This window comes from Pseudoxanthomonas sp. CF125, from assembly GCF_900104085.1.
Lineage (GTDB): Bacteria > Pseudomonadota > Gammaproteobacteria > Xanthomonadales > Xanthomonadaceae > Pseudoxanthomonas_A.
Genome location: NZ_FNLD01000001.1, coordinates 351,048 through 463,362, shown reverse-complemented (window position 1 = coordinate 463,362; position 112,315 = coordinate 351,048). Strand labels below are relative to the sequence as shown.

At 64.0% G+C, this 112,315-nt stretch carries 107 protein-coding genes and 3 pseudogenes (1 of these 110 running past the window's edge); 48 read left to right on the top strand and 62 right to left on the bottom strand.

Annotated features, from left to right (window positions below; translation table 11 throughout):
* Together BLR66_RS02155 and BLR66_RS02150 are read left to right on the top strand one after the other, a co-directional pair.
* Window positions 1-755 carry the 3' end of a hypothetical protein gene (locus tag BLR66_RS02155; protein ID WP_093279984.1) on the top strand. Its footprint begins 1,063 nt before the window's first position, so 755 of the gene's 1,818 nt are visible here — the last part of the coding sequence; its start codon lies off the left edge, out of view; the stop codon is at window positions 753-755.
* A 54-nt stretch (window positions 756-809) separates the two neighbouring features.
* Window positions 810-2,921, top strand: coding sequence for a S9 family peptidase (locus BLR66_RS02150; RefSeq protein ID WP_093279983.1), 2,112 nt, complete (start codon window positions 810-812; stop codon window positions 2,919-2,921).
* On the opposite strand, the gene ugpC is transcribed toward BLR66_RS02150, so the two are convergent.
* On the bottom strand, window positions 2,918-4,015 hold the full coding sequence (gene ugpC, locus BLR66_RS02145) for an ABC transporter ATP-binding protein (protein WP_093279982.1): 1,098 nt from the start codon (window positions 4,013-4,015) through the stop codon (window positions 2,918-2,920). The genes BLR66_RS02150 and ugpC overlap by 4 nt on opposite strands.
* A 218-nt stretch (window positions 4,016-4,233) precedes the next feature.
* Between ugpC and BLR66_RS02140 the strand changes: the two genes are divergently transcribed.
* From BLR66_RS02140 to BLR66_RS02125, 4 genes are all read left to right on the top strand, one after another.
* A complete protein-coding gene (locus BLR66_RS02140) occupies window positions 4,234-5,595 on the top strand; it encodes a GH1 family beta-glucosidase (protein WP_093279981.1) in 1,362 nt (453 codons plus the stop codon).
* Window positions 5,596-5,644: 49 nt separating this feature from the next.
* Window positions 5,645-6,694, top strand: coding sequence for a glucokinase (gene glk / locus BLR66_RS02135; RefSeq protein ID WP_093279980.1), 1,050 nt, complete (start codon window positions 5,645-5,647; stop codon window positions 6,692-6,694).
* Window positions 6,695-6,928: 234 nt separating this feature from the next.
* A complete protein-coding gene (gene edd, locus BLR66_RS02130) occupies window positions 6,929-8,842 on the top strand; it encodes a phosphogluconate dehydratase (protein ID WP_093279979.1) in 1,914 nt (637 codons plus the stop codon).
* Between the two features lie 175 nt (window positions 8,843-9,017).
* Window positions 9,018-9,677: a bifunctional 4-hydroxy-2-oxoglutarate aldolase/2-dehydro-3-deoxy-phosphogluconate aldolase gene (locus BLR66_RS02125; RefSeq protein WP_093279978.1), complete on the top strand. Its 660-nt coding sequence runs from the start codon at window positions 9,018-9,020 to the stop codon at window positions 9,675-9,677.
* A gap of 173 nt (window positions 9,678-9,850) precedes the next feature.
* Here the strand turns inward: BLR66_RS02125 and BLR66_RS02120 are convergent, their stop codons facing one another.
* The 11 genes from BLR66_RS02120 to BLR66_RS02070 all read right to left on the bottom strand — a co-directional run bounded on the left by BLR66_RS02120 (window position 9,851) and on the right by BLR66_RS02070 (window position 27,019).
* Complete coding sequence (locus BLR66_RS02120) at window positions 9,851-13,063, bottom strand: discoidin domain-containing protein (RefSeq protein ID WP_093279977.1); 3,213 nt, start codon at window positions 13,061-13,063, stop codon at window positions 9,851-9,853.
* A 146-nt stretch (window positions 13,064-13,209) separates the two neighbouring features.
* Entirely contained in the window at window positions 13,210-14,034 is an 825-nt protein-coding gene (locus BLR66_RS02115; RefSeq protein ID WP_093279976.1) for a carbohydrate ABC transporter permease, read from the bottom strand.
* Entirely contained in the window at window positions 14,031-14,909 is an 879-nt protein-coding gene (locus BLR66_RS02110; RefSeq protein WP_093279975.1) for a carbohydrate ABC transporter permease, read from the bottom strand. Before BLR66_RS02110 ends, BLR66_RS02115 begins: the two co-directional genes overlap by 4 nt.
* Window positions 14,906-16,240 carry a sugar ABC transporter substrate-binding protein gene (locus tag BLR66_RS02105; RefSeq protein WP_255402269.1) on the bottom strand — a complete coding sequence of 445 codons (1,335 nt, stop codon included), beginning with the start codon at window positions 16,238-16,240 and terminating at the stop codon, window positions 14,906-14,908. Before BLR66_RS02105 ends, BLR66_RS02110 begins: the two co-directional genes overlap by 4 nt.
* Before the next feature lie 158 nt (window positions 16,241-16,398).
* The gene (locus BLR66_RS02100; protein ID WP_093279973.1) at window positions 16,399-18,015 is read right to left on the bottom strand and encodes a glucoamylase family protein; all 1,617 of its coding nucleotides are present in this window, start codon (window positions 18,013-18,015) and stop codon (window positions 16,399-16,401) included.
* 77 nt (window positions 18,016-18,092) lie between these two features.
* Window positions 18,093-19,619 (bottom strand): tryptophan halogenase family protein, encoded by a 1,527-nt coding sequence (locus tag BLR66_RS02095; RefSeq protein WP_093279972.1) that lies wholly within the window; start codon window positions 19,617-19,619, stop codon window positions 18,093-18,095.
* Between the two features lie 134 nt (window positions 19,620-19,753).
* On the bottom strand, window positions 19,754-22,741 hold the full coding sequence (locus BLR66_RS02090) for a TonB-dependent receptor (RefSeq protein WP_093279971.1): 2,988 nt from the start codon (window positions 22,739-22,741) through the stop codon (window positions 19,754-19,756).
* An 82-nt stretch (window positions 22,742-22,823) separates the two neighbouring features.
* Window positions 22,824-23,864 carry a LacI family DNA-binding transcriptional regulator gene (locus tag BLR66_RS02085; protein WP_093279970.1) on the bottom strand — a complete coding sequence of 347 codons (1,041 nt, stop codon included), beginning with the start codon at window positions 23,862-23,864 and terminating at the stop codon, window positions 22,824-22,826.
* 211 nt (window positions 23,865-24,075) lie between these two features.
* Window positions 24,076-26,274 carry a glycoside hydrolase family 3 N-terminal domain-containing protein gene (locus BLR66_RS02080; protein WP_218119587.1) on the bottom strand — a complete coding sequence of 733 codons (2,199 nt, stop codon included), beginning with the start codon at window positions 26,272-26,274 and terminating at the stop codon, window positions 24,076-24,078.
* Window positions 26,275-26,435: 161 nt separating this feature from the next.
* A complete protein-coding gene (locus BLR66_RS02075; protein WP_093279968.1) occupies window positions 26,436-26,723 on the bottom strand; it encodes a BolA family protein in 288 nt (95 codons plus the stop codon).
* Window positions 26,720-27,019, bottom strand: a complete 300-nt coding sequence (locus BLR66_RS02070; RefSeq protein ID WP_093279967.1) for a YciI family protein — start codon at window positions 27,017-27,019, stop codon at window positions 26,720-26,722. The genes BLR66_RS02075 and BLR66_RS02070 overlap by 4 nt, the downstream gene beginning before the upstream one ends.
* A 352-nt stretch (window positions 27,020-27,371) precedes the next feature.
* Here BLR66_RS02070 and BLR66_RS02065 point away from each other — a divergent pair, with 352 nt between their 5' ends.
* The 5 genes and pseudogenes from BLR66_RS02065 (at window position 27,372) to BLR66_RS02045 (ending at window position 32,915) form a co-directional block, all read left to right on the top strand.
* Complete coding sequence (locus BLR66_RS02065) at window positions 27,372-28,289, top strand: segregation and condensation protein A (protein ID WP_093279966.1); 918 nt, start codon at window positions 27,372-27,374, stop codon at window positions 28,287-28,289.
* A pseudogene (scpB, locus tag BLR66_RS02060) lies at window positions 28,261-28,869 on the top strand (SMC-Scp complex subunit ScpB); the annotation flags it as partial. The gene BLR66_RS02065 and the pseudogene scpB, both read left to right, overlap by 29 nt.
* 269 nt (window positions 28,870-29,138) lie before the next feature.
* On the top strand, window positions 29,139-30,785 hold the full coding sequence (locus tag BLR66_RS02055) for a pseudouridine synthase (RefSeq protein WP_093279965.1): 1,647 nt from the start codon (window positions 29,139-29,141) through the stop codon (window positions 30,783-30,785).
* A 124-nt stretch (window positions 30,786-30,909) separates the two neighbouring features.
* Window positions 30,910-32,034: an NAD(P)/FAD-dependent oxidoreductase gene (locus tag BLR66_RS02050; protein ID WP_093279964.1), complete on the top strand. Its 1,125-nt coding sequence runs from the start codon at window positions 30,910-30,912 to the stop codon at window positions 32,032-32,034.
* 95 nt (window positions 32,035-32,129) lie between these two features.
* The gene (locus BLR66_RS02045; protein ID WP_093279963.1) at window positions 32,130-32,915 is read left to right on the top strand and encodes a ferredoxin--NADP reductase; all 786 of its coding nucleotides are present in this window, start codon (window positions 32,130-32,132) and stop codon (window positions 32,913-32,915) included.
* 85 nt (window positions 32,916-33,000) lie between these two features.
* On the opposite strand, the gene BLR66_RS02040 is transcribed toward BLR66_RS02045, so the two are convergent.
* Window positions 33,001-33,483, bottom strand: a complete 483-nt coding sequence (locus BLR66_RS02040) for a glutathione peroxidase (RefSeq protein ID WP_093279962.1) — start codon at window positions 33,481-33,483, stop codon at window positions 33,001-33,003.
* Window positions 33,484-33,615: 132 nt separating this feature from the next.
* On the opposite strand from BLR66_RS02040, the gene BLR66_RS02035 reads away from it, so the two are divergent.
* Window positions 33,616-34,218 (top strand): hypothetical protein, encoded by a 603-nt coding sequence (locus BLR66_RS02035; protein ID WP_093279961.1) that lies wholly within the window; start codon window positions 33,616-33,618, stop codon window positions 34,216-34,218.
* A gap of 15 nt (window positions 34,219-34,233) precedes the next feature.
* On the opposite strand, the gene BLR66_RS02030 is transcribed toward BLR66_RS02035, so the two are convergent.
* Window positions 34,234-36,267 carry an amidohydrolase family protein gene (locus BLR66_RS02030; protein WP_093279960.1) on the bottom strand — a complete coding sequence of 678 codons (2,034 nt, stop codon included), beginning with the start codon at window positions 36,265-36,267 and terminating at the stop codon, window positions 34,234-34,236.
* Window positions 36,268-36,421: 154 nt separating this feature from the next.
* Between BLR66_RS02030 and BLR66_RS02025 the strand changes: the two genes are divergently transcribed.
* Window positions 36,422-38,614, top strand: coding sequence for a M3 family metallopeptidase (locus BLR66_RS02025; RefSeq protein WP_176943732.1), 2,193 nt, complete (start codon window positions 36,422-36,424; stop codon window positions 38,612-38,614).
* 75 nt (window positions 38,615-38,689) lie between these two features.
* On the opposite strand, the gene BLR66_RS02020 is transcribed toward BLR66_RS02025, so the two are convergent.
* The 5 genes from BLR66_RS02020 to BLR66_RS02000 all read right to left on the bottom strand — a co-directional run bounded on the left by BLR66_RS02020 (window position 38,690) and on the right by BLR66_RS02000 (window position 43,067).
* Window positions 38,690-39,901: a glycerophosphodiester phosphodiesterase family protein gene (locus BLR66_RS02020; protein WP_255402268.1), complete on the bottom strand. Its 1,212-nt coding sequence runs from the start codon at window positions 39,899-39,901 to the stop codon at window positions 38,690-38,692.
* Window positions 39,902-40,219: 318 nt separating this feature from the next.
* The gene (locus BLR66_RS02015; RefSeq protein WP_093279958.1) at window positions 40,220-40,627 is read right to left on the bottom strand and encodes a hypothetical protein; all 408 of its coding nucleotides are present in this window, start codon (window positions 40,625-40,627) and stop codon (window positions 40,220-40,222) included.
* A gap of 72 nt (window positions 40,628-40,699) precedes the next feature.
* The gene (gene cfa, locus BLR66_RS02010; RefSeq protein WP_093279957.1) at window positions 40,700-41,830 is read right to left on the bottom strand and encodes a cyclopropane fatty acyl phospholipid synthase; all 1,131 of its coding nucleotides are present in this window, start codon (window positions 41,828-41,830) and stop codon (window positions 40,700-40,702) included.
* Between the two features lie 15 nt (window positions 41,831-41,845).
* On the bottom strand, window positions 41,846-42,676 hold the full coding sequence (locus tag BLR66_RS02005; protein WP_143014528.1) for a DUF3298 and DUF4163 domain-containing protein: 831 nt from the start codon (window positions 42,674-42,676) through the stop codon (window positions 41,846-41,848).
* A gap of 115 nt (window positions 42,677-42,791) precedes the next feature.
* Window positions 42,792-43,067 (bottom strand): GNAT family N-acetyltransferase, encoded by a 276-nt coding sequence (locus tag BLR66_RS02000; protein WP_093279956.1) that lies wholly within the window; start codon window positions 43,065-43,067, stop codon window positions 42,792-42,794.
* A 198-nt stretch (window positions 43,068-43,265) separates the two neighbouring features.
* Here BLR66_RS02000 and BLR66_RS01995 point away from each other — a divergent pair, with 198 nt between their 5' ends.
* Window positions 43,266-43,484, top strand: coding sequence for a hypothetical protein (locus tag BLR66_RS01995; protein WP_093279955.1), 219 nt, complete (start codon window positions 43,266-43,268; stop codon window positions 43,482-43,484).
* Between the two features lie 137 nt (window positions 43,485-43,621).
* Here BLR66_RS01995 and BLR66_RS19095 read toward each other — a convergent pair whose 3' ends face one another.
* Complete coding sequence (locus tag BLR66_RS19095; RefSeq protein ID WP_176943731.1) at window positions 43,622-43,981, bottom strand: hypothetical protein; 360 nt, start codon at window positions 43,979-43,981, stop codon at window positions 43,622-43,624.
* Here BLR66_RS19095 and BLR66_RS19090 point away from each other — a divergent pair.
* A complete protein-coding gene (locus tag BLR66_RS19090; protein WP_176943730.1) occupies window positions 43,941-44,306 on the top strand; it encodes a hypothetical protein in 366 nt (121 codons plus the stop codon). The genes BLR66_RS19095 and BLR66_RS19090 overlap by 41 nt on opposite strands.
* Window positions 44,307-44,353: 47 nt before the next feature.
* On the opposite strand, the gene BLR66_RS01985 is transcribed toward BLR66_RS19090, so the two are convergent.
* Complete coding sequence (locus BLR66_RS01985) at window positions 44,354-44,965, bottom strand: rhomboid family intramembrane serine protease (protein ID WP_093279954.1); 612 nt, start codon at window positions 44,963-44,965, stop codon at window positions 44,354-44,356.
* Window positions 44,965-46,584, bottom strand: coding sequence for a POT-type proton-dependent oligopeptide transporter (locus BLR66_RS01980; protein WP_093279953.1), 1,620 nt, complete (start codon window positions 46,582-46,584; stop codon window positions 44,965-44,967). The genes BLR66_RS01985 and BLR66_RS01980 overlap by 1 nt, the downstream gene beginning before the upstream one ends.
* 125 nt (window positions 46,585-46,709) lie before the next feature.
* On the opposite strand from BLR66_RS01980, the gene BLR66_RS01975 reads away from it, so the two are divergent.
* The 5 genes from BLR66_RS01975 (at window position 46,710) to dbpA (ending at window position 51,932) form a co-directional block, all read left to right on the top strand.
* The gene (locus BLR66_RS01975) at window positions 46,710-48,482 is read left to right on the top strand and encodes a M14 family metallopeptidase (RefSeq protein WP_093279952.1); all 1,773 of its coding nucleotides are present in this window, start codon (window positions 46,710-46,712) and stop codon (window positions 48,480-48,482) included.
* Window positions 48,483-48,502: 20 nt separating this feature from the next.
* Window positions 48,503-49,408, top strand: coding sequence for an endonuclease/exonuclease/phosphatase family protein (locus BLR66_RS01970; protein WP_093279951.1), 906 nt, complete (start codon window positions 48,503-48,505; stop codon window positions 49,406-49,408).
* A gap of 123 nt (window positions 49,409-49,531) precedes the next feature.
* On the top strand, window positions 49,532-50,047 hold the full coding sequence (locus BLR66_RS01965; protein ID WP_255402368.1) for a guanyl-specific ribonuclease: 516 nt from the start codon (window positions 49,532-49,534) through the stop codon (window positions 50,045-50,047).
* The gene (locus BLR66_RS01960; protein WP_093279949.1) at window positions 50,044-50,481 is read left to right on the top strand and encodes a barstar family protein; all 438 of its coding nucleotides are present in this window, start codon (window positions 50,044-50,046) and stop codon (window positions 50,479-50,481) included. The genes BLR66_RS01965 and BLR66_RS01960 overlap by 4 nt, the downstream gene beginning before the upstream one ends.
* 62 nt (window positions 50,482-50,543) lie before the next feature.
* Window positions 50,544-51,932: an ATP-dependent RNA helicase DbpA gene (dbpA, locus tag BLR66_RS01955; RefSeq protein WP_093284187.1), complete on the top strand. Its 1,389-nt coding sequence runs from the start codon at window positions 50,544-50,546 to the stop codon at window positions 51,930-51,932.
* Window positions 51,933-52,091: 159 nt separating this feature from the next.
* On the opposite strand, the gene BLR66_RS01950 is transcribed toward dbpA, so the two are convergent.
* Both BLR66_RS01950 and BLR66_RS01945 read right to left on the bottom strand, forming a co-directional pair.
* Window positions 52,092-53,651, bottom strand: a complete 1,560-nt coding sequence (locus BLR66_RS01950; RefSeq protein ID WP_093279948.1) for a protein adenylyltransferase SelO — start codon at window positions 53,649-53,651, stop codon at window positions 52,092-52,094.
* A 96-nt stretch (window positions 53,652-53,747) separates the two neighbouring features.
* Window positions 53,748-53,957: a cold-shock protein gene (locus BLR66_RS01945; RefSeq protein WP_093279947.1), complete on the bottom strand. Its 210-nt coding sequence runs from the start codon at window positions 53,955-53,957 to the stop codon at window positions 53,748-53,750.
* A 265-nt stretch (window positions 53,958-54,222) separates the two neighbouring features.
* On the opposite strand from BLR66_RS01945, the gene BLR66_RS19085 reads away from it, so the two are divergent.
* Window positions 54,223-54,381: a hypothetical protein gene (locus BLR66_RS19085; RefSeq protein ID WP_176943729.1), complete on the top strand. Its 159-nt coding sequence runs from the start codon at window positions 54,223-54,225 to the stop codon at window positions 54,379-54,381.
* Here BLR66_RS19085 and BLR66_RS01940 read toward each other — a convergent pair.
* On the bottom strand, window positions 54,378-55,274 hold the full coding sequence (locus BLR66_RS01940) for a pseudouridine synthase (RefSeq protein ID WP_255402267.1): 897 nt from the start codon (window positions 55,272-55,274) through the stop codon (window positions 54,378-54,380). The two genes, BLR66_RS19085 and BLR66_RS01940, sit on opposite strands and share 4 nt — an antisense overlap.
* Window positions 55,275-55,332: 58 nt before the next feature.
* Here BLR66_RS01940 and BLR66_RS01935 point away from each other — a divergent pair, with 58 nt between their 5' ends.
* Both BLR66_RS01935 and BLR66_RS01930 read left to right on the top strand, forming a co-directional pair.
* Complete coding sequence (locus BLR66_RS01935; protein WP_093279945.1) at window positions 55,333-55,887, top strand: YaeQ family protein; 555 nt, start codon at window positions 55,333-55,335, stop codon at window positions 55,885-55,887.
* A gap of 4 nt (window positions 55,888-55,891) precedes the next feature.
* Window positions 55,892-57,079 (top strand): BaiN/RdsA family NAD(P)/FAD-dependent oxidoreductase, encoded by a 1,188-nt coding sequence (locus tag BLR66_RS01930; RefSeq protein WP_093279944.1) that lies wholly within the window; start codon window positions 55,892-55,894, stop codon window positions 57,077-57,079.
* Window positions 57,080-57,146: 67 nt separating this feature from the next.
* Here BLR66_RS01930 and BLR66_RS01925 read toward each other — a convergent pair whose 3' ends face one another.
* From BLR66_RS01925 to BLR66_RS01915, 3 genes are all read right to left on the bottom strand, one after another.
* Window positions 57,147-58,127: an LLM class flavin-dependent oxidoreductase gene (locus BLR66_RS01925; protein ID WP_093279943.1), complete on the bottom strand. Its 981-nt coding sequence runs from the start codon at window positions 58,125-58,127 to the stop codon at window positions 57,147-57,149.
* A gap of 96 nt (window positions 58,128-58,223) precedes the next feature.
* Window positions 58,224-58,895, bottom strand: coding sequence for a glutathione S-transferase (locus tag BLR66_RS01920; RefSeq protein ID WP_093279942.1), 672 nt, complete (start codon window positions 58,893-58,895; stop codon window positions 58,224-58,226).
* A 217-nt stretch (window positions 58,896-59,112) separates the two neighbouring features.
* Entirely contained in the window at window positions 59,113-59,850 is a 738-nt protein-coding gene (locus BLR66_RS01915) for a sulfurtransferase (protein WP_093284183.1), read from the bottom strand.
* 90 nt (window positions 59,851-59,940) lie between these two features.
* On the opposite strand from BLR66_RS01915, the gene BLR66_RS01910 reads away from it, so the two are divergent.
* The 3 genes from BLR66_RS01910 to BLR66_RS01900 are packed head-to-tail and all read left to right on the top strand — an operon-like array spanning window position 59,941 to window position 61,294.
* Window positions 59,941-60,297 carry an ArsR/SmtB family transcription factor gene (locus BLR66_RS01910; protein WP_093279941.1) on the top strand — a complete coding sequence of 119 codons (357 nt, stop codon included), beginning with the start codon at window positions 59,941-59,943 and terminating at the stop codon, window positions 60,295-60,297.
* A complete protein-coding gene (locus BLR66_RS01905) occupies window positions 60,294-60,737 on the top strand; it encodes an SRPBCC family protein (RefSeq protein WP_093279940.1) in 444 nt (147 codons plus the stop codon). The genes BLR66_RS01910 and BLR66_RS01905 overlap by 4 nt, the downstream gene beginning before the upstream one ends.
* 23 nt (window positions 60,738-60,760) lie before the next feature.
* Window positions 60,761-61,294, top strand: a complete 534-nt coding sequence (locus BLR66_RS01900; RefSeq protein ID WP_093279939.1) for an SRPBCC family protein — start codon at window positions 60,761-60,763, stop codon at window positions 61,292-61,294.
* Between the two features lie 155 nt (window positions 61,295-61,449).
* Here the strand turns inward: BLR66_RS01900 and BLR66_RS01895 are convergent, their stop codons facing one another.
* A complete protein-coding gene (locus tag BLR66_RS01895) occupies window positions 61,450-61,815 on the bottom strand; it encodes a DUF6164 family protein (RefSeq protein WP_093279938.1) in 366 nt (121 codons plus the stop codon).
* Between the two features lie 74 nt (window positions 61,816-61,889).
* Between BLR66_RS01895 and BLR66_RS01890 the strand changes: the two genes are divergently transcribed.
* A complete protein-coding gene (locus BLR66_RS01890; RefSeq protein WP_093279937.1) occupies window positions 61,890-62,321 on the top strand; it encodes an FKBP-type peptidyl-prolyl cis-trans isomerase in 432 nt (143 codons plus the stop codon).
* Between the two features lie 6 nt (window positions 62,322-62,327).
* Entirely contained in the window at window positions 62,328-63,581 is a 1,254-nt protein-coding gene (locus BLR66_RS01885) for a TIGR03862 family flavoprotein (protein WP_093279936.1), read from the top strand.
* A gap of 149 nt (window positions 63,582-63,730) precedes the next feature.
* Here the strand turns inward: BLR66_RS01885 and BLR66_RS18770 are convergent, their stop codons facing one another.
* The 4 genes from BLR66_RS18770 to BLR66_RS01870 form a co-directional block, all read right to left on the bottom strand.
* Entirely contained in the window at window positions 63,731-63,883 is a 153-nt protein-coding gene (locus tag BLR66_RS18770) for a DUF4175 domain-containing protein (protein ID WP_143014527.1), read from the bottom strand.
* A gap of 31 nt (window positions 63,884-63,914) precedes the next feature.
* Window positions 63,915-64,106, bottom strand: coding sequence for a hypothetical protein (locus BLR66_RS01880; RefSeq protein ID WP_093279935.1), 192 nt, complete (start codon window positions 64,104-64,106; stop codon window positions 63,915-63,917).
* A gap of 24 nt (window positions 64,107-64,130) precedes the next feature.
* Entirely contained in the window at window positions 64,131-64,640 is a 510-nt protein-coding gene (locus tag BLR66_RS01875; protein ID WP_093279934.1) for a DUF1993 domain-containing protein, read from the bottom strand.
* Window positions 64,641-64,760: 120 nt separating this feature from the next.
* Window positions 64,761-65,618 carry a PA4780 family RIO1-like protein kinase gene (locus BLR66_RS01870; protein WP_093279933.1) on the bottom strand — a complete coding sequence of 286 codons (858 nt, stop codon included), beginning with the start codon at window positions 65,616-65,618 and terminating at the stop codon, window positions 64,761-64,763.
* A gap of 117 nt (window positions 65,619-65,735) precedes the next feature.
* On the opposite strand from BLR66_RS01870, the gene BLR66_RS01865 reads away from it, so the two are divergent.
* Window positions 65,736-66,446: an rRNA pseudouridine synthase gene (locus BLR66_RS01865; RefSeq protein WP_093279932.1), complete on the top strand. Its 711-nt coding sequence runs from the start codon at window positions 65,736-65,738 to the stop codon at window positions 66,444-66,446.
* Between the two features lie 364 nt (window positions 66,447-66,810).
* Here BLR66_RS01865 and BLR66_RS01855 read toward each other — a convergent pair whose 3' ends face one another.
* Entirely contained in the window at window positions 66,811-67,155 is a 345-nt protein-coding gene (locus tag BLR66_RS01855; protein WP_093279930.1) for a RidA family protein, read from the bottom strand.
* A gap of 173 nt (window positions 67,156-67,328) precedes the next feature.
* Here BLR66_RS01855 and BLR66_RS01850 point away from each other — a divergent pair, with 173 nt between their 5' ends.
* A complete protein-coding gene (locus tag BLR66_RS01850; RefSeq protein WP_218119586.1) occupies window positions 67,329-68,750 on the top strand; it encodes a phospholipase D family protein in 1,422 nt (473 codons plus the stop codon).
* Here BLR66_RS01850 and BLR66_RS01845 read toward each other — a convergent pair.
* The gene (locus tag BLR66_RS01845; protein WP_093279929.1) at window positions 68,691-69,833 is read right to left on the bottom strand and encodes an SGNH/GDSL hydrolase family protein; all 1,143 of its coding nucleotides are present in this window, start codon (window positions 69,831-69,833) and stop codon (window positions 68,691-68,693) included. The genes BLR66_RS01850 and BLR66_RS01845 overlap by 60 nt on opposite strands.
* Window positions 69,834-70,104: 271 nt before the next feature.
* On the opposite strand from BLR66_RS01845, the gene BLR66_RS01840 reads away from it, so the two are divergent.
* A complete protein-coding gene (locus BLR66_RS01840) occupies window positions 70,105-70,791 on the top strand; it encodes a class I SAM-dependent methyltransferase (protein ID WP_093279928.1) in 687 nt (228 codons plus the stop codon).
* Window positions 70,788-71,099: a YkgJ family cysteine cluster protein gene (locus tag BLR66_RS01835; RefSeq protein WP_093279927.1), complete on the top strand. Its 312-nt coding sequence runs from the start codon at window positions 70,788-70,790 to the stop codon at window positions 71,097-71,099. Before BLR66_RS01840 ends, BLR66_RS01835 begins: the two co-directional genes overlap by 4 nt.
* 113 nt (window positions 71,100-71,212) lie before the next feature.
* Here the strand turns inward: BLR66_RS01835 and BLR66_RS19355 are convergent.
* Window positions 71,213-71,365: pseudogene (locus tag BLR66_RS19355) on the bottom strand (oxidoreductase-like domain-containing protein); the annotation flags it as partial.
* A 38-nt stretch (window positions 71,366-71,403) separates the two neighbouring features.
* Here BLR66_RS19355 and BLR66_RS01825 point away from each other — a divergent pair.
* Window positions 71,404-71,907 carry a M48 family metallopeptidase gene (locus BLR66_RS01825; RefSeq protein WP_093279925.1) on the top strand — a complete coding sequence of 168 codons (504 nt, stop codon included), beginning with the start codon at window positions 71,404-71,406 and terminating at the stop codon, window positions 71,905-71,907.
* Here BLR66_RS01825 and BLR66_RS01820 read toward each other — a convergent pair.
* From BLR66_RS01820 to BLR66_RS01805, 5 genes are read right to left on the bottom strand one after another with little or no spacing between them, the layout of a single operon-like run.
* Window positions 71,904-72,518, bottom strand: coding sequence for an HD domain-containing protein (locus tag BLR66_RS01820; RefSeq protein WP_093279924.1), 615 nt, complete (start codon window positions 72,516-72,518; stop codon window positions 71,904-71,906). The two genes, BLR66_RS01825 and BLR66_RS01820, sit on opposite strands and share 4 nt — an antisense overlap.
* A 50-nt stretch (window positions 72,519-72,568) precedes the next feature.
* Entirely contained in the window at window positions 72,569-73,957 is a 1,389-nt protein-coding gene (locus BLR66_RS01815; protein ID WP_093279923.1) for a M24 family metallopeptidase, read from the bottom strand.
* Complete coding sequence (locus BLR66_RS19080; RefSeq protein ID WP_176943728.1) at window positions 73,954-74,127, bottom strand: hypothetical protein; 174 nt, start codon at window positions 74,125-74,127, stop codon at window positions 73,954-73,956. Before BLR66_RS19080 ends, BLR66_RS01815 begins: the two co-directional genes overlap by 4 nt.
* Before the next feature lie 25 nt (window positions 74,128-74,152).
* Window positions 74,153-74,491 carry a tRNA-binding protein gene (locus tag BLR66_RS01810; protein WP_093279922.1) on the bottom strand — a complete coding sequence of 113 codons (339 nt, stop codon included), beginning with the start codon at window positions 74,489-74,491 and terminating at the stop codon, window positions 74,153-74,155.
* A 37-nt stretch (window positions 74,492-74,528) separates the two neighbouring features.
* Window positions 74,529-74,861, bottom strand: a complete 333-nt coding sequence (locus tag BLR66_RS01805) for a hypothetical protein (RefSeq protein ID WP_093279921.1) — start codon at window positions 74,859-74,861, stop codon at window positions 74,529-74,531.
* Window positions 74,862-75,169: 308 nt separating this feature from the next.
* Between BLR66_RS01805 and BLR66_RS01800 the strand changes: the two genes are divergently transcribed.
* Entirely contained in the window at window positions 75,170-77,041 is a 1,872-nt protein-coding gene (locus tag BLR66_RS01800; protein WP_143014526.1) for a Calx-beta domain-containing protein, read from the top strand.
* A gap of 225 nt (window positions 77,042-77,266) precedes the next feature.
* Here BLR66_RS01800 and BLR66_RS01795 read toward each other — a convergent pair whose 3' ends face one another.
* Window positions 77,267-77,962: a hypothetical protein gene (locus BLR66_RS01795; protein ID WP_143014525.1), complete on the bottom strand. Its 696-nt coding sequence runs from the start codon at window positions 77,960-77,962 to the stop codon at window positions 77,267-77,269.
* Between BLR66_RS01795 and BLR66_RS01790 the strand changes: the two genes are divergently transcribed.
* Window positions 77,891-78,760 carry a hypothetical protein gene (locus BLR66_RS01790; protein WP_093279918.1) on the top strand — a complete coding sequence of 290 codons (870 nt, stop codon included), beginning with the start codon at window positions 77,891-77,893 and terminating at the stop codon, window positions 78,758-78,760. The genes BLR66_RS01795 and BLR66_RS01790 overlap by 72 nt on opposite strands.
* A gap of 252 nt (window positions 78,761-79,012) precedes the next feature.
* Window positions 79,013-80,794: an extracellular catalytic domain type 1 short-chain-length polyhydroxyalkanoate depolymerase gene (locus BLR66_RS01785; RefSeq protein WP_218119585.1), complete on the top strand. Its 1,782-nt coding sequence runs from the start codon at window positions 79,013-79,015 to the stop codon at window positions 80,792-80,794.
* A gap of 82 nt (window positions 80,795-80,876) precedes the next feature.
* Here the strand turns inward: BLR66_RS01785 and BLR66_RS01780 are convergent, their stop codons facing one another.
* Together BLR66_RS01780 and BLR66_RS01775 are read right to left on the bottom strand one after the other, a co-directional pair.
* A complete protein-coding gene (locus tag BLR66_RS01780) occupies window positions 80,877-81,485 on the bottom strand; it encodes a DUF6445 family protein (protein ID WP_093279916.1) in 609 nt (202 codons plus the stop codon).
* 60 nt (window positions 81,486-81,545) lie between these two features.
* Entirely contained in the window at window positions 81,546-81,812 is a 267-nt protein-coding gene (locus BLR66_RS01775; protein WP_093279915.1) for a DksA/TraR family C4-type zinc finger protein, read from the bottom strand.
* Between the two features lie 185 nt (window positions 81,813-81,997).
* Here BLR66_RS01775 and BLR66_RS01770 point away from each other — a divergent pair, with 185 nt between their 5' ends.
* Complete coding sequence (locus BLR66_RS01770; protein WP_093279914.1) at window positions 81,998-83,149, top strand: tetratricopeptide repeat protein; 1,152 nt, start codon at window positions 81,998-82,000, stop codon at window positions 83,147-83,149.
* On the opposite strand, the gene BLR66_RS01765 is transcribed toward BLR66_RS01770, so the two are convergent.
* Together BLR66_RS01765 and BLR66_RS01760 are read right to left on the bottom strand one after the other, a co-directional pair.
* Complete coding sequence (locus tag BLR66_RS01765; RefSeq protein ID WP_143014524.1) at window positions 83,144-83,746, bottom strand: 2'-5' RNA ligase family protein; 603 nt, start codon at window positions 83,744-83,746, stop codon at window positions 83,144-83,146. The two genes, BLR66_RS01770 and BLR66_RS01765, sit on opposite strands and share 6 nt — an antisense overlap.
* Before the next feature lie 197 nt (window positions 83,747-83,943).
* Entirely contained in the window at window positions 83,944-84,750 is an 807-nt protein-coding gene (locus tag BLR66_RS01760; protein WP_093279912.1) for a helix-turn-helix domain-containing protein, read from the bottom strand.
* A gap of 98 nt (window positions 84,751-84,848) precedes the next feature.
* Here BLR66_RS01760 and BLR66_RS01755 point away from each other — a divergent pair, with 98 nt between their 5' ends.
* The 3 genes and pseudogenes from BLR66_RS01755 to BLR66_RS01745 all read left to right on the top strand — a co-directional run bounded on the left by BLR66_RS01755 (window position 84,849) and on the right by BLR66_RS01745 (window position 88,864).
* Window positions 84,849-85,322, top strand: coding sequence for a DUF3224 domain-containing protein (locus BLR66_RS01755; protein WP_343123910.1), 474 nt, complete (start codon window positions 84,849-84,851; stop codon window positions 85,320-85,322).
* A 74-nt stretch (window positions 85,323-85,396) separates the two neighbouring features.
* Window positions 85,397-85,673: pseudogene (locus BLR66_RS01750) on the top strand (DUF2789 domain-containing protein).
* A 290-nt stretch (window positions 85,674-85,963) separates the two neighbouring features.
* Complete coding sequence (locus BLR66_RS01745) at window positions 85,964-88,864, top strand: bifunctional diguanylate cyclase/phosphodiesterase (RefSeq protein WP_093279910.1); 2,901 nt, start codon at window positions 85,964-85,966, stop codon at window positions 88,862-88,864.
* Between the two features lie 12 nt (window positions 88,865-88,876).
* Here the strand turns inward: BLR66_RS01745 and BLR66_RS01740 are convergent, their stop codons facing one another.
* From BLR66_RS01740 to BLR66_RS01720, 5 genes are all read right to left on the bottom strand, one after another.
* Window positions 88,877-89,518, bottom strand: a complete 642-nt coding sequence (locus BLR66_RS01740) for a Crp/Fnr family transcriptional regulator (RefSeq protein WP_176943727.1) — start codon at window positions 89,516-89,518, stop codon at window positions 88,877-88,879.
* A 141-nt stretch (window positions 89,519-89,659) separates the two neighbouring features.
* Window positions 89,660-91,333 (bottom strand): AMP-binding protein, encoded by a 1,674-nt coding sequence (locus BLR66_RS01735; RefSeq protein ID WP_093279908.1) that lies wholly within the window; start codon window positions 91,331-91,333, stop codon window positions 89,660-89,662.
* Window positions 91,334-91,469: 136 nt separating this feature from the next.
* On the bottom strand, window positions 91,470-92,609 hold the full coding sequence (locus BLR66_RS01730; protein ID WP_093279907.1) for an SDR family oxidoreductase: 1,140 nt from the start codon (window positions 92,607-92,609) through the stop codon (window positions 91,470-91,472).
* A 254-nt stretch (window positions 92,610-92,863) separates the two neighbouring features.
* Complete coding sequence (locus BLR66_RS01725; RefSeq protein ID WP_176943726.1) at window positions 92,864-94,180, bottom strand: aminotransferase class V-fold PLP-dependent enzyme; 1,317 nt, start codon at window positions 94,178-94,180, stop codon at window positions 92,864-92,866.
* A 100-nt stretch (window positions 94,181-94,280) separates the two neighbouring features.
* Window positions 94,281-95,204, bottom strand: a complete 924-nt coding sequence (locus BLR66_RS01720; protein WP_093279906.1) for a M14 family metallopeptidase — start codon at window positions 95,202-95,204, stop codon at window positions 94,281-94,283.
* Window positions 95,205-95,411: 207 nt separating this feature from the next.
* Here BLR66_RS01720 and BLR66_RS01715 point away from each other — a divergent pair, with 207 nt between their 5' ends.
* From BLR66_RS01715 to BLR66_RS01705, 3 genes are all read left to right on the top strand, one after another.
* The gene (locus BLR66_RS01715; RefSeq protein WP_093279905.1) at window positions 95,412-95,642 is read left to right on the top strand and encodes a DUF4287 domain-containing protein; all 231 of its coding nucleotides are present in this window, start codon (window positions 95,412-95,414) and stop codon (window positions 95,640-95,642) included.
* Window positions 95,643-95,733: 91 nt separating this feature from the next.
* Window positions 95,734-96,084: a hypothetical protein gene (locus tag BLR66_RS01710; RefSeq protein ID WP_093279904.1), complete on the top strand. Its 351-nt coding sequence runs from the start codon at window positions 95,734-95,736 to the stop codon at window positions 96,082-96,084.
* Between the two features lie 118 nt (window positions 96,085-96,202).
* Window positions 96,203-96,808: a DUF1579 domain-containing protein gene (locus tag BLR66_RS01705; protein WP_093279903.1), complete on the top strand. Its 606-nt coding sequence runs from the start codon at window positions 96,203-96,205 to the stop codon at window positions 96,806-96,808.
* A gap of 239 nt (window positions 96,809-97,047) precedes the next feature.
* On the opposite strand, the gene BLR66_RS01700 is transcribed toward BLR66_RS01705, so the two are convergent.
* The gene (locus BLR66_RS01700; protein ID WP_093279902.1) at window positions 97,048-97,950 is read right to left on the bottom strand and encodes a bifunctional helix-turn-helix transcriptional regulator/GNAT family N-acetyltransferase; all 903 of its coding nucleotides are present in this window, start codon (window positions 97,948-97,950) and stop codon (window positions 97,048-97,050) included.
* Between the two features lie 107 nt (window positions 97,951-98,057).
* Window positions 98,058-98,309: a hypothetical protein gene (locus BLR66_RS01695; protein ID WP_093279901.1), complete on the bottom strand. Its 252-nt coding sequence runs from the start codon at window positions 98,307-98,309 to the stop codon at window positions 98,058-98,060.
* Window positions 98,310-98,633: 324 nt separating this feature from the next.
* Between BLR66_RS01695 and BLR66_RS19075 the strand changes: the two genes are divergently transcribed.
* Window positions 98,634-98,915: a hypothetical protein gene (locus BLR66_RS19075; protein WP_176943725.1), complete on the top strand. Its 282-nt coding sequence runs from the start codon at window positions 98,634-98,636 to the stop codon at window positions 98,913-98,915.
* A gap of 127 nt (window positions 98,916-99,042) precedes the next feature.
* Complete coding sequence (locus tag BLR66_RS01690) at window positions 99,043-100,059, top strand: NosD domain-containing protein (RefSeq protein WP_176943724.1); 1,017 nt, start codon at window positions 99,043-99,045, stop codon at window positions 100,057-100,059.
* Between the two features lie 61 nt (window positions 100,060-100,120).
* On the opposite strand, the gene BLR66_RS01685 is transcribed toward BLR66_RS01690, so the two are convergent.
* Together BLR66_RS01685 and BLR66_RS01680 are read right to left on the bottom strand one after the other, a co-directional pair.
* Window positions 100,121-101,035: a VOC family protein gene (locus BLR66_RS01685; RefSeq protein ID WP_093279899.1), complete on the bottom strand. Its 915-nt coding sequence runs from the start codon at window positions 101,033-101,035 to the stop codon at window positions 100,121-100,123.
* Between the two features lie 317 nt (window positions 101,036-101,352).
* Window positions 101,353-102,735, bottom strand: a complete 1,383-nt coding sequence (locus tag BLR66_RS01680) for an SPFH domain-containing protein (protein WP_093279898.1) — start codon at window positions 102,733-102,735, stop codon at window positions 101,353-101,355.
* A 284-nt stretch (window positions 102,736-103,019) separates the two neighbouring features.
* Between BLR66_RS01680 and BLR66_RS01675 the strand changes: the two genes are divergently transcribed.
* Window positions 103,020-103,256 carry a hypothetical protein gene (locus BLR66_RS01675; protein WP_093279897.1) on the top strand — a complete coding sequence of 79 codons (237 nt, stop codon included), beginning with the start codon at window positions 103,020-103,022 and terminating at the stop codon, window positions 103,254-103,256.
* A gap of 109 nt (window positions 103,257-103,365) precedes the next feature.
* The gene (locus BLR66_RS01670) at window positions 103,366-104,298 is read left to right on the top strand and encodes a tetratricopeptide repeat protein (RefSeq protein WP_093279896.1); all 933 of its coding nucleotides are present in this window, start codon (window positions 103,366-103,368) and stop codon (window positions 104,296-104,298) included.
* A gap of 62 nt (window positions 104,299-104,360) precedes the next feature.
* On the opposite strand, the gene BLR66_RS01665 is transcribed toward BLR66_RS01670, so the two are convergent.
* The gene (locus BLR66_RS01665) at window positions 104,361-105,746 is read right to left on the bottom strand and encodes a vanadium-dependent haloperoxidase (protein WP_093279895.1); all 1,386 of its coding nucleotides are present in this window, start codon (window positions 105,744-105,746) and stop codon (window positions 104,361-104,363) included.
* Window positions 105,747-106,212: 466 nt separating this feature from the next.
* Here BLR66_RS01665 and BLR66_RS01660 point away from each other — a divergent pair, with 466 nt between their 5' ends.
* Window positions 106,213-107,592, top strand: a complete 1,380-nt coding sequence (locus BLR66_RS01660) for an FG-GAP repeat domain-containing protein (RefSeq protein WP_176943723.1) — start codon at window positions 106,213-106,215, stop codon at window positions 107,590-107,592.
* A 255-nt stretch (window positions 107,593-107,847) separates the two neighbouring features.
* On the opposite strand, the gene BLR66_RS01655 is transcribed toward BLR66_RS01660, so the two are convergent.
* The 6 genes from BLR66_RS01655 to BLR66_RS01630 form a co-directional block, all read right to left on the bottom strand.
* The gene (locus BLR66_RS01655) at window positions 107,848-108,303 is read right to left on the bottom strand and encodes a hypothetical protein (protein ID WP_093279893.1); all 456 of its coding nucleotides are present in this window, start codon (window positions 108,301-108,303) and stop codon (window positions 107,848-107,850) included.
* Entirely contained in the window at window positions 108,300-109,103 is an 804-nt protein-coding gene (locus BLR66_RS01650; protein WP_176943722.1) for a restriction endonuclease, read from the bottom strand. Before BLR66_RS01650 ends, BLR66_RS01655 begins: the two co-directional genes overlap by 4 nt.
* A 45-nt stretch (window positions 109,104-109,148) precedes the next feature.
* Window positions 109,149-109,595 (bottom strand): hypothetical protein, encoded by a 447-nt coding sequence (locus BLR66_RS01645; RefSeq protein ID WP_143014523.1) that lies wholly within the window; start codon window positions 109,593-109,595, stop codon window positions 109,149-109,151.
* A 338-nt stretch (window positions 109,596-109,933) separates the two neighbouring features.
* A complete protein-coding gene (locus BLR66_RS01640) occupies window positions 109,934-110,617 on the bottom strand; it encodes a hypothetical protein (RefSeq protein WP_093279890.1) in 684 nt (227 codons plus the stop codon).
* Between the two features lie 184 nt (window positions 110,618-110,801).
* Window positions 110,802-111,383: a DUF6151 family protein gene (locus BLR66_RS01635; protein WP_143014522.1), complete on the bottom strand. Its 582-nt coding sequence runs from the start codon at window positions 111,381-111,383 to the stop codon at window positions 110,802-110,804.
* 128 nt (window positions 111,384-111,511) lie between these two features.
* The gene (locus BLR66_RS01630; protein WP_255402367.1) at window positions 111,512-112,009 is read right to left on the bottom strand and encodes a Pvc16 family protein; all 498 of its coding nucleotides are present in this window, start codon (window positions 112,007-112,009) and stop codon (window positions 111,512-111,514) included.
* Between the last annotated feature and the right edge of the window lie 306 nt (window positions 112,010-112,315).

Below are 112,315 nucleotides of genomic sequence, written 5' to 3'. Positions count from 1 at the left end.
TACCCGGCCCCGACAGCGTCTTTTTCACCGGCGACACCGTGTACCAGTACTACGAAGACGACGAGTCGATGCTGCCGCGCGCGCATCTGCCGTCGGGCGAAGTCGTCACCGGTTACGGAAAAGTCGGCGACGATCTGGCGCTGCTCAGCAACCGCGGCCTGTATTTCTACGACGTGGAGGAATTCAAGAACGACGATGGCGTGCTGACGCCGCGCCAGCGCGTTCCGCTGCCGGGCAAGCCGGGCGACCTGATACGCATCGAACTGATGGAATTACTGGATGGATGGCTGGGTTCCTTCACCTACACACGCCGTTCGTACAACGCCGAGGGCGCATTGCCATTCCAGCAATTGATCAGGGTGGACTCCCAGGGCCACGTCGCCCACGTCGCGCGACGCGATCTGATCCTGGATTATCCGGTCGCCTGGCGTTACCAGAACTGGTACACCTCGCCTGCACTGTATTCCGCGCAAAGGGCCATCGCCCGCCTGTTCTCGGGCTACCTGCCGGACGAGGAAACCGACCGCCCCGCAGTGCCCCGCAGCGCCCGGACGATCGCCGCCGTGCTGATGCTGCTTTCGCTGCTGGGCGCAGTCTGGCGAACGCGCCAGACCGCGCTTGCTATGCCGGCGCGCATCGCCTGGATCGTGGTTTGCGGAGCGGTCGGCCTGCCCGCCTTGATGAGCCTCTGGTTGATCCATCCCAAACGCGAAGCGCTGGAGGACCTGCCGCTGGCGCAGGCCGCTACGGCATGACCCACTGCTGATCCAATTCCGGCCCGTCCTTGCACGGGTCCGCAGGAGAAGAACATGTTGAAGTTCCCGAAGAGTTTCGGGGGGCGGGCGGCCGTTGCCTCGATGCAGGGTATCCAGTGCACGCTCGCGGCCGCGGTTCTCACGCTATCGCCCGCATCGTCCGCATTCGCGGATGAAACGGCCGCTCTGCGCGCCGCTGTTTCCGCCGAACGCGTGCGGCCACGCGCGCCGCAACTGGACCGTACCCAGTTCCTCGCCAAGGCCAGCGTCGCGGGCGCCTGGCTTTCGCCCGATGGCCGGCATGTCGCCTATTTGCGGGAAGAAGGCAGCAATCGCGGAGTGTGGTTGCTGCCGACCGCGGGCGGTGCGGCGAAACAGCTGTTGCCGGACACCGAATCGGCGCAGTTGAGCTGGTCGAGCGACAGCCGTTGGCTGTTCCTGTCCTCGCCACGGCAATTGTCCGTGCTTGCGGCAGCCGGACAACCCGGGTCGGGCGTTATCGCCAAACTGGACGGAAGCTGGCGACGCGACTTTAAGGGCGCCGATCCGGCGCTTCCCGCGGCAGCCCTGGTCGTCGAGATTCCACCCAAGGTGTCGCGCCTGCCGCGCAAGTGGCGATTGCTGCGCATCGGCCTTGATGGCAAACCGGTCCTACTGCACGAAGACGCCAAACCCATCGTAGATTTCGCTTTCGGTCCGAACGGCCGACTTACGTTCGTAACCCTGGCCGAGAAAGACAAGTACGTCATCTACCGCAAGCAGGACAACCGGTTACGGCCGGCGATGCGCTGCGAAGGCTTGGATCGCTGCCGTATCGTCTCCACCCCCCATGCCGGCCAAGAACTCCTGCTGTCCACCAATACGGGCAGCGGTTTCCGGCGCCTGGCGTTGCTGGACCATCAAGGAAAACTGACGACTCTGCATACGGATCCGCGCGGTGAGGCTGATCTGGACGAAGTCGTGCCGGACCTGCGTACTGGGCAGCCTCTCATCGCCAGCTATCGCAGCACCGTGGCCGCGAACTACGGCCTGACGCCCGAGGCCCGCCGCCATGTCGAAGCGATAGAGCGGCGTTATCCGGCGCGCAACCTGAGCATCGAAGCGGGCGACGGCGGCAACGCGCGGTGGCTGGTGCGCGAGCGCTCGGGATCGCTGAAAGGCGCGCTGTTCCACCTTTACGATCCGGCCACCGGCGGTTTCCGCGACATCCTGGACGACATCGCTTTCCGGCACGCAGGGAAGATCGTCGCGCGGCCGCCGGAATCGGCGATGGCGCGCAGGATCGCCTTCACTTACCGCGCCTCCGACGGCATGCGCCTGCATGGTTTCCTGATGGTGCCCCCGGGGATCGACGTCGCGCGCGCGCCGTTGATGGCTCACGTGCACGGCGGGCCGTTCAACCTGGCGCGCCCGGAGTTCAGTTCGACCGGCCAGTTGCTGGCCAACCGCGGCTACATCGTCTTCGAACCCAACTTCCGAGGATCTACCGGCTTGGGCCGCGACTATCTTTTTTCGGCGCGCGGCGATTTCGGCAATGGCCGCGTGCAGCAGGACATCGTAGAAGGCGTGCGCTTCCTGCTGGCCCAGGGCATAGGCGACCCTTCGCGCGTGGGTATCGATGGCGCCTCGTTCGGCGGCTATTCCGCTTTGCAGGGCGTCACCTTCCAGCCGGAATTGTTCAAGGTGGCCATCGCCGCCGTGCCGCCCGCCGATTTCGGCTGGGTGCTGCGCTGGTATTCGCATTCGGCCGATCAGTTCACCGACGGCATTCCGATGTCCACCACGATGCGGCTGTTGTCGCTCGATCCCGCCGACCCCGGCATAGCCGAGCGCTTGCGGATGCAATCGCCTATCGCCAACGCGGGCAAGCTGTCGCGTCCGCTGCTGTTGCTGGCCGGCGCCGACGATGAGCGCGTGCCGATCCGCAGCGTGACCCACTACGCCGCCCAGCTGAAATCGCTAGGCAAAGATTTCAGCTTGTTCATCGATACCGAAGGCCGTCACCAACTGGAGGATCCGCGCACGCGCGAGGCCTATTTCTACCTGATGGAGGAGTTCCTGCACCGTCGCCTGGGCGGCGCGGCGCCGAAACCGCCCGGCAAGCCGTTGCGCGAACACCTGCGGCGCAACCTGCAGGTGAAAGGCAGCGATCTGTCCGGCCTCTAGGGCAACAACGCCTGCCCGGTCTCGCTATCGAAGAAATGCATGCGTTCGGCCGCATAGCCCAGGTGGACCTGGTCGCCCACCGCCGGCAAGTGATAGGGAGGCAGGCGGATCACCAGGTCGCAACCACCGCAACCCAGATTGAGGAAGGCCTCGTTGCCCACCGGCTCCACTACCTCGATCTTGGCCGGCAAACTGTCCGGGCTTGCCGGCCCCAGGTGCATGTCTTCCGGTCGCAAGCCGATGGTCAACTGCCTGCCTACATAGGCCTGCAACGCAGATTGCATGGCCGCCTGCCGCAACGGCAGTTCGACGCCCTCGCCGACGACCAGGCGCAGGCCATCGTCGCGCTGCTGAAGCTCGCCCCACAGCAGGTTCATTTTCGGGCTGCCGATGAAGGTGGCCACGAACAGGTTGGCCGGTTTCAGATACAGCGCCATCGGCGTATCGATCTGCTGCACCTCGCCGTCCTTCATCACCACGATGCGCTGCCCCAGGGTCATGGCTTCGACCTGGTCGTGGGTGACGTAGATCATGGTGGTGCCCAGTTGCCGGTGCAGGCGGGCGATCTCGGTGCGTACCGAGTGGCGCAGCTTGGCGTCCAGGTTGGAGAGCGGCTCGTCCAGCAGGAAGACCGAAGGCTCGCGCACCAGCGCCCTGCCCAGCGCCACGCGCTGGCGCTGGCCACCCGACATCTGCCCCGGTAGCTTGTCCATCATGGGCGTGAGCCCCAGCGTCTCGGCCGCCGCGGCGACCCGTTTCTCGATGGTGGCCTTGTCGTGCTTGCGCAACTTCAGGCCGAAGGCGAGGTTTTCGGCCACGGTCATGTGCGGATAAAGCGCATAGCTCTGGAACACCATGGCGATATCCCGGTCCTTCGGGGCCACTTCGTTGACCACGCGACCGCCGATGGAAAGGGTGCCGCCGGTGATTTCCTCAAGCCCGGCGATCATCCGCAGCAAAGTGGATTTGCCGCAGCCCGATGGCCCCACCAGCACCATCAGTTCGCCATCGGCGACTTCGAAACTGGCCCCGTGCACGGCTACCTGGCCTTTCTCGTATACCTTGCGGACGTTATCTAGTTGAACGCTGGCCATCATCTCTCCGGCGATGAAGTACTCACGGTCGCCGGCCCTCCCGGTGACTGCTGGCATGCTCGCGATCGCCGGCTGCGGCAATCGGGATGCAATCGGCTTTATTTCTGCCTTCGACCGGTTCCGCTGATGGAAGGCTTGCGGTATTCTGCCATGTAACCGTTTTCACAACGCAAACTCTGATTCCTGCCGATACATCCACCGACACCGCCGGAGGGGCCATGTCGAATATTTACCAGTTCCCGGACGATTTCGTCTGGGGAAGCGCCACCGCCGCCTACCAGATCGAAGGCTCCCCGCTCGCCGACGGCGCCGGCCCCAGCATCTGGCAGCGTTTCGCCCATACCCCGGGCCGCATGCTCAACAACGATACCGGCGATGTGGCCTGCGACCACTACAACCGCTGGCGCCAAGACATCGCGATCATGAAAGAACTGGGCATGCAGGCCTACCGCTTCAGCATTTCCTGGAGCCGGGTGCTGCCCGAGGGCCGTGGCCGGGTGAACCAGAAAGGCGTGGACTTCTACGAACGCCTGGTCGACACCCTGCTGGAGAACGACATCCAGCCCGTCGCCACCCTCTTCCACTGGGACCTGCCCGCCGCGCTGGACGACCAGGGCGGCTGGCTGAACCGCGACATCGCCGGCTGGTTCGCCGATTACGGCCGCCTGATGTTCGAGCGCCTGGACGGCCGCATCAAGCGCTGGGCCACGCTCAACGAACCGTGGGTGGTCACCGATGGCGGCTACCTGCACGGCGCGCTGGCGCCGGGCCACCGCAACCGTTTCGAAGCGCCCATCGCCTCGCACAACCTGATGCGCGCGCACGGCGCCGCGGTGAAGGCGTACCGCGAAGTCGGCAAGCACGAGATCGGCCTGGTGGTGAATATCGAACCCAAGTATTCGGCCAGCGACAGCGCCGAAGACCTGGCCGCGACCCGCCGCGCCGAGGCTTACATGAATCGCCAGTACCTGGATCCGGCGTTCTTCGGCACCTACCCCGAAGAGCTGCGCGAGATCTTCGGCGAGGCCTGGCCGGAGTGGTCGCAGGACGACATGGACCTGATCAAGCAGCCGCTGGATTTCATCGGCGTCAACTACTACACCCGCAACGTGTCCAAGCACGACGAATCGAACTGGCCGCTGAAGGTCGCGCCGGTCCGGCAGAACCAGCATACGTATACGGAAACCGGTTGGGAGGTATTCCCGCAGGGACTGACCGACACGCTGGTGTGGGTGAAGGAACGCTACGGCAATCCCAAAGTGTTCATCACCGAGAACGGCGCGGCCTTCTTCGATCCGCCCAAATCCGAGAACGGGCGCGTCCGCGATCCCTTGCGGCTCAGCTACTTGCGCCAGCATCTGCGCGCAGTGCACGCGGCGATCGAAGCCGGTTGCGACATCGGTGGCTACTTCGTGTGGTCGCTGCTGGACAACCTGGAATGGTCGCTGGGCTACTCCAAACGGTTCGGTATCGTCCACGTGGACTTCGAGACCCAGACCCGCACACCGAAGGACAGCGCACGCTATTATGCGAAAGTTGTCGCCAGTCACGGCGCAGCCTTGGCCAACGAGGACGACTGAGTCGGATGCTGCGGAATACTCTTTGTAACCATCGCTTGAAGTACTCCGCATGACCGCCGCGCCTGCTGCTTCGGCAGAACGTGCTTCTACGGAACGTGCTTCTACGGAACGTGCTTCTATGGAACGTGTGTTGCTCGCCGACATCGGCGGCACCAATGCGCGCTTCGCGCTGGCCGATACCTCGCTGGAAACGCCGCTGATCGTCGATAGCGTCGGGGAATTCGCTGTCGCCGATTTCCCTTCGCTTGCCGATGCCGCGCAGCATTACCTGGACAAGACCGGGGCGACCGCGCAAAACGGAGTGTTCGCCGTCGCCGGCCGCGTCGATGGCGACGAAGCCCGCATCACCAACCATCCCTGGGTCATCTCGCTTTCGCGTACGCGCGCCGCGCTGCGCTTCGACGACATCAAGCTGGTCAACGATTTCGCCGCGCAGGCGATGGCGGTGTCGCTGCTCACTCCGGCCGACGTGGTGCCGATCGGCGGCGCGCGCTGGTCGCCTGCGCCGGCGTCGGTGAACAAGACCTACGCCGTCATCGGCCCGGGCACCGGACTGGGCGTGGGAGGTCTGATCGTGCGCGACGGCCGCCGTTATCCGCTGGAGACCGAAGGCGGCCATGTCAGTTTCCCGCCAGGCACGCCGGAAGAGATCGAGATACTCCAGAAACTCTCGGCGCAGTTCGGCCGCGTTTCCAATGAACGCCTGATCTGCGGCCCCGGCCTGGTCAACCTGCACCGCGCCCTGAGCGAAATCGCCGGCGAAGACCCTGGCCCCATGCAACCGGCCGACATCACCGCGCGCGCCGCGGCCGGCGATCCGCGCTGCATGCGCACGCTGGATGTGTTCTGCGCCGTGTTCGGCGCCATCGCCGGCGATCTGGTGCTCAGCGCCGGCGCCTGGGACGGCGTATTCCTCACCGGTGGACTGGTGCCCAAGCTGCTGTCTTCGCTGCAGCATTCCGGGTTCCGCCAACGTTTCGAACACAAGGGCCGTTTCTCGCCGGCCATGGCCCGCGTGCCTACCCTGGCCGTGGTGCATCCACGCCCCGGCTTGCTGGGTGCGGCCGCCTTCGCAGTGGAAAGCTTCGGCGCGAAGTAACACTCGCCGGGACATCGAGGACTGACGAAGTGGTATTTCACTGGCATTTAAAATAGCCAGGAAATGAAACGCCGGAACGGCTAAACTCAGTAGAGCGGAGCACTCCCGCAGACCTATTTTGATAATTGGTATTGCTGTGGTCTGCTAGCGGAAAATCCCACTCCGCCTCCGCGTGCCTTCAACGGCCCCGGATCCGCTTGTTCCCTGCCCTTTTCTGCAGACCCAGCCTTCGCCATGACCCTGCATCCACGACTCCACCAAATCACCGAACGCATCCGCAAGCGCAGCGCCGATTCGCGGCGCGCCTATCTGGCCGGCATCGACGCCGCCCACCGCGAAGGCCCCAACCGCACGCGCCTGAGCTGCGGCAACCTGGCCCACGCCTTCGCCGCTTCGGGCACCACCGACAAGGGCCGGCTGCGCGCCGACATCACTCCCAACCTGGGCATCATCAACGCCTACAACGACATGCTGTCGGCACATCAGCCGTTCGAGCATTACCCGGAGATCGTGCGCCAGGTCGCCCGCGAACTAGGCGCCACCGCGCAGGTCGCTGGCGGCGTGCCGGCGATGTGCGACGGCGTCACCCAGGGCCGGCCGGGCATGGAACTGTCGCTGTTCTCGCGCGACAACATCGCCCAGGCCACCGCCATTTCGCTGAGCCACGACATGTTCGACGCCGCGCTGTATCTGGGCGTGTGCGACAAGATCGTGCCAGGCCTGCTGATCGGCGCCCTCGCCTTCGGTCATCTGCCGGCGATGTTCGTACCCGCCGGTCCCATGACACCGGGTATTGCGAACAAGAAGAAAGCCGAAGTGCGCGAGCGCTACGCCGCCGGCGAAGCGACCCGCGAAGAACTGCTGGAGGTGGAAGCGGCCTCGTACCACGCCGCTGGCACCTGCACTTTCTACGGCACCGCCAATTCCAACCAGGTATTGCTGGAAGCGATGGGCCTGCAGCTTCCGGGCACGTCCTTCGTCAATCCCGGCACGCCGCTGCGCGATGCGCTGACCCGCGCTTCCACCGAGCGTGCGTTGCGCATCACCGCATTGGGCAACGACTACCGCCCCATCGGCCATCTGATCGACGAGCGTGCCATCGTCAACGCCATGGTCGCGCTGATGGCCACCGGCGGCTCCACCAACCACACCATCCACTGGATCGCCGTCGCGCGCGCTGCCGGCGTCATGCTGACCTGGGACGACATGGACGAGCTTTCCCAGATCGTGCCGCTGCTGGCGCGCGTGTATCCGAACGGCGATGCCGACGTTAACCGTTTCGCAGCAGCGGGCGGCACCCAGTTCGTGTTCCGCGAACTGATCGACGCCGGCCTGATGCATGGCGATATCGCCACCGTCGTTGCCGGCGGCATGCGTGCCTTCTGCGACGAGCCCCGCTTGACCGACGGCAAGCTGGACTACACGCCGGGCGTTGCCAAGAGCGCGGACGAAGCGGTAGTACGCCCGGTAAGCGATGCTTTCGACCCGCACGGCGGGCTGCGCCTGTTGCGCGGCAATCTGGGCCGTTCACTGATGAAGATCTCGGCGGTGAAGTCCGAATACCACCGCATCGAAGCGCCTGCGGTAGTGCTGGACGATCCGCGTGCGCTCAACAAACTGCATGCCGCTGGCGTGTTGCCGCAGGATTTCATCGCCGTGGTCCGCTACCAGGGTCCGCGCGCAAACGGCATGCCAGAACTGCATTCGCTGGCTCCGCTGCTGGGTCTGTTGCAGAACCAGGGCCGGCGCGTGGCGCTGGTCACCGACGGCCGCCTTTCCGGCGCTTCGGGCAAGATTCCCGCCGCCATCCATCTCACCCCTGAAGCGGCGCGCGGTGGTCCGATCGGCAAGCTGCGCGAAGGCGACATGATCCGGCTCGATGCGGTGGCCGGCACGCTGGAAGTATTGGTCGATGCGGACGAATGGAACGCACGCAGTCATGCGCCCAACACTGCACCGGCCGCTCAGGATCTTGGCCGTAACCTGTTCGCCTGGAGCCGCAATCTGGTGACGCCTGCCGACCAGGGGGCGTTGTCGATTTCCTGTGGGCCGCCTTCGCCAGAGGGCGGCTGGGAATACGATGCGGAGTATGAGCTGGGACACGATCATGCTGCGGCTGCGGCGCCGCATGAAGACAAGGACGCTTGAAGCTTTTCCCTTCTCCCATTGGCGCCCGAAGGGTGTGCAAGGCTGAGAAGGTGGCGCGAAGCGCCGCATGAGGGTACGGCGAAGTCATGATGCCTGCGCCATTTGGACTCCGCCGTACCCTCACCCCAACCCCTCTCCCGTCGGGAGAGGGGCTCGATCTCCGGAACCAATCACGATGACCATCGAAAAACACCAGCAAAAAGCCGAACAACTCCTCCGCGCCGCCGGCATCCTGCCCGTGGTCACCGTGCACACGTTGGACGAAGCCCGCAAAGTATCCGCAGCGCTGCTCAAGGGCGGCCTGCCGGCGATCGAATTGACCTTGCGCACGCCGGTAGCGATGGAAGCGCTGGCGATGCTGAAAAAAGAACTGCCCGATATCGTGATCGGCGCGGGCACCGTGCTGACGGTCGAACAGATGGAGCAATCCATCGCCGCTGGCGCCGACTTCCTGGTCACGCCCGGCACGCCTGCGGAAATGGCGGACGCGCTGGCCAAGGCACCTATTCCGGTCGTGCCCGGCGCGGCGACGCCGACCGAATTGCTGTCGCTGATGGCGCGCGGTTTCCGCGTGTGCAAGCTGTTCCCAGCCAGTGCCGTGGGCGGACTGGCGATGTTGAAAGGCCTGGCTGGCCCGCTCTCTGACCTGAAGATCTGCCCCACCGGCGGCATTACCGAAGACAATGCAGCCGATTATCTGTCGCAACCCAACGTGGTCTGCATCGGCGGTTCGTGGATGGTGCCGAAGAACTGGATCGAGGCCGGCGAATGGGACAAGGTTACTGCCAGTTCGGCGAAGGCCGCTGCCATCGTCGCCAAGGTGCGTGGGGCGTAGTCCGCTATTCAGAGCTTCTTGTAGTGGCATGCCGTGCCGACCAACGTTCCATCCGGAATACCGGCAAGTCGGGAACGCCGTAGGAACGCCGTAGGAGCGACGTAAGTCGCGAATACATCTTCTTCCGGCAATCCTTCGCGACTTACGTCGCTCCTACGGCAATCGACATTCTTCTAGGGCGTCTCGGCTATCGCGCGCGCGGGCAACTTCAACACGCGCAACTCACCGTCCTTCCACTCCGCGAGCTGCCCGTTGATGGTCGTTCGCCCAGGGGCGTTCGGATACGGCCATTGCAGGATCAGGCCGCCGGTGGGTAGCTTCTTCAGGCCCGCATCGATCTCCAGTTCCAGTTTGCCGCGCTCATGGCGCAGCGAATAGCTCAGCTTGCCCCCCGGCGTGCGCAGGTCGCGGATGGCGATGCCCTTCCCTTCCAGCCAGTCCGTCGGAACCCCTGCCGCCAGCACAATACTGTCGTCCGACTCGCGCGCATAAGCGAACATATCCAGCGCCGAGCGCACAAAATCCGACGCTACCCACGCATGCGGCAGATCGCCGACGAAGAACGGTTTGCGCGGCGTGTGCGAGACCACTTCGGCCCACTGGTTCCAGGGCTGCGGCGCACGGTCCTTGAAGAAGAACTGCACCGCATCCCACGCGCGTTCGCGCCAGCCCAGGCGTACGAAGGCCGACACGTTCCGCCATTCGTAAGGCGTGTAATCCTTCCATTCGCGCGTACCGTTGCTGCGTTTCTCGAACTCTTTCCAATAGCGCTCGAAGGTCGCATCCAGCAATTGCTTCGGCATCCTGTCCTGCTCGCCGCCAGGGGCCAGACCGATGGTGGTCGAGGTGGCGTCGAAATCGCCCAGTTCCGCCGACCCCGGCAGGAAGTCGATGCCGTGCTGCCGCACCGCGGCCTGGAAAGACAGGTACAGGTCTTCATGGAACTGGTCGCGCGAAGCGGCGAAGCGCTTGGCGTCTTCGTCCTTGCCCAGCCAAAGGGCCACGTCCACCGCATCCTTGTAGCCGCGCAGCGCCCAGAAATTGTCCCAGTACGAATGCACCGGTTTGGCCGAATAGCCTTCGTGGCTGATCGACACCGGCATCATTCCGTAGAAGGCCGGGTTGAGCGCGCGATTGGCCTCGGTGCGCTCGCTCAGGCGCAATTTCTCCATGTATCGGTACGCGCCCAGCACGTGCGGCCACATCTGTTCCAGGAACGCCTTGTCGCCGTCGTAGCGGTACAGCTCGGCGATGTTGTAGATCAGTTCGCCATGGCTGTCGTTCTCCGGCACCGGGTCGCTGCCGCGGTCGTCCACGCAGCACGGCACCATGCCGTCCTTGAACTGGTACGGCGCATAGAATTCGACGTAGTCGCGCACTACTTCCTCGCGGCCCATGCGCAGCAGGCCTTCGGAGATCATCGCCCCGTCGCGTATCCAGCTGCGCGCGTACGAGCGCGTGCCCGGTTGCAGGCGCGGACCGATACGCGAGATCAGCATGTGCGCGGTGGCGGTACGCAACGTATCGACCAGTGCCTGGCCTTGCGACGGAACCTTGATCCGCACCTGATCCAGTTTTTCGCGCCACTGCGCGGCGGCCTGTTCCTGGGCAGTGCGGGCATTGAAACCGGTGGTGGCGACGTGGTCATAGGCGATGCCGCCTTCCAGCGGCAGCAGCCACGCTACTTCGCGGCTTTCCCCAGGCGCCAGCTTGATCCGGTACAGCAACGCACCGGAAGCCAGTCCTGTCGAGTCATCTTCCACTCTTGCCAGCTTGGCGTCCGTGCTGCTCCAAAGATCGCCACCCGCTTGCAATCGCCGGGCGATCATGCCCGCGTCGAAGGGCGTCGCCAGCATCGCATCCGCTGGCTCGACGGCTTCCACGATCTTATGCTGGAGCGTATCGGGCCTGTCGGTATCGCCGTTGATCCAGAGATGGGTCGGGGTCAGCTGCAGCTCGGTGATCGTACTGATGCCACCGGGAGTATTGAGGAATTGGCTGGGCGGATTGACCTGCCAAGGCTGCACTGCCAAGGCGAGCACGTAGTCGCGCGTGCGCTTGCCGGTGTTCGTCAGCCGGTAGCGTCCCACCAGTCTCGCATCGCCGGGCTTGCCTTCAGCGAACGCGGTCACGCGCAAGCCGAAATCGGCATGCTTCCAGTCGACGCTGGGAATCGGCAGATAGCCGTCCTGCAAGGATTGGCTCAACTCTACGTCGGCCCAGGTGACCAGCTTGCCATCGACCAGGATCATGGGCGCGATGCTGGGCGCGCCCTTGCCCAGTTCGATCGCACCGTCTTCGCCGATCAGACCCTGCTCGTGGCCGCCATCGATACCGACGATGGTCCAGTACGGCTGCTCGCCGACGAAGCCGCGCGGAAACCAGCCGCGCGGATTATCGCCAGCGACCGACTTGATGAAATCGTTGGGCGTCGCAGCGAACTGCAACGGCTCTATTACCGCCTCGGCAAGCCCGAACGATTTCCCAGGTCCGGCCGCCATACTCAAACGCAAATAACGCGCTTCGGATTCGGGAAGCGCCAGATAGTCGCTGCCGCCGTCGCCGCCCACGACGGTGCGCACGTCGCGCCAACGCGTACCGTCGTCTGAGAGCTGCAATAGATAATCCGAGGCGGATTCGCCTTGTTTCCACACCAGCTTCAGGCCGCCGAACTCGCGTTGCTTGCCCAGGTCCAGGGTCAGCCGCGGCTGCGTCGCGGCGGCGAAGTCCGCATACCAGGCCGTCTCCGGATCCCCATCTACTGCATTGCCGCCCACGCCGCTGCCATTGGCGACCGATACGCTGGCCGTGGCGGTGAGCGGCGAACGGTCTTCCGGCGCCAGTACAGTGAAGGTCAACTCGTCGAAGCAGACCGAGCCCTTGCCGCCTTCGTTGTTGTAAATGGTGAATTCGAGTTTGGCGCTCTTGCGCAGGACACGGTCGGGATCGGGACCCCAGGCCTTGTCGATATGCCGCTTCTGGTAACGCACGCCGGTCCATTGGTGCGGGTACTCGTACCTGGGCTTGTTCACCCACCACACGTTGTCGCCGCTGGCGTCGGTCACTTTGAACTGCAGATCGTTCTTCGGCGAGTCGCCGCGCAACTGGAAATCGAAGCGGTAGTTCTGCGGGTATTCCAGCGGCTGGTCGCGCTGGATGCCGACATAGCCGGAGACGCCGTTGTAATCGTAATCCAGGCACAGAGCCTTGCCCTTCGTTCCCTCGACCGTGCGCAGGCTGCCGCTGACCTGGTTGGAGGTGACCACGCGCCAGGTGGTTGGGTTGCTGAAGTCGTCGAGGATGCGGGGTTTTTCTTGTGCTGTTGCCGCGAACGAACCCAACCCGAGCAGTGCAAACAAACCATTGAAAAAGATTGATCCCGTCATTCCCGCGAAGGCGGAAGCGCTTTTCAACGGCGTAAGCCGGTCAACCCAGTGACTTTTGCTCGCGGCCATGCGCGGCAAAGAAAAGTCACTGGGTTCCCGCCTTCGCGGGAATGACGATTCGATTATTTCGCACAGAACAATCATCGTTATCCTTTTACGCTTCCCAGCAACAAGCCCTGGATGTAGTACCGCTGCAGCACCAGGAACAACAACAGCACCGGCAGGATCGTCACCACCGAACCGGCCATCATCAGCTCGTAGTCCATCACGTGTTCGCGCGACAACGAGGCCAGCGCCACCGGCAGCGTCTGCAGCCGGTCGTCGCTCAGTACGATCAACGGCCACATGAAATCGTTCCAGGCACCGAGAAAACTGAAGATGGCCAGCGTCACCAGGATCGGCTTGAGTGCCGGCAGCACGATCTGGAAAAAGATCCGCCATTCGCCGGCGCCGTCGATACGCGCGGCTTCCAGCAGTTCGTCGGGAATCGTGCGCGCGTACTGCCGCACCAGGAAAATCCCGAAGATCGCGGCCATGCCCGGCACGATGGCGCCCATGTAGGTGTTGACCAGGCCCATCTGCTTGAGCAGCAGGAACAACGGCATCATCGCCACCTGCGCCGGGATCACCAGTGCGGCCAGCAAGGCCCGGAAGGTGCGGTCGCGGCCCTTGAAGCGCAGCTTGGCGAAGGCGTAGCCGGCCAGCGTGTTGAACAATACCGACAGCAGCATCACGCAGCTGGAGATGAGGAAGCTGTTGAACAGAAAGCGGCCCATGCCCGCGCGCATGAACAATTCGCGATAGTTGTCCAAGGTGGCGTGCGAGGGCAGCAGCGGCGGCGGGAAATGCCCCGCTTCGCCGGTCTGCATGAAGGACACCGACAGCATCCACAACAACGGCGCCAGGCTGATCACTGCGACCACGATCAGCATCGCGTTCACGGCCAGCGACCAGAGCGGACGACGCTTCATTCCACCCCCTTGCGGCGCGCGAACCACAGCAGCCCGCTGGTGGTCGCCACCATCAGCAGGAACAACAGGAACGCGACCGCCGAAGCGTTGCCCAGGTTCCACCATTTGAAGCCTTCCTCGTACATCAGGTACAGCACGCTCTTGGTGCTTTCCAGCGGCCCGCCCTGGGTCATCACGTAGGGCTCAGCGAACAACTGGAAATAACCGGCCATGGTCAGGATGCTCACCAGAAGCAGCACCGGCCCCAGCATCGGCAGGGTCACGTGGCGAAACTGCTTCCAGGTATTGGCGCCGTCGATGCGCGCCGCTTCGTAAAGGTCTTCCGGGATGCTCTGCAGACCGGCCAGGAAGATGATCATGTTGTAGCCGAAGTTCTTCCACACCGCGAACAGAATGATGGTGGGCATGGCCCAGCGCGGGTCGCCCAGCCAGTCGATGGCGTCGATGCCCAACGCCGACAGACCCCAGTTCACCAGACCGTATCTGGTGTGGAACAGATAACGCCAGATCACCGCCACGGCCACCACCGTAGTCACTACCGGCGCGAAATAGGCAGTGCGGAAGAAAGGCTTGAGACGTCCGACTTTGGAATGCAGCAGCAGCGCTGCACCCAGCGACATCGCCACTGATAACGGTACGCCCACGATCACGAAGTACAAGGTGTTGCCGAGCGATTTCCAGAACAACGGGTTCTGCAACAAGCCCACGTAGTTGCCAAGGCCGACGAAGCGCAGATTGCCCGGATCGGCCAGCGCATAGATGTCGAAGTCGGTCAGGCTCAGCGCCAGCGCGGCGACCACCGGCAACCCGAAGAATAGACCGATCACGGTCAGCGCCGGCGCCGCGAACAACCAACCCGCGGTAGAGGCCTTCATGGCGCACCCGCCTTGGCTGGATGGTCCAGCATCCAACGGCGCTTCTCCAGGAAGCGATCGGCGCGGCGGTCCATTTCCTCGGCGGCCTGGTCGATGGTCATGCGTCCGTTGGCGACCTCCTCGCCGATGATCCGCATCTCCTGCGCGATGCGCTCCCATTCGGGCACCTTGGGCGTCGGCACGGCACGCTCGAGTTGCTCGCGGAAGGCTTTGGCGTGCGGATCGTTGGCCAGCGCCGGCGTCTGCCAGGGCGAACGCCGCGGCGGCAGGTCGCCGGTGAGCTCATGGAAGCGGGCCTGCGTCTGCGGCAGGGAAAGATAGTGGATCAGCTTCCACGCCGCCGCTTTGTGCCTGGACTGGCGGAACACCACGAAGCTGGTGCCGTTGGCCAGCGATGCGCCCGGGCCGTTCGGACCGGGCAGCGGCATGGTCATCCAGTCGTCCTGCTGTGCGGCGGGCAAACGCTCCTTGAACTTGGCGATGTTCCAGGGCCCGGAGATGTAATACGAATAGAAGCCCTTGCCGAATTCGTCCCAGACATTGGAGATCTGGTTGTTGGTGACCACCGGCGCGAGCTTCTGGTCGAATAGTTCCTTGTAGAAGCCCAACGCGTGCTTGAAGCCGGCGCTGCGGAAATTGCCGTAGCGGCCGCCATCGCGCAGCAGCGGGTCCGGTTCCTGTATGGCCAGGCTCAACAGCGGCTCGAATTCGTTCAACGGCAGCAGGATCGCATAACGCTCGGGCCCCACTTCGCGCTTCACCGCCTGCATGGCCTTGCGCCACTCTTCCCAGCTGCGCGGCGGCGTGGCGATACCGGCTTTGGCCAGCAGATCGGTGCGGTAGAAAGGCAGGCGCGTCTCCACGTACCAGGGCACCGCATAGATTTTCCCGTCGACCAGGCCGCTGTCCCATACTCCGGGGAAATAATCGGGCACGTCGAAATCCGGCGTCGCCGCGATTTCGTCGTCGAGCGGCTCCAGCGCATCGAGCGCGGCGAATTCCGGGATCCAGGTGTTGCCTATCGGCGATACGTCCGGCAGCGACTCGCCCGCGAAGGCGGTCAGCAACTTCTCGTGCGCCGACAGCCACGGCAACTGCTGCAGGTCGACACGGATGCCGGGATTCTGCCGCTCGAATTCCGGTATCAACTGGGCGACCACTTCCCCTTCGTAGCCCATCGCCCAGAACGTGACCACTTCGCGGTCGTCGGTCTTGCGGCTGCAGGCCACGCAGAGAGCGAGCAAGGCAGCGATTACAAGGAGCGTGCGCAAGGCCATGGTCGTCCGCAGCCTCACACTCTTGCCGTCATCCCAGCGAACGCTGGGATCCATTTTGCTCTTACTTCAAAGTCGTTCGATTCATGCAAAGGGAAATGCAAAGTCAAAATGGATCCCAGCGTTCGCTGGGATGACGGCGGCGAAATACATGACACGGCCTGAAGACGGGCCGTGGTTCCATCCAATTTGTCTTGACTCGGCATCCGCACAGCTTACTTCGGCTGCTGCGGCCTTTGCGCAGCTTCCTCTTGCTGGCCGTCCGGATTGCTGCCGCGGGATTCGGCGGTGCCCAGTGCGCGCGCCGTAGCGGCCTTGGGATCGGCAGGAGCCTGGGCGGGCACGGGCTCGCCTTCCGGCGTGAGCCATCCGCCCTTGAATCCGGCGCGCTCCAGACCCTGCCTGATGTGCGCATTCTTCTTCATCACGTTCCAGACGAATCCGTTGCGGTAGTTGGCGATCATGGCCAGGATCGGCCCCTGGTCGATACCGATGTAGTCGCTGGACACCCAGCCCTCGCCCGGCACCAGCCGCCCGGTCTTGAGCGGGATGTCGTATTCGAAGCTGCGGTTGAACGAATCCAGGAAACCGTAGCTGGAATAGATGTATTCGCCGTAGCGGCTATGCATCTCCATGGTGGCGGGTATGACTATCTCCGGAGCGAAGGGCAGCGAGGCCACGGCGGCGGTCGGGGCGATGGTGCCGTCATCGAAATTCTCGCGCAGGCCCGCGCCCCGCGAAGAATAGTGGCGGAATTCGCGCTGCTCGCCGCGATAGTCCTGCAGCGTCTGCTGCGGACCGTCGCTGGCGGTCAGGCCCCACACGTTCTCACCATAATCCTTCCACTTCATCGGGTTGGAAATCGCGTACGAGCGTTGCGCCAGCGTGGCGCGGCGGCTGTTCTCGAAGTAATCGAGGCCGCGTTCGCGCATGTAGTCGTCCTGGATACCCTTGAAGTCGATCCAGACATGGCTGTACTGATGGCCGAGCGTCGGGCCGAACGCCAGGAACTCCTGGTCCTGGTACACGCCCCAGACTTCGTTGTAGGTACGCGTCCACACTTCCCATGCGTCCGGGCTGACCGGATGGGTAGGCGAACCCAGCGCCAGTACATAGACCATCATGGCCTCGTTGTAGCCGGCCCAGTCGTGCTTGATGAAACCGCTCTCCGGGTACCAGCCCATCGAGATCAGCGGCTTGTTCTGCTGCATCCAGGGCCAGTCCACGCGCCGGTAAAGTTCTTCGGCGACATCGCGGATCTCCTTCTCGCGCGGATCGTCGCGGTCGTAATACGACTGCGCGAACAGCACTCCCATCATCAGCAAGGCGGTGTCGACGCTGGACAGCTCCACCCAGCTGTCGTAGCGCTGGCCTTTCTGCATGTCCACGAAGTGGTAGTAGAACCCCTTGTAGCCGCCCTTGCCCGTGCGCTGCGGCCCTTGCGGCATGTCGCGGAAGAATTTGAGCGTCAGCAGAGTCCGATCCACCGCCTGATTGCGGCTGACCCAGTTGTTTTCGATGCCGATGGGGTAGGCGGTCAGCGAAAAGCCGACCGAGGCGACACTGGCGAACGGACGCGACGGAAACCGGTCGGGCGTCAGCCCGTTGACTTCGTTGGTGGTGTCCCAGAAGAACTGGAACGTGCGGCGCTCGATGTCGCGGAAAAGCGGCGGGAGTTCCGGCTTGACGTTCTGGGCGGGCACGACCGCCACTGGTTTGTCCGCTGGTTTTGGCGCTGCGGCGGGCGGTGGCGCCTTGTTGCACGCGGCCGCGAGGCCGATCAGCGCGCCCAATGCGATCGTGCGAACAAGTTTCGAATTTTCTGAATTCATCTTGCGATCCGTTGTAAACGTTTTCAACTTGAATCGAGGATCGGATCGCACGTATTGGGCAATCCATCCAGGCATTTCTACATTGCTGTTGGAGGAGTAGCCGCGCAGTAGCGGTCAATGAAGGCTTGCTGCATCGGCATGACGTCGACGCAGTCGGAGATCGTGCCACCGATGCTGGCCATGAATCGTGCCAGCTCTTCATCGGGCAGCTGGTCGACGAGCGGATGGTAACTCTGCGGCAGGATGCCCTGCCCGATCATGATCTGCACCCAGCTCATCTCCGCGAACATCTCGTCGGCATTGCGGAAGAAACGGCCGCTGTCGCGGAACAGGTCGATGCTGGCTTGAAGTTCGGCCGGTATCGACATAGCCGCGCATTGCCGCCAGAAAGCGGTGTCGTCGCGCTGGGTGGCGTGGTAATGCAGGATAAGGAAGTCGCGGATGCGCTCGAACTCGAAGCTCAGTTGCGCGTTGTAGCGATCCACCAGAACGTCGTTGACTCCCTCCCGGGGGAGCAGGCTGAGCAATCGCATGATTCCCACCTGGATGAGATGGATGCTGGTCGCCTCCAGCGGTTCCATGAAGCCGCTGGAAAGCCCGAGCGCGACCACATTCCTGTTCCAGAATTTCTTGCGCCGACCGGTGGTGAAGCGCAACGGTCGTGGATCGTCCAACGCGCGTCCATCCAGGTTCTTCAACAGCGTCGCCGTCGCTTCGTCGTCGCTGATGTGCGCGCTGGAATAGACATAACCGTTGCCGGTGCGGTGCTGCAGCGGGATACGCCATTGCCATCCCGCTTCGCGCGCGGTGGCCCGCGTGTAAGGCGCGGCCGGCCCTGCGTTCTCGCTGGGCACGGCCATCGCACGGTCGCAAGGCAGCCAGTGGGTGAAATCGATGTAGCCGGTTTTCAGCGTCTCTTCGATCAGCAAGCCGCGGAAGCCGGAGCAGTCTATGAACAGGTCGCCATGGACGACTTCCCCATTCTCCATCTCCACCGCGTCCACGAAACCGCTTTCGGCATCGAGCAGCACCCGGGCGACGATGCCCTCGGTACGCTGTACTCCCCGCCTCTCCGAATAACCGCGCAAGTAGCGCGCATAGAGCCCGGCATCGAAGTGGTAGGCGTAGGCGATGCTGGCCAGCGGAGATCCCGCGGGCACATCGGAAGCGGAGACCATGAACTTGCCGCGCGGCGCGGCCAGCGCGCTCAGCAGGTAGGCATCGATACCGGCTGCTTTTCCCGTCTTCGCCGCTTTGATCCAGTACTGATGGAACGGAAGCAGGCCCAACCCGCGACCGATCTCGTTGCCGAAACCGTGCATGTAGGAATCGCCCAACCGGTTCCAGTCGTTGAACTGGATGCCGAGCTTGAACGTGCCCTGGGTGTTGCGGACGAAATCGGCTTCGTCGATCTGCAGCAGACTGTTGAACAGCCTGATATGGGGAATGGTGCCCTCGCCCACGCCGACCGTGCCGATGGCCTCGGATTCGATCAGCCGTATCGCGCACTTGTCGCCGAGCACCTTCGACAGCGCAGCAGCCGCCATCCAGCCGGCAGTGCCGCCTCCGACGATGACGATGCTCTTGATCGCGTTTTCGCTCATCGCATGACGCTCTTCATGCAGGTACGACCCAAATTCGTCAACTTCGTTCCAGCCATTTCCGGCACTTTCGTCCTATCGCAAGACAAGACCCGCATTCGCGGGCCTCGTCTTTTCTCCTGCTACGCCAGCTGCGATTACCAGATCACCCGGACGCTCATGAACAAGGTGCGTGGTGGCGTGTACTGGGTGCCGTATCGGTTGACACTCGCCTGTGGGTTGTAGGTTACGCCGTCGCCAAAGACAGTTGTGTAGCCGCTGAAATTATCCGCATCGGTGGCATTGATCAGATCGCCTCGCACTTGAACCGTCACGTCTTCTGTCACCAGGAAATCCTTCGACAGTGACAGATCCAGCTGCTTGGTCCCCAACGTACCCGGCGCATCTATCGCCACCGCACGCGGCGGCGAAAAGTAGGGCCCGCCCACAATCTCGTTAATCGGCGGCGGCGTAGCCAGAGTTAGCTTGGCTGAAGCCGTGATGTTCCAGGGCAGATCATAGATACCAGTCAACACCAGGCGATGCTTGGGCACTGCCTTGAGGTCGATAAACGGATACTGTTCGATCGTCGCCGCATCGAAAGCGTAATGTTCATCACCGCCACGGTTGCCGGTCGCATCCGAGAACGTGTAGGCAGCCGAGACGCCCCAGCCGGATTCCTTGGTATAGGGCTTGTCGGCGGACAGCAGCAACTGCTTGGTTTTCGTCTCAATGCCGTTGTTACCGATGATCAATGCACCGAACCCGGGCGGCGAATGGCCCCAAGGTTGCGAACCGCCCTGGAAGAAATCCCCATTCGGATAGCGATTTCCCAGCGTGAAGACGAAACCTTCTTTGCTATGGATGTAAGCGATCGTGGCCGAAGTGTTCCATTCGCCGATCTTGTTACGCATACCCAAAGAGAACTGGTCCGAGTACGGCGTGACTAGGTCATTATTCAGCAGATCTATTTCGCCATTGCGGACATTCGAGGTCACCAGGCCAGCCAGCACATCGGTTCCATTGAGGAAGCTCGGGTCCCAGGCAACGCAGCTACCCGGAGTCGGCGTGCAGCCGGTCGTATCCGAGAACTGAATCGTGTATCCGGACAATGCGGACTTGACCTGTTCAAGGCCCATGTAGTCGTACAGATTCCGGTCATAGCTACGGCCCGCACCACCGAAGATCACGTGCCGCTCATCGTCGCCCAGGTCGTAGGAGAAACCAAGACGCGGCGCCCAGTTGTCCTTGTCGGCCTTGCGGTTGTTTCCCGTGCTGATGTAGTCGGCAAGATCGACACCACCCAGCGCAAGTTGCTCTGCATAAGTGGGCGTTATCGCTGGGTTGGTGCCCGGACCGGTCAATGCAGCCACTACTTCAGGCGGCGTTACGTGGTCTACGTATGAAGGAATTTCCTCGTAGTCCCAACGTATACCCAGATTCAACTGCAGTTTGTCGGTGACGTTCCAGTCGTCCTGGATATACAGGCCGAGCTGCTTGGACTTGGTGGTCACCGAGGGCGTCGCGCCAGCAAAAGGCAGGTTGAATCTGACCTGATAAGGAATAGCGCTGGTGCCGGCGGGCCCGGGCTGCGATCCGTCATTGACTTCGTAATAGAACGATGGGTTGGCGGTAGAGTTCTCGCTCTGGGTCAGATCGACTTCCTTGTACTTGATGCCCGCCTTGATGACGTGGTCGCCATTCCATTCGAAGCCATTGAAGGTGATGTCGTTCTGGACCGACGGCCCTTTCTGCCCCTTGCGTTGAATCGCCAACCCGCTGGTGGCGTCGCTGAAGATCAGAACGTCGTTCTGGTTCTGCTGGGCCGTGTAGATAGACTGATTGCCGATGGTGTAAGCCGTCGGATTGAACAGCACGTCTTCGTACGTGATTCGGAACTCGTTGAGGTAGCCCTCACCGTAATGTTCCCAATTCAGATCGTAGCGTTCTTCCGTATTGTCGTTGAGCTTAGCGGCCGACGCAGTGGTCAAGCCGCCTACGCTGTCGCGACTTTCCTCGTCGCGTATTTTTGCTGAAAACTCGAGCTTGTCGTTTTCACCGATCTCCCAGTCAATTTTCCCGAAGTACAAATCCTCCTTGAATGGCCGAGTGATCGGGCCGAATTGACTCTGCACATCTTCAGGCAGGAAATCCGCATACGTACGGAATCGATCCGGTACGGCGACCGGATCGGCGGTCAGGATGAAGCCCTTCCCTTCGTAGCTGACGAAGAAATGCATCTTGTCCTGGATGATCGGACCGCCAAGAGCAAAACCATACTCATTCTGGTGGGTTTTCTGCTTCTCTTTACCTGGAGCCTTCTCGCTCGCGTATTCAGTGCGCCAGCTCGAATCTGTATGCCGACCGAATACTTCGCCGTGGAACTCGTTGGTACCGGACTTCGTCGCCGCGACGATCGCAGCCGAACCCACTTGGTCGAATTCGGCCTTGTAGTTCGAGGTGATCACTTTGTACTCGCCGATCGCCAGCTGCGGGAACGGATTACCCGCGCTTTGCTGCTGGCCCGACACACCACCGAACAGATAGCTCTTCTGACCGACGCCGTCGATATAGACGTTGACCGCACTGGTGGTCTGCGCACCGCCACGGATATCGCTATGGCCGGAACTGTCGGTGGAGAACTGCATGCCCGGCACGGTGTCCGCAAATTCCAGGAAGTTACGCGTGAGCTGCGGCACCGTGTTGATCTGCTTAAGCGATACATTGTTGCCGACTTCCGAAGTCTTCACTTCCGTCAACGGCGGCGCAACCACCGTCACCGTATCCAACGTGGTCGCGTCGCCTGTGGCCGGAGCGGCGGCAGTGCCGCCCAAATCGAGGCTGACCGAAGTAGCCACGCTCAGGGTGACTGTTTGCTCGGTGCCAGGACCGGCATCGACTTGATAAGTACCTGGCGGCAGGCCTACCAGCGAGTAGGAGCCATCGGCATTAGGCATGACCCTACGGACCGAGCCAGTGGCGGTGTTCTTCGCCGTCACCTGGGCTCCGATAGGCGCCTTGCCGCGCAGAGTCGCATTGGAAGACTGGGCGAAGGCGGGGGCCATGCTCAGCGTCAGGCAACTGGCCAAAGCACAGGTAAGCAACTTGCGTGTGGGACGGATGTTGCGCGGCTTGCGGTTCTTCATGACCTCTCCCCTCCCAGGGTATGCAAACTAAAATTGGAAACAGCTATGGAATCGGTTACATCGACAGGAAAAAATATTCGGCTCAGGAACTTCCGGATTGGGTATTCCGGCGTGTTGCGTGGATACTGGATTCGCGCACGATGAGTTCGGGCACCAGGGTCTGCAGCGTGGACGGTTGCGATTCCTCGGACTCGATCGACTGCAGCAAGCGGGTGAGCGCCAACCCGCCCAGCTCCGCGATACTGACCCGCATCGTGGTCAAAGTAGGGTGAACGAAGCGCGCCAGCGGAATGTCGTCGAATCCGGCCAGCGCTATGTCCGCGGGGACTTTCACTCCCGCTTCGTTGAAGGCGTAGAGGCAACCCAGCGCCATCATGTCGTTCGCAGCGAACACCGCATCAGGACGCTGCTTGGAAGCCAGGATCCGCTTGCCGGCTTCGTAACCGGAGGATTCGTCGAAATCGCCCGGCAACTCGATAGGCTGCGCATCGGGCAGATGCTGCGCCAGTGCGGTGCGATAGCCACGCAGGCGCTCGCTGGCGTCGAAGTTGTCTTCGGGACCGCAAATGAAAGCGATGCGCTTGTGCCCGGCTTCGGCCAGATGCTTGACCATGGCCGATGCGCCGCCGAAGTTGTCGATGCTCAACACCGGATAGGTGGCGTCGGGCAGATGCGTATTGATCAGCACCGCCGGCAGCGCCGTCGGCAGATTGTCGGTGAGGAAGCCGGGACGGTCCGCGTAAGGCGACAACACCAGCAGGCCGTCGACGCGGCCGCGCATCGCGCGCAGCGCCTCGCCCTGCTCTTCCGGATGACCGTGATAACTGGAAACCAACAGATGCTGGCGACGCGCGCGGGCGACCGCATCGATACCGCGGATCAGCTCGGAAAAGAATTCGCCGTATAAATCCGGCAACACGACGCCGATGGTCTGGGTACGGCGGCTGCTGAGGCTGCGGGCAGCGGCATGCGGCTGATAGCGAAGCCGATTTGCGATCTCCGTCACATGCTTGCGTACGCCTTCTGCGACATTCTCATGCCCGTTCAGCGCGCGCGACACGGTGGCGACGGAGACCGACGCTTCACGTGCAACATCCTTGATGGTGACATTGGTTCGCGCCATTCCCGCCCCTCCGCGGTTACGACTGCTCTAAGTGGCGGCGACTGTAAACGTTTCCACGAGCGTATGTAAAGCTTTCATAAGTCGTGCTCGCAATCCGTTATTTTTCAGTTACTTGCAGAGCATAATCCGGTCGAATTAGTGCCGCAGCGCAACATATTTGGCCGGCCTGGCGGATTATCGCCGGCCGGCCGATTGCGCCTGTCATCGCCGCTTATTGCGCGGTCACTTCGAACTTGGCTTCAAGATTGTCGACCGAATTGCCCCCAGCGAACACCGTGAAACTGCCTGGCTCCACGACCGGTTTCATGTCCGCTCCATAGAAGGCCAGGTCATTTGCGGTCAGGGTGAAGGTCAACGTTTGCGACTGCCCGGCCTGCAAGTGGACACGGCGGAACCCGCGCAGCTGTTTTACCGGGCGCGTGATGCTGGCTACATCGTCGCGCAGGTAGAGCTGCACCACTTCGTCGCCCGCGCGGTCGCCGGTATTGGTGACGGTGACTTCCGCCTGCAGCGTGCCGTCGGCCGCGATCTTTTCCTGGCTCAAGCGCAGTGCGTCGTAACGGAAGCTGGTGTAGCTGAGTCCGTGTCCGAAGGCGTACAGCGGCTTCCACGAGACGTCCAGGTACTTGGAGGAATATCTCTCCTCCTCGCGCGGCGGACGGCCGGTGTTCTTGTGCGCGTAGTAGATAGGCACCTGCCCGACATTGCGCGGGAAGGTGATGGGCAGGCGCCCGGCCGGGTTGTAGTCGCCGAACAGGACATCGGCCAGCGCATGGCCCGCTTCGACGCCGGGGAACCACGCCTCCAGGATCGACGGCACCTGTTCCTGCAGGCTATTGACCGACAAGGGTCGGCCGTTGAACAGCACCGCGGCCACCGGCTTGCCGGTCTTCTGCACGGCCAGCGCCAGTTGTTCCTGCACGCCCGGCAGATCGAGCGAAGTCCTGTTGTTGGCTTCGCCGCTCATGTCCTCGGCTTCGCCCAGCATCAGCAGTACCGCATCGGCCTGCCCGGCAATGCGCACCGCTTCGGCGATGCCAGTGGTATCGGCAGTGTTGATTTCGGCGCCGCGCGCATAGAGGATTTTGGTTTCCGGGCCGACCGCGGCGCGGATGCCGGCAAGCGGCGTCACCACATCTTCGGGACGGCCCATGCCCGCCCAGCTGCCCAGCATGGCGCGCGGGTTGTCGGCCAGCGGACCGATCACCGCTAGCGTGCGTACTTGCTTGGACAGCGGCAGCACGGCGCCTTTGTTCTTCAGCAACACCATGGATTCGCGCGCCATGGTGCGCGCAGCGTCGCGATGGTCGGCGGTAAGCGTCTGGCTTTTTTCCAGCGACTCGTCGCAGTTCCGGTACGGATTATCGAACAAACCCAGCCGGTACTTGGCGCGCAACACACGGCGCACCGCGTCATCAACCGTAGCTACGGGAAGTTTCCCGGCGCGCACCGCCTTGGGCATGTCCTTGCGGTAGATGTCGCTGACCATGTCTATATCCACGCCGGCCTCCAGCGCGCGCCTACCTGCCTCGGCGGGATCGGCGGCGATGCGATGGTTCATCAGTTCCATCACGCCGGTGTAGTCGCTGACCAGCACGCCATCGAAGCCCCATTCGCCGCGCAGCACGCCGTTGATCAACGGGCCATTGGCGTGCATCGGGACGCCGGCGATCTCGTTGAAGGAGGCCATTATCGATCCCACGCCCGCATCGACCGCTGCGTGGAAGGGGGGCAGATAGACCTCGCGCAGGGTGCGTTCGGAAATATCCACCGTGTTGTAGTCGCGGCCGGCTTCGGCGCCGCCATAGGCGACGAAATGCTTGGCGGTGGCCAGGACGCTGTCGGCAGCGCGCAAGTCGTTGCCCTGGAAGCCGCGCACTCGCGCTACCGCCATCACTTGGCCCAGATAAGTGTCTTCGCCCGATCCCTCGACCACCCTACCCCAGCGCGGATCGCGCGCTACGTCCACCATCGGCGCATAGGTCCAGTTGATACCGTGCGCGGTGGCCTCTACCGCACCCACCCGGGCAGCCTTCTCCACGGCGACCGGGTTGAAGCTGGCCGCTTCGCCCAACGGCACCGGGAATACGGTGCGATAGCCGTGGATCACGTCGAAGCCGAACAGGAGGGGGATGCCTAACCTGGATTCCTTGACCGCGATGCGCTGCATATCGCAGGTCAGCTTTACGCCCTGCATGCCCAGGAACGAACCCACCTGGCCTTTGCGCACCTGGTCGGTACCGGCGGCCTTGGCCTTGGGTCCGGTGTCGTTGCCGATGCCGGGCGGCTGGTTCAACTGGCCCAGCTTTTCCTCCAGGGTCATCCGCGCGAGCAGGGAGTCGATGAAAGCCTTTTCCGCGCCATCGGAGGGTTTTGCCGCTTCGGCGGCCAGCACTCCCAAGGGCGCCAAGGCCATCATCCACAGTGCCAGGGAACTCCGGGCACGTCCTCCACGATTCCTCTTCCGATGCGTCGCTTTCATTTCCCGGCTCCTCCTTCCAGATTTTCAGGCGGGCAAATGTAAACGTTTTCAGGGAAGGGTGTAAGTCGCACCGCAGCAGTTTTGGAAAGTCAGCCTGACTCGCCCGGCGCCCGCGCGTGGATCTGCAGCGCGTGGATGTCTGTGGTCATCATTTCCCCCAGTGCCGCGTACACGGACCTGTGCCGGGACAGAGAACTCTTGCCGGCGAAGGCTTCGCTGACTATTTCAACGCTGTAATGGCCCCTGCCATCCCGCGCACCGGCATGGCCGGCATGCAGATGGCTGTCGTCGTTGACTACCAGATGGGTAGGCACGAAAGCAGCCTCCAGCGCTTCGCGGATGCGGGCAAGCCGGCTGTTCGGCGCCTGGCTGCTCAAGGGAGTACCTTGCGGAACGGACGCACTTCGGTCCGCGCATAGGCGCCCGCTTCCACATAAGGGTCGGCATCGGCCCAGGCGCGCGCGGCCTCCAGCGAGTCGAATTCGGCGATCACGATGCTGCCGCTGAAGCCGGCCGGGCCCGGATCCTCCGCATCGATCGCCGGGCACGGCCCTGCCAGCAAGAGCCGGCCTTCATCGCGCAACGCGGTCAGCCGCGCCAGATGCGCGGGGCGTGCAGCCATCCGCTTGGGCAGGGCATCGACCGCGTCGTATCCTTCAATGGCGTACCACATCCGATCTCTCCAGGATCCGTTCCAGCCTGAATTGTACGGTGGCGCGGCAAGCCAGACGCTGGACACCCGCCCCGTCACCGCTTACTCTTGATCCATTGCACGGCCGGAAGCAGCGGCCCGCCCGGACCCGGCTCATTCGCCTTCAGGCTCATTTGCCAGCAGTCCCGTCGACCGATTCGCTGCCCCCACCCGCCCGGGCCCAACGACCTCTCGCTGTCTGCCGCCACGTGCCTTGGCGTGCATTGCCTGCTTGATGTGTGGGAATGCGATCGCACTGCGACGCAATGTTCAGCCGTAATACCCAAGCGTGTCGGCCCCAGCCGCGCGATGCCTGCAATTCATGGCTTATTAGATGACTTCCGACCTCGCGCAAGACGCGAATCCGCAAATCGATACGCACAAGCAACAGCAGCCGGCCCCTCAGCAACATGAGATGCCGCTGGCGATGGTGCATGGGCAGGCCGTGCTGCAGATTCCGCAGGACCTCTACATTCCGCCCGACGCGCTGGAAGTGATCCTGGATGCGTTCGAAGGCCCGCTGGACTTGCTGCTGTACCTGATCCGCCGGCAGAACCTGGACATCCTGGACATCCCGGTGGCCGAGATCACCCGCCAGTACGTCCAGTACATCGGCGTGATGCAGGACCTGCGCTTCGAGCTGGCCGCCGAGTACCTGGTCATGGCCGCGATCCTGGCCGAGATCAAGTCGCGCATGCTGCTGCCGCGCCCGGTCAGCGAGGAAGGCGAAGAAGGCGATCCGCGCGCCGACCTGGTGCGCCGCCTGCAGGAATACGAACGCTTCAAGCAAGCCGCCGAAGACCTCGACGCCCTGCCCCGCCAGGACCGCGACACCACCCCGGTGCAGGCGCATGTGCCGGAACGCGCCGCGGTCCGCCTGCCGCCGCCGGTGGACCTGCGCGAGATGCTGCTGGCCCTGCATGACGTGCTCAAGCGCGCGGATCTGTTCACCGGACACGCCATCAAGCGCGACGCGCTCAGCGTGCGCCAGCGCATGGGCGATGTGCTGACGCGGCTGGAGGACGGCAAGTTCCACCGCTTCGAATCCATGTTCACGCCCGAAGAAGGCCGGCAGGGCGTGCTGGTCACGTTCCTGGCCATGCTGGAACTGGCCAAGGAACAGCTGCTCGACTTCGTGCAGGAAGCGCCGCTGGCGCCGATCTACCTGAAGTCGCTGGCCCTGAACAACACCAACGAACCGCTGGCGTTCTCCAGCGAATTCGATGACGGCGACGCCGCCAACGACAACTGACCGACACCCAGAAGCCAAGCACCGCATGGATCAAGCGCTCATCACCCGTATCGTAGAAGCCGCCCTGCTGGCCGCCAATCAGCCGCTGACGCTGGCGCAGCTGCACGGCCTGTTCCCCGAAGAACAACCGGCCCCGCCCGGCAGCGTCGAACAGGCGCTGGAACAACTGCGCGAAGCCTGCGCCGAGCGCGGCGTGGAACTGGTGGAAGTCGCTTCCGGCTTCCGCTACCAGGTGAAGGAAGAAGTGCACGGCTGGGTGTCGCGCATGTGGACCGAGCGCAAGACCAAGTACACCCGCGCCACCCTGGAAACCCTGGCCCTGATCGCCTATCGCCAGCCGATCACCCGCGGCGAGATCGAACAGGTGCGCGGCGTCGCGGTCAGCAGCAACACCATCCAGGCGCTGGAAGAGCGCGAATGGATCCGCGTGGTCGGCCACCGCGACGTGCCCGGCAAGCCGGCGCTGTTCGGCACCACCAAGATCTTCCTGGATTATTTCGGCCTGAAGCGGCTGGACGAATTGCCGCCGCTGTCGGAGCTGAAGGACATCGGCGAACTGGAGCCCCAGCTGTTCATGGATGACGCGCCGGTGCCGGCCGGCCTCCCCAGCCCCGAAGCAGCGCAGGAAAACGACACGGCCGAGGACGGCGAAGAATTGCAGGCCGCCAACGATGAACCGTCCGGCGCGGACTACGCGACGGACGATGACGAACAAGACATCCCTTCCGAAGACGATGCTTTCGAAGAAGTTTCTTCCGAAGCGATCGCCGATGAAGAACATTCCTTAGAGAACCAGGACGAAACCGAAGGCGCCGATGCGGTCAGCCAGGATTCGTCGGAGCAGAAACAATGAGCGACACCCCCCGCAACAAGCCCTCCCTGGGCAAGCTTTCGCTGAAGCGCGGCGACGCCGCTGCCGAAACCGGCGAAACCACCAAACTTTCCGAGCGCCTGCACAAGGTGCTGGCCCAGGCCGGCCTGGGCTCGCGCCGTGCGCTGGAGCAGCGCATCGCCGACGGCCTGGTCAAGGTCAACGGCGAAGTCGCCCAGACCGGCATGTCGGTCAAGGGCGGCGACCGCATCGAACTGGACGGCAAGACCTTCGTCGCCAGCGCCCTGACCGAACCGGCCCGCGTGCTGCTGTACAACAAGCCCGAAGGCGAAGTGACCACGCGCGAAGACCCCGAAGGCCGCCCCACCATCTTCGAAGCGTTGCCCGCCTTGAAGGGCGCGCGCTGGATCGCCATCGGCCGCCTGGACATCAACACCACCGGCCTGCTGCTGCTCACCACCGACGGCGAGCTGGCCAACGCGATGATGCACCCCTCCTACGAAGTGGAACGCGAATATGTCTGCCGCGTGCGCGCGCCGGAAGGCATGGAGACCGTTCCCGACAACCTGGTCGATCGGCTCGCCCGCGGCGTCGCACTGGAAGACGGCCCGGCCAAGTTCGATGTGATCGAACGCATCGGCGGCACCGACTCGCACGACTGGTTCCGCGTGGTGGTGAAGGAGGGCCGCAATCGCGAAGTCCGCCGCCTGTGGGAATCGCAGGGCTGCCAGGTCAGTCGCCTCAAGCGCACGCGCTACGGCAAGATTTCCCTGCCGCAACCGCTGCTGCGCGGCCAGTCGCAGGAACTGCCCGACGTGCAGGTGGAAAAGCTCCGCGCCGAGCTGGGCCTGGAAACCGGCGCCCCGCCCGCACTCACGCTGCAGCCGGTGATCGGCCAGCGCAAGGCGGCCAAGTCCACCGTGCACATCGGCGCCGGCCGCAGCACCGGCCAGGCTTACGTCAACGGCCACAACACCGCCGATGAAGGGCGCGAGTTGCGCCGCTTCGACCATGTGCGCGAAGACCGCGGCCGTGGCCGTTTCGGCAGCAAGAAACCGCACGGCGGCCTGACCGTCAGTGGCGAAGCGGCGGCCAAGCAATCGCAGAAACCGTTCAAGTCGCGCCCTACCAAAGGCCCGAAGCCCCTGCCCGACGGCAATCCCGCCGCGTTCCGTAGCTGGTACGTGCCTGAAGGCGTAGACACCGGTCCGACCGGTCACCGCAACGCGGGTCCGCCGAAGCCTTATGGCAAGAAGCCAGGTGGTCCGCGTCCTGCGGGCGCCGGTCGCCCGGGCCCGGGTGGCGGCCGTCCCTATGCGGCGCGCAGCGAAGGCAACTTCGGCAACGAATCGCGCGGTCCGCGCGGCGCCGGCCCCAAGGGTCCGCGTCCTGCCGGCCAGGGCGAAGGGCAGCAGCGCGCACCGCGTCCTTACGGACACCCGGGCAATGCGCCGAGCTTTCCTTCCGATCACGCCAATCCCGGTGCTTACAACCCGTATGGCCAACAGCCGCGCGCTCCGCGTCCGCAGGGCGCGCGTCCGGGCGGCAACCGGCCGCACAACAACGCGGGGCCGCGTCCGAACGGTCCACGTCCCGGTGGCCCGCGCGGCGCCGGACGCCCGCCGGGCGGCAATCGCGGTCCGCGCGGCGGCGGCCACGCCTGAATCGCGAGGGTCATCGCTAAATGAATAAAGGGCGCTCAGGCGCCCTTTTTCTTTACTTCACTTCATGCCCGCCTCACATTGCGCCGGCAGTGTGCGCCTATCCGACAACCGGCACGGCGCATCGATGGCAAACAACAGTACTCCGCATTACGACGCGATAATCGTGGGCAGCAGTTTCGGTGGCGCCGCCTGTGCGCTGGCGGCGCGCGAAGCCGGCCTGCGCGTGTGCGTGCTGGAACGCAAGCACGACCCGGGCGAACGCCTCCACACCACCGGCATCATCGTCAAGGAGGCCGCCGAGGACACCGCGCTCAAAGACCTGCCCGCCAACCTGGTCCGCAGGATCGACAAGGTGCGGCTGTACTCGCCCAATCTTCGCAGCGCGCTGCTGTCGGCGCCCGGCTATTTCTTCCTGACCACCGACACGCCCAACGTCATGCGCTGGCTGGCCCAGCGACAGCGCGACGCAGGGGTGGAACTGCGATTGGGTCATTCCTTCCAGGCCGCGCAACGTACCGATGCCGGATGGCATGTGGATGGCGTGGGCACGGCGCGCTATCTGATCGGCGCGGACGGCGCGCGTTCGCGCGTGGCCGAACGCTTCGGCCTGGGCAGGCCCAGACGTTTTCTTTACGGCATCGAGTACGAGTTCGACGGGATCGCGTTGCACGAGCCCGACACCCTGCATTGCTTCATCACCCGCCAGTTTGCGCCCGGCTATATCGGCTGGGTCGCGCAGACTCCGACGGGTGTGCAGGCCGGTCTGGCGATGCGCTACGATCCGGCGGCCGCGCGCGCGCCGGACATCGTCGGCTTCCTGGATCGCGTCGGCGGTCTGGTAGGTCTGCCGGCACGGCGCCGAGCCGACGCGGTACGCGCAGGACTCATTCCCTGCGGAGGTCCGGTGGCGCCCTTGGCGTGCGATGGAGTCATCCTGACGGGAGACGCCGCGGGCATCGTTTCCCCGGTCACCGCTGGCGGAATCCATTCGGCCTGGCGCCACGGCTGGCTGGTCGGTCGCGCACTGGCGGGCGCTGCCGGAGACGGCGCTGCCGAGGAAATCGCGATCGGTCAGGCGCCGCGGTTCCGCAGCAAACGGCTGTTGCGCTGGGCCTTCGATCACGCGCAGATGGATTGGCCCTTCGACCTGCTGTTGAGGACCGCGCCGCTGCGTTGGGCCGCCGAACGGATCTACTTCCACAAGCGCGGTACGGCCGGGACAAAGCAGTCTGAAAGCAACGCGGCCTGAAAGCCGGTACCTGCCGGCGCGGCACGATGAGAACCGCTCTCATTCCCTCGGTTACAATACGCCACCGAAAACTCTCTTCACCTCCGACGTTCCCCATGTCTTCCGCTTTCGGCACCGAGACGGTGCTCGACGTCCGTCACTGGACCGACGACTACTTCAGCTTCACCACCACGCGCGACGATGGTTTCCGTTTCGACAACGGCCAGTTCGTGATGATCGGCCTGCAGGGCGCCGATGGGTCGAAGCCGCTCATGCGCGCCTATTCCATCGCCAGCGCCAACTGGGAAGAGCAACTGGAATTCTTCAGCATCAAAGTGCCCAACGGTCCGTTGACCTCGCGCCTGCAGCACATCAAGCCCGGCGACACGATACTGGTCGGCAAGAAACCCACCGGCACGCTGCTGATCAGCGACCTGCACCCCGGACGCAACCTCTATCTGCTGGGCACCGGTACCGGGCTTGCGCCCTGGTTGTCGATCATCAAGGATCCGGAAACCTACGAACGTTTCGAGCGCGTGGTCCTGACCCACGGCGTGCGCCACGTGCATGACCTCGCCTATCGCGACTACTTCGAAAAGGAACTGCCGCACCACGAGTTCCTGGGCGAACAAATCCGCGAGAAGCTGCTCTACTACCCGGCCGTCACCCGCGAGGAGTTCGTCAACAAGGGACGGCTGACCGAACTGCTGGAAAGCGGCCGCATGGCCGAGTCGCTGGGACTCCCACCGCTGGACCCGGAACACGACCGCGCCATGATCTGCGGCAGCCCGCAGATGCTGGCAGACCTGCGCGGCATCCTGGATGCGCGCGGCTTCGTTCCCGCACCCCGCATCGGCACCGCTGGCCAGTACGTCTTCGAGCGCGCCTTCGTCGAAAAGTAAGCGCGGCCCGCCGTAGGTCGGGGCTACGCCCCCGACGCACGTAGAGGCGGAGTATCCGTACGTCGGGGGCGTAGCCCCGACCTACTCAGTTCAATGCGGATTCGATGTCGCCCGCGATGGATTCCGGCTTGTCGGTCGGCGCATAGCGTTTGACCGGCTTGCCGTCGCGGCCGACCAGGAACTTGGTGAAGTTCCACTTGATCGCGTCGATACCGAGCAGTCCGCCCTTTTCCTTTTTAAGCCATTTCCATAGCGGGTGGGTGTTGGCGCCGTTGACTTCGATCTTGGCGAACATGGGGAAATCCACGTCATAGGTCAGCGAGCAGAAGTTCTTGATCTCTTCTTCGTTGCCTGGCTCCTGGTTGCCGAACTGGTCGCAGGGGAAGCCCAGCACCACCAGTCCGCGCTCGCGATAATCCTGCCAGAGCTTTTCTAGACCGGTGTATTGCGGGGTGAAACCGCACTTGGAGGCCACGTTGACGATCAGCAGCGCCTTGCCGCGATAGTCGGCCAGAGACACGTTGTTGCCATCGATGTCGATGGCTTCGAATTCATAGGCGGTAGTCATGATTGCGCTCCGGACAATAGCCTATGAGACACCCGATACGGGCAATGGGCAAGTCCGCGCAAGTGCGGCCCTGTGCGTCCGGTGCGAGGATCGAATAGCCTATGCCGTACGAGCGCAGAACGGTCCCCGCCCATGCAGGCAGCTTCCGACCCTAACTCCCTGGCCACCCTGTATATCCACGTGCGGATATTGCTGGGCATGATCGTGGGCCTGGGACTGACCCACCTGCTGCGGCACCTGGCGCGCATCGTCGAACGCCCCCAGGTGCGGCGGATCTACTGGGTGCACCTGGTGTGGGCGCTCTTCATGTTCATCTACCTGCTGCATTTCTGGTGGTGGGAGTTCTACCTGTCGCACCAGACGCGCTGGAATTTCAATCTCTATCTCTTCGTCACCGTCTATGCGCTGCTGCTGTATCTGCTCTGCGCGCTGATCTTTCCGGAAAGCGTGGACGACTACCAGGACTACCGCGATTATTTCTATTCCCGCGGGCATTGGTTCTTCGGGTTGCTGGCGGTGATGTTCGCGGTGGATGTGGTCGATACCGCCATCAAAGGCGCCGACTACTTCCGCCACTTCGGTCCTGAATACCTCATGCGCAACACCGGCTACATCCTTGCCAGCCTGGTCGCCATGAAGACCCGCAACCGGTATTACCACGGCGCTTTCGCCGTGGTGGCCCTGCTCTACGAATTGTCCTGGATCCTGCGCCGCTACGAAGCCCTGCAGTTCTGAGCGCGTCCGGCGCGATCAACGCGCCGTCTGCGCCCGCACCGGTTCGGCGAAGGGCTTGATGCCCAGCGCTTCATCGATCTCGCTGGGGTAATAGGCTTTGCCCTGGTGGATGACCAGGGCCACCTTGCGGATATCGGCGATATCGACGGTCGGATCGCCGTCCACCAGCACCAGGTCGGCGCGCTTGCCCACCGTCACCGAACCGCGATCGGCCGTGGTGCGCGTGTACTTGGCGCCGTTCCAAGTGGCGATCTGCAGCACTTGTGCGGGGGTAATGCCGGCCTTCACGTAAAGCTCAAGCTCGCGCTGCAGAGTGAAGCCGGAGATCTCGTCGGTGCCGGCCACGATGGGCACGCCAGCCTTGTATAGGCGGCCGACGAACTCGACCAGCTTGTCGAACGACTTCCCGTACAGCGCCTCGGTGGCGTCGTCGGGAATATCCATCTCGCCGACCCGGCGGCTGCGCTGGATGTCAGGCGGCAGATGGTCGGCCACATCGGCCACGATCGGCGACAGCTCGCCTTCGCGCTGATGGATGAATTCGAAGGTGGCCAGCGTGGGATCGATCACGATCTGCTTCTTCGCCAGCAGGGCAATGAAGTCCTGTACGGGCTTGGAGTCGAAATCCAGTCCCGCGGTCTTCTTAGCCACCAAGTAGAAACGCTCCAGCGTGCGGGTGTCGGTCTCCGGGGTAACGAAGAAGTTCAGCATCACCTGGTTGATGTGCTGGATCTCGTCGTAACCCTGATCCACCGCGTCCTGCGCGCGCATGAAGGCGGGAATGTGGCCGCTGACCCGCAGGCCGCGCTGGTGCGCGTAGGCGGCGGTGTCGCGCAGGATGTCCTTGGGGAAAGAGTTGTAGATCTTGACCTGCGGGTAACCGTGGTCGGCGTACCAGTCGACCGCTTTCTTGGCTTCGTCCAGGTTCTTGATGACGAAGCCGTTGCGCGCCGACATCTTGCTTTCGCCTTCGATGAAACCGGCCGGCACCACGCTGGGGCCCAGCAGCTTGCCCTCGCTCAACTGGGCCATCAGCTGTTGCAGAGTGGTGTTGTCGTTGCCCATGTCGCGGATGGTGGTGATGCCGGCCGCCAGGTGCAGGCCGCCATCCCAGGGACCGAAATGCGCATGCATGTCGAACAAACCTGGCAGCAGCACTTTGCCGTTCGCATCGATGACGTTGTCGGCCTTGGCTTTCTCATCGCCACTGTTGGAAAGCGACACTATCTTCCCATCGCGGATAAGCACGTCCGAAGCCGTGCCCAACGTCGCTTTCTCGCTGTCGAATATGCGCGCATTGCGGATCAGCGTGGTACCCGCAAGAGAATGGGCCAGGCGTTGTTCCATGCCTATCAGCACTTCGCCCTCGGCCTGCTTCTGGCGCGTTTCCAGCGCCATGGCGTTGGATTCCCAGCCCTCTTCTATCAGCTGCAGGAAACCGGGATAGATGAAGGCGAACAGGCGCGGATCGGCGTCTGTGGTGGCCCAGGCGAAGGTCGGGGTCAGGCCCACGCCGGTCATCGCCACCAGCTGCACCGTGCGCTTATCGTTGCCGTGCGCGACTTCGGCCTCGGCGATCTTGCGCACTGTCAGCGTGCCGCTGGGAATCAGCGGCAGCTTGCCGTCGCCGCGCTTGGCCAGCGCCGACATCGCCACCGAGAAACCGGCCGGCGTACCGCCCAGGGCAGAGTACAAGGCCGTACCGGACACCGACTGTTTGCCTTGATCGGAGGTCGACTTCCACTGCGCGTTGTTGCCCACACGAGAGAACGTTTCGTCCACCTTGGCCCCGAACGTAGAGGTGCCGGTGACCTTGTACTGGCTGTAGGTGCCGTCGGCGGCCAGTTTGTATTCCTCTTTCAGTTCCGGACCACGGCCGTTGTCCTTGAAGATGAAATCGACGTGGGTGGTGCCGTCGTCGTCCTTGCGCACGACCTGTTCGCCTGCCTTGGTGCCGCCATCGACCAAGGCCACGTAACGGAGGGTTTCGGCCGCCGCCGCCGGGCCGGCAAGGAACAGCGCAAGGGACAGGCACAGGACATGCTTCATCCGGAGATCTCCAAGGGGAAGTAAAGAGTGGGCCAGAACGGCTGCCCTCGAGCTTATCCCAGCCCCGCACCGGCCACCCCTGTCTTTCGTCACAGGTGCGGCATGGGGGCCATCGGTTAGCCTGTAAAGTCCAACTCTGTAAGGAAGCTGCAGAATGACCACCCGTCTTGCCCTGGCGCTTGCCGCCTCCCTTGGACTTGCCATGCCCGCTTATTCCCAGGCCGCAACACCGGCCGCCGCCGAAGCCGCCAAGGCTTCAAACCCCTTCTTTTCCGAAAGCCCCCTGCCGCTGCACTATCCGCAGTTCGACAAGATCAAGGATTCCGATTTCGCGCCCGCCTTCGACGCCGGCATGGCCGAGCAGTTGAAGGAAGTGGACGCGATCGCCAACAACCCTGCCGCGCCGACCTTCGACAACACCATCCTGGCGATGGAGAAAAGCGGCCAGGTGCTGAACCGCGCGCAGACCGTGTTCTTCAGCCTGGTCGGCGCCGACACCAACGACGCGCGCAACAAGCTGCGTGCAGACTATGCGGCCAAGTTCGCCGCCCACGGCGACGCCATCGCCTTGAATCCTAAGCTGTTCGCCCGTATCGATACGCTGTACAAGGCGCGCGATACGCTGGGCCTGGATGCCGAAGGCGTGCGCCTGATCGAGCGCTACCACACCGATTTCGTGCGCAGCGGCGCCAACCTGTCCGAGGTCGACAAGGCCACGCTGAAGGGCATGAACTCGCAGCTGGCCGAACTGGGCAGCAAGTTCAGCGACAACGTGCTGAAGGAAGTCAACGCCTCGGCCGTAGTCATCGACAGCGCCAAGCAGCTGGACGGCTTCACCGAAGAACAGATCGCCACCGCCGCCGCAGCCGCCAAGGAACGCAAGCTGGAAGGCAAGTACGTCATCGCCCTGCTCAACACCACTGGCCAGCCGCCCGAGTCCGAACTGACCGACCGCGCCACCCGCCAGAAGCTGCACGAGGCCTCCATCGCGCGCGGCAGCCACGGCGGCGAATTCGACAACCGCCAGATCATCAGCAAGATCATGAAGCTGCGCGCCGACCGCGCCAAGCTGCTGGGCTACCCCAACCATGCGGCTTACGTGCTGGAAGACGAAACCGCCAAGACCCCGCAGGCGGTCAACGATATGCTGGGCAAGCTGGCTCCGCCGGCCGTGGCCAATGCACGGCGCGAAGCGGCCGACCTGCAGGCCATGATCAAGAAGGAAGGCGGCACTTTCGAACTGGCGCCATGGGACTGGGCGTTCTATTCGGAAAAAGTGCGCAAGGACAAATTCAACTTCGACGAGTCGCAGCTCAAGCCGTATTTCGAACTCAGCAACGTGCTGGAAAACGGCGTGTTCTTCGCCGCCAACCAGTTGTACGGGCTGACCTTCAAGAAGCGCACCGATCTGCCGGTGTACAACCCGGACGTGACCACCTACGACGTGTTCGATGCCGACGGCAAGCAGCTGGCCATCTTCATCGCCGACATGTACGCGCGCCCGTCCAAGCGCGGCGGCGCGTGGATGAACTCGTACGTGTCGCAGTCGGGCCTGACCGGTTACAAGCCGGTGGTCGCCAACCACCTCAACATCCCCAAGCCGCCGGCCGGCAAGCCCACGCTGCTGACCTGGGATGAAGTGACCACCGCGTTCCACGAATTCGGGCATGCGCTGCACGGCATGTTCTCCAACGTGGAGTACCCCTACTTCACCGGTACCAGCGTGCCGCGCGACTTCGTCGAGTATCCCTCGCAGGTCAACGAGATGTGGGCCGACTGGCCGGCGATCCTGAAGAACTACGCCAAGCACCACGAAACCGGCGCGCCGATGCCGCAGGAACTGCTGGACAAGGTGATCGCCGCATCCAAGTTCAACCAGGGCTTCCGCACCACCGAATACCTGGGCTCGGCGATGCTGGACCAGCGCTGGCACCAGATCACCGCCGACCAGGTGCCCGACGCGTCCGGCGTGATGGCTTTCGAAGCCGCCGCGCAGAAAGCCGACGGCACCGACTACGCGCCGGTGCCGCCGCGCTACCGTACGCCCTACTTCAGCCACATCATGGGCGGCTATTCGGCCGGCTACTACGCCTACATCTGGTCCGAAGTGCTGGACGCCAACAGCGTGGAATGGTTCGAGCAGCATGGCGGTCTGACCCGCGCCAACGGCGACCATTTCCGCAAGACCCTGCTCTCGCGCGGCGGCAGCAAGGACGCGCTGCAGCTGTTCCAGGATTTCGCCGGCCATGCGCCGAAAATCGAGCCGTTGCTGAAGAAGCGCGGATTGGTGGCCGATGCCGCCGACGGCGCCAACCCGACGCCCACCCCCGAAGCACCCAAAAAGTAATTCCTACCATCCTCGTTGTGCAGGCACGCCACCTTCGGGTGGCGTGCCTGTTTTGGGATCCGGCCGCGGCGGCCCTCACCGTTCGCGTAAAGGCCGGCTCAAATCCAGGAAGATTTCGCGCGCGGCCACGCCTTGGTCCGGTTGATCGATGAAGAAACCCTGCACGCCCAGGCCGTACAGCTGTACGGCCTCGGCGATCACCGACTGCGGAATCCCCTCTGGCGTCTGCGCGAGGAAAGACTCTTCCGCGCGCAAGGTGTAGGGATGCACCTGCAGTCCTGCCTTCAAGGCCCAGCCGAGCATCGGATGGACCAGGCCTGTTCCCTGGCTTGCCAACTCGGCCTTGCCGTCGCGATTGACATCGACCTTCACCGACAACGGTTGGCGCGGCAGCAGGTTGCCCTTCCAGGGGCCGACGCCGCTGGCGTAATTCGCTTTCATCCACTGCAGCACCTGTTCGGTGGCGAACGCACCGTACAGCGTATTGGCGTTGATGCCGCCCTCGACCTGCCCGATCAGACCACCATATAGCGCAGTGAGATTGGCGCCATGGCTGGCGTTGTAGACCACGTCATAGGGCTTGGCCGCGTAGAAATCGTCGTACAGCTGCACCAGCGGCAGATCGACGCCAGCCGCAGGCATCCAACGCTTCTCCAGTTCGATCAGGTTCTCGAACTCGAAGCTCTGGATATAGACCTGCGCCGGATTGGTGAAACCTTCCGCCACCAGGGTTTCGATCAGCTTGGCGCCCAGCGAGACCGCGATGGGACTGCCATCGATGCGGCGGCCCTCTTTGGCGAAATAAGTCGGGTGCTTGGTTTCCGGATACACACCGATGCGGCGCCCGCCGCGGCTCTCCTGCTTGGCCAGCTGCACCACTTCAGCGAAGGTCGGAATGGCGTACTGACCGTCGAAGCGGGTATTGCCAGGACGGAGCTGCGGAATGCGTTCCTTGGCGCGCAGCGTCTTGATCTCTGCCAGGGTGAAATCTTCGGTGAACCAGCCGGTCATCGCCACGCCGTCGATCAGTTTCGTGGTCTTGCGGCCGACGAACTCGGGGTGGGCGGCGACGTCGGTAGTGCCGGAGATTTCGTTTTCGTGGCGGGCGATCAACACGCCGTCCTTGGTGGCGACCAGATCCGGTTCGATGAAATCGGCGCCCTGCTGGATGGCCAGACGATAGGCCGCCAGCGTGTGCTCGGGGCGGTATCCACTGGCGCCACGGTGCGCGATGACGATAAGCCCCTGCTTGTCGTGCACGTGCTGGTCGGGTTTATAGGAGTTCACGGCTTCTTTCGCGAAGGCAATGGCGGCCAATGAGAACAGGGCGCATAAGGATAATGCACGCACCAGCGCTACGCGGTTCGGTCTCTTGTTCATCGGTTCGTCCTTTTGGGAGATCGGGATGCCGGGCTTCCCCCTCAAGCCGACGCGGCCAGCCTCGAACACGCAGATTGCAGCCGCTTTACCGAATGGCTTACATCGCATGACCCGCATGCGACGTGTGATGCCGGCCCACTATCTCCAATGAAGACAGGAACTTGTTCCGAACCGTGCCGCCGACGTTGCGGCGCCCCATTCCGCTGAGCGCCGCGCAATCCGCGCCTAATCCAGCAGCTTTTGTTGCTGACCCGAAGTCTCCGTCCAGTGGTAGCGGCCGGTAGCCGGGTCGTACACGCGATTGGGCGCGATCTGGATCATGCCATTGACCGGCTTGCCGTTCGCGTCCAACAGATTGGCCGGCTGCTTCCGTGACCCGGATTCGGTCGGCACTTCACGTGCCGGCCCTTTGCTGGGAATCGCAGCAGGCGCCTGCGGGCGCTGGTTGGGATCGCTGGCCACCTTGGGCGTCTGCACGGATTGCGCCTGATCGAGCTTGGGGCCGATACCGCTATTGCTGGGCGGCGTGACCGGCTTGGCGGTGGGCACGGTGGGCTGCTGCAGTTGCTGCGACAAGGCCGGCAGCGCGGCCAGCCCGATCAGCGCGGCGAAAACCAGGGGAATGGGTTTCATGAGGTGGCTCCGTTGGAAGGAATAGCCCGACCGTAATCCCCTCTACCTTCACGCACCATGAAAAAGCCGGTTTCAGCGTGGGGCCAGATAACCGCCCTTCACCCCGCCGTTGGACAGCACCACCTGCCACAGTTGTGAATTGCGCGTACGGAAAGTGGCCATGGACGCGGACAGATAAAATCGCCACATGCGACGGAAGCGTTCGTCGTAGCGTGGATCCGGCGGCCAGGCGTGTTCCACGTTGTCGCGCCAGGCCTGCAGCGTGCGGTCGTAGTCGGTGCCGAAGTTGTGCCAGTCCTCGATGACGAACAGGCCCTCCACCGCCTGCGCGATCTGCGCCGTGGAGGGCAGCATGGAGTTGGGGAAGATGTAGCGCGCGATCCAGGGATCGGTATGGTTGACCGAACGGTTGGTGCCTATGGTATGCAGCAGAAACAACGCCCCCGGCGGCAGGCAGCGGTGCGCCACTTCGAAATAGCCGCGGTAGTTCTTGACGCCCACATGCTCGAACATGCCGATGGACAGCGCCGCATCGAACGGCTCATGCAGCTCGCGGTAATCCTGCAGCCGGATTTCCACCGGCAGTCCGGCGCACAGTTCGCGCGCGTAGTCGGCCTGCTCCTTCGAAATGGTGATGCCCACCCCGCTGACCCCGTAACGCTCGGCGGCGAATTTCAGCGCCTCGCCCCAGCCGCAACCGATGTCCAACACGCGCATGCCCGGCTGCAGGCGAAGTTTGCGGCAGGTCAAATCCAGCTTCGCCTCCTGCGCCGCGTCCAGCCCTTCCAGCACGCGCCCGTCGGCCTGTGTCCAGTACCCGCAGCTGTAGACCAGGCGCCGACCCAGCATGGCCGCATACAGATCGTTGCCCAGATCGTAGTGGCGCTCCCCCACTTCCCGGCTGCGGTTGCGGTTCTGCAGGTTCAACAGGCGCGCGCGCAACGCGTCCCAGAGTTCGCCGGCACCGTGCACACGCTGCTCCAGCCGCGCCTGCAATAGATGGAACAGCAATCCGTCCAGCGATTCCGCATCCCACCAGCCGTCCATATAGCTTTCGCCCAGGCCCAGCGATCCCTGCCCCAGCACCCGCGCATAGAAATGGGGATCGTGCACTTGCAGATCCCACGGGCGATCGCCGTCGATCCGCACATCCGCATCCGCGAGCAGATCGGTGACCCGTCGTTGGAAGCGTTGCTGCGACATGGCCCAGGCCGGATGTCAGGATTTGGCGAACAGGCCGGCGTACTCGGGGGCGACGTAGGGCAGCAGTACCGCCGCCGGCACGTCCACTGTCTGCGTCCCGTCCGCGTACGGGCCCACCTGGTAGGGCGGGAATACGAAGCGCAACGCGATCACCTTGCCTTCGGCGCCGACTATCGGCTGGAACTGGCTGAAGTTATCCACGTCCGGCTCGGTGCCTTCGTCGATCATCTTGTCGGCGCTGCGCACGAACTGCAGCCGTTCCTCGGGCGGCATTTCGTCGGCATCGGCGCGCACGGAGACGCTGGTGTGCAGTTGTTCCCGGATGAAGGCGCCGATGGAGGCCCAACCTTCCACCTTGGGCACCAGTTCCTTGGCCGTCAGCAGCTTGTTCTGCGGAGGCAGCCAAACGAAACGCGCCACCAGCGGTTCGCCATGCGCGCCCCCGGTGTAGCGGCTGCCATCGGCGGCGACCGCCACCAGCTCCGGCGTTTCGGCGACTTGTTCGAAGCTGAGCGACAGTTCGTACGGCGCCGATGGCTTGTCGTTGCCGAATCCGGCCACCGCCTGCATCAGCTCCGCCCGCGCCGCGTCGGAATAGGCGGCGACGGCCTGCGCCAGACCCGGATACTTGTTGAGCGTCGGCGGATAGCTGATGCCCACTATGTAGGCATCGTTGGTTTCGATGACGTCCTTGAGCTCGGGCACGGCGGGCGCGCCCGCAACCGGTGCCTGCGCTGGCGCGGTGTCGGGTTGCGCCGGGGGGGCGGGCGTGTCGGCTTCGCGCCTGCAGGCGCCGAGTGCCAGTACCAACAGGAAAAACAGGGGGAATTTCGACACGGATCGCACGACCAGACTCCTTCCAGGGAATGCATACAGTTTATGCCGCGACGCAGCAGCGCGACAGCCGCAATTCCGGGCGGCGCTGCTCTTCGTCGGCGCTGCTCTTCGTCGGCGCGGCCCTTCAGTCGACCAGATCGGCGTACTCGGGATGGTGCTGGACGTAGGCGGCCGAATAGGAGCAGGCCGGCACCACCCGCAACCCTTCGGCGCGCGCGTACTCCAGCGCGGCCTTGACCAGCTCCCCGGCAATCCCGCGCCCGCCGATGGCTTCGGGCACGCCGGTGTGGTCGATGGTCAGGCGTCTGCCGTCCCGGCGGTAAAGCAGCTCCGCTTCGTGTCCTTCGACCCGGACAGCGAAGCGGTGAGAGGCGGGGTCGTGGGCGATGTCCAGGGACATGGGGCTCTCCAGTGGGGAATGCGTCACGGCTGGATTGTGCCGTAGGCGGTTCAGGGGCGGCAAAACTGGACGTGGCGCGTCACATTCGGGCCGGCCAATGCCGCTAGCCCCCGTCTTTCAACGCTTTCAGTGCAACGACTCACAGTTGGCACGATAACTGCTTTATCCCTCTCAAGAGCAAACACACGGGGAACGGCAATGAACTTCGACGACGCAACCATCAACAACAACGACAATTCGTCCAGCGACTTCACCCTGCTGGAAGGTCTTTACCAGCTGGCCGTCACTGGCCACACCGACGACTGGGAATTCGAGCGCCTCAACAATGCCGTATACGAGCGCCTGCTCTCTTCCTACAACAGCGGCGTCGATATGGGCATGCACGAAACCGCCAATCCGATGAACCTGGCGGGCTGAAACTCCTTCGTTATCCGCAACACCGGTTCGACGATATCGCTACAACGCAATAACCAGAACAATAAGACGACCTGTACACAGGTCCGGACGCAGGTGACGGGGGTCGCCTGCGTCATTTTTTTTGGGCCAGATCCGCCTCAGCGATTGTCCCGCTTGCCCTGGTTGCGCCTGTCCTGCGTGCCCGAGCTGCCCTGTATCGCTTTCATCCTGCTTTCGGCCGCATGCAGCTCCACCGCCTTGTCCGCCGCTTCGTTCGACTGGAAGCCGGGGTCGGCCGCTGGCGTGTGATGCGGATCCAGCAATTGCCAGGGCTGCGTTTCCCGATCGTGCGCCTGCTTCTGTTCCAGCAGCTTGCGGGTACTGGCCAGGGCCTGGCGCGGGGTGACTTTGCGCGTAGCGGCCTTGCTCGCGCGCTTGGCGGGCGCCGATCTCGCAGCGGGCTTTGATGGGACCGGCTTGACCGGCGTCTTCCTGGCCGTAGCCGTCGCCTTCTTCACCGCAACTTTCTTTGTCGCCGGCTTGCTGGCCACCGCCTTTTTAACGGCTTTCTTGACGACTGTCTTTTTTGCGACGGCCTTCTTGGTTACGCCCTTGGTTGCTTGCTTGGCTGGAGCCTTCTTCGCTGAAGTCTTCTTCACCGCCGCCTTGACGGCCTTTCGCGGCTTGCTTGCCGGCTTCACAGCTTTCTTGGCGACCTTCTTCGCAGCCTTGCCTTGCACTTTCTTTTTTGCGGGCGCCTTTTTGACGGCCTTGGATGTCTTGGCGGGTTTGCGGGTGACCATCGCTTACGATCTCCGTTGGTGTCTTGTGGCTATTCGATAGCACGCAAAACATTCAGATACGGTGATCGCCGTGCGGAACAGTTCAGGTCAGAAGGAAGGACTTTGCAGTTCTTGCAGAAAATGCTGCAGCACCTGCGGCCGCATGATGATCAGGAACATGACGCCGTAGGCGGCGCCCGCAAGATGCGCGCTATGGTTGATGCGGTCGCCGCCGCGCCGGTCCATCCAGATGCTGTAAGCCACGTAAAGGACGGCGAAAATGATCGCGGGCAAAGGAATGAACAGCACGAAGATCCGCTGCCACGGCGCCACCAGAATGAAGGCGAACAACACCGCCGACACCGCTCCCGAAGCGCCCAGGCTGAGGTAGTTGGGGTTGTGCTGGTTCTTCAGATAGGTCGGCAGAATGGAAACCACCAGCGCCGAAAGATAGAACACCGGGTAGACCCAGACGCCCGCAAGCCCGGTCATCAGCGCCTCGATCTGCCGACCGAAGAAGTACAGGGTGACCATGTTGAAGATCAAGTGCATCAGATCGGCGTGGATGAAGCCGTAAGTCACCAGTCGGTCGTACTGCTTCTGCTTGTCGATCGCCGGCGGCCACAGGATCAGCCGGTCGGCCAGCTTGCGGTTGTTGAACGCGATCCACGACACCACGCAGGTGATGGCGATCAACGCATAGGTAATTGGGGTTTCCATCAAACGGCTCCGGCGGCGCGGTAGTTGTCCTGCATCGGGTAGCGCCACGCATACAGTGCGAATGCCAAGGCCGCGATGAAGGCGAACACGGCGAAGAAGAACATCAGAAATGCATTCTCGCTCAGTCCTGTACTGGCGATGCGTGAAATCACCGCCTCATTGCGCACGCTGACATTGGTCAGCAGCACCCACACATTGCCGAAAGTAACCGAAAGGTACCAAAGCGCCATGATCACTCCCTTCATGGCCTGCGTAGCCTGGCTATAGGCGAATTCCAGCGCCGTGGCCGATACCAGCACCTCGCCGAAGGTCAGCAACACATATGGCAGGGTCTGCCAGGCCAGCGACACCGGATCGCCGCCATCGATCCACAATTGGATCGCGCCGGCGGCGATCCATGCCACGCCGGAGAACGCAATGCCCCATCCCATGCGCCTGAGTGCGGTGGGCTCGAAGCCCATGCGCCGCAGCAGCGGATACAGCACGATATTGTTGAACGGGATGATCAGCATCACCAGCAACGGATTGAGCGCCTGCATCTGCCCCGCCTCCTTGACCAGCCAGCTGGGCCACCACCACAGATCGTGCGGCACCATCATGGTCTTGCCCTGCAGCACCCAGGTGGAAGCCTTCTGGTCGAACAAGGACCAGAAGGGCGTGATCAGCGCGAACACGATGATCACGCGCAGCACGGCGCGAACGCTGTCCACCGCAGAATCCGGATGCAGGCCGCGGGCGCGTTCGAGCTGCATCGACACGCCGATGCCGCCGAATGCGATCAACGCGCCCAGCGCCAGGCAGGCGGTGATGACGAAACCGAAACCTTCCGGCCAAAAACCGGGCTTGACCGCCCAGCACAGCAGCATCGCTACCGCCAGCGCGGCACCGGCCAATGCCACCGACAGACCGGGCCGGCCCTGCCCGTCCTCGTGCCGGGTCAGCGCGGTACGGGCGACGTTGTAGAACGAGTTCGGGTCGTCGCCATGGGTCGGCGGCACTCGTACGTACTGCTTGCGCCCCAGCCAGAAGATCAGGGTGGCGATGAACATCAGGATGCCCGGGATGCCGAAAGCGATGGCGGGCCCGTAATTGCGCAGGAACAGCGGCATCAGCAGCGAGGCGAAGAAGCTGCCGAAGTTGATCGTCCAGTAGAAGAAATCGAACACGATCTTGGCGAGGCTCTTGTTCGACGCGTCGAACTGGTCGCCGACGAACGACACCACCAACGGTTTGATGCCGCCGGAACCCAGTGCTATCAGGAACAGCCCGGCATAGAACCCATTACGGTTGTCGTCGAATGCGGCCAGACAGGCATGGCCCGCACAGTAGATCAGCGAGAACCACAACACCGTGTTGTACTTGCCGAAATAACGGTCGGACAGCCACCCGCCGAGCAACGGGAAAAAGTACACGCCGATCACGAAGCTGTGGAAGACGTCCTTGGCTGCGCCCTCGCGATTGGCTTCCGGGATGTAGGCCAAAATCACGCTGCTCACCAGGAACTGGACCAGGATGTTGCGCATCCCGTAGAAACTGAAGCGTTCGCAAGCCTCGTTCCCGATAATGTAGGGAACCTGCCGCGGCAGGCGTGCCGATTGCGCCCTGGCTGTCGTGCTCATCCGGTATTCCAGCGAATAGTTGCGGGAAGGGTAACCCATGGAGTGTGCGCGAATCGACGCTCCCGGCTAATGCGATGCCGGCCCGCAACGTGCATCATTGGCTTTTGAAGGCGAGAATCCACCCTATGCGCTCATTGCTCCTGCTTCTCGCGGTGCTTTTGTTCACCGCACCCGTCATGCCCGCCTCCGCCGCCAACGCGCCCCTGACCACGGTTTCCGAACGCTCCGGCTTCCTCAAGACCGGACGCTACGAGGAAGTCGTGGCCTTGTGCGACGCCTTCGCCAAAGCCTATCCGGATGCCGTGCGCTGCATCGACTTCGGCAAGTCTCCCGAGGGCCGGCCGATGAAAGCGCTGGTCGCTTCCACCAGCGGCGCGCTGGATGCCGCAACCGCGCACAAACGCGACCTGCCGGTGGTGCTGATCCAGGGCGGCATACACGCCGGCGAGATCGACGGCAAGGACGCCGGCTTCCTGGCTCTGCGCGAAATCCTGGAAGGCAAGGCGGCCAAAGGCGCCCTGGACAAGCTGGTGTGGGTGTTCGTACCGGTGTTCAGCGTCGATGGCCATGAACGCTTCGGCGCCTGGAACCGCCCCAACCAGCGCGGCCCGGAGGAAATGGGCTGGCGTACCACCGCGCAGGGCTACAACCTCAATCGCGACTACGTGAAGGCCGATGCGCCCGAAATGCAGGCCATGCTGGCGCTGATCGACGAATGGGATCCGCTGATCGAAGTGGACCTGCACGTCACCGACGGCGCCAAGTTCGAACACGATGTCTCCATCCAGGTCGAACCCATCCACGCCGGCGACGGTGAATTGCGCAAGGCCGGCCGCGCGTGGCGCGATGGAGTGATCGCCGACCTGGCTGCGCAAGGCTCGCTGCCCCTGCCCTATTACCCTTCCTTCGCGGTGTCCGACGATCCGACCTCGGGTTTCGACGATGGCGTACCGCCGCCGCGGTTCTCCCATGGCTACTTCTGGCTGCGCAACCGCCTGGGCATGCTGGTGGAAACCCATTCCTGGAAGACCTACCCGGTGCGCGTGCGCATCACCCGCAATACCGTAGTCTCGGTGCTGGAACAGGTGGCGAAAAACGGCCGGCAATGGCTGCAGCTCGCGCACCAGGCCGATGCGCGCGCCCGCGAATTGAAGGGAAGTCCGGTACCGCTGGCCTATGCGGCCGGCAAGGAATCGCACCTGGTCGATTTCCGCGGCTACGAATACGCGCGCACGCCTTCGGAGATTTCCGGCGCGCTGATGACGCGCTACGACGAGAGCAAGCCGCAGATCTGGCGGATTCCGCTGCGCGACAATGTGCAGCCCAGCCTGAGCGTGGCCGCACCGGCCGGCGGCTATCTCATTCCAGCCGCGCATGCCGACTGGGTGGGAGCGAAGCTGAAACAGCACGGAATCGAATTCCGCACGCTCGGCGCGCACCCGGGACTGGCGGTCGAAAGCTTCCGCGCCAGCGAGGCGACGCCTGCCGCGCAATCCTCCGAAGGCCATCAGCGCATGGCGGTCAAAGGCGAATGGAAAGCCGACAAGCGCGATATCGACGCCGGCGCGCTGTTCGTGCCGATAGCGCAACCCAAATCGCGCCTGGTCATGTCGATCTTGGAACCGCTGGCGCCGGACTCGCTGGTGGGCTGGGGCGAGTTCAACAACGCTTTCGAGCGCAAGGAATACATGGAGGACTATGTGGCCGAGGAAGTGGCGCGCGAAATGCTGGCCAAAGATCCGGCGCTGAAGGCGCGGTTCGAAAAGCGCGTCCGCGAAGACGCTGGTTTCGCCAAAGACCCGCAGGCGCGCCTGGAGTTCTTCTACCGGCTGCATTCCTCATGGGACGAACGCAACAACCTGTATCCGGTAATGCGCATCGATACGGTTCCCCGCTGACCCTTCGATGAGTTCATGGAATGAAGACGCTCGTTCTGGCCTTGCTATCGCTGATCGCTTTCTCGCTGCCTGCAGGCGCGGCCGATTCGTCGCCCGCGCCGTCGGAGAAAACCTTGAAGGTCGTCACTCTCAACCTTTACCACGACAAGGACGACTGGCCGAAGCGCCGCGTGCAGATCGCGGAAGAATTGAAGCGGCTGCAGCCCGATGCGATAGCCCTGCAGGAAGTGCTGCAGGATGAAGGCCTGACCAACCAGGCCGAGTGGCTGGCAACGCAACTGGGCTACCAGTGGCATTTCGTCAGCACCGATCCGGCCGGCCAGCCGCGGCGCTACGGCAACGCCCTGCTGACCCGCCACCCGATCCTCAAGCGCAGCCAGAAGCTCCTGCAGCCGCTGGACGACAGTCGCAGCGCAGGGTTCCTGCGCATCGATCTGGACGGGCGGCCGCTCAACCTCTACGTCACCCACCTGCATTGGACCGACCAAGGCGGAGCTATCCGCGCCCGGCAGATCGCCGACCTGATGCAGTACATCGCCGCTACTTCGGAGAATATCCCCAGCCTGGTGGCCGGCGATTTCAATTCAACCGCGGATTCGCCGGAACTGGCCGCGCTGCGCGAAGGATTCGTGGACACCTACGGCAACCGGCACCCACGGGCCGACGCAGTCTCCAGCAGCACGTTGAACCCGAAGTATTTCGTCGCGCCCAAACGCATCGATCACGTGTTCTTCCAGCGCGGCGCGTTCGCCCCCCTCGGCGCCGCGATCCTCTTCAGCCAGCCCGATGCCCAAGGCGTATGGGCCTCGGACCACTTCGGCATGCTCGTCGAATTGCGCCCGGCCGCATTTGAAACCAAGGCGAAGCCGGCCCTGGATCAGCGGTTGCGGTCCGATCACCAGACCGCTTTCCGTCACGGTCGCTAAAGTTTTCTGCGGCTATGCTGCGCCTCCGGGCAACACGGGCCAGGGTTCCCAGCCGTTGCGCGCACGTCCCGTTCGATTGGAAACCGCATGCCGCTTCGTTCCCGCTCACGTAGAAAGTCCGGCATACGCAAGCCTGCACTGATCGTGCTGGTGCTGGTGGTCCTGCTGTCGGGGTGGTTCTGGCAGCAGAATCGTACGCGCCATGCCGCCGGGGACGATCCCGCACCGGCCGCCACACCCGCCGCCAATGCCGGCAACAGCCAGCCGCTGCCCTTGCCGCCCCTGGAAACCACACGCATTGGCTCGCAGACGGACACTGCGCCAGCGCCAGCACCAGCGGCTTCAGCGCAGGCCGGCCCGGCGCTTGCCGCGTTCCTGCCGCCGGAGGCGCACGCAACGTTGCGCCTGATCGCACAGGGCGGGCCGTTCCCTCATAGCCAGGACGGCAGCGTTTTCGGCAACCGCGAGAGACGCCTGCCGTCCAAGCCGCGCGGCTATTACCATGAATACACCGTCGAGACGCCAGGCCTCGGCCATCGCGGCGCTCGCCGCATCATCACCGGCGGCCAACCACCGGATGTCTATTACTACACCGATGACCATTACGATTCATTCCGCAGCTTCCAGGTCGCGCGATGACTGAAACAGGCTTCGATCTGGGGCTGAGCGACCCGACGCGCGCCGGAGTTTTCTTCGTCACCGCCGACGATCTCAACGTGCTTGCGGCCGCCGCGCATGATGCGGGTCTGCTGCCCTGCCTCATCGATCTGATGGGCTGCGGCAACAAGGCCACCCTGTTGTTGCGGATCGCGGTCGCCATGGATTTTCCCACCACTTCCAGCCGCAACTGGGATGCGCTTTCCGACAGCCTGCGCGATTTGAACTGGATGCCGGCCCAGGGCTACGTACTGCTGTTCGATGGCGCCGGAGAGCTGCATCACGTGGACGAAGAGGACTTCGACACGCTGGTCAGCATTCTGGACGAAGCCAACCGCGCCTGGGCCGAGCGCGACGTGCCGTTCTGGGCGTTCCTGGCCCTGCGCGAAAGGGATTTCGCCGAACTGGAGGATTGAGCGGCGACCGTCTGGCCCGGCGCAAGGCTACGCAGTTCAGCGCGATGCTGCGATCATGGCGCATGACCGACCAGCCGACAGACTTCGACAGCCTCTCCCTCTCGCCAGGCCTGCAGCAGGGCGTGGAGGCGGCCGGCTACGCGCAGATGACCCCGATCCAGGCCGAAAGCCTGCCCGCCATCCTCGCCGGGCGCGATGTCATCGCCCAGGCGCCCACCGGTAGCGGCAAGACGGCGGCTTTCGGCCTGGGCCTGCTGCACCGGCTGGACCCGGCGCTGATCCGCGCGCAGGCGCTGGTGCTCTGCCCCACCCGCGAACTGGCCGACCAGGTGGGCAAGCAACTGCGCAAACTGGCCTCGGGCATTCCGAATCTGAAGCTGCTGGTATTGACCGGCGGCATGCCGCTGGCGCCGCAACTGGCTTCGTTGGCGGCCCATGATCCGCACGTGGTGGTCGGCACGCCCGGCCGCATCCAGGAGCTGGTGCGCAAGAAGGTCCTGCATCTGGCCGGCGTGCGCACGCTGGTGCTGGACGAAGCCGACCGCATGCTCGACATGGGCTTCGAGGAAGCGATCCGCGAAATAGTGGGCAAGACTCCGAAAGAGCGGCAGACCTTGCTGTTTTCGGCCACTTTTCCCGATGCCATCCGCGATATCGGCCGCAATACCATGCGCGATCCGCTGGAGGTCACCGCCGGCGGCGTGACCGAGCAACCGGTGGTCGAACAGACCTTCTACGAAGTCGATCTGTCGCGCAAGCAGACCACGCTGGCCGGACTGCTGTTCGAACAACGGCCCGAGTCGTGCGTGGTGTTCTGCAATACGCGCCGCGATGTCGATGAGGTGGCCGAATCGCTGAAGCACTTCGGCTTCACCGCGCTGGCCCTGCACGGCGACATGGAACAGCGCGACCGCGACGAAGTCCTGGTCCGTTTCGCCAACCGCAGCTGCAACGTGCTGGTCGCCAGCGACGTCGCTGCGCGCGGGCTGGATATCGACGAGCTGGCCACGGTGGTCAACTACGAACTGCCCACCGATCCGGACGTGTACGTGCACCGCATCGGCCGCACCGGGCGCGCGGGCAAAGGCGGCCAGGTATTGAGCCTGGTCACTCCCCGCGAGATATCGCGCGCGCATGTGCTCGAGGAAAGGCAGGGTTCGCCGCTACGCTGGAAGAAACCCGTCGCCGTGGCGCCCGCGGCCCGCAGCGCACCGCCTGCCGCGATGGCGACGCTGCGCATCGACGCCGGACGCACCGACAAGCTTCGCCCTGGCGACGTCCTGGGGGCGCTCACCGGCGATGCGGGATTGCCCGCCAGCGCCATCGGCAAGATCGACATCTTCGCGACGCGCTCCTATGTCGCCATCGCGCGCAACCAGGCCAACAACGCACTGGCACGGCTCGACAAGGGCCGGATCAAGGGCAGGAATTTTCGCGTCCGGAAGATGTGAACGTAGGTCGGGGCTACGCCCCCGACGCTCTGGATTCCCGACGATCTCGATTCCCTCATTCCGATGTACGTGTAAAGCTCCGTCGGCCACGTAGGGCCGACCTACGGAGCGTAGGTCGGGGCTACGCCCCCGACGTTCCGGATGCGAGGGTAAGGCTTCTCAGGAACTGCAGGAAAGCATCGAGCAACCTGCCCGATCGCGCGCCCAGTCCGGACGACGCTGCGCAAAAGCCTCCCGACCCGGCTGCTCGTCGTACGGATGGCGCATGACCTCCAGCAATTCCTCAATCCCCGCCGCATCGCCCTGCTCGGCACGGTCTATCGCCTGCTGCGCCAGATAGTTGCGCAGCACGAATCGAGGATTGGCCATGCGCATGCGCGCTTGCCTGGCCTCGGAATCGAGCGGATCGGACCCGATCCGCGCCGCATAGCGCCGCAGCCAATCCAGCAGCGCTAGCTCCGTGGCTGCGCGCTTGTCGGCGTCGTAGAAGGCTTCATTCAAAGGATCGAGGGTCGGCGCGGCGGGATCGATCCTGGCCAGTTCCCGGAAGAAGATGCTCATATCCACTTCGCCCGCATGCAGCAGCGACTGCAGGTCCTCCATCAGCGCCGCATCCTCTTCCCGGCACTCCGCCAGCCCGAGCTTGCGCGCGATATTGTCGTGATCTGCACCGGCATAAGTTTCCCGATAGCGCTGCAACCCTTCCTGCAAAGGTTCGGGACTTGCGAATAGCGAAGACAATGCGCCTGCCAACCGGGTCAGATTCCAGTAAGCGATCTTCGGCTGCCAGCCGAAGCGGTAGCGCCGCCCCTGCGCATCGGTGGTGTTGGGCGTCCAGTCCGGATCGTAGTCGTCGATCCAGCCGTAGGGGCCGTAGTCGATGGTCAGGCCCAGGATCGACATGTTGTCGGTATTCATCACCCCATGCACGAAGCCCACCCGCATCCAGTGCGCCACCATGACCGCGGTGCGCTCGCATACCTGCGCGAACCATTGCGCATACAGCGCTTCGCCGTGGCCTTCCAGTTCGGGAAAATCGCGACGGAGGGTGAAGTCAGCCAATTGCTTGAGCAAAGGCAGCTCGCCGCGCGAGGCTGGCAACTCGTAATTGCCGAAACGCAGGAAAGAAGGCGCGACGCGGCAGACGATGGCGCCCGGCTCTGCTTGCGGGTGCCCGTCGTAGAACATGTCGCGGATCACCGGCTCGCCGGTCGTCACCAGACTCAACGCGCGCGTGGTGGGTACGCCCAGGTGGTGCATGGCCTCGCTGCACAGGAACTCGCGAATGGAAGAACGCAGGACCGCGCGGCCGTCGGCGGTGCGCGAATAGGGCGTCGGGCCGGCTCCTTTGAGCTGCAGCTCCCAGCGCTGGCCTGCGGCATTGATCGCCTCGCCCAGGGAAATGGCGCGGCCATCGCCCAGTTGCCCGGCCCAATGCCCGAACTGGTGGCCGCCGTAATTGGCCGCAAAGGGCCGCATGCCCTGCAGCAACGCGTTGCCGCCGAAGACCTGGGCGAATTCCGGCGAAGCGACGTCGCCTTCTTCCAGCTCCAGCAGGGCGGCCGTTTCGCGCGACCAGGCCAGCAGCCGCGGTGCGGCCACCGGAGTCGGGTTCACCAGCGAATACAGCGCCGCGCGGACTTCGCGCACGCCCGTTCCCTGTTGCGGATCGCCGGGGAGATCGGCGGCGAAACGGTTGTCGAATGTCAGTGACTTCATCTGCACAGGCTACGCGCCACCGGTGCCGCTATTAAAGCGGCGCAAACAAAAACGCCGGGGCAAGCCCCGGCGTTTCGGACAACGATACAGTCGCTATTAGAGCGGCTGGACTTCGTCGGCCTGCATACCCTTCTGGCCCTGCACGGCGACAAAGCTCACGCTCTGGCCTTCCTGCAGCGACTTGAAGCCGGAACCCTGGATCGCGCGGAAATGCACGAAAAGGTCCGGGCCGCTCTGCGGGGTGATGAAGCCAAAACCCTTGGCATCGTTGAACCACTTGACGGTACCGGTTTGACGGTCAGACATCTTTGAAACTCCTGAAACGGATGAAGAAAATCACGACCTGGGGACCCCGGGCCGAGACTGAGTTGCAGGTGTTAAGCAAAGCGGAAAGATGTAGCTGATCGTTTTGGATCGACTGCATCAGGCCACGATTTACGGTGACCCAAGCAAACACAGTGCCGTGCACACTACACACCTTTCCGGGAAAAGCCAATCCCCCGCCCAATCGCGGATAACCGGCAGTGGGGCGGTTTGCCCTAAACTGGCCTCCCCTACCGGAAAGAAGCCCATGGCGAAGCCCAATTATTCGTTTGAGAAGAAACAGCGCGAGCTGGCCAAGAAGAAGAAACAGGACGAAAAACTGGCCAAGAAGCAGGCTGCGCGGGACCCCGGCCAAGCCGACGACGCCCCGCCAGCCGGCTCGGATTCGTCCGGCGGCGGCCGCTAATCCAGGCTTTCCAGCTCCCTGCGGCTCTCGAAAACCCGCAGTACGCCACTCAGAGGGTCCACGAAGGACAAGCCCCTGGCCAGCAATTGCAGAGGGCGGCTGTAGTCGTCCGCAGCCTGGACCGTCAGTTCGGGGTAATAAGGATCGTGACGGATCGGCGCGCCCAGCGCCGCCATTTGCACCCGTAGTTGGTGTTTGCGGCCGCTAACCGGGAAGAGCGCGTAGCGCCACCATTTCCCGCCCGACTGCAGCACCTCGATCCGGGCCCTGGAATTGGCTTCCCCCTCATCCTCCCGCATGCGGAAGAACGGCTCCCCCTGCACCAGGCGCGACTCGCGCAGCAAGGGAAACCGGAGCTCCGGCAGCCCCGGCGCCACCGCTTCGTAGCGCTTTTCCATGCGACGCTCGCGGAACAGCGCCTGATAGGCGTCCCGGCTGCGCTTGTCGGCCGAAAACAGCACCAGTCCGGCGGTACCGCGATCGATGCGGTGCAGCGGCGCCAGATCGGGATTGCCCAGACGCTCCACCAGCCGGGTCAACAGGGTTTCACGCACATGAATGCCGGCCGGAGCGACCGGAAGGAAATGCGGCTTGTCGGCTACGACCAGATGCTCATCGACATGCAGGATCGTTTCTTCGAACGGAATCCGGGGTTCGTCCGCCACTTCACGGAAGTAATGGATGGTCGCGCCGACGCGGTATGGCGCGTCGGCAGATAACGGCTGCCGCTCCGAGTCCAGCACCCGTCCGCGCGCGAAGCGGTCCAGCCACTGTGCGCGGTCGATCTGCGGGAAACGCGCGCACAAACCGTCCAGCAAGGTCGCCCAGGCGCCCGGCGGAAGCTGCAGGCTGCTGGCGGGGGTTTCCCTAGGATCGGAATGGAGTGCGGACAAGGCGAAGCTTCCCTGGAGCAAAGCCGTATCATGGCCGACCTTTTCCCCAGGCACCTCGATGGCGCTCAAATCCACGGTCGTGAAGGCCGAACTGCAGATCAGCGACATGGATCGCCACTACTACGCGACCCATAACCTGACCGTGGCCCAGCATCCGTCCGAAACCGATGCGCGCCTGATGGTGCGGCTGCTGGCCTTCGCCATGTACGCGGACGAGCGCCTGGAATTCGGCCGCGGCTTGAGCCAGGACGACGAACCGGATCTTTGGCTCAAGGAGCTGACCAGCGAGATCCTGCTGTGGATCGACCTGGGCCAGCCCGACGAAGCGCGCATCCGCAAGGCCTGCGGACGTTCGCGGCAGGTCGTGCTGTTCACCTACGGCGGCCGCAGCTCGGACATCTGGTGGGAAAAGAACGCGGCTTCGCTGGCCCGCAGCCGGAATCTGACCGTCATCGATATTCCGATCGAAGTGGTCGAACAGCTGACCGCGATGATGGTGCGCGGCATGCGCCTGAACGTGATGATCCAGGACGGCGAGCTGCAGGTGCTGGGCGGCGATGTCACCATCGACATCAAACCGGTCGTTCGCCAGGCGGCCACCACGGGCCAGTAAGCGCATGAGCCACAGCCACGACGTGCTGATCATCGGCGGCGGCGCGGCCGGGCTGATGTGCGCGTTGACGGCCGGCCAGCGCGGGCTTCGCGTATTGGTGATCGAACACGCCAACCGCGTGGGCAAGAAGATCCTGATGTCCGGCGGCGGGCGCTGCAACTTCACCAACACCGGCACCACGCCTGCGAACTATCTGTCGGCCAATCCGCATTTCTGCAAATCGGCGCTGGCGCGCTACACGCCTTCCGATTTCATCGGGATGGTCGAGCGCCATGGCATCGCCTATCACGAGAAGGAGCTTGGGCAGCTGTTCTGCGACGATTCTTCCAAGCAGATCGTGAAGATGCTGGTGGACGAATGCGAAGCGGCCGGCGTGCGCATCGAAACCGGCTGCAGCGTGGAGAACGTGCAGCATACCGACGGCGGTTTCCGTCTGCGAACCACACGCGGCACGCTGTCGGCGCCCGCGCTGGTGGTGGCCTGCGGCGGCCTTTCCATCCCCAGCATGGGCGCCAGCGGTTTCGGCTACGAGCTGGCGCGCCAGTTCGGCCACACGGTACTGCCGACGCGCGCCGGGCTGGTGCCGCTGACGCTAACGGGAAAACACCAGGAGCATCTGCAGGACCTCAGCGGCGTGGCGCTGCCGGTGGAAGCGACCTGCAATGGCCAAAGCTTCCGCAACTTCATGCTCATCACCCATCGCGGCGTGAGTGGGCCTTCGATCCTGCAGATCTCTTCCTACTGGCGACCCGGCGACGATCTGCGCCTGAATCTGCTTCCGGATGGCGATGCTTTCCAGCTGCTGCGCGAGCAACAAAGTGTTCGCCCCGCCGCCGAGTTGAAAACCGTGCTGTCCGACTTGCTGCCGCGACGCTTCGCCCAGCGCCTGTGCGAGTTGTGGCTGCCGAACCGGCCGATGAAGCAGTTCAACGAGCCGCAACTGCGCGAAATCGCCGCGCAACTGCAAAGCTGGCCGCTGATCGTCAGCGGCACCGAAGGCTACCGCACCGCGGAGGTCACTCTGGGCGGGGTGGATACCGACGAACTGTCTTCAAGCACCATGCAGTCGAAGAAAATTCCGGGGCTGTACTTCATCGGCGAAGTGGTCGATGTCACCGGCTGGCTGGGCGGCTACAACTTCCAGTGGGCCTGGGCCTCCGGCCACGCCGCCGGCAATGCCGTAAACGCGTAGGTCGGGGCTACGCCCCCGACGCTCTTCTGGTTGGCGTGGTTCGTCGGGGACGTAGCCCCGACCTACATCATTTCATCGCTTCGGCTGCAAGTTCGAACGAACGCAAACGTGCGGCGTGATCGAACACGTTGGCCACCAGCATCAGCTCGTCCGGACGGTGCCGGTCGACGAATGCGGCAATGCCCCGCTTCACCGTTTCCGGATCGCCCACCACGCTGCAGGCCAGTGCATTCTCCACGCCCAACTTTTCATGCGGCTGCCAATAGGCCTCGATATCGTCGATAGGCGGCGGGATCAGGCCGGGCTTGCCGCGGCGCAGGTTGACGAAGCTCTGCTGCGCGGTGGTGAACAGGCGTCTGGCTTCGGCGTCGGTGTCAGCGGCGACCACGTTCAAAGCCAGCATCGCGTGCGGCTTGGCCAGGTATTGCGAAGGACGGAAATCGCGGTGATAGACCGCCAGTGCCTGGTCCATCGCGTCCGGGGCGAAATGCGAAGCGAAAGCGAACGGCAAACCCAGCGCCGCAGCGAGTTGCGCACTGAAAAGACTGGAACCCAGCAGCCACACCGGCACTTCGAGCCCGGCGCCGGGAACGGCACGCACCAGCTGGCCGGGCTGCACCAGCGCGAAGTAGCCCAGCAGCTCCTGCACATCGTGCGGAAACTGCTCGGCGCTGTCGAAATAACGCCGCAACGCCTTCGCCGTGGGCTGGTCGGTGCCGGGCGCGCGGCCCAGGCCCAGATCTATGCGGCCCGGATAAAGCGAGGCCAGCGTGCCGAACTGTTCGGCCACCTGCAGCGGCGCATGGTTGGGCAGCATCACTCCGCCCGAGCCGACGCGGATGGTCCTGGTGCCTCCGGCCACATGGCCGATCAATACGGCGGTCGCCGCGCTGGCGATGCCTGGCATGTTGTGGTGTTCGGCAAGCCAGTAGCGCTGGTAACCCCAGCGTTCGGCATGCTGGGCCAGATCCAGGGTATTGCGGAATGCCTGCGCGGCATCGCTGCCTTCACAAACCGGGGCCAGATCGAGTATCGAGTAGGGAATCATTGAGGCTGCCGTCGAAGTCATGGCTTCGACATGGGGCCGGCGCCGGACATTGCCAATCCGATCAGCGACCGGACTGGCGGGACGCTGAGTTCCGCATCAGCTAAGCAGATCGAAAGGACCGCCTTGCTCCAGTGCCCGCTGATAGGCAGGTCTGGCATGGATGCGCTGCAGGAATCCGCTCAGATTGGGCTTGTCCTCCAGTCCATGGCGCGCCGCGGCCGCTTCCACCGGGAAGCTCATCTGGATGTCGGCCGCGCTGAATCCGTCGCCGGCGAACCAGCGCGACTTGCCCAGTTCGCTTTCCATGTAGTCCAGGTGCAGCTTCACCTGCGGCCCGACGAAGGTCTTCATCACCTTGTCGGCGATTCCCTTGGCCACCGGCTTGACGAAGAACGGCATCGGCGCCTTCTTCAATCGCGAGAACACCAGGCTCATCAGCAGCGGCGGCATCGCCGAGCCTTCCGCATAGTGCATCCAGTAGCGGTAGCGCAGTCTTTCGGGGGTGCCCGGCGACGGGGCGAAATCGTGTGCGGTGTCGTAGCGTTCCACCAGGTATTCGAGGATCGCGCCGGATTCGGCCAACGTATTTTCCCCGTCCACCACCACCGGCGATTTCCCCAGCGGATGCACTTTGCGCAGCGATGGCGGCGCCAGCATGGTTTCGGCGTCGCGCTGGTAGCGGATCACGTTGTAGTCCAGCCCAAGCTCCTCGAGCAACCAGAGCACGCGCTGCGAACGGGAGTTGTTGAGATGGTGGACGGCGACCATGGATGCCTCGCGACAGTGGGAGAATGCGTCAGAGACGCATGCAGATCATAGCCCAACGTACTTATCGACTAATGCGGGAGTGGCCCCTGTGGGAGCGCGCTTGTGGGAGCGGCGTCCCGCCGCGAGCTCCTGGCCGGTACCGACAGGGCGAATATTGAGCGACGTCATTGAAAGTGGAAAAGCTCGCGGCGGGACGCCGCTCCCACAACGCGACTCCTCAGGCTGCGTCCACCAGCGGCTTGAGTTCCGGATCCAGCGCCACGCGTTCGTCGAACACGAAGCAACAGCCGTCGTAGCCCTGCCCGCCGACCTGCTCGAAATAACCAAGGATGCCGCCGTCGAGCTGCAGCACGTTCTCCATGCCCGCAGCCTGCATCCACAGAGCGGCCTTTTCGCAGCGGATGCCGCCGGTGCAGAAACTCACCACCGTCGCGTCGGACAGATCGTCGCGGTGGGGCTGCATGGCCTCGGGCAGATCGGTGAATTTGTCTATCGGCAAGGTCAGTGCGCCAGCGAAGGTGCCGTACTCGACTTCCTGCCGATTGCGCGTATCCAGCAACACCACGCGCTTGCCTGCGTCGTCATGGCCTTGTTGTAGCCACTTGGCGAGTGTCGCCGGAGCGACGGCAGGGGCGCGTCCCGCCAAAGGAGAAGTCTCGTCACGACGGAAGCTGATGATTTCCGGCTTGATCTTGACCTTGAGCCGGGCGAAAGGCTGCGCACCGCTGCGGCTGTACTTGACCCGCAACTCGGCGAACCGCGGATCGGCCCGCAGCTGTTCGAAAAACGCATGGATCGCCCGCTCTTCTCCGGCAAGGAAAAGATTCACGCCTTCCGGCGCGATCAATGCGGTGCCGCGCAACGCGCCCGCTTCCGCCCACACGCGCATCTGCGCGGCCAGGGCCGGCGGATCGGCGATCGGAACGAAATGATAGGCGGCGGTATTGAGGATCATGGGCGCCATTGTAAATGGCGTCAGGCCGACACCAAAAAACATTCAACCAAAGGGTTGACAATCAAACAAGGATCGATATTATTCAACCACATGGTTGAATATGACTCTCCCCAGCTGGATTCCATATTCCAGGCGCTCTCCGACGGCACGCGCCGCCGCATGCTGCGCAGCCTGAGCGCACAACCACGCAGCGTCGGCGAGCTGGCCGCGCCTTTCCAGATATCTCTGGCCGCCGCGTCCAAGCACATCAAGGTACTGGAGCGCGCCGGCCTGGTGCAGCGGCGGATCCAGGGCCGCACACATCTGTGCCAGTTGCGCGCCGAGGCCCTGGCCGAAGCCGAACGATGGCTGCAGTACTACCAGCAATTCTGGAGCGAACGCCTGGATGCGCTGGAAATCGCGCTGCACGCCGACACCGCCGTACAAACCAGAAGGAAATCGCGATGAGTCCTGCCCCACCCATCGAGGTGCGCGTCACGCGCTACTTCGAAGCCGCTCCCGAGCGCGTTTTCGACGCCTGGCTGGTGCCGCGCGCGCTGGGGCAATGGATGTTCGGTCCGCGCGTGCGCGAGGAGAACGTGGTGCGGCTGGACGTGGACCCGCGCGTGGGCGGCAGCTTCTCGCTCAAAGTCGAGCGCAACGGCGAAATCATCGACCACGTGGGCCAGTACCTTGAAATCGAACGGCCCCACCGGCTGGTCTTCACCTGGGCGATCAAAGGCCAGTCGGACGACGAACCCAGCCAGGTGCGTATCGACATCTCCGCCTCCAGCAGCGGCTGCGTACTGACGCTCGTCCACAGCATGGATGCGAAGTGGGCCGAATACGCGCAACGCACCCAGGACGGCTGGAACACCATGCTCGACGCGCTCGCCGGGCTCTTCTGACCATCCACCTGCAAGGTACGACCATGAACAATTCCTACGCCGCAGTCATCGCCCCGAATACCGTGCGCATCGAACGCACCTTGCCCGGCCCGATCGAACGGGTCTGGGCGTTTCTCACCGAATCCGAAAAGCGCCGCCAATGGCTGGCGGCCGGCGACATGGAATTGAAGGAAGGCGGCGCGGTGGAGCATGTATTCCGCAACTCGGAACTGACCGGGCACGATGGCAGCCCTCCCCCGAAATACGCTGCGCACGCCGGCGAAAGCCGCATGCACGGCCGCATCACCGCCTGCGAACCGCCACGCCTGCTCGCCTATGAATGGAGCGAAGGCGAAAACGCTTCGCACGTGCGCTTCGAACTGACTCCCCAAGGCGATGCGGTGCATCTGGTGCTGGTGCACAGCCGCCTGCCCGACCGCGAAGAGATGCTGAGCGTCGCCGGCGGGTGGCACACGCATCTGGGAATCCTGGTGGACAAGCTGGAAGGCCGCGAGTCGGAGGGTTTCTGGCCGACGCATACGCGGCTTGAGGCCGAGTACGAAAAGCTTATTCCGTAGCCGGTAAAAAGATCGAAGACATCAGGTGTAGGCCGAGTATATCGGCCCTCTCACTCCTGCCATCCCGAGCGCAGCGAGGGATCTGCTGGTCGCCTTAAGAACAGATCCCTCGCTACGCTCGGGATGACATGGTTATTTTTTCTATTCGGACATTTCTAGCGCAGGAACAAATACGGCAACCCCAGCGTCAAGGCCACGATACCGATAATCGCCGCCAGCACTCCCAGCACGTACCACGGACGCCGGCTGAAAAGCTTGCCGAAGGTTTCCTCGCTGCCCTGTTCGCGCGCCGCGTATTGCGCCGCCCTGGCCCGCTGCAGGCGCTTGGCCTGGTAATCGGCCATCAAAGCCTTGGCGCGGACGATGTCCGCATCCTCGCGCATCCAGATGCCGCCCGACGAGATTCCCCACGGGCTGGGCTGGGTTTCGTAGAAGTCCATGCCGCTTTCGATCAGCCAGGCGCGCACTTCGTCGGCTTCGTCGTCGGGCACGTTGCGCAGATTTAGCAGTAGTTTGGCCATGTCCGCATGATAGCGGCGTAACCGGGAATCGCGGCATGCGTTACCCTGCGCGCCTCCAACAACAAGGATCCCCCATGCGTTTCGCACTGCCGTTGCTCGCCCTGCTGGCCCTTTCCGCTTGCGCCGACCGTAGCCCGCCGCCCGGCGGCAGCGTGGCCGAGCTGCAACGGATCGACGAAAAAACCGGCACTGGCGCGGTCGCAACCGCGGGATCCGACGTCACCGTGCACTACACGGGCTGGCTCTACGACGAAAAGGCCAAAGACCTGCGCGGCGAAAAGTTCGACAGTTCGGTGGACCGCGGCGAACCCTTCACCTTCCCGCTCGGTGGTGGGCAGGTGATCCGCGGCTGGGACGACGGCGTGGCCGGCATGCGGGTCGGCGGCAAGCGGCGCTTGCTGATTCCTTCGTACTTGGGCTACGGCAGCGATGGCGCTGGCGGCGTGATTCCGCCGAACGCCTCGCTGGTCTTCGAAGTCGAGCTGCTTGCCGTCAAGCCGCACTGATCCGCGATGACTTCCCCTTCCACAGCACCCTCTCCGCACCTGGCCGTGATCGGCGGCGGCCCTGCCGGCTTGATGGCGGCGGAAGTCGCGCGCGCCGCGGGCCTGGAGGTGGATGTTTACGAAGCCAAGGGCTCGGTAGGGCGCAAATTCCTGATCGCCGGCAAGGGCGGGTTGAACCTCACCCACTCCGAACCCCTGCCCGCCTTTATCCAACGTTTCCGCGAGCGCAGCAGCGAAGTCGGCGTCTGGCTGCGGGATTTCGACGCAGACGCGGTGCGCGAATGGGCGCGCGGGCTGGGCGTGGAGACTTTCATAGGCAGCTCGGGGCGCGTGTTTCCTTCCGACCTCAAAGCCGCACCGCTGTTGCGCGGATGGGTACGGCGACTGCGCGAAAGCGGCGTGCGCTTCCATGTGCATCATCGATGGTCGGGCTGGCATGGCGAGCAGCTGCGCTTCGATACGCCCGCAGGAGAAACAAGTCTTCGCGCCGATGCCGTGGTGCTCGCGCTAGGTGGCGGCAGTTGGCCGCAACTGGGGTCCGATGGCGCCTGGCAGGCCTTGCTGGCCGAACGCGGCGTCGATGTTGCCTCGTTGCAGCCTGCCAACTGCGGTTTCGATATCGACTGGAGCGAGCATCTGGCCCTGCGCCATGCAGGCGCGCCGCTGAAACCGGTGGTCGCCCATTGGCGCGATGCCGATGGCCGCGAGCACGAGCTGCAAGGCGAGTGCGTGATCAGCGCCGATGGCATCGAAGGCAGCTTGATTTATGCCTTGTCGGCCGAACTACGCCAAGCCATAGCCCGCAACGGCCACGCCACCTTGCAACTCGATTTGGCGCCAGGACGCAGCTTGGAGCGCCTGCAGCAGGAATTGTCCAAGCCCCGCGGCCACCGCAGTGTCAGCGAGCACCTGCGCCGCCACGCGGGCATCACCGGAGTCAAGGCGGCGCTGATCTATGAAGTGCTGGACAAGACGCAACTGGACAATCCCGTGCTGCTTGCGCGCACCATCCATCGCCTGCCGCTGACCCTGAAACGCGCACGTCCTCTGGCTGAAGCCATCAGCAGCGCCGGCGGCGTGCGCCTGGAGGCGATGAACGACCGCCTGATGTTGAATGCACTGCCCGGAGTGTTCTGCGCAGGCGAAATGCTGGATTGGGAAGCGCCGACTGGCGGTTACCTGCTGACCGCTTGCCTGGCAAGCGGCCACCGCGTCGGCGAAGGCGCGGTGGCTTGGCTCAAGGCATCGATGCCTGCTTGAGATGCCTGCTCGATCTGGTCGTCCGCCATGGCCCGGCAAAGGGAGAGATCCTTGCCTGCGACGATCGCGGACGTGGCAACAGAATATCCAGCGCGGTGTTGAAATTCGGTTAGAACTCCGCGTCATTCTGATGACAGAACAGCATGTATTCAGAACGGAATCGGCAATCCCAACACCGGCGCCAGCAACCAATAGGCGATGCCGAACACCAGCACCCACAGCAATAACTTGAGGGCGAATCCGGCGACCTTGATCGCCAGGTAGATGCCTACCACGACCAGCACGATTCCGATCCAGCTCATGCGCTTTCTCCGCCGCTGCGTTGTGTGGAATTCATTTGCTCTTGGCGCCGCGCTTGCGCGATTGCGAGGCCACGAACATGTTGTCGACCAGATTCGGATAAGCGCGTCCGGCTGCTTCGGCACGGGCTTTGGCCTGCTCGACTTGCTCCGGCGTCAACTTGATGTGTCCGCCGGGCCCGGCCGGATTCTTGCGGTCCCACGGTTTTGCGGTGCGGCTGGTCATTATTTGGATCCTTATGCGGTGGACTCAGTACGCGCCCATGTAATCGCGCTTGCCTACTGCCACGCCATTGTGGCGCAGCAGGTCGTAGGCGGTGGTGACGTGGAAGAAGAACTGCGGCAGGCCGTAGTGCAGCAGGTAGGGCTGGCCTTCCATCCTGCGTTCCTTCGGCGTACCCGGGCGCAGCACAATTTCACGTGAACCAGCAGCTTCAAATGCCGCCGGGTCCAGGCCGCCGATGAAATCCAAACTGGCGGCGATCAGGCCGCGCAGATCGGCGAAGTTCTTGTTGTCGCCTTCGAGTACCGGCAGTTCGGCGCCCGCCAGGCGACCGGATACCCCGCGTGCGAAATCGCAGGCGATCACCACCTGCTTGGCCAGCGGGAACATGTCGGGGAACAGCCGTGCCTGCAGCAGAGCGTCGGCGTCGATCTTGTGTTCGACGGCGTGCGCCTCGGCTTTGGCCAGCAACTGGTCGAGGCTGCCGAGCAGTTGCTGGAAAACGGGTACGGAAGCAGCGTGCAACGAAAGGGTCATGGGATATCCAGGGTTGGAGAATCTGTCGGATCTTTGTAGGAGCGGCGTAAGCCGCGATGCGGCTTTACCGGTAAGGCCTCATCGCGGCTTACGCCGCTCCTACAAAAGCATTCAAGGGGATCAATCCATCTCGGCGGCGGCCTCGCGGCCCTGCTGGCGGATCAGCGCTTCCTCGCGGGCGTCGTTGATGGCATCGCGTACGCCATCCAGGTCCACGCTGCGCTCGTCGTGCACGAACTTGCCGGTCAACGGCGTGTCCGCCAGCAGATCGCCGGTTTCGAACAGCGCCCACATTTCCTCGCCGTACCAGCTGTCCAGCAGTTCCGGTGCGAACGCGCCCAGCGTGGCGGTCAGGTTGTTGACGTCGCGCAGCAGCATCGCCCGTGCGGCGTTGTTGCCGCCGGCGCTGACCACCTGCGGGAAATCGATCACCACCGGGCCTTCGGCGCCCACCAGCACGTTGTAGGCCGAAAGATCGCCGTGGATCAGGCCGATGCACAGCATCAGCTGCACCTGTTTGACCAGGAAAGCGTGGTACTCGCGGGCCTGGCCGGGTTCGAGTTCAAGCTCGCCCAGGCGCGGCGCGGAGAAGCCGTCGGCATCGGTGACCAGTTCCATCACCAGCACACCATGGAAATACCCGTACGGCTGCGGCACGCGCACGCCGGCCTCGACCAGCTGGTAGAGCGCGTCGACCTCGGTGTTCTTCCAGGCCGTTTCCTGCTGCTTGCGCCCGTACTTGCTGGCCTTGCCGATGGCCCGCGCCTCGCGGCTGCCGCGTACCTTGCGCCCTTCCTGGTACTGCACCCGCTGCTTGAAGCTGCGCTGGGCCATGTCCTTGTAGACCTTGGCGCAGCGCACGTCGTCGCCGGAACGCACCACGTAGACGGCCGCCTCTTTGCCGCTCTTCAGCGGGCGCATCACTTCGTCTATCACGCCGTCATCGATCAGCGCTTGCAGGCCTTGCGGGGTCTTCATCCAGTGGGGCGGGTGGCAAAGGAAGCCCATTGTGCCTGCGCGGGGCCTTCATCGGGGTAAACCTTGCGTTGGCATGCCAGCGCTTACACTGCACGCCCCACCCGCGTCTTGCCTTCCATGTCCGAACCCGTCCGCCTTGCCAAACGCGTCGCCGAACTCGCCGGTTGTTCCCGACGCGAGGCCGACCAGTACATCCAGGGCGGCTGGGTGACCGTGGACGGCGAAGTGATCGACGCCCCGCAACATCCCATCACTACCCAGGTCGTCTTGATCGACCCGGACGCCGACCTGGAAGCCGCGGAGCCGGCGACCTTGCTGCTGCACAAACCGGCGGGCATCGCCTTCGATGCCGCTTCGAAACTCGCCACCCCCGCCACGCACACCGCCGGCGACGACCCCGACATACGGGTACTCAAACGCCATTTCGTGCGTCTGACCCCGCTGATGCCGATGGACGACGAGGCCAGCGGGCTGGTGGTGCTGAGTCAGGACGGACGCGTCTGGCGCCGGCTGAGCGAGGACGCGGACATGATCGAACAGGAGTTCGTGGTGGAAGTGGAAGGCGAACTGGCTCCCTACGGCTTGCCCAGACTTTGCGACGGCATGCTTTACCAGGGCCGCGCCCTGCCCCGCGCCAAGGTCAGCTGGCAGAACGAAAACAACCTGCGCTTCGCGATCAAGGCGGTACGGCCCGGGCAACTGCGGCACATGTGCGCGCAGGTCGGCCTGGACGTGCTGTCGATCCGCCGCCTGCGCATCGGCCGCATCGCGCTGAGCAGGATGCCGGTCGGCGAGTGGCGTTACCTGCCGGTCGGCGAGCGCTTCTGAACACTTGCTGTTCGATCCGCACTGCGGGTTTCCCGACGATTGACTAAGGCCGCCGGGCTGACAACACTAGACGCCGCACCGGCATGGCCGAAGCGGCCGCCATCCTCCAACCAACGCAGACAAAGAAGAGGCTTGTATGAGCAAGGGCATGGACCAGAAGAAGAGCGAGAAGAAGGCGCCGACCAAGACGTTGAAGGAAAAGCGCGCCGAGAAGCAGGAAAAGAAGAAGAACAAGTAATCTCGCCCGGCAAGCAAGGCGGGACGAAGGGCGGGTGTTCCGGAAGGAACCCGCCCTTTCCTTTTTGTGGAATCGGGCTTGTCGTGCCGCCTAGTCGTCGCCGATTCGGCCGAACGAGCCAGAAGGCTAGACCGCTGCGGTCACCACGATTTCTATCTTCCACTTCGGATTGGCCAGCGCGGCCTGCACAGTGGCGCGCGTGGGCGTATGCCCCGGCACCACCCAGGCCTCCCAGACCTCGTTCATCGCCGCGAAATCGCCCAGGTCGGGCAGGAATATCTGCGCGTGCAGGATCTTGCTCTTGTCGCTGCCGGCCTGCGCCAGCAGGGCGTCGATGGATTCCAGCACCTGCCGCGTCTGGCCCTGGATGTTGACGCTGGCGTCTTCGGCAATCTGGCCGGCCAGGTAAACGGTGCCGTTGTGGATCGCCATTTCAGACAGGCGCGGGCCAATTTCGAATCGCTGGATCATTGGGGGTTTCCTCCGTGGCTCGATAAGGGTCCATCCTACGGGAAGTGCCCGCCATCCCGTAACATCCGTTCATCCACGCAATCGATTTCCATGGGGTGAATAGTTTGGACGGAACCAAGGCTTCCTCTCATGGGACCGCAAAGGGGCGTCTCCGGCGCGCATGCAAGCGCCTGTTGCTGGCGCTGTTGGCCTGTTATCTGATCTCGGCCGCCTGGCAGGTCTACAAACCGCTGCCTGCCGGCATCGGACGGAATTTCCCCATCGCCTCCGCCGGCGACGTGGCATTGCTGACCGATATCACCTACGTCGATGCGGCCGGCGCGCGCCATAGCGATCAGCAGGTGTTCGATGAAATCCTGCGCCTGATCGGACAGGCGCAACGCGTGGTCGTGATGGACATGTTCCTGTTCAACGACTTCGCCGGCGCCGATGCCGCACCCAGCCTGCGGCCATTGAGCGCGCAACTGACCCGGGCGCTGGTCGAACGCAAGCGGGCGGTGCCCGGCTTGCAAGTCGTCATGATCACCGACCCCATCAACACGCTGTACGGCGGAATGCCGTCCAAGCACTTGGACGCCTTGCGCGCGGCAGGCATCGAAACGGTGGTCACCGATCTGAACCGGATCCGCGCGCCCAACCCTGCGTGGTCCGGACTCTGGCAGCTGTGCTGCCGATGGCTGGGAAACAGCGACCGCGGCGGCTGGCTGCCCAGCCCGTTCGGCCAGGGCGAGGCGACGCTGCGCAGCTATCTGGCGCTGCTCAACCTCAAAGCCAATCACCGCAAGACCCTGGTGGTCGATTCCGGCCGCGATTGGGTGGGATTGGTGGCCAGCGCCAACCCGCACGATGGCAGCAGCGCGCATGGCAACGTGGCGTTGCGGTTCCGCGGCCCGGCCGCATTGGACCTGCTGCGAAGCGAACGCGCCGTGGTGGCGATGTCCGGCGCGGCCTGGCCGCGATCGCTGGTTTCGATCGCGCCATCCGCCCTCCCCGCCGGCCCTGCCGACGGCAGCCGGGTGCAGATCCTCACGGAAGGACGCATCCGCGATGCGTTGCTCGCCAGCATCGCCAGCGCCAAGCCAGGCGACCGGCTGGATATCGCGGTGTTCTATTTCTCCCACCGTGGGTTGGTGAAGGCGGTAGCGGCGGCTCAGCAACGCGGCGCGAAGGTGCGCGTACTGCTGGACCCCAACGAGGACGCTTTCGGCCGCAAGAAGAACGGCATCCCCAATCGCCAGGTTGCGCTGGAGCTGGACCAAGCCGGAGTGCCCGTGCGCTGGTGCGATACCCATGGCGAGCAATGTCACGCCAAATTCCTGCTCAAGCGCAGCGCCGCCGGCGCAGCGGAATTGATCGTGGGTTCGGCCAACTACACCCGGCGCAATTTGGACGACTACAACCTGGAAAGCAGCGCACGCGTGCTGGCGGCCGCCGATACGGCCGCGATGAGCCGTGCGGCCACCTATTTCGAGCAGAGCTGGAGCAATACCGAAGGCCGCCGGATCAGCCTGCCCTATGCCCGCTATGCCGATGATTCACGGCTGCGTTACTGGCGCTATCGTTTTACCGAGGCCACCGGCCTGTCGAGCTTCTGAAGCCGGCGTCCCTTCCCGCTCGAGCGCGGCGATCACCTCGGCCCGGGCTATCGGCGTGACTGCCAGTTGAAAGCGTGCGTTCATCAGCTCGACCAGCGCGCGCGCCCACTCCGCATTCCATGCGCTGCCGGCGTGGCCGTCGGCAAGCACCGCATGCTCCGGTCCATCGCCGGCCGTGTTGCGCACCCGCAGGTTGCCCAGCACCAAGTCGCGGTAGGCAGGCAGTCCCTGCCCGTCGCGCGAGCCCCAGCGTGCCGCGAACCAGGCGCGGTCATCGAAGAAGGCGATACCGGGATCGGCTTGCGCCATACCAGCCAGCGCGCGATCGAATGCATCCAGGCCCTCGTCGATATTGGCCAATTGAACCGGATCGTGCCAGCGGTCCAGGTAATTCGGCCAATCGGCATTGTTGAATATCCCGACCAGCACGATGCGGATCTTTGGATGGTGCCCGCGCAATAACGCCACCGAATCCCGGATAGCCCGCACGCAGCCGGCGATCTTCTCCTGCACGCCCGCCGCCCGAGGGTCGTGCGCCAGTTGTTCCAGGTCCCGCGCATCGCCGAAGCTGTTGATGCCGATGCGAATCAGCACCACCCCATTGCGCCAGCGCGCCGGTTCCTGATCCATCAGCGAAAGCAGCGCCCTGGCCTGTTGCGAATAACCTTCCAGCAGGTCGCTGCAATCGGCACCGGAGAGCGCGAAGTTGAAACGATAATCCTGCTTGGGCGGCGAACGGCCTTCCCGTCCCAGCCAGCGATTCGCGCGCGCCACCACACCGCGCGTGCCGTGAAATCCCCACTCGCCCTGATCCAGTTGCCGTCCGCGCAGGCGTTGCAACAGCTCGGTCCATTGCCACGTGGTCGAACGATGATCGCCGCCCCGCTTGACGCTTCCCGCCGGGAAAAAAACCGAATCGTGATAGGCGTGGCTGTCCGAATCGCCGAGCACCGCCAGAGACACGGAACCGTCGGACGCTGCCGGCGCGGGAATCGCCTTGGCCCGGTAGAAGCACACGCACAGCGCCACGGTGCCGATAAGAGCGAGGTAAATCCAGAAAGTCGACCGTTTCGCTGGCAGCATGCAAATCCCCCGTGCACCCAATGGGACACCCGATGAGAAAAACGGGTAGGTGCGCCGGCTCCGGTCAGGACCCGCCCCTGGCCTGGCGATTGCGGGCCCTCCGGAAACAGCCGCGCAGGCAGGACGGCGGCCTTCAGGAAGGCTGGCGTAGGATGTCGGGGTCACACTCGCGCGTCTCGCCCGGCCGTACTCCAGTCGCCCGCTTCGCTCCTTTCCTCCGCGCCTCCTTCCCGTTGCCGGGATTACTCGAGACGCCATTCCTGGAGCGCCCATGCCGGGCTATGCCACCCGCTTGCTTACCGTCCGCCTGGGCGGCCACGACTATCGCATCCGTGCGCTCAGCGATCTGCAGCAGTTCGCCGATCCCACCGGCCAGGCGCATCGTGCGGGCATCTCTTCGTCGCTCTGGAGCCTGTTCGGGCAGGTCTGGCCGTCCGGCCGCGTGCTCGCCGAGGCCATGAGCAGCTTCGATGTAGCCGGCAAGCGCATTCTGGAACTGGGCTGCGGCCTGGGCCTGTCCAGCCTGGTGCTGGCCAAACGCGGCGCCGATGTGGTGGCCAGCGACCACCACCCTCTGGCCGAATCCTTCCTGGCCTACAACGCCGGCCTCAACGAGCTTCCTGCGGTGACTTACCGCGATCTGCCCTGGACGACGCCGGACGCCACCCTGGGCAGCTTCGACCTGATCATCGGCAGCGATATCCTTTACGAGCGCGACCACGCCGCGCAGATCGCGGCGATGATGCTGCGCCATGCCAATCCCGATGCCGAATTGCTGGTCACCGATCCTGGCCGCGGCAACAGCGCGCCCTTCACCCGCGCCATGGCCGAACAGGGATACGAAGTCACCGAGCGTCGCAGCCGCTTCAACGAAAAGGACATCGAGCCCTTTCGCGGCCGCCTGCTCAGCTACCGCCGCGGCACTCCAATGGCCAGCGCCGTGCCGGCGCTGCAATGAGCAGCATTCCCCTGCACCTGCACAGCGATATCGACGCCTCGGTGTCGTGCAGTCATTGCGATGCGGTCTGTTGCCGGCTGACCGTGGTGGTCATGCCGGAGGATCAGGTTCCACGCCACCTGGTGGAGCGCAACGAACACGGGGTGGAAGTCATGGCCCACGGCGAGGATGGATGGTGCGTGGCGATCGACCCGCTGCGCATGTGCTGCAGCATCTACGACCAGCGCCCGGGAATCTGCCGCAAGTTCGCCATGGGCAGCGAGTACTGCGTGGACGAACGCGAGATCTACCGCAACCGCTACACATAGAGAATCCGCAGAATCGTGTAGGAGCGACGCAAGTCGCGACGAGGCATTACCGGTAGAACTTCATCGCGACTCACGTCGCTCCTACACGCTTCTGCACGCTCTTGCGCGCTGCCATGGCGCGCTTTCCAGGCGGCCAGCGCTTGTTCGTAGCGTTCCAATGCGTTTTCGTACGCGTCGTAAACGCAGGTCACGCAGCCACCACCGCAGCAATCGCCGGGATCGGGTTTTACGGGAGGCTGCGGCGGCGGATCGTCGTTCGGCTGCATGGGCTTACTGTAACGCCGGGAACCGGTATGGTTGCACCATGCAACCGCTCAAATACCTGGCTGGATATCCCGAAGACCTGCAGATGCGGGTACGCGCGATGATCGAGCAGGACCGGCTGGGCGCGGTCCTCGCCGATAAATACGGCCAGGGACACGCCGTGCGCAACGACCGCCAGCTGTACGAATACACCGTGGAAATGAAGGACCGCTACTTGCGCAAGGCCGAACCGCTCAGCAAGGTCGTCTACGACAGCAAGCTGCAGGTGGTGAAGCACGCGCTGGGCACCCACACCACCGTATCGCGCGTGCAGGGCAGTCGCTTGAAGGCCAGCCGCGAAATCCGCATCGCCACCGTTTTCCGCGACGCCCCGGCGGATTTCCTAAAAATGATCGTGGCGCACGAACTGGCGCACCTGAAGGAAAGCGAGCACAACAAACCGTTCTATCAACTATGCGCGCACATGGCGCCGGACTACCATCAACTGGAGTTCGACCTGCGCCTGTACCTGACCCACCTCGATTGCGGCGGCAGCCCCGCCTAACGGTCGATCGCGCGCCGCAGATTCGCTCGCGCCGCGGCGTCGTAACGCTGATGGAACCAGTCGCTCAGATAGATGCGTTCGCGGGCGAGCAATCCCTTCAGGAATCGTTTGCGGTTGAGCCTGAACAGGAATCCGGGCACATGGCCCCGGTATTCCTCCGCGATGCCGGCGTCGTACGCATCGAACACGGCAGGTTCCGCGCCCAGGATCGCCATGTCGCAATCCAGGAAGTGGCGGGTATCCAGCGAAAAACCGTCGTCACCGAAATCCGCCGGCGAGAACTGGCCGTGGCGTGCGGTGAGATCGATCAACTCGGCGACGCGCAGCGTGTCGACCCCGTGTTCCGGCAGCCACTGCGCGATTTTCGCCATCGCCAGATCGGCCGAACGCGCCTCGTTGTCCTTGCGCCCGGCTTCATAAATGGCGTCGTGGTACAGCGCCGCAAGATAGACCTCGGCAGGTTGCGCCCAGCCCGGTCCCGCGGTCACCTCGGCGAAACGGTGCAGCACTTCCTGCACATGCCCGAAGTTGTGGTACGCGCGCGGCGGCGTGGCGTATGCCGCTTCCAGCTCGGACAACATCAATGTGGGCAGCGTCAGCGGCGCGGACATTTCGGCTCCAGCCAGGGCTTATGCGGACACTATATCGCCAGCGGCACCGGTCAACGGACCACATGCCATTGCGTTTGCCGTCCCGCCAGATATTCCACCCGCCGACCATCGAACAACGCGGTCTGCTCCAGCTTGATCTGCACGTTCTGGCCTTGCCATTCGGGCAGCCGGGCCTTGATGTTTCCCTCGATGGCGTACGCCGTCATCGCGTACAAAGGCCAGTCGCCCTGCCCCGCGGTAGCATCCTGGTTGTCCCACATGCCGATGGTCGGCCCGGGGGCGTGGCCAAAGAAGCCCACCGGGTGCGAGTAGATGGAAGATACGATGCCCGCCGCTTCCGCTTCGCGCCGGGTCTTCTCCAATACCTGGTTGCCGGTGCGGCCAACGGCGAAATTGGCGGCCAGCAGATCCTGCCAGCGATTGCCTGTAGCCATCGCCTTGCGCAATCCGTCTGGCACATCGCGCTCGCCTGTACGCACGACGTAGCCCATTTCCTGAGTGTCGGTGCAGAGCTTGAGGTAGCAGATGCCGACATCGGTGTGGAGCACATCGCCGGGTTGGATCAAGCCCTCCTCGCCGCAGAACGGCGCATCGTCGGCGCACGCCGTGCCCATGCGCTGCAAATTGACGTCGGGCATGAACCAGATCGGCAGGCCCAGCGATTCGAAACGCTGGCGGATGTACCAGGCCACATCGTCGGTACTGGTGACGCCCGGCGTGATCACCTTGCTGGAGAACGCTTCGCCGATCACCGCGCGTGCCAGCGACACGATATGCGGATAAGCCGCCCGTTCTGAGGCGCTGCGGGTTTCCAGCCAGCGAACGACCAGCTTTTCGGCCGATACCAGGCGCTCGTCATAGCCTTGCGGCAGCACGGCGCGCAATCGCTCGTGCAGGCCGTGGGTCAGGCCATCGGCGACCGGCCACTGCGCGGAAACATTGATGCCGATGCGCTTCGGATCGCGTCTAGTGATCAGTTCGCCCAGCGCCTTCCACTGCGCCTCCAGGTCGCCGCCCGACCATGCCGATTCGTAGGGCGCGCCGAACGGATAACGGTTGATCGACAAACGCTTGACGCTGCCATCCGGCTGTCTATCGAACACCAGCATGGTCGTGCGCCGCGCCGCGTGGCTGGGTTGCGGCACCAGGGTGAAGTAGACCGGGTCCTCCGCGTATTCGCGGGCGATGACCAGCCACATATCCAGCTCCGCTTCTTTCATCAGTTGCGGCAGCAACGTATCCAGCCGCTCCTGCAGCATGCGGTTCTCGGGATCGACGCGGTCGCGCGGCGCCAGCACCGCCCCTACCGTATCGACAGTCCTGCCTTGCGCAAAAGCGGTTGCGATCGTTTGCTGGCAATACGCAGCCGGAGCGGCGAGACCCAGCAGGGACAGCGCTGCGCAAAGTAGCAGGAACAATGCAGGTCGATGAGAATTCATGGTTCGGTCCCGAAGCGGTGAAAAAGAAGTTCGTGCGCGTGAAGGCGGGCCAGTTGGTCCGCTTTGGCAATTGCCGCGCCGATTGCCTGCGCCACCTGCTGGAAACGCCAAGCACCGGACAGGCGGAAGCGACCGGTGCCGTCCGTTGCTTCGAAGCTGCTTTGGCTCATGCGAATTCCCCATTCGCCAGCATCGTCACAATAGCTTGGTCCCCAACGGTACATCGCGATCCGGCACGCATAGAACCACCTCGCCGTTCGCATCGTGGAAGCCGGTCACCAGGCATTCCGACATCAACGGCCCGATCTGCTTGCTGGGGAAGTTGATCACGGCCACCACCTGCCTGCCCACCAGGTCTTCCGGCCGGTACAGCGCGGTAATCTGCGCGCTCGACTTGCGCGTGCCGATCTCCTCGCCGAAATCTATCTGCAGCACATAGGCCGGCCTGCGCGCCTGCGGGAATGGCTCAGCGGCAACGACCCTGCCTACGCGCAACTCGACTTTCTCGAAATCGCTCCATGAAATCATCTGCATCGCCAGATCGCTCCAACTTCCAGAAGCCGGTTCCTCTTCATTCCACGAAGAAACCGGTGATATCGAAATGCAGGTCCACACGGGAGCCGCTGGCCAGCTTCAGCGTGATCACGTCGTAATGCGGCGGGCCGACCACCCTTCCCTTCGATTCGATCACCGCACCGGGATAGTGGATGCGTATCCATTCCTGTTCGGCGGCCATGCCTTCGCTGACGCTACCTACGCCGGCAATCACCACGGCTTTCTTGAGCGTCAGCCCGTCGCCGCCGGAATAACGGGCCGACGGGGCAGCGGCGTCCTGCGCCAGCGCCGGACACGGATCGGCCGTCGCCAGCAACAGCAGGCCGCAAGCCAGGACGAAACCACGCATATGAAATCCTCGGCCGGAATTGTCGGTGTTTTTGCGGTGCCGCCGGCGCCGGCACCCGGGGCATTGTGATTCAAGCTGCAAGGCAATGCATCGGGCGGCCGCGGAATCGTGGCATGCCCTGGTCCAAACGGCGCGTTCCGCCAAGTGACGGCAGGGCGATCCCGGGCGTTCACCTCGCATTTAGCGCTTTATGTGGCCTGCGTCTCGCATAGCGCCAATTCAGCTAGAAAACCCCTGTGGCGGCGTTTGACTCCCCTTGGCCCGGCCCCGACCATCGCCGGGCCCTGTAGTCGATGAAGTAGATGCGCATGCGCCGTTCGTGGTTGTGCCGATGGCTTGCCTCCCCCCTGTTGCTCCTCGCCGTTCTCCCCGTGGCCTTCGGCCAATCCTGCCCCGCCACCGTCCCGGTACAGGGCGCGCCGGTGGCCGCGCCGGTATTTCCCGCCGACAACTGGTGGAATACGGACATCAGTACGGCGCCCGTCGACGCGTCCTCGGCCAGCTACATTTCCTTCATCGGCGCCACCCGCGCGCTGCACCCCGACTTCGGAGGCGAAGAGTCGCCCGGCAGCACCAACATCTACGGCTTTCCCTACGCCGTCGTCGATGGCTCGCAGCCCAAGCAGACCGTCACCTTCGACTACGACGATGAAAGCGACGGCAATGGCGTGGCGTTCTACCCCATTCCCGCCCAGGCCATCAGCCAGGTCCACTGGGTGGAAGGTGGTGCGCCCGGCAACGTCGATCAACGCGGCAGTTCCGACCGCCACCTGCTGATGATCGACTGCACCAACCGCCATCTCTACGAGCTCTACAACGTCTACTACAACGCCTCGCAGAATCGCTGGTACGCCGGTTCGGGCGCGTTCTTCGATTTGAACACCAATGGCCGCCGCCCGGAAGGCTGGACTTCGGCCGATGCCTCGGGCTTGGCGATCTTCCCAGGCCTGGTGCGCTATGACGAAGCGGCCAATGCGGCCGTACCGGAAATCACCCATGCCCTGCGCGTCACTCTGCGCGCCAGCAACGGCCATGTGTACCCGGCCTCGCACAGTGCCGGCAGCACTTCCGGCGCGCTGCCCATGGGCGCGCGCCTGCGCCTGAAGACCAATGTCGGCGGCGCGGATCCGGCATTGCGCACTACCGATCCGATATCGCGCAAGATCTTCCGTGCCATGCAGAAGTACGGCCTGATCATGGTCGACAACGGGTCGGACCTGTATATCTCCGGCACTTTCGACGTGCGCTGGAACAACGGCACGCTCAACCCCGCGTTCGCCACCCTCAAAGCCAGCGATTTCGAAGTGATCCAGCTGGGCTGGAAACCGGCCGTGGCCACCGCCGCGCTCAGCGCGGTCAGCGCTTCGCCCAACCCGGTGACTGGCGGCCAGGCGGCCACCGGCACGGTCACGCTCACCTCCGCCGCGCCCAGCGGCGGCGCGCAGATCGCGTTGAGCAGCGCCAGTAGCGCCTTCTCCGTGCCGGCCAGCGTCACCGTGGCGCAGGGCGCCAGCAGCGCCACGTTCCCGATCGCCACGGCCGCCTCGGACACCACGGCCTCCGGTACCTTGTCGGCGACCTACGCGGGCGTCACCCGCACCAGCACGGTTACCGTGAATGCGGCGCCGCTGAGTCTCTCCATCGGCGATGCGTCGGTCACCGAAGGCGCCAGCGGCACCGTGGCGATGAGCTTCACCGTCAGCCTTTCGCGTGTATCCACTACAGCGGTCAGCTACAACATCGCCACCGCCAACGGCACGGCCACGGCGGGGAGCGATTACGTAGCCCGTTCGCTGGCCGGCGAAACCATAGCCGCCGGGCAGACCAGCCGGACCTTCGTGGTCACGGTCAACGGCGACCAACAGCGCGAACCCAACGAGGCCTTCACCGTCAACCTCAGCGGAGCCGTCGGAGCCGCGCTGGCCGATGCGCAGGCCACCGGCACGATCGTTTCCGACGACGCACGGGTCATGTCCGGTCCGCTGCCTGCGCGTCCGGGCACCGGCAGCGCCACGCAGGGTTCGCCTCAGGCTCTGGCTCCGGCAAGCACCGCGCAACAAACCGTGCCCATCAGCACCAACGCCTGCCTGTTGCGTAGCGGCGCTCTGCGCTGCGTGCAGCAGATGCCGTTGCGATGGCTGCAGGCATGGGATCGGCTGCGTGCGCTGCTGACGTTGTAGTGGTTGCGCGAATAGCGCATGGCTGGGGCAAAACGCGCTGTTCCAAATTAGATTCCAATCTGTAACCGGTTACGCCTTCTGCCGGCTAAACGGCGCCGGACGGCCTCAGAATCCATTCATAGCGTCGGCCGCCAACTACGCGCAGGCCAACTACACCGTTGGTAGTCCGAACAGGAAACCGACATGAAATTCTCTCCCCGCCAACAGACGCTTTGGTCCGTTGCGCTAGGCGCCGCCCTCGCCCTCGGCATGGGTGCGGCCGCCACCGCGCAGGATCGAGACGACCGCGAAGACAAAGAACAGAGCGACAACAAAGCCCGCGCCGACCAGCGCCGCCAGCAGGCCGAAGCACGCCAGGAGCAGGCCCGCCAGCAACAGGCCCAGCGTCAGGGCGAACGCCAGCAGGTCGAGCGCGGCAACGACGCCCAGCGCCAGCAGATGGAAGCGCGTCGGAGCGCCGTCCAGCAGCAGGCCGCCCAACAGCAGGCCGCCCAGCAGCAGGAGCGCCGCCAGGAACAGCAGCGCGAGCAGGGCATGCGCCAGCAGAACAGCCAGCGCGAGCAGATTCAACGCGAACAAGCCGCCCGTCAGCAGGCCGCGCGCCAGAACGAACGCCAGCAGCTGGAACGCCGCAACGACATCCAACGCGAGCAGGCTGCCCGCCAGCAAGCCGCGCGCCAAGGCGAGCGTCAGCAGTTGCAGCGCCGCAACGAAGACCAACAGCGCGCCCTGCGCCAGCAGAACGAAGCCCGCCAGAACGCGCAGCGCGAACAGCTGCAGCGCCAGCAGGCCGCGCGCCAAGGCGAGCGTCAGCAATTGGAGCGCCGCGACGAAGACCGACAGCGTGCCTTGCGCCAGCAGAACGAAGCTCGCCAGAACGCCCAGCGCGAACAGCTGCAGCGCCAGCAGGCTGCGCGCCAAGGCGAGCGCATCCGCGAACAACGACGCGATGGCGACCTGCGCCAACAGGCGGCCCGCGACGACGCCGCCAGCCAGCAGCTACAGCGTCAGGCCTCCGGCCAACCTGCACGCGTCATGGGCGGCAACCAGCCTGGTCGCCGCGACGATCGCCGCGATGACGACCGCCGTAACGAGCAGAACCGCCTGAGCCGCGAAGTGCAGGAGCGTCGCATCCGCGAGGAGCGCCAGCGCGCCGAGCGCTTCCAACAGGAGGAACGCCGGCGCTACAGCAACCGCAACGACTGGGAACAGCGCTACGCCCGCCAGCTGCGCGACCAGCGCCGCAACTCGCAGTACCGCTACCAGCAGCAGTACTACGACCGTCTGCGCCAGCAGCAGATCCGCTTCAGCTCGCGCAACTACAACTACTACAACGACCCGTACTACTACACCCCGGCCAGCTATCGCTATTCCTATGGCGGACGCTGGTACCAAACCAACCGCTATGGCGGCGACCTGCTGCGCCAGGCCGTGAACTACGGTTACCGGGAAGGACTCAACGCCGGTCGCGCCGACCGTATGGACGGCTGGCGCAGCGACTACCGCAACAGCTATGCCTATGAAGACGCCAACTATGGTTACAACGGCTATTACATCGACCAGGGCCAATACAACTACTACTTCCGCCAGGGCTTCCAACGCGGCTACGAAGACGGCTACTACGGCCGCTATCGCTACGGCCACCGCGGCAGCGATGGCAACTACGCCATTCTGGCCGGCATCCTGGCGGTGATCGTGGGGCTGCAACTGATCGATTGATCGCCTGCACGAGTTGGAAAATGGAAGCGCCCGGCCAATGCCGGGCGTTTTCTTGTTGCCCGTACGACGCTCACGCGGATCCATGCAAAGTGCGCATGGCGATGGTGCGGCGCAGCTTACCCCTTTGGACAATGGCGAGGCCTCCGGGTGCGTGCGCTACTGCGGTTTGCCCGTCGTCCACAAGGAATCGAACACATGTCCGTCCTGTCCGACTGCATACCGCTTCTTTCTCGCCGCGGTCCGCGTACACGCATGCTGCGCTGGCAAGCCGCAATTTTCCTGGCCGTGGCCGGACTGCTGTGCCTGCCCGCCTTCGCCCAAACCGAAGTCACCGGCTTTGGCAGCAATCCCGGCAACCTGCGCATGTTCAAGTACGTACCGCCCGGCCTGCCTGCCAACGCGCCGCTGGTGGTGGCAATGCACGGATGTTCGCAGAGCGCGGCCAGCTACGACGCGGAGACCGGCTGGCAAATGCTGGCGCAGCGCTGGCAGTTCGCACTGCTGCTGCCGCAGCAGCAGAGCGCCAACAATTCCAGCACCTGCTTCAACTGGTTCGAGGCCGGCGACACCGCGCGCGGATCCGGCGAAGCACTGTCGATCAAGCAGATGGTCGACCGCATGCAGGCCGATCACGGCAGCCACCCGGCGCGCGTCTACGTCACCGGGCTTTCGGCCGGCGGCGCGATGACCGCGGTGATGCTGGCCGCATATCCCGAAGTCTTCGCAGGCGGCGCCATCGTCGCCGGCCTGCCTTACCGTTGCGCCACTAGCCAGTCGGCGGCATTCGGCTGCATGAATCCGGGCACCGACCTCACCCCGGCGCAGTGGGGCGACAAAGTACGCGCGGCCAGCAGCCACACCGGTCCTTGGCCTATCGTCTCGATCTGGCACGGCGACAGCGACTACGTGGTGCGTCCGGCCAACCTGACCGAAAGCATGCAGCAGTGGACCAACGTGCACGGTATCGATCAGACCGCGGACGTCAGCGACACGGTGGGCGGATTTCCGCACAGGGTCTACAAGGACGCGGGCGGTACACCGCGCGTGGAGACCTACGCCATCACCGGCATGGGCCACGGCACGCCGGTCGATCCGGGTACCGGCGAAACCCAGTGCGGTACGGCAGGCGCCTACATCCTCGATGTGAACCTGTGCTCCAGTTACTACATCGGCCACTTCTGGAGCCTGGACAACCTGGACGGCAACGCGCCTACCGTCAGCCTTACCGCGCCTGCGAACGGAGCCAGCGTCAGCGGCACGGTCACGGTCAGCGCAACGGCCAGCGACGACATCGGCGTGGACCGCGTGGAATTCCTGCTGGACGGTACGCTGCTGGGCAGCGACACCGGCGCGCCGTACTCGATCGGCTGGAACTCGGCCACCGCCAGTACCGGCAATCACACGCTGCAGGCGCGCGCCTTCGACCTGGTGGACAACGTGGGCACATCGGCCACGGTTGCGGTGAACGTACTGGAAGGCTCCGGCGGCGGTACGCCGCTGCTGGCGGAGTTCTCCAACGAAGACGCAAACGACGGCTACGTGAAGGCCAATGCCGACGGCAGCGCGCCGGCGGTGGGCACGCTGGAATCCTATTCCGGGCTCGCCCTGGGACGCGGTACCGACGGCAAGTTCAACCGCAGCCTGCTGTCGTTCGATACTTCGTCGCTGCCCGACGGCGCGACCATCGTGTCGGCCACGGTCACGGTGGCGTATCGCAGCGCTTCGGGAAATCCGTGGGGCAACCCCGCCGGCAACACGCTGGTGGTGGACGTGAACAACGGCTGTTTCGGCGCGTGCGCCATCGAGACCGGCGACTATGCGGCAGCCGCCAGCGCGAGCGCGGTGGCGCAGCTGCTGAGCTTCAGCGGCGGCAGCCAGACCAGCAACGCGTTCGCCAGCCCCGGCCTGTCCGCGATCAACCGTGGCGGCCGCACCCAGTTGCGCCTGCGCTTCAGCGGCAATTCCACATCCACCAACTACTTGTGGATAGACAAGGGCGCCTCCGCGAAACTGCGCGTGGAGTACCTGCCGTAACAGGCTTGTTGTCGATCGCGGCGCGACGATGGAAACGAAAACGCCCGGCGCTGCCGGGCGTTTCTCATGCGCGTGCTTGGCCTCAGCGCTGGGAAGAGGCGAAGAACATCAGGTAGACCAGCCGCCCGTTTTCCAGGGTATCGCCGAAGTTCGCGCCTGCCGTATGCCACAGCCACGGACGCAACAGCAGCAGGCGGTTGAAGCGCATGGGTACGCACTGGGTCATTTCCCACTTCGAGTCGTCGGTGCCGTCTCTCTCCAGGATCTCATCCACCATACCCTTGGCGGACGAGTACCCGAGCGCCGCCGCTTCGCGATCGTCGTACGGCGCCCGATCGGTGTTGGTGGCACGGTGGCGGAAGAATTCGGTGCCGCCCTGGCAGTCCTGCGGGCGGCTGAGATAAAGGATGCCCGACCAGTGCGCCGCATCCACATGCACCTTCGCCTTGCCCTTGTCCGCAGCCAGGGTGATGCGGCTTTTGGCGTGCGCCTGCGGCGGCGGCATCGCTTCCAGCGGTTCGCCCACCAGCCGGGAAACCTGTTGCGCGAGTCCTTCGATGTCGATCCGCTCCACCGAATTGCGGCCGGGAAACATGCCCTCTTGCGGCGGATAGGTCAGCCGCAGCGAGGCTTCCCGCAAGGCTTGTGCGTTGTCCAGGAAGTCGTCGACGATGATCATTGAGGTAGGCATGGCAGCCAGCCTAATCGTTAGCCGCCGCTTCCTTCAACCGCGCCCTCGCGGATTGGCGGCTCAACGCAGCTGGCTGTCCTTGCTGCCGCGGCGGTTGTAGCCGCTTTGCGCGCCCTGCTCTTGGTCATGCGCTTCCTGGCAGGGAACGCACAGGCGCACGCCCGGCACCGCCTTGCGCCGTGCCTCGGGGATGGGCGTGTCGCATTCCTCGCAGTGGCTCAAGCTCGGTCCCTGCGGCAGTTGGCTGCGGGCGCGCTTGATGCCGTCTTTCACGGTGGCGTCGATCTGGTCCTGCACGGCGCCGTCGCCTGCCCAGCCGGTAGCCATGGCGGCCTCCTGTTGCGGTACGTTCGGGCGAGAATAGCCCCGCCGGAATGAACGATATGGTGACGGCGCGACATCGGGCAATCGCGCCGTGCCGCAGGCCGACCGATTACGCACAGGTATCCGCGCCGGCTAAGGTCTAGACTCGCTGCGAGCGGCATCGGCCGCTTGCTGTGGGAGGGTCGGCGATGATCGGCTGGGCGCTTGCGGCGGCGTTGGCGCTGTCTGCTCCGACGAGCGAACATGCCCGTCCGGAGCACGCCCGTCCGGAGCACGCCCGTCCGGAGCACGCCCGTCCGGAGCATGCCCGTCCGGACCATGTTCCGCCCGACCCCGCGCAGATCATGGCGGTGCCGCCCGCGCTTCGCGCTCTGGTGCAGGAGCGGGTCAATGCACCGGGCCGCAACCATTCGCAACGTCTGCGGCGGCTGATCGAGCTGATGTCGATCAGCCAGGACGGGCTGCGCCTGGAATACCACGACGACGCTACCCAGACAGTGGAACAGGCCTACCTCAGCCGGCAGGCCAACTGCCTCACCTACACCTTGGTGTTCCTGGCTCTGGCGCGCGAAGCCGGACTGGACGCATACCCGCAGGAGATCGACGAAACGCTGGCCTGGCAGCAGCGCAACGACGTGGTCTACCGCAGCAACCACGTCAATGCCGCAGTGCGTCTCGGCGCGCAGCGCTATGTGGTGGATGTGGGCAGCAGTTTCGTGATCGGACGCCATCCGGCCCATCCCATCGGCGAACAGCGCCTGCTGGCCCAGTACTACAACAACCGCGCCGCCCAGCTGCTGGTTCTGGGCGATCTTTCCGCCGCACTGGCCCATGCCGATATCTCCATCGGGCTGGACCCGGCCTACCCCACTACCTGGAGCAACACCGGCGTGCTGCGTCTGCACAGCGGCGATATGGAGGGCGCGGAACAGGCCTACGCCACGGCGCTGTCGCTGGCCCCCGAACACTCCAGCGCCCTGTTCAATCTGATCTCCCTGTACAAGCGCAGCGGCGACCATGAACGCGAAGCACAGTTCCGGCGCCGGCTGGACAAACTGCAATCGCGAGATCCTTTCCACCAGTTCATGCTCGCCATGCAATTCGAACAACAGGGCGATTACGCCTCGGCCATCAAGCGCTATCAGCGCGCGATCCGCCTGCATGCCGGCGAACACCGGTTCTACCATGGCCTGGCCCGCGCCTATGCGCAGGCGGGAAATCAGCGCAGCGCCCGCCGCGCACTGCAGCGCGCGCTGGCGCTGGCCTCGGGCAAGGACGAGGCGGCGCTTGCGCAATACCGGACGATGCTGGACGGCCTGCGCGCGACCGGCGGCCTATGACGCGCGCAACGGCCAGCTGCCGATCACTTCATACTCGCCCTGCAAGCTGCGCACCAGCGCGAAATCGCGCGCCTGCCAGCGGATCGGTTCGATCGCATGCGGAGTCAGCACGCGCGTGTCGTACAGCACCGTGACGTGCGGAGTGAACTCCCGTTTCAGATAGCGTCCGAATCCGCCGGCCATCAGGCGGTTGCTGAGCTCGCGCCACAATCCGTGGATCGGCGGGCGCTCCTCCGGGCACAGCAATACGCAAGGATGCTTGTCGTTGCGCGTGGAGAAGCTGGAGGCGCGCGCCAGAGTGACTTCGAACGGCGCGTGCCTGACCCGCGACGCTGCCGTCGTCGCAGCATCCACTATGTCGGCGCGATCGATCAGGTGCTCGCCAAGATAGTGCAGCGTGGCGTGCAACCGGTTGGGCTTGATGGCGGGACCGATCAGCGAATGCTCGACGCGCAGGGCGTCGGCCTCGGCGACGATCGCTTCCCGGGCTGCCGGTTCCGGAAATACGCAAAAGAACAGGCTGCCGGTTTCGGACCTGGCTTCCATGCCGGCCAGCGAGTCCTGCATGGGAATGGGCGAACCCCGGCGCACGCTCACGCGTTTTTCACATCGGCGCCGCACGGTGCCATCTGCGGTGCCTGATCGGCCTTACGATGCCTTGCCTTCATTCCCAAGCCCATTTTTCCCGCAAGAGCGCCACGCTAACGCAAGCGTGGCGTTCAAGCAAAAACGTCGCTGTCCCCGGAAGGCTGCTGCAAACGTCCTCCGCGCCGCGCGACGCTGTGCGGACAGCGTCAACCGTCACGGTAGCGGCGCCAGTATTCGGCGGGCGGACACCCCACCAGGGCTTTGAAGTCGCGGATGAAATGCGCCTGATCGAAATAGCCCAACTCCAGCGCCAATCGTGCCCATTCAAGCCCATCGTCCTGCTCCATGCGCTCCAGCGCTTCGTGCATGCGGTACCGGCTGATCACCCATTTGGGTCCGACGCCCACGTATTCGTTGAATATCCGCTGCAACGCGCGCTTGCCTGTCCGCCATTGCGCCACCAAGTCGTCGAGGGTGTTGACGCTGCGGTCCCTCGCGATCCCGTCGACGATCCGTCCTACGCGCTCCACTTCCTCGCCGACTGGCGGCAAATGCGGGGTAAGAAAATCGACGGCTACCGCCACCATCGCCGCATCGTCCTGTTGCGAAAGCACGGCCGGGCCCAAACGGTCGCCCTCGGCGCCGAACAGTTCCCGCAACGATACGCTGCGGTTGCGCAAGGCCGACAACGGCTCCCGCAGGAACGGGCGGAAACCGCCAGGGCGGAACTTCACCCCGAACACCACGCCCTGCCCTTCGAGCACGCTGATGAAGCGGCCGGTATGGACGCCGTGCACGCGCGCCTGGCCGGCCTCCAGCACCAGGTGCGCGTTGGGGTGCGGCAAAGTTTCGCGGGTTTGCGCAGGACATCCACGCAAATCCCAGCGCACGATCCAGAAGTGCTGGATCACCGTGGCCAGCACGGGCGGCGGCGGCAAGCGCGCATGGTGGAAAACGCCGGGCCCCGGCGCCGAACGCAGCACACCCCGAGCCTTGCCTACTCCGGAATTCATCGGCTCGCCCCCCGGCTGTGCGCACGCGGGTCGCGTTTTTACAATCGTCGGCACTTTCGCCATGCTCTCATCGGCATCTCGCCCCGCTTGAGTTTCCCATGAAAGCCTTTGCCCCGTTGCTGCTCGCCTGCAGTTGCTGCCTGCCGGCAGCAGCGCAAACCAATACGGAGTCCGTTCCCATGCAAGCCCTCGGTACCTTCGAAGTCAAGGTTCAACCGCAAACCGCGGACAATCCGCCGGCCCAGGCTTCCGGGCTTGGCCGCCTGTCCCTGGACAAGCGTTTCCACGGCGATCTGGAAGCCAGCGGTCAAGGCGAAATGCTGGCCTCGGGAGACGGTTCGAAGTCCGGCGCCTACGTGGCCCTCGAGAAGATAACCGGCACCCTGCACGGGCGCAGCGGCAGTTTCGTCATGGTGCATCGCGCGCTGATGGTCCAGGGCACGCCGCAGGAATGGACGGTCACCGTGGTTCCCGAGTCCGGGACCGGTGCGCTGGAAGGTTTGTCCGGATCGATGCGCATCGTCATCGAGGGCGGCAAGCACTCCTACGATTTCAGCTATACGCTGGAATAAGCGGCGGAACTCGCATCGCTGCGGCTTAACCCGTACGCCGATAGGCTGCTGTTTCCGCCATATCGAGCAGCGCCATGGAACCGACCGTGCACCCGTTCTCCGAACTATTCGCCCAATTGGGCCTGGCCAGCGACAGCGCCAGTATCCAGCGCCAGTATCCAGCGCTTCATCGCCACCCACTCGCCGATGCCCGACGGCATGCGCCTGGAAGACGCGCCGTTCTGGTCGCCCGCGCAGTCGCAACTCCTGCGCGAGGAGCGCCAGGACGATGCCGACTGGGCCATGGTGGTGGACCGGTTGAACGTAGCGCTGCATGCGGTACCCGGCCGATTCGTTTCCGGCTCTCGTTGATCGAAGCGAATCACCCGGCGCCGGACTGTCTGCGCCACAGCTCGGAATCGTTCCGCGGAAGCGCCGAATCCAATCCCTGGCGCACGGGTTTTCCCCGGGAAACCCGCATTCTCCCTCTTTAGCCGCCCGGCGCTTAAGGCGAATGCCGTCACGGTATGTGCAGCGGGCTACCCGTAGCATTACGGCGTGCTCGTCCCTGTCCGTCACCGAATACAGCGCCGTCTTTCCCCCGCGACGGGCGCTTGCGACGACAACGGCCGCAGCTCCATCAGGCCAGGGGAAAGGATGCAATGACCATACCGCGGTTAAGCAAGGCGAAAGCCGGGGATGCGGCGGTCGTTTCCGTGGGAATGGAAGAGGCGGCCAGCCGCCTGCTGTACGCCGCCACGCCAGCCGAGGCCATCGAAATACTGCTGCGGACCGATCGCCGCGCCACCGTACTGTGGTCGACGCGCTGGCCACGCGATATCGCCTGCCATCCTGCCGCACCCGACGATGCCACCCTGGTCGAAGCCGTGGACGCAGTGGCCACTACGCGAACCGGCGGCGTGCCTCCGGAGCATCTGCGCATTCTTCACGACGACGGCGACCAGATTGCGGCGGTGCTGCATTGCCCGGCCGGCTGCCCCGAACTGCTGGAGCCGGTTGCGCGCCGCCTGCGCGAGCTGCTGACGGTGCTGGGCATGCAGCAAAGCGTGTTGCGTCTGGAACAGGCCGAAATGCTGCAGCGCTCGCTGTATGCGATCGCCGACATGGCCGGCTCCGACCTGGACATGCCCGACATGCTGCGCGGCCTGCACCGCATCGTTTCCGGCCTGATGTACGCGGAGAACTTCTATATCGCCCTGTACGACAGCGGGCACGACAGTCTGCGTTTCCTGTATTTCGCCGATGTAGTGGACACACAGGAACTGGACCCCGATGTGGAAATCCCGCTGGCGCAGATCGAACGCGGACTGACCTGGTACCTGGTCCGCGACCGCAAGCCGCTGATGGGCTCGAGCGAGCAGCTACGCAAGCAGGTGTCCGGTCCGTTGCGTCTGCACGGCGCCGACAGCAGCGACTGGCTGGGCGTGCCGATGATGCGCGAAGGGCAGGTCCGCGGGGCGCTGGTCGTGCAGAGCTACCTCGAAGGAACGCAGTACACCACGGCCGAGATGAGCCTGCTGGCGTTCGTGGCCGAGCACGTACTCACCGCGCTGGAGCGCAAGACCACTCAAGAGGAACTGGAGCGCAGGGTCGAGGAACGCACGCGGCAGCTGGCCGAAACCAATTTCGAGCTGCGGCGCGAGGTGGTGGAGCGCGAACGCGGCGAGCGCCTGCAGGCGGCCCTCTACCAGATAGCCGCGCTCACCAATGTCGAGGACACCAACGAACACTTCTACCATCACGTGCACGCCATCGTCGGCGAGCTCATCGATGCCGAGAATTTCTACATCGCGCTGGCTTCCGACGACGGCGCCACCGTCTCGTTCCCTTACGCCAGGGACCGGCACGAACGCGATTGGAAAGCGCGCTCGCACCGGCGCGGCCTGACCGAATACATCCTGCGCACCGGCAAGCCGCTGTTGGTCGACGGCGCGCGTGCGCAAGCCTTGCTCGAAGCCGGGGAAATCGAACCGGAAATGATGGTCAAGCCGACGCTGATGTGGCTGGGCGCCCCCCTGCTGGGCGCGGAAGGCCCGATAGGCGTGGTCGCGGTGCAGAGCTACGACTCGGATGTCGGTTTCGACGAACGCGACGCGGAATTGCTGACTTTCGTGTCCTACCAGCTCGCCAGCAGCATCCAGCGCCACAAGGCCGCCGATGCCCTGAAGCAGGCCAACGCCTCGCTGGAGCAGAGGGTGGAAGAGCGGACCGGCGAATTGCGCGAACAGATCGTCGTACGCGAACAAATCGAAGCGCAGCTGCAGCACCAGGTCATGCACGATGCGCTGACCAAATTGCCCAATCGCGTCCATCTGCGCCATCGCCTGGAGCGCGGCATCGCCCGTTTGGCCCGCGACCCGGGCCAACGCCTGGGACTGCTGTACATCGACGTCGATCGCTTCAAGGTGGTCAACGACAGCCTGGGGCATCTGGCCGGCGACGAAGTGCTCAAGGAAGTCGCCCGGCGCCTCGCGAGCTGCGTGCGCGAGCCGGATATGGTCGCGCGCCTGGCCGGCGACGAGTTCGCGATCCTGATCGAGCAGGTCCAGATACCGGAAACCGTCTCCAAGATAGCGCAGCGCGTGCTGCAGTCGATGCGGCCGGCGATGACCGCGGGCGATCGGGAACTGCAGATTTCGGTCAGCATGGGCATCGCCATCATCGACGACAGCTACGACTCCACCGACCGCATACTGCACGACGCCGATCTGGCCCTGTACCGCGCAAAAGACGCGGGGCGCAACCGCTTCGTGTTGTTCGACCACGCCATGCAGCGCACCGCGATAGGCGTACTGGACCTGGAACAGTCCTTGCGCGAAGCGCTGCTCAACGACGAGTTCACCCCCTACTTCCAGCCATTGGTGCGGCTGGCCGATGAGACGGTGGTCGGCTACGAGGCGTTGCTGCGCTGGCAACACCCTCAACGCGGGATTCTGGCGCCCGGCGAGTTCCTGCAGGTGGCCGAAGACAGCGGGCTGATCCAGGCGATCGATTGGCGCATGTTCCGGCTGGCACTGGAATGCGGCCAGGGGTTGGTGCGCGAGGGCGGCTACATCACCCTCAACGTCTCGCCGCGCCTGTTCCAGCAGGAAGATTTCGACACGCGGATGCTGGAACTGACCACGGAAATCGGCTTCGACCCCATGCACCTGCGCCTGGAAGTGACCGAGGGCACTCTGCTCGGCGATCCGGAGGCGATGGTCGCCGTGCTGCAGCGGCTGCGCGAGGCCAAGATCGAAGCCGCGCTCGACGATTTCGGCACCGGCCATTCCTCGCTCGGCCACGTGCAGCGCTTCCCGTTGAAGATGATCAAGATCGACCGCAGTTTCATCGCTCCGTTCGAAACCGGGACATCGCCGCGCAGTTCCGCGGTGATCGGGGCGATCCTGGCCCTGGGCCACGCGCTGGGCGTGGAGATCGTAGCCGAGGGTATCGAGACGCCGCACCAGCGCGAGGTATTGGCCACGATGGGATGCGACTACGGCCAGGGCTATCTGTTCGGACGGCCGCAGCCGGTGGACCATTGGCTGGGCAAGCAATAAGCGCGATCGGGCTCACCAGCGCTTCGGCAGCATTTTCGTGAAGACCAGGCGCTTCTTTTCGTCTCTCGCCAGAAATCCTCCGCGCGTCAAATCGCGGAGGATGTGGTTGATCATCTCCCGCGTGGCGCCCACCCGGTCGGCGATCTCCTGCTGGGTCATGCTCGAGGGTACGATGCGGATGTCGCCCGGCTCGTTCAATGCGACCTGATTCAACAGGTCGACCGTTCGCTCGTAAACGTCGTGCAACGCCAGGCTCTTGCTCAACTGGGTGGCATGGCGCAGTCGCGCTATCAGCTTGTAGACCAGGCATTCGGCGAACTCCGGATAGGTCTTCATGAAACCGCGGATCGCCAACTCATCGATAACGATGCACTGCGAATCCACCACTGCCTTCACCGATGCCGACCTCAAGCCGCCGTCCAGGAAAAGTTCGCCGAAGAATTCGCCGGGCTGCAGGATGTTGTAGACCAGCTCGCGGCCTTTGCTGTCCTGAGTGAACACCTTGAGCTGCCCGGCGATGAGTATGTAGAGCGCGTCCGATACCTCGCCTTCCACGATCAGCATCTGGTTCCGCGCATACCACTTGGCATCCCCGCACTGCGCCAGCTGCGAAAGCAGTTCGGGGGACAGGGTGTCGGCGCGCTCTGCGGGCATGGCTCGCATATCTCCTTCGCTCCAGCCATTGGCCTGGAAGCATATCCCAAGTCCGCAAAGCTTTATTTATGGGGAACCGCAACCGCAGTGGCTGCCGTCCGACTGTGAATTATTTACGTTGCCGCCCGTCGGGCGGCTCCGCTAGCGCAGCTCTCTTCGCAATATCTTGCCGACCGCCGTTTTAGGCAGGTTGTCGCGGAATTCGATCCGCGTGGGTTGCTTGTAGCCGGTCAGGTACTTGCGGCAATGCGCGCGCAGATCGTCCTCGCTCAAGTCCGGATCCTTGCGCACCACGATCAGGCGCACGGCCTCCCCGCACTTCTCGTCCGGCATGCCGACCACGGCCGCTTCCAGCACGCCGGGATGCATCGACACCACGTCTTCCACCTCGTTGGGGAACACATTGAAGCCCGACACCAGGATCATGTCCTTGCGGCGGTCCAGCAGGAAGTAGTAACCCTGCCCATCCGCCTTGGCGATGTCGCCGGTGCGGAACCAGCCTCCGTCGAAGAAGGCCTCGCGCGTTTCCGCCGGCCGCTGCCAGTAGCCGGTGGTCATGTGCGGGCCGCGCGCGCATAGTTCGCCCGGTTCGCCGAGCGCAACCGGGTTGCCGCTTTCGTCGCGCAGGCTGATTTCCACATCGGCCAGCGCCAGGCCGATGGAGCCCACCGGATTGGGCGCGTCCCAGCGGTTGTAGGTGATCGCCGCGCTGGTCTCGGACAAACCGTAGCCTTCCACCACGTCCTTGCCCGTCAACGCCTTCCAGCGTTCGGCGGTGCCGCGGCGCAAGGCGGTGCCGCCCTGCAGGCACAGCTTCAGGCCCGAAAAATCCAGGTTGGCGAAGTCCGGAGAATTCAGCAGCGCGTCGTACAGCGTGTTCACGCCGGAGAAGAACGCCGGCTTTACCTTGTCGAAAGTGGCCACCAACGCCGGAATGTCGCGCGGATTGGTGACCAGCACCGAATGGAAGCCATGCGCCATGTCGAAGGTGAGGTTGCTGTAGGCGGCGATGTGGTACATCGGCAGGCAGATCATCACCACGTCTTTTTCCGGATCCAGGCAATGGCCGAAACATTGCTCGGCCGAAGCCACATTGGCGATCAGCGCGGTATGCGCCAGCACGGCGCCCTTGGATATCCCGGTGGTGCCGCCGGTGTATTGCAGTTGCGCCGTGTCGCTTGCCTTGGCCATGGCCTGCACGCGCGGCAGGCGCTTGCCTTCGGCCAGTGCCCGGGGCCAGCGCAACGCCATGGGAATACGGAATGGCGGGATCATTTTCTTGACGTGCTTCAGCACGGTGTCCACCAGCAGCGACTTCGGCCATGGCAGCATGTCGCCGACGCGCGTGGTGATGACGTGCCGCACGGCCGTGTCTTGCAGCGCCTCGGCGGCCACCGACCCGAAGTTGTCCAGCACGATCAGCGCCGCGGCGCCGGAATCTACCAGCTGGTGCCGCAGCTCGCGTGCCGTGTAGAGCGGATTGACCAGCACCGCGACCAGATCGGCGCGCAGCGTTCCCAGTACGGCCACGGGGTATTGCAGCAGGTTGGGCAGCATGATGGCCACGCGCTCGCCCGCCTCCAGCCGCAGGCCGTTGCGCAGGTAGCTGGCCAGATCGTCGCTCATGCGTTCGACGTCGGCGAAGCTCAGGGTGTGGCCCAGATTGGTGAACGCAGGCCGTCCGGCATGGCGCTGGCAGGCGGCGATGAGCATTTGCGGCAAGGTCTGGCCGCGGTCGAAGGCGTCGCTGGCGACGTTATGGAAGTCGGGCTGCGCCAGCACCGAGCTCACGTTGTTTCCGAACGGCTTGATCATCGCGACGCCCCCCAGGCGATTGTCGGTCGACAGAAGCCCTCCCCAGGGCTGTCCGCTACCTTACGCCGGGAAAGGGCGTCGTGCCATTTCTCTGGCACGCGCCCGTATTTGCCGGCGACACCGATGGGCGTCGGACCTATGCGCCCTTGCGTGCCTGCCAGGCCTGCAGCAGCTTGGTCTCCTGCTCGCGGGTGATGCCGGCCTTCACCGTCGCCTGGCGCTCGGCCGGCAGACTGCGGAACCACGCCAGCAAGTCGGTCACCGTCGTCGCCAGCGGGCGGAAGGTCAAACCGGCCTTGATCGCGCGCGCATTGCTGACCTGCCCATAGCCCGCATAGGGGTTGTCGTGCGAAGGCACCCAGATAGGGAACTCGACCTTGTTCTCTTCCACGAACGCCAGCGGCACACGGGTGAACTCGACCCCGCCGCCGGTGACCGCCTGGCAGCCATGCAGCATCGCGTCCATGCCCAGGGTGTAATCGGGGCCTACCGCGTTGAAGGTGCCGTAGGTGCCCGCTTCGGCCAGCCGCACCATCCATTCGCCCAGATCGCGACCATCGATGATCTGCACCGGATCGTCGCGGTCGCCCGGCACCAGCATCTGCCCGCCTTGCGCCACCCGCAGCGGCCAGTAGGTGAAACGGTCGGTTTCGTCGCGCGGGCCGACGATATAGCCCGGACGCACGATGGTGCTGCGTTCGCCGAACTGTTTGCGCACCTCCGCTTCGCTCAGCGCTTTCAGCGGGCCGTACAGGTTTTCTATGTCGGCGCGCAGCGTCTCCTGGGTTTCGGCCATCGCATCCTTGCCCTTGTAAGGAGCCAGCGCGGCGTCTTCGGTGATGCCCGGCTTGCTGCCGTCGGCATAAGTGGAGATGGTGGAAATGAAAAGATACTGCCCCACATTGCCCTTCAATGCCTTGCCCGCATCCCGCACCCAGAACGGCAAACTGGTCGGATTGTCGATGCAGACATCCCACTTCCGGCCCTCGAGCGATTTCAGGTCGCCGGTATTGCGGTCGCCATGCAACTGCTCCACTTCGCCCGGCCATTCCGGCGAAGGACGCTTGCCGCGATTGAACAGCGTCACCTTGTGTCCGCGCGCAAGCGCGTAGTTGACCTGGAACGGACCGGTGAAGCCGGTGCCGCCCAGGATCAGGATGCGCAGCGGCCTGGCCGCACGGGTTACCGGTACCGTGGACTGCGCCGCAAGCGCTGGCAGTGCGGTTGCGGCGGCGGTCAGCGCGCCGAGTTTGAGCAGGTCGCGGCGAGTGGTCATGCGGCATCTCCAGGACGTTGGCGGAAGCCCTACTCTCGCACCGGGTCCTCGCCGGGTGCGTGTGGCTTAAGTCGGGGGTGCGGCATTGCCGCCAAGAGGCGCAAAGGGAGCCAAATACCGTCAAACAGGCCGTAGGAGCGACGTAAGTCGCGAACACTCGCATGGCTTCGCGACTTACGTCGCTCCTACGGCCTCCTACGGCCTACGAACCTACGGAACATGGGGTACGAAAGAAATGGACTCCGAGCGCTTTCTCAACCCGAGATCTCCCGCACCGCCCTCACCGCGCGGTCCACCTGCTCGGGCGTGTTCACCAGACTCGGCGCCAGTCGCGCATAGGTGATCGCATAGGGGCTGGTGCTGGCGATGATGTTCTTGGTCAGCAGGCGCTTCACTACCTCCGCGGGCTTCATGCCGTCGACTTCGAACGACACCAGTCCGGCCGACAGTTCGCCCGACATCGGCGTGTGCATTTTTACCTTCGGATTCTCCGCCAGGCCGGCCTTGCACTGGTCGTTCAGCGCGCGGATGCGCGCGGCCACGCGCGCTTTTCCCATTTGCCGATGCATGCGGAATGCCGCCGCCGTGGCCCATTGATGGTCGTAGGCGACGAAGCCGCCAGGGCTCATGCGGTCGGCGTTGTTGGGCGTAGCGATAGCGGTCTGCTTTTCCCACGCCGTGTATTGATCGAAGTCGCTGAAACTCGGAATCAGCGGGCGCAGGCGGGCCCAGTTTTCCGCACTGGCCCAGACCAGGCCGGTGCCGCGCGGGGCGAACATCCATTTATGCGTGCCGGCGCAGAAATAATCGGCGCCCATGCTGGCGACGGTTTCGTCGGTGCTGCCCAGCCCGTGCACGCCATCGACCACCAGCAACAGCGGCGCACCGCTGCGCGCACGCAGCGCGGCGGAAATCTCGCGGATGGGCAGGCGGATGCCGCTGCTGGAATGCACCCAGGTCAGTCCCACCACGCGCGTGTTCGGGCCTATGCCGGCCAGCAACGCGGCGATCAGCGAGTCGGTGCTGGCGACGGCCGCATCGGCGAACAGCGGAATCATGCGCATGCTGGCGCCGGTGCGTTCGGTGGCCAGGCGGATGGATTCGTGGTGCGAATAGTGATCGTGCGTGGTGCACAACACCTCGTCGCCCGGCTTGAGCGGCAAACCGTGATAGACCAGGGCCAGGCCGGTGGTGGTGTTGGGAGTCAGGCATACCTCTTCGGCGCGGCCGCCCAGGTACTGGGCGATTTCGGTTTTCACCTGCAGCGGTACGTTGTGGGCTTGGTCCTCGAACAGTCCCTGTTCCACAACCAGGAAAGGATTGGAATCGATAGCGCGCCGGTAGCCTTCGATGGCCTCGCGCACGGGCGCCGGATGGCTGGCGATGAAGAAGCTGGCGAAATGCAGGTAGGCCGGGTCCAGTACGAACTGGGCGCGCACGGCCTCCCAATCGGACAAGTCGGCAGGCGGCGCCGCCTGCGCCGCCAACGCCGTGATCAATGCGGAAGGAAGCAAGGCGCCCGCGGCCAGGGCGGTCGGAGCGGTGAGGAAACGGCGTCGGCTCAGGGTCATGTGGACAGCTCCCGGGGCAAACAGATGCCCCATTCAAGATGCCAACGCCCTGACGCGGGAAGAACGGACAGCGCGGCTGCGCCGACCGGCTGCCTGCAGCCTATCGGCCGTGCGCCAGCATGAAATCCAGGGCCGCGCAGACCGCCGCGACCTGTGCGGCGTTACATTGCTCCGGGGTCGCGCGGGGACTGTCCGGGTATACCTCGGTGGTGGTGGTGTAGCGCGCGTTGGTGACGCCTGCACACAGGCCGAGCCGCTTGAAGGCGTATTGGATGACGCCGGGCGAGACCACCGGCGAGCCGATGATTTCGCCCTTGGCGTCGGCCGGCGCGATGTGGGTGACCTGGGCTACCGCCGCGATCACCGCGCTCTGGAAATCAGGCTGCGGATTGTCGGTGTCGTCGACCAGATAGAAGCCGTCGGGGATTTCACCCGGTTGGTACGGCTTGCCGTCGCGGGCGGCCAGTGCGGGACGGAACTCGGACTCGTCGCTGTCGGTGGTCTCGTGCAAGTCGATGTGCATCGACACACGATCGCGCAGCGGCGCGACCAGGCGCATCAGCGCGGCGGACTCCTGCGCCGGGCTGTTGTCGCGGAACGAACGGTTGGGATCCACCGCATCCGGATTCCAGCGATGGATCCGTTCGTAGGCCCAGGGGCTGATGCATGGGGCCACGACCAGATTGACCGAATTTTCATAGTCCGATGCACGATCTTCCAGAAACTGCAGCGCGCCATGCACGCCGCTGGTTTCGTAGCCGTGCACGCCGCCGGTGACCAATGCGACGGGAAGCTCTTCGCGCCAGGTGCGGCTCTCGAGGGCGAACAGGGGATAGGTATCGGGACCATAGTCCAGCCGGCCGTACTCGACCACATCGAAGCGCGAACGCAGGCCTTCGATCGCACGCACCACGTCGGCTTCGTAACTGCGCTGGCGGGTCTGCCGCGAACGCCAGGCCGCGACTTCTCCAGGTCCCCAGGGCTGTCCGGGCGTGCCGATGGGATAGAAAGCCTGGGTCGTCATCTGATCGCTCGCTCTGCTGGTGTCGTCCGGAGAATGCGGAATTTTACCATCGCAGCCGCCTTGGCCTTGCGCTGCCCATGCAATACAGGCCCGCGAACTTTTTTCAACAGCGTGTCGATTCCGCCCTCGCCCGTTCGTCGTCCAGCAAGAGCATCGCTTCCCTCCCCCGGTTTGCCTGCCCTCCCTTCCCTTCAACGAGCCGCCTTCATGTCCTTCCAAGCCTATCTGGACAATATCCAGACCAAGACCGGCAAAAGCCCCGCCAACCTACGCGCCCTCGCCGCCAAAAAAGGGTACGCCAACTCGAAGGGCCTGCTGCCCGGAGTCAAGGCCGGCGACATACTCGCTTGGCTCAAACAGGATTTCGGGCTGGGCCACGGCCATTCGATGGCCATCGTGGCGCTGTTGAAAGGTACCAGGAAGGAAGGCGACCGATGACGCCTACGAAAATCGCAAACCGACCGACCTCCGTCGCATCGGCTGCCTCTGCAAATGACCCCCAAACACCACACCACTCTCGGAGACAATCATGAAGAACTTCCTGGCGATCTTTACCGGCTCCCCCGACGCGATGGAGCAATGGAAATCGCTCGACGCCAAGACCCGAGAGCAACGCGAGCAGGCCGGCATGCAGGCCTGGCAGAACTGGGCCACCAGCAATGCCAAGAACATCGTGGACCAGGGCGCACCGCTGGGCAAGACCAAGCGCGTCACCGCCGAAGGCATCGCCGACATCCGCAACGCAATGGCCGCCTATACCGTGGTCAAGGCCGAGTCGCATGACGCGGCCGCCAGGATGTTCGAGAACCACCCGCATTTCTCGATCTTCCCCGGCGACGGCGTGGAGATCATGGAGTGCCTGCCGATGCCGGAGATGTAGAACCCGCTTCGCGTCGCCGCGGCCAGCCCACCACGCTATCCGTTTTCACGTGTTTTAAGCACCGGGTGGCGCACATAGTGCGCGTGCTCGATTCCCGTCCCAGCCAAGGAGATTCGCCATGATCCGCAAGCACGCCGTTTCGATGACCGCCCTCGCCCTGCTGTTCGCCGGCCCCCTAGCCGCGCAGGAAGCCGCCGGGCCGAAGATGACGCCCGAGATGCAGGCGATGATGGAAGCCTTCCAGAAAGCCGGCACGCCCGGCGCGCAGCACCAGCAGCTGGCTGCGACAGCCGGCACCTACGATCTGACCGTGAAAGCCTGGCACGCCCCGGGCACCGAACCGACCACCGATACCGGCACCGCGACGCGCAAGATGATCCTGGGCAATCGCGTGATGGTGGAGGAAGTGACCTCGCAGATGATGGGCCAGCCCTACAACGGCCAGGGTCTGCATGGCTACGACAACGTCACCGGCAAATACTGGGCGACCTGGAGCGACAGCATGAGCACCGGCCTGATGGTCAGCGAAGGCAGCTGCGACGCCAAGCTGGCTTGCACCTACACCGGCACCTATCACGACCCGGTGACCAAAAAGCCGCAGACCACGCGCATGACCAGCCGCTGGCCCGACAAGAGCACCGAGGTTTTCGAAATGTACGGGCCAGGCATGGACGGCAAGGAAACCAGGATGATGGAAATCACCTACAAGAAGCGCGCGCAGTAAGGCGGCCGATAGGCAACCCGGGATGGACCGTCATCCCGGCGAAAGCCGGGATGACGGTTCGGTTGGGTCGTGCCCTTTTTCCTGGCGTCCTTCCGGCAAATTTCTGCAGTGCGTAGGAGCGACGTGAGTCGCGAAACAAGCGCGCGGATTGCAGGCCGGTTGGGTGCCGGAAGGATGGGGCTTCGCGACTCACGTCGCTCCTACCTCCTCCGAGCCAGTGCCATAACCGCGTTGAGGCATCAAGCGGGCCCACCGTGCTTGAGCTCCCGCTTCTCGAACCAATGGTGGGCGTAGGGATTGTCGTTGTAGCGGGGAATTTCGCGGTAGCCGTTGCGGGCATACAGCGCGCGGGCTTCGGTCAGCGCGCTGTTGGTGTCCAGCTGCAGCGTATCCAGGCCCATCCGCGCGGCCTGTTCTTCGATCGCATCGAGCAGGCGCTGCGCGATGCCCAGACCGCGCGCGTCGGGCGCCACCCACATGCGTTTTATTTCGCCGAGCTTGCGCCCGGTCTTCTTCAAGCCGCCGCACCCGACCGGACGCCCGTCCAGGCGGGCGATCAGGAACTGCCCTGCCGGCGGCACGAGTTCTTCGGGATTGGCCGACACCGTGCGCGCCGGGTCGAATCCCGTGTCGAAGCGTTCCTGCAGTTCGCGGAAATACGCCTCGATGCACAGGCGGGCATCCGCACTGGCAGGATCGGCTGGCTCTATCGTTACCGCCGATGCGCGCATCAGCCGCTCCACTTCCGCCATCGCCGCGGTCATGCGCTCACGCTGCGCAGGGCCCAGCGAGGCCAGCAGCGAAGTCGCGAAATCCTGCGAATGGCGATCGAGCGCGTCGAACTCCCGCAACCCTTTGCGGGTCAGCGCCGCCCGCCGCACCCGCCCATCGCCGGCGGCGCGCTGCGAAGCCACCAGGCCCTGCGCCTCCAGCGAGCGCAGCATGCGGCTGAGATATCCGGAGTCCAACGAAAGCCGTGCGCGCAGATCGCGCAGGTCCGCGCCGCCCCTGCCGATTTCGAACAACAGCCGCGATTCGCCCAGCGGACGGCCGCGGCCCAGGTAATCGTCGGACAGCACCCCGATCCGCTGGGTGACGGCCCGATTGAAGTTGCGAACTTGCCGGATCTGGTTCTCGTCCATTTATCTGACTTTAGTCAGACAAATGGACCGTGTCAATGCGCCGGCAACGCAGAGGCGGAACCGCCGGATGTCGGCAGCGACAGGAATTCAAACCCGCTTCGCGTGCCTCAGGGCACCTCGCATTGCCAGATCGAACTCGCCAGCCAGAGGTTGGCTCTGGTCACGTGGTTGTACACCTCTCCCACCGGCGTCCCCGCTTGCGCCGTGCATTTGGTGACGGCGTCGGCGCGGGCGTTCTCCAGGGCGATACCAGGGTCATAGCTCTGGCCTTGTCCGCTTACATACACCACGGCAGCCAGGGCCGTGCCGGAAATGGGCAGAAGCAGCGCCAAAGCAATGGCGATGGAATATTTCTTCATTCTCGCTCTCCCGAAACTGGTACGGATGAATTTCCATTCGATCACGGCGCATGCAGGCAGCCGTGAAAATCGGGTGACAGGAATGTAAAAGCGATTCCCGGTTCTTTCGCGTGCGCGCTTCCGCAAGGCAAGGTCCTCCCTCTTGCGCCAATGCGTTGCGAAGCCCGCGTCCGCTAGCGATAGCGGACGCCATCAACGCGCGCGGTCGGTCGGTGGGTGTTCGGCAAGAGTGAACCGGCAGACAATACGGTGTTAAATCCACGCATCCGTTTATCCGCCGCTCGCGCATCGCCGTCTAACGGCGAGTGTTGCAGGATGATGGACATGAGAATCATCGCCCGCGACTACTCCAAGCGGATAACCCCGAGTCGGAAACGCCACGACATGGGCATGATGGCCAGCGAAATCGCGAGCCACATCCCCAGGATGTGGATGCGTTCCTCTTCGGAAGACGACTTCTGGCGCTGGTTCTGCGGCGAGGCCCAGTCGGTGATGAGGAATGCGGCCGACCTCAAGGAGAGAAGCCGGCTTCACGCGCGCCTGCTGGCCGCTCTTTCCCACGCTGGATTGCCGCAACCTCCTCCGAGTTTCCGGATCAAGTGCTGAAACGAACTCCGGTTACGGCAAGGTCCTCGGACAAGTGCTCCGCTTCCGTCAGCGCAGTGGCAGCTTTGCCCCGCCCTCTGCGTTGAAGGAAAGACAACGGCCCCCGCCGTTGCCTCAAGGAGCAGCAATGAAAGCATTCGTCACCCTGGCCCTGGCCGCCCTCTTCGCCTGGCACCCCAACGCCCACGCCCTGTCCTGCGGCGACACCATCAGCAGCGACACCACCCTCACCGCCGACCTGCACTGCACCACCGGCTGGAACGCGCTTTACATGCCCGTCGGCGGCGTCACCCTTCGCCTCAACGGCCACACCATCAGCGGCGGCGTCGGCCTGGAAGGCCTTTCCGTGTTCAGCGCCAGCAACGTGCGCATCCTGGGCCCGGGCCGGATCACCGGATTCTGGACCGGAGTGAACGCCACCCGCGCCGACTACCTCACCGTGCAGGGCGTGGACTTCGACAACACCAACGCCGGCGTCATCGCCAGCGACACCCTGGGCACCTATCTGCAGGGCAACGATTTCCGCAACATCAACGGCTGGGGCGTGTATATCGTCGCCTTCCCCGGCGCCAGCCGGCCGGTATTGGGCGCGCACACCATCGCCGATAACCTGGTGCTGGAAAGCGTCGGCGGCATCTCCGTCTGCGGTCATGCCAACTCCGACAATCTGCTCAAGAACAACACCCTGCAGGGCATCCGCGACTACGGCATCCATATCTTCGACGGCAGCGGCAAGAACGAGATCCGCGACAACCAGTTGCTGAAGATCGAAAACACCGGTCTGGTGCTGCGCGCCAGCCGCGACAACACGGTCAAGAGCAACAAATTCGATTACGGTCTTACCGGCATCGCGATGATTCCGCAGTTCACCGGCGGCTGCCCTACCGGCCCCTACACCTCGGCACAGGTGCGCGACAATCTGATCGAAGGCAACAGCATCTTCAAGCAGACCACCGGCATCATGGCCGGACTGGGCGGCAAAGCCGCGCTGGTGCAGAAGAACCGTATCGGCTACAACAAGCTCTACTACGACGGCACCGGCATCTACTTCAACACCGATACCTACGCCAACGACGCCACGTTGAACGCCTACACCGGCACCACCACGCCGGTGGATGACCACGGGGTTTCCAATACCTGGTGAACGCAAAGGGCCGGGTTGAGGAAAACAACCCGGCCTGCGGCGATATCTCCGGCGGGGTTCGCTACTTGCCCCGGCCCGCCGCTTCTATCGCCGCAATGTCCACCTTCTTCATGTCCAGGAACGCGCGCATCACCCGGTCGACGGTAGCGCGGTCGCCGGAGGTCATGAATTCTTCCAGCACCACCGGCGATAGCTGCCAGGACAAGCCGTAGCGGTCTTTGCACCAGCCGCATTGTTCGGCCTCCGGCACGCTGGACAGTTGCGCCCAGTGGCGGTCCAGCTCGGCTTGATCGCGGCAGTGGACCAGGAACGAGATCGCCTCGTTGAAGGCGAAGCCGTGCGGATGCGCGCTGTCCATGGCGGCGAACCAGGTCTCGCCCAGGCGGAAATCCGAAAACATGACCGTACCGGCCTTGTCCGGCGCCGCGCCTTCGGGATAGCGCACGTGTTGTCCGGGTTGCGAGTCCTCGAACACCGAGCGGTAGAAGGCTCCTGCTTCTTCGGCCTTGCCGCACACCTCGCCGGTGAACATGAGCGCCGGTACGATCGCCGGCCGTGGTTCGCCGGCCGGGTCGGTCAGTATCAGTTGCCAGGACAGGCCGTAGCGGTCCTGCACCCATCCAAAGCGCGGGCTGAAGGGGTACGCGTCCAGCGGCATCAGCGCTTGTCCGCCGTCGATCAGCGCGGCCCAGGTACGGTCCAAGCGCGCCGCCGCGTCCGCTTCCCGCGAAGGATCGAAGTTGACGAAGAACGACACCGACGGGTTGAACTTGAAATGCGGCCCGGCGCTGATGGACATGAAGGGCTGGCCGTGCAGTTCGAAGGACACTACATCGCAGTCGCCCGATGGCGTGTCGTGGATCTGCACGACGGACTGGATGCTGGAGTCCGGAAAGACCGAGCAGTAGAACTCGGCGGCCTCTTTGGCCTGGGTGTCGAACCACAGGTGCGGGGTGATGGGTTTGGGCAGGGACATGCGGGATTCCTTGGCTGGGGTCACGTCTCTACGACGATCCTGGGCACCCTAAATCGACAGCGGTTTCGCGGAGGTGATTGTGGGTGCCGATTCGGGGCCGCATACGACCCCTCCCCTCGTGAATGCTTCCCGACATTCCTCAAAAAACACGTCGTTGCCGGCAATGCCGTAGGAGCGCCGTAGGAGCGACGTAAGTCGCGAATGAGCTTAAATCGTTCCGGTTCGATCCATTCGCGACTTACGTCGCTCCTACGGCGGTTCTACGGCGCCTCTACGGCGCTTCTACGGCCCGGGGTTTCGCCTACGCGGTCTGGGGCTCATTCCGGTTTTTTGTTCGCGAATTTCTCCAGCACCTTCTTGCCCTCGGGCGACTGCGCCAGACCTTCCAGCATGCTGGCGATCGCGGTGCCGCCATCGGCGGAGAACAGGTCCATCACGCTGGACAGTCCCTTGCTGGGAGTACCGGCGTTGGAGATCACCTTGACGTCGGCCGACTTCAGCGCTTCGGCCTGGGCCGTGCCCACCGCCTGTGCGGCTTCGATGTTGCGGATGCCCAGCAGGTAGTTCTGGTAGCCCTGGTCGCTGCCTATCTTCTCGGCCAGCTTGATCTGCGCGTCCACCGGCGCCATCAGGATCGCGGTTTCCGCGGTGCCCTTGGCGCTGCCTTCCACCGCGATGCCCTCGGCGTTGCGCTTGGCCGCTTCCAGCTTGCCCTCGGCGGTGAGCACGGTCTGCTGCTTGCTGCCCTCGGCCGAGACGATGGCCACCTGCTTGGCCGCGTCGGCCTGCACAATGGCCACTTCCTTGGCCTGGGCGGCGGTGATCACCGCCACTTCGCGGTTGATCTCGGCGCCGCGCACGTTCTTTACCTGCACTACGTCCATTTCCTTGGCCGCGGTTTCGCGCTGCTGCACTTTCACCTGCTGGGAGGATTGTTCGTTGGCCACGCCGACGTTCTTCTCCTTCTCTGCGGTGCGCAGGCCCACCTGCTCGGCCGCCTGCTGGCGCGACATCTCGATCTCGCGCTTGGCGGCGATCTCGGCCATCTCGGCCTGGCGGGCGTTGTCGGCCACCACCAGCCGCGATTCGCGTTCGATGCCGGAGGTGCGCTTGGCCATGATGTTCTGGATCACTTCGCTTTCCTTGGAATCGCGGATGTCCATCAGCTCGATGTTCTTGATCGCCTCCACGCCCCATCCGCCCAGCTGCGGCGTCACTTCCTTGGTGAAGGCTTCTCCGAAGCGGCTGCGGTCCAGCATGATTTGGTCTATTTCGTGCGCGGCCAGCACGGTGCGCACGGAGCCCTGCACGATGGCGGTCAGTTGTTCCTTGAGTTCTTCGAACGAGGCCACGCGCTGGGCGGCGGTGTTGGAGTCGCTGATGCGGAAGAAGGCCATGACATGCACCAGGAACGGCACGCGCTCTTTGTCGTAGGCGGCGTAGTCCGGCAGGTCGATGGAGAAGTTGGACACCGGCAGCGTCACCCGCACTAGGCCGATCATCGGAATGCGCGAGGGCCATTCGTAGTAGGTGTTGCTGGCGAAGCCCTTGCCGTAGGAAACGGTGTTCTTGCGGGTCTGGACGATGTGGACTTCGTTGACGGGCACCACGCGGCGCAGGGCGATGGTCCAGAAGAACAGGGAGATGCCGATAAGGGCGGCCACGGCGATGGCGGCCAGCATGAGGGTGGTGCCGAGCATGGAAGTTCCTGGGGTCTGTGCAAGGACGGCCAGTATAGGGGCCCGTAGGGTGGGCCCTGGCCCACCATCGCCATGGATCCGATCGCATTGGCGCCGGAACCAAGGGCGGTGGGCCAAGGCCAACCTATGGGGTCAATGTAAGCACGTTTTCGTCGCCCTATTCCCGGCTTGGTCGGTCGTTAGGGCGTTTTGTCGTGCGCCGGTTGCCAGTCCACGCCGAGGGTCGCAATCTGCTCTCCGCTGCCACCTCCGGCAGCGCCTATGACGCGTTTGGGAGCTCTGAGTTGAAGACACTGTTTGCCGTGGTTGCCTGGTGCATTCTCTTTGTCCTGTGCTGGCCGCTAGCCTTGCTGGTCCTGGTGCTCTGGCCCCTCGTCTGGCTGGTCGCCTTGCCGTTCCGGCTGGTCGGCATCACTTTCACCGCACTGTTCGCGTTCCTGCAGGCGCTGCTGTTCCTGCCCGCCCGCCTGCTTGGCTGGCGTCCGCGGCAGGCACAGGGGCCTCACGCTGCAGCGGCCTGACCCTCCTCTGTGCGGGCCGAGCCGTCCGGCCGGCCCGCCCGGTCCACGCGTCAGCGAACCGGGACAAAGGCTAGAATCCCGGCTGTTCCTTTGTGCACATTCCCGATAAATGCAGAACCCCGATACCGACGATCTGCACGAGCAAGCCTACGCGGCATTCGAACGGGGCGCGCTGAAAGAGGCTTCCATTCGTTTCGCGGCGCTGCTGCAGTCCGACCCCGACTGGGCGAACTATCACTACATGCAAGGCTTGGTGCACAAGTACCTGCGCGATTGGCCGACCTCGCTTCATCACAACTTGCGTTCGCTGGAGCTCCGCGACGAGCCCGACGAATCGTCGCAATGGAACGCCGGCATCGCGGCAACGGCCCTGGGCGAATGGGCCGAGGCGCGTCGGCAGTGGCGCGCTTGCTCTATCAAAGTTCCGGAGGGCGATGGTCCGATCGAGAAGGACTTCGGTGTCGTAAGCGTCCGTCTCAATCCATGGGGCAGCGGCGAAACATTGTTCGCGCGGCGTATCGATGTGGTGCGTGCACGGCTGTTGAATGTTCCGCTGCAGGAAAGCGGCCATCGTTTCGGCGACATCGTGCTGCACGACGGCGCAAGCACCGGCGAGCGGGAACTCGACGGCCGTCGCGTACCGGTGTTCAACGCCCTCGCCCGCCTCACGCCTTCGGACTTCCAGACGTTCGTGGCGTTCGTCAGTTGCGACCAAGCGGATGATCTGAACGATCTTCTGGAATCGCAGGCCCCGGGCCTTGGTTATATCGAGGACTGGACCAGCTCCGTCGTCTCCTTCTGCCTGCGTTGCAGCTATGGCGCTGCGCATCGCCACGATGCAGGGGGCAACAAGGATGCGTGGGAACCGGATCGCAATCTTGGCGTAGCGGCGCAGAGCCGCCATTCGGTGACGCGGCTGTTGGAGGCATGGCAGGCGAAAGGCCCCGGCCGACGCGTGGATGCCATCGAGGCACGGGAACATGCGGTGCCGGTGCCGGAGGATGGCTTCGCCTGGTGGCGTGGCCCTGAGGAAGACGAATAAAGGGGGCGGAGGCGATTAACGCAACTTGATTGCCTCCACCACCTTTAGTCTGAGAATCCGCCCTACGGCCGCAGATAACCGGAATAAACCCAGTCCGCGACTTTGTTGCCCATGCGCAAACCCGCAGTGCAGCCTTCCAGGAAGTGGAGGCCTCCGTAGACGCGCGAAAGCGCCTGCTCGTTTTCCGCCTGCGTCAGAGTGCGGTAGCTGCGGGCGATCGCCTTCGGCGGCAGGTCCGCCAGCGGCGCCGGCAGGGGTGTGGCCGTGGCGTTCACGGTGCGCGTGAAGGGAAGCGCGTCGCGGTGAAAGAAGCGCCTGAGGGTCTGCGCGGCGGCGCCGGTCAAACCGGTGGAGGCGCAAGGGTAATCCGGGTACGGCGGCGTTTGCAGGAACGGCCGCCAGGTCGGATCTGTTCGCGTGAACAGGTTGCCGTCGTTGGCCCAGCGGATCGCGGTCACCGGGCGCCAGAAGCTGTAGAAGTACTTGCTCTCCATGTTGGTGACATGGGTGTCGGAGATGGAGATGTTGAGCAGCGCGAACAGCCGTGCGTGCTGCCAGCGGTCCAGGCCCCGGTTGGCTACGATCAGGCGCGTGTTGGCGTTCCATTCCAGTCCGCCGCCGGCCCAGAAGCGCGCAATGTCGCTCATCGGGGAATCCGGCTGGATTCCACGTACGCGCGCGTCGCCTACGGATTTCACGAAGTTGTACTCGAGGGCGTAACGCAGGCCGGACAGCTTGAAGATCTCGCCACGCGGGGCACGGAATCGGGTGGGGCTATCGAGAGCAAACGGGGTGACCGCGGACCAGCCGGTGAAGGCCGGCACGGTGACTGCGGGGAACTCCGGCGCCGGCGTGGGCTGGTGCACGCCCGGCGCGGCCGGCCGCGTATAGGCGGGCAAGTTGGGCGTGCCCGATCCATCGATCGGTGTCAGGGTCATGCCGGCGGGCGCGTAGCGCAGGGAGAGGATCTCGTCGGCCGCAGCCTCGCCCGCGGCGATGCCGGCCGCCTCGGCGGCGTCGGGCGCGCCCGGGCCGATCGCGGCGGCGTAGGCGGCATTGATCGCTGCGATGGCTGCTGCACGGTTCGCGTCTTCGGCCGGTGTGGTCGCAGGCAACGCGCCGATCATGCCGATCAGCGCAGTACGCGATGCCGCCGCGATGGCGGCGTCGGCGGACGCACCGGCAGCGGCCGCAGGCAGCGTGTTGTAGGTGTCGTAACGCGAGTCGATGGTGTTGAGCGCGTCGTGTACGGCGATCGAAGCGATCGCCATCATGCGTGCCTGCTGCTGCGGTCCGCCAAAGCGCGGCGCAACTACCGGGCCGCTGGCGAGGGCATTCCAGTCGGTCACCGAATCGGCTTGTGCCGGCAGGGCAATGGCGAGCAGCAGTGCGGCGGCGAGCGGTGGCCGACGCGCGGGGCGGAGCAATTTGTGGAGAGAAGAGGTCATGGCAGTCATCCATTCGGGTAGGGACGCGCCTCCCCCAATGCCCGGTTGACCGTGCAGACGCACCAGTTAATAACGTAGAAATCCATGCGCACCGGCAATGCGGGAGAAAAAAGAGTTATGCGCAATTTTAAGAGGTAGTCGGCGCCTGAATAGGAGCGGCGTATCCGCCGCTGAAGTCACGTCAACCCGTGCACAAAGGCGACACCTGGACCGCGAGTGCCAGCCGATTGATCTCACCCTCGCTGCTGCCGTCAATTGACCGTGATATCTTCGCGTGAAAGGGGAAACAGGGGTAATGGGGATGCGCTTGGCAATGGCTTTTCTGGCGTGTGCGCTTGGCGCATTCGCTGGTGTATATCACTGGACTTCAGAACGACACGGTGCCTACGAGACTTCGCCACGCCGTGCGCAGGCACTCGAAATCCAAGCGGCACCGCAGTCCGCACCGCTAACAGAATCATCGCGCATGCGTTTAGTTGCGGCCCGGTCCGTACAGTTCGCAGCCGCATCAACGTCGGCTGAGGCCTTTTACAGGTTGGCGGCAATCTCGCTGGTCAGCCCCGTAGATACAGTTGCAATCGGTGACGTCACCGGCGACGGCCGCAATGACGTCATTGCCTCCACGCATCACATCCAGGCGGGTGCCGTCAGCCCGAGCGACTACAAGGTGTCGGTCTTCGTCCAACAGGCCGACGGCCGCTTGGCGCCACCGTTGCAGGCGTCATTTCCCGGTTTCACGATGCATTCTGAGAACAAGGGTTTCGCGCTGGTCGATTTGAACGAGGACGGATTCCGCGACATCGTGCTCGGCTATGGCGAGGGGCTCTACATCTTCGAGGGCGCAGCATCCGGCCAACTCTTCGGCCGGGACGTGCCGAATGTGTCCGGTTCAGTCAAGGCCGTGGTCGCACTCGACATCAACCACGACGATCACGCCGATCTCGTCACGTTCGACGACTTCCGCATGAGGGTTTATTTGGGAGATGGCCATGGAATGCTCCAGAACACCTTCACCGTTTCCACATACCCAGTGGAGGTAAGCAACCTCAAATCGCATATGGCACCGGGCGACCTCAACGGTGACGGCCGGATGGACCTGGCCTTCTTCAACGGATTCAATCAAGGCGCCGTGTTCGAGCAGACCGAGAGCGGGACCTTCGTGCGCCGGGTCTATGTGCTGAACCCGTATCCAGAGGCTGTCTTCTCAGCCATGGCGGTGGCGGATTTCGATAGCGATGGCGACCACGATCTCATGTTCGCCACGCACGCGACGGATCGGAACCACCCGACGGCCAAGCACTACCTGTACAGGCAGTCCGGCGGCCAGCTTATAGCGCCCGTGCAATGGGGCGCATACGCAATAGCGTCGGCAATGATCGGCGCCGATATGGACCGCGATGGCCGCGAGGACCTCCTTACGGTGCGCACTGCCAATGATGTGTTGGCGTCAGTCGGGTACTCGCGACAGATGCCTGACGGCAGTTACGACACTGAGGTCCGCTTTCCGCTTACCGCGGCGCTGTACTCCACAAACCCTCGTGGCATTGCCGCCGGCGACTTCACTGGTGACGGCTGCAGCGACATTGCGGCGGTAAGCGGCGCCAGCCTCGTCTTGCTTCAGGCCGCGTGCGTTCCACTCAGGGTCATGTCTGGACCATTGCCACCGCGACTGGGGCAATCGCCAACCGCCGCATCAAGCAGCCCGGTTTCGGCGCAGACCATCGTGCCCATCGATGACATGACCCTGGTCCGGCCCGCCAGGCGATCTGCAAAGCCGATCGCCGAACCCCGCCCGGGCGTACCTCGAGCCGTTCGCCAAACGTCCCGGCCTAGTAACCATCCCTAGACCCGTTCTATGGTTGAGGTCCGTAGGGTGGGCCTTGGCCCACCGCTCTTGGTTCCGACGCCAATGCAATCCGATCCGATCCGTGGCAATGGTGGGCCAAGGCCCACCCTACGGGGTCTTTAGTCGGCCCCCTTTTGTCGCCATCGGTCCTAGGTCGTCATCCCAGCGAACGCTGGAAGCGCTCCTCAACAGCCGAATGGCTGGTCATCCATCTTGATCTTCGCGCATGCCAGCCGCAGGCCGGCTTGGTTCAATCTAGGCGACAGGTTTCCGCGCCAACGCATACCAGGCCGCGTAGGCCAGCAGGCAGACCGCCACGCTCCATGTCAGGTTGGCAAACGAAACAAGGCCCCCGAAGGGTTGATCGACCATGGCCATCAGCAACAGGTTGACCGCAACGGAAAACGCAAGACCGAACAGGAAGGATGTCAGGAAAACGGCTGCAAGCTGCAGGAACTGGCGCTTGAGCGTCGTACGCAGGAACGAGAAATACAGAATGAAACTGGCAGCCGAGACGATCATGTCATCGACCCCAATGCCATAGATCTTGTGGCTCGAATTCAGGAAGCCACTGACGATGTAGACCGCTGCCGTCACAGCGAAGACCAGCGCGCCCCACGTGAGAATGCGCCCCCATCGGATCGGCGCCTCTGGATTAACGAGCTCGGCAACCGCAGCGCCGGGCGGCGCATAGGGGTCTTGGTGCGTCACTGTTCGGCCTCTGCAGCGGCCTGCTCTTCGTTTTCTTCCAGGATGCGCATGGACTCTGCGTTCTTGCGCTTCCACTCCTCCAGTTCGGCATCGGTCATGGCCGGCTCTGTACGCGCTGGCGCTTCAGCCGTGGTTTCCGACGCAGGCTGCTGGGGAGTGACGTATGGCGCGGGGGTTTTCTGGGGACGCAAGACGGTTCGTTGTGGAAGCGTCACGTCGATTGGACGGCTCATGAATCCATAGGTAAGACGGAAGAATCCGTACAGCGTCAGGGCGGCAAACATCAGGGAGCCGAACAAGAGCAGGGAGCGTCGGCCAGCAAACATTTCCTTGCGCTTCCGATAGTAAGGCGTGGCCTTCGGCAAAGGCGGTGGTTGTGTTGATGCGAGGACGTCGAGCTGCGGGCCGAGCATGGCACGCAGGGAGTCGCCATCGACGAGTTGGATGTGGCCTTGGCGGGTAGCGGCTTCGCGGGCGGCCTGGGTGAATTCGCCGCTGGTGATGACGATGGCGCCGGTGGCGTTTTCGTTGACCTTGATGCCGAGCAGTTCGTGCACGGCGTTATGGGTGACCTGCTTGGCGTTCCAGTGTTTGCATTGGACCAGGACGTATTCGTTGTCCTTGCGCAGCTTCAGGTCGATGCCGCCATCGAAACGGGTACGGCTGCCGCCGGTGCCCACATGATCGACGTTCCAGCCCTGCCCTCGGTAGTAATCGGCCAGCATCGTCTCCAGCTGGTCCCACCCCACCCGCGCCAATGCGTCGTCGCGGCGGTTGCGTACGTTCTTCAGTCCGGTCATTCCGTCCCCACGGAAGGCGATGGGCATTGCTGCCCGTGGCTCATCCTACTGGGTCTGGGCTGGCTTCTGGTAGTTGGAAACTTTGCTGGCGACTTGGGGGTGGTCGCGGTAATAGGCGGCGTTGTCGGCGAGTGCGTGCCAGCGTTGGTGGTCGGTGAGGAGGCGGGTCAGATGGCGGAGGGTGCCGGTCAGGGTGATGTGGGAAAGTGTGGGTGGGTCGGTGGCCAGGCTGGCGTGCAGGAGTTCCAGCAGGCAGTGGATGCGGTCCAGGCAGTCGTCGGATTCGAGTTGTGCCGCGGCGCTGATGCGGTCGAGGGTTTGGGGGTCGCAGGCGGCGATGCCGGAATCGGCCAGTGCGCAGGCGCTGCCGCCCTGGAGCAGGTTTAGCAGGGTTTCCAGCGGGGTTGGGCCTTCGGCCAGCCCGGGCGGGATGTCTGCGAAGGTGAGTCCGGCGGGTTCGTTGAATGCTTGGCGCAATTCGGGTTTTGTCATGGCGACGGCTTCCTTGGTCTGTGGTGCGCACGGGCGCTTGTGCATGGCTGATCCATACAAGGTCCACCCATAGATACCGGACGCTGAGCGCGTTGGATACTACGAATTACGTAACCCTACCCACGTTTTCCGGATATCTGAAAACCAGATATGGATTGGATGTCTGCAGACCGAATTCTTCGGGGCGTGCGTTCCACCCACAGATCGTCAACCCGGCGAAAGCCGGGATCCATCTATGCGTGCACGGACGGTTGGATCCCGGCGTTCGCCGAGATGACGGACTGTTGACTACGGGCCTCCGACGCATGCCGCGGCAAGTAGGCAGGCCCTCGAATGGCTTATCTGCGTGTCGTCGTACTTGCCGGTTCGTCTCTGGTCGCTTCTGCGAGCAGGATTTCATAAGTGTCTAACCGCAACTTCAGGCGTATCAGCCACCAGCCTCCCAGATACAGCAGCAGTAGCGCCCAAAGCAAAAGGCCAGCAGCTAGGTTGACTTGACCCAATGCCTCCCAATCTCCGAACTCCCAATCCTTAAACTGAAAATAGAGTGCCACCAACACAGGCAGTACGCCGAGACGCTCAACACCACCAGTGAGCAGGCCGAGACGGAAAGTCATGGAACCCTTGCGGTCGCGTATGTACATCAACTTGCGAGAAAGATCTTCTTCCTTGTAACTACGAAGCCAATCCAAGAAGCGCATGTACTCGCCGTAGTCATGATCCAGCTCCTTTGCATAGCTGCGCTTGGACGCATGAAACATCTTCCAATTACGACGAATGAATGCCGCCATCGAGATTGCGAAAAACGCCAGCTCTAAGATCAATCCAATCCGAACTATGCGGACACCAGTCCAGCCGTCAACTAACGTTCCAATCAGGCTCGCCATTCCGGCAGAGAATAGGCCAAGAGCAAATGACCAGCGCTCAATGTGGCCAGGTGGAGCATCGTTTGTTTCTTTGATGTACTCGTCTACCTTCGCGTCGAGCTGTTCAAACGTGAGGTGTTCTCTTCTGTTATCCATCCGTAGCCTCGGCGCCCTCTCAGCGAGAATAGATAGTATCCAATGAGTCTACAGATCCATACAGTGGGTCAGCCCACGCAGGCGATGACCAGCTTCACTACTGAAACCCACCGAATGTCGGCAACACCAAATGACCATCTTCGCGGAGTAGACATGCGGCCGAACCCGCTATACGGGTTGCACCCTACGCTGTCGAGCCCGCCCCGCTCTGGCGCACCAATGACAGTTGGCGTGCGAATCGGCTGCCCCTCCCCATCAAAAAACAACATCGGTCCCTGCCCCCGCAACCGCGCCCCAACATCCCCCGCACTATCCGCAACCCACCAGTAACAAACCCCACCGGCGTCGCCTTCACCTTCCCCCGCGCCGACCCCGAATTGATCACCGTCTTCCCCCTCGGCCCCAACGCCGCATCCATCTCCCTGGCCGGCCACAAACCCATAGCCACAACCCCCACATAAGCAATCCCGCCATCGCGCGAGGTATTGCCCAGCGGCGTACGGCAACAGGCCGCATACCAGCGCAATATCCCCTTCCCGCTAAGCGACATGCACGCAATCTGCTCGCTGCCGGCCGTGATATGCACCCCCGCCGGATTCATCGCCACCATATCCGTACCGCCCTGCGCATCGGCCACCCCGGGCCGGTCCAGCCAGCGCGCATAGGCCTGGCAATCCTTGCAGTAACAAGTGGCGCGCACATAGACCTGGTCCGTCTCCACCCTGCCCTGCACCCGCCCGCATTCGCAGCGCAATGACAATGCCATGGGAAAGCCCTCGCCCGACCTGATACACGCTTGGTAACGCCGCTCGCGTAGAGAGGCGTGAAAGTACGGGCGGATGGCTTTTCTGTTGGTTTGCTGGGGTGGCGGGCAATGCCCGCCCTACGGCCGCGTCAGGCCGCGACTGCCTGCCAAACCGCCTCGGCCCTGCAGAACACCCCGCCCCGCTGCCGCATGCCACTGGCCACCCACACCTGGCACTGCTCGCCCACCGGCAACTCCAACACCCGCCACTGCACCGTGAACGCCCCCGGCGACAACGCAGCCAACCGGTCCGGCTCGGACAACAACGCAGACAGCGACTGACGCTCCCGCACCGGCGAATCCACCAACGCATGCAGCGCCGCGCCCAGCAGCTCCAGCTCCTGCAGCGCCTCCCCGCCCAGCCCACTGACCAGATAGTCCAACTGCAACCCCAACTCCGGCCGCGCCCGCCGCCCGTCAGACCCGATCATCGGCACCGCCCGCGCCAATGGCAGCACCCCGATACGGAACAGATGCACCGACAACCCCGACATCGCCTCGCCCTCGGGCGAAGGCGGCCCCACCAGCACCGGCATGCCCGCCGGCACCGCCGCCTGCAACAACCCGCGCAACGCATCGGTGGACACGGCAATCAACTGATCGGACGACATGGCGACCTCCCCCAGCACTGACCGCCTGCATTAAGCCCAAGCCACCCCTTCATTGCAAATCTGCGCCGCGGCGCTGTAGGAGCGACGTGAGTCGCGAAGCTCCAACCTCTTCGGAACCTTCAGCGTTTCCCGCCACGGATCATCGGGTTGCGGTATGCGAGGGCGGCTGGATTTTTCAGGGTTTCGCGGCTTACGCCGCTCCTACACAAAGGCGGGCGGCTGCGGTCCTGTTACCAGATCAGATCGTTAGGACGTTGTAGGAGCGACGTGAGTCGCGAAGCT

Bases quoted from the DNA above. Each gene is read 5' to 3' on its own strand.
- BLR66_RS02150 (WP_093279983.1), top strand. From the start codon at position 810: ATGTTGAAGTTCCCGAAGAGTTTCGGGGGGCGGGCGGCCGTTGCCTCG.
- ugpC (WP_093279982.1), bottom strand. From the start codon at position 4,015: ATGGCCAGCGTTCAACTAGATAACGTCCGCAAGGTATACGAGAAAGGC.
- BLR66_RS02140 (WP_093279981.1), top strand. From the start codon at position 4,234: ATGTCGAATATTTACCAGTTCCCGGACGATTTCGTCTGGGGAAGCGCC.
- glk (WP_093279980.1), top strand. From the start codon at position 5,645: ATGACCGCCGCGCCTGCTGCTTCGGCAGAACGTGCTTCTACGGAACGT.
- edd (WP_093279979.1), top strand. From the start codon at position 6,929: ATGACCCTGCATCCACGACTCCACCAAATCACCGAACGCATCCGCAAG.
- BLR66_RS02125 (WP_093279978.1), top strand. From the start codon at position 9,018: ATGACCATCGAAAAACACCAGCAAAAAGCCGAACAACTCCTCCGCGCC.
- BLR66_RS02120 (WP_093279977.1), bottom strand. From the start codon at position 13,063: ATGACGGGATCAATCTTTTTCAATGGTTTGTTTGCACTGCTCGGGTTG.
- BLR66_RS02115 (WP_093279976.1), bottom strand. From the start codon at position 14,034: ATGAAGCGTCGTCCGCTCTGGTCGCTGGCCGTGAACGCGATGCTGATC.
- BLR66_RS02110 (WP_093279975.1), bottom strand. From the start codon at position 14,909: ATGAAGGCCTCTACCGCGGGTTGGTTGTTCGCGGCGCCGGCGCTGACC.
- BLR66_RS02105 (WP_255402269.1), bottom strand. From the start codon at position 16,240: ATGGATCCCAGCGTTCGCTGGGATGACGGCAAGAGTGTGAGGCTGCGG.
- BLR66_RS02100 (WP_093279973.1), bottom strand. From the start codon at position 18,015: ATGAATTCAGAAAATTCGAAACTTGTTCGCACGATCGCATTGGGCGCG.
- BLR66_RS02095 (WP_093279972.1), bottom strand. From the start codon at position 19,619: ATGAGCGAAAACGCGATCAAGAGCATCGTCATCGTCGGAGGCGGCACT.
- BLR66_RS02090 (WP_093279971.1), bottom strand. From the start codon at position 22,741: ATGAAGAACCGCAAGCCGCGCAACATCCGTCCCACACGCAAGTTGCTT.
- BLR66_RS02085 (WP_093279970.1), bottom strand. From the start codon at position 23,864: ATGGCGCGAACCAATGTCACCATCAAGGATGTTGCACGTGAAGCGTCG.
- BLR66_RS02070 (WP_093279967.1), bottom strand. From the start codon at position 27,019: ATGTGGTACGCCATTGAAGGATACGACGCGGTCGATGCCCTGCCCAAG.
- BLR66_RS02065 (WP_093279966.1), top strand. From the start codon at position 27,372: ATGACTTCCGACCTCGCGCAAGACGCGAATCCGCAAATCGATACGCAC.
- BLR66_RS02055 (WP_093279965.1), top strand. From the start codon at position 29,139: ATGAGCGACACCCCCCGCAACAAGCCCTCCCTGGGCAAGCTTTCGCTG.
- BLR66_RS02050 (WP_093279964.1), top strand. From the start codon at position 30,910: ATGGCAAACAACAGTACTCCGCATTACGACGCGATAATCGTGGGCAGC.
- BLR66_RS02045 (WP_093279963.1), top strand. From the start codon at position 32,130: ATGTCTTCCGCTTTCGGCACCGAGACGGTGCTCGACGTCCGTCACTGG.
- BLR66_RS02040 (WP_093279962.1), bottom strand. From the start codon at position 33,483: ATGACTACCGCCTATGAATTCGAAGCCATCGACATCGATGGCAACAAC.
- BLR66_RS02035 (WP_093279961.1), top strand. From the start codon at position 33,616: ATGCAGGCAGCTTCCGACCCTAACTCCCTGGCCACCCTGTATATCCAC.
- BLR66_RS02030 (WP_093279960.1), bottom strand. From the start codon at position 36,267: ATGAAGCATGTCCTGTGCCTGTCCCTTGCGCTGTTCCTTGCCGGCCCG.
- BLR66_RS02025 (WP_176943732.1), top strand. From the start codon at position 36,422: ATGACCACCCGTCTTGCCCTGGCGCTTGCCGCCTCCCTTGGACTTGCC.
- BLR66_RS02015 (WP_093279958.1), bottom strand. From the start codon at position 40,627: ATGAAACCCATTCCCCTGGTTTTCGCCGCGCTGATCGGGCTGGCCGCG.
- cfa (WP_093279957.1), bottom strand. From the start codon at position 41,830: ATGTCGCAGCAACGCTTCCAACGACGGGTCACCGATCTGCTCGCGGAT.
- BLR66_RS02000 (WP_093279956.1), bottom strand. From the start codon at position 43,067: ATGTCCCTGGACATCGCCCACGACCCCGCCTCTCACCGCTTCGCTGTC.
- BLR66_RS01995 (WP_093279955.1), top strand. From the start codon at position 43,266: ATGAACTTCGACGACGCAACCATCAACAACAACGACAATTCGTCCAGC.
- BLR66_RS01985 (WP_093279954.1), bottom strand. From the start codon at position 44,965: ATGGAAACCCCAATTACCTATGCGTTGATCGCCATCACCTGCGTGGTG.
- BLR66_RS01980 (WP_093279953.1), bottom strand. From the start codon at position 46,584: ATGAGCACGACAGCCAGGGCGCAATCGGCACGCCTGCCGCGGCAGGTT.
- BLR66_RS01975 (WP_093279952.1), top strand. From the start codon at position 46,710: ATGCGCTCATTGCTCCTGCTTCTCGCGGTGCTTTTGTTCACCGCACCC.
- BLR66_RS01970 (WP_093279951.1), top strand. From the start codon at position 48,503: ATGAAGACGCTCGTTCTGGCCTTGCTATCGCTGATCGCTTTCTCGCTG.
- BLR66_RS01960 (WP_093279949.1), top strand. From the start codon at position 50,044: ATGACTGAAACAGGCTTCGATCTGGGGCTGAGCGACCCGACGCGCGCC.
- dbpA (WP_093284187.1), top strand. From the start codon at position 50,544: ATGACCGACCAGCCGACAGACTTCGACAGCCTCTCCCTCTCGCCAGGC.
- BLR66_RS01950 (WP_093279948.1), bottom strand. From the start codon at position 53,651: ATGAAGTCACTGACATTCGACAACCGTTTCGCCGCCGATCTCCCCGGC.
- BLR66_RS01945 (WP_093279947.1), bottom strand. From the start codon at position 53,957: ATGTCTGACCGTCAAACCGGTACCGTCAAGTGGTTCAACGATGCCAAG.
- BLR66_RS19085 (WP_176943729.1), top strand. From the start codon at position 54,223: ATGGCGAAGCCCAATTATTCGTTTGAGAAGAAACAGCGCGAGCTGGCC.
- BLR66_RS01935 (WP_093279945.1), top strand. From the start codon at position 55,333: ATGGCGCTCAAATCCACGGTCGTGAAGGCCGAACTGCAGATCAGCGAC.
- BLR66_RS01930 (WP_093279944.1), top strand. From the start codon at position 55,892: ATGAGCCACAGCCACGACGTGCTGATCATCGGCGGCGGCGCGGCCGGG.
- BLR66_RS01925 (WP_093279943.1), bottom strand. From the start codon at position 58,127: ATGATTCCCTACTCGATACTCGATCTGGCCCCGGTTTGTGAAGGCAGC.
- BLR66_RS01920 (WP_093279942.1), bottom strand. From the start codon at position 58,895: ATGGTCGCCGTCCACCATCTCAACAACTCCCGTTCGCAGCGCGTGCTC.
- BLR66_RS01915 (WP_093284183.1), bottom strand. From the start codon at position 59,850: ATGATCCTCAATACCGCCGCCTATCATTTCGTTCCGATCGCCGATCCG.
- BLR66_RS01910 (WP_093279941.1), top strand. From the start codon at position 59,941: ATGGTTGAATATGACTCTCCCCAGCTGGATTCCATATTCCAGGCGCTC.
- BLR66_RS01905 (WP_093279940.1), top strand. From the start codon at position 60,294: ATGAGTCCTGCCCCACCCATCGAGGTGCGCGTCACGCGCTACTTCGAA.
- BLR66_RS01900 (WP_093279939.1), top strand. From the start codon at position 60,761: ATGAACAATTCCTACGCCGCAGTCATCGCCCCGAATACCGTGCGCATC.
- BLR66_RS01895 (WP_093279938.1), bottom strand. From the start codon at position 61,815: ATGGCCAAACTACTGCTAAATCTGCGCAACGTGCCCGACGACGAAGCC.
- BLR66_RS01890 (WP_093279937.1), top strand. From the start codon at position 61,890: ATGCGTTTCGCACTGCCGTTGCTCGCCCTGCTGGCCCTTTCCGCTTGC.
- BLR66_RS01885 (WP_093279936.1), top strand. From the start codon at position 62,328: ATGACTTCCCCTTCCACAGCACCCTCTCCGCACCTGGCCGTGATCGGC.
- BLR66_RS18770 (WP_143014527.1), bottom strand. From the start codon at position 63,883: ATGAGCTGGATCGGAATCGTGCTGGTCGTGGTAGGCATCTACCTGGCG.
- BLR66_RS01880 (WP_093279935.1), bottom strand. From the start codon at position 64,106: ATGACCAGCCGCACCGCAAAACCGTGGGACCGCAAGAATCCGGCCGGG.
- BLR66_RS01875 (WP_093279934.1), bottom strand. From the start codon at position 64,640: ATGACCCTTTCGTTGCACGCTGCTTCCGTACCCGTTTTCCAGCAACTG.
- BLR66_RS01870 (WP_093279933.1), bottom strand. From the start codon at position 65,618: ATGAAGACCCCGCAAGGCCTGCAAGCGCTGATCGATGACGGCGTGATA.
- BLR66_RS01865 (WP_093279932.1), top strand. From the start codon at position 65,736: ATGTCCGAACCCGTCCGCCTTGCCAAACGCGTCGCCGAACTCGCCGGT.
- BLR66_RS01855 (WP_093279930.1), bottom strand. From the start codon at position 67,155: ATGATCCAGCGATTCGAAATTGGCCCGCGCCTGTCTGAAATGGCGATC.
- BLR66_RS01845 (WP_093279929.1), bottom strand. From the start codon at position 69,833: ATGCTGCCAGCGAAACGGTCGACTTTCTGGATTTACCTCGCTCTTATC.
- BLR66_RS01840 (WP_093279928.1), top strand. From the start codon at position 70,105: ATGCCGGGCTATGCCACCCGCTTGCTTACCGTCCGCCTGGGCGGCCAC.
- BLR66_RS01835 (WP_093279927.1), top strand. From the start codon at position 70,788: ATGAGCAGCATTCCCCTGCACCTGCACAGCGATATCGACGCCTCGGTG.
- BLR66_RS01825 (WP_093279925.1), top strand. From the start codon at position 71,404: ATGCAACCGCTCAAATACCTGGCTGGATATCCCGAAGACCTGCAGATG.
- BLR66_RS01820 (WP_093279924.1), bottom strand. From the start codon at position 72,518: ATGTCCGCGCCGCTGACGCTGCCCACATTGATGTTGTCCGAGCTGGAA.
- BLR66_RS01815 (WP_093279923.1), bottom strand. From the start codon at position 73,957: ATGAATTCTCATCGACCTGCATTGTTCCTGCTACTTTGCGCAGCGCTG.
- BLR66_RS19080 (WP_176943728.1), bottom strand. From the start codon at position 74,127: ATGAGCCAAAGCAGCTTCGAAGCAACGGACGGCACCGGTCGCTTCCGC.
- BLR66_RS01810 (WP_093279922.1), bottom strand. From the start codon at position 74,491: ATGCAGATGATTTCATGGAGCGATTTCGAGAAAGTCGAGTTGCGCGTA.
- BLR66_RS01805 (WP_093279921.1), bottom strand. From the start codon at position 74,861: ATGCGTGGTTTCGTCCTGGCTTGCGGCCTGCTGTTGCTGGCGACGGCC.
- BLR66_RS01800 (WP_143014526.1), top strand. From the start codon at position 75,170: ATGCGCCGTTCGTGGTTGTGCCGATGGCTTGCCTCCCCCCTGTTGCTC.
- BLR66_RS01785 (WP_218119585.1), top strand. From the start codon at position 79,013: ATGCTGCGCTGGCAAGCCGCAATTTTCCTGGCCGTGGCCGGACTGCTG.
- BLR66_RS01780 (WP_093279916.1), bottom strand. From the start codon at position 81,485: ATGCCTACCTCAATGATCATCGTCGACGACTTCCTGGACAACGCACAA.
- BLR66_RS01775 (WP_093279915.1), bottom strand. From the start codon at position 81,812: ATGGCTACCGGCTGGGCAGGCGACGGCGCCGTGCAGGACCAGATCGAC.
- BLR66_RS01770 (WP_093279914.1), top strand. From the start codon at position 81,998: ATGATCGGCTGGGCGCTTGCGGCGGCGTTGGCGCTGTCTGCTCCGACG.
- BLR66_RS01760 (WP_093279912.1), bottom strand. From the start codon at position 84,750: ATGAATTCCGGAGTAGGCAAGGCTCGGGGTGTGCTGCGTTCGGCGCCG.
- BLR66_RS01755 (WP_343123910.1), top strand. From the start codon at position 84,849: ATGAAAGCCTTTGCCCCGTTGCTGCTCGCCTGCAGTTGCTGCCTGCCG.
- BLR66_RS01745 (WP_093279910.1), top strand. From the start codon at position 85,964: ATGACCATACCGCGGTTAAGCAAGGCGAAAGCCGGGGATGCGGCGGTC.
- BLR66_RS01740 (WP_176943727.1), bottom strand. From the start codon at position 89,518: ATGCCCGCAGAGCGCGCCGACACCCTGTCCCCCGAACTGCTTTCGCAG.
- BLR66_RS01735 (WP_093279908.1), bottom strand. From the start codon at position 91,333: ATGATCAAGCCGTTCGGAAACAACGTGAGCTCGGTGCTGGCGCAGCCC.
- BLR66_RS01730 (WP_093279907.1), bottom strand. From the start codon at position 92,609: ATGACCACTCGCCGCGACCTGCTCAAACTCGGCGCGCTGACCGCCGCC.
- BLR66_RS01725 (WP_176943726.1), bottom strand. From the start codon at position 94,180: ATGACCCTGAGCCGACGCCGTTTCCTCACCGCTCCGACCGCCCTGGCC.
- BLR66_RS01720 (WP_093279906.1), bottom strand. From the start codon at position 95,204: ATGACGACCCAGGCTTTCTATCCCATCGGCACGCCCGGACAGCCCTGG.
- BLR66_RS01715 (WP_093279905.1), top strand. From the start codon at position 95,412: ATGTCCTTCCAAGCCTATCTGGACAATATCCAGACCAAGACCGGCAAA.
- BLR66_RS01710 (WP_093279904.1), top strand. From the start codon at position 95,734: ATGAAGAACTTCCTGGCGATCTTTACCGGCTCCCCCGACGCGATGGAG.
- BLR66_RS01705 (WP_093279903.1), top strand. From the start codon at position 96,203: ATGATCCGCAAGCACGCCGTTTCGATGACCGCCCTCGCCCTGCTGTTC.
- BLR66_RS01700 (WP_093279902.1), bottom strand. From the start codon at position 97,950: ATGGACGAGAACCAGATCCGGCAAGTTCGCAACTTCAATCGGGCCGTC.
- BLR66_RS01695 (WP_093279901.1), bottom strand. From the start codon at position 98,309: ATGAAGAAATATTCCATCGCCATTGCTTTGGCGCTGCTTCTGCCCATT.
- BLR66_RS19075 (WP_176943725.1), top strand. From the start codon at position 98,634: ATGAGAATCATCGCCCGCGACTACTCCAAGCGGATAACCCCGAGTCGG.
- BLR66_RS01690 (WP_176943724.1), top strand. From the start codon at position 99,043: ATGAAAGCATTCGTCACCCTGGCCCTGGCCGCCCTCTTCGCCTGGCAC.
- BLR66_RS01685 (WP_093279899.1), bottom strand. From the start codon at position 101,035: ATGTCCCTGCCCAAACCCATCACCCCGCACCTGTGGTTCGACACCCAG.
- BLR66_RS01680 (WP_093279898.1), bottom strand. From the start codon at position 102,735: ATGCTCGGCACCACCCTCATGCTGGCCGCCATCGCCGTGGCCGCCCTT.
- BLR66_RS01670 (WP_093279896.1), top strand. From the start codon at position 103,366: ATGCAGAACCCCGATACCGACGATCTGCACGAGCAAGCCTACGCGGCA.
- BLR66_RS01665 (WP_093279895.1), bottom strand. From the start codon at position 105,746: ATGACCTCTTCTCTCCACAAATTGCTCCGCCCCGCGCGTCGGCCACCG.
- BLR66_RS01660 (WP_176943723.1), top strand. From the start codon at position 106,213: ATGCGTTTAGTTGCGGCCCGGTCCGTACAGTTCGCAGCCGCATCAACG.
- BLR66_RS01650 (WP_176943722.1), bottom strand. From the start codon at position 109,103: ATGACCGGACTGAAGAACGTACGCAACCGCCGCGACGACGCATTGGCG.
- BLR66_RS01645 (WP_143014523.1), bottom strand. From the start codon at position 109,595: ATGACAAAACCCGAATTGCGCCAAGCATTCAACGAACCCGCCGGACTC.
- BLR66_RS01640 (WP_093279890.1), bottom strand. From the start codon at position 110,617: ATGGATAACAGAAGAGAACACCTCACGTTTGAACAGCTCGACGCGAAG.
- BLR66_RS01635 (WP_143014522.1), bottom strand. From the start codon at position 111,383: ATGGCATTGTCATTGCGCTGCGAATGCGGGCGGGTGCAGGGCAGGGTG.